General features: G+C 42.8%; 97 protein-coding genes, 2 tRNA genes and 1 pseudogene (1 of these 100 cut by a window edge). 47 read left to right on the top strand and 53 right to left on the bottom strand.

Annotated elements, in window-relative coordinates:
* A protein-coding gene (locus tag ABIN91_RS09295; protein WP_348050811.1) for a glycerol-3-phosphate dehydrogenase/oxidase crosses the window boundary here: on the bottom strand, positions 1–1,167 show its 5' portion. 441 nt of this gene lie to the left of the window's left edge; 1,167 of the gene's 1,608 nt are visible here — the first part of the coding sequence; it begins with the start codon at positions 1,165–1,167; its stop codon lies beyond the left edge, outside the window.
* A gap of 270 nt (positions 1,168–1,437) precedes the next feature.
* On the opposite strand from ABIN91_RS09295, the gene ABIN91_RS09290 reads away from it, so the two are divergent.
* The 3 genes from ABIN91_RS09290 to ABIN91_RS09280 all read left to right on the top strand — a co-directional run bounded on the left by ABIN91_RS09290 (position 1,438) and on the right by ABIN91_RS09280 (position 3,140).
* On the top strand, positions 1,438–1,665 hold the full coding sequence (locus tag ABIN91_RS09290; protein WP_348050809.1) for a hypothetical protein: 228 nt from the start codon (positions 1,438–1,440) through the stop codon (positions 1,663–1,665).
* 85 nt (positions 1,666–1,750) lie between these two features.
* On the top strand, positions 1,751–2,785 hold the full coding sequence (locus tag ABIN91_RS09285) for a LacI family DNA-binding transcriptional regulator (RefSeq protein WP_348050807.1): 1,035 nt from the start codon (positions 1,751–1,753) through the stop codon (positions 2,783–2,785).
* Positions 2,786–2,978: 193 nt separating this feature from the next.
* Positions 2,979–3,140 (top strand): hypothetical protein, encoded by a 162-nt coding sequence (locus tag ABIN91_RS09280; RefSeq protein WP_348050805.1) that lies wholly within the window; start codon positions 2,979–2,981, stop codon positions 3,138–3,140.
* A gap of 267 nt (positions 3,141–3,407) precedes the next feature.
* Here ABIN91_RS09280 and ABIN91_RS09275 read toward each other — a convergent pair whose 3' ends face one another.
* From ABIN91_RS09275 to ABIN91_RS09260, 4 genes are all read right to left on the bottom strand, one after another.
* A complete protein-coding gene (locus ABIN91_RS09275; protein WP_348050803.1) occupies positions 3,408–5,465 on the bottom strand; it encodes a RagB/SusD family nutrient uptake outer membrane protein in 2,058 nt (685 codons plus the stop codon).
* A gap of 19 nt (positions 5,466–5,484) precedes the next feature.
* Positions 5,485–8,787, bottom strand: coding sequence for a TonB-dependent receptor (locus tag ABIN91_RS09270; RefSeq protein WP_348050801.1), 3,303 nt, complete (start codon positions 8,785–8,787; stop codon positions 5,485–5,487).
* A gap of 211 nt (positions 8,788–8,998) precedes the next feature.
* Positions 8,999–13,360, bottom strand: a complete 4,362-nt coding sequence (locus ABIN91_RS09265; protein WP_348050799.1) for a two-component regulator propeller domain-containing protein — start codon at positions 13,358–13,360, stop codon at positions 8,999–9,001.
* A gap of 234 nt (positions 13,361–13,594) precedes the next feature.
* The gene (locus ABIN91_RS09260) at positions 13,595–14,158 is read right to left on the bottom strand and encodes a hypothetical protein (protein WP_348050832.1); all 564 of its coding nucleotides are present in this window, start codon (positions 14,156–14,158) and stop codon (positions 13,595–13,597) included.
* Between ABIN91_RS09260 and ABIN91_RS09255 the strand changes: the two genes are divergently transcribed.
* Complete coding sequence (locus tag ABIN91_RS09255; RefSeq protein ID WP_348050797.1) at positions 14,076–14,351, top strand: winged helix-turn-helix domain-containing protein; 276 nt, start codon at positions 14,076–14,078, stop codon at positions 14,349–14,351. The two genes, ABIN91_RS09260 and ABIN91_RS09255, sit on opposite strands and share 83 nt — an antisense overlap.
* 39 nt (positions 14,352–14,390) lie before the next feature.
* On the opposite strand, the gene ABIN91_RS09250 is transcribed toward ABIN91_RS09255, so the two are convergent.
* A tRNA-Met gene (locus ABIN91_RS09250) sits at positions 14,391–14,463 on the bottom strand.
* A 137-nt stretch (positions 14,464–14,600) separates the two neighbouring features.
* Positions 14,601–14,673: transfer RNA gene (locus tag ABIN91_RS09245), tRNA-Met, on the bottom strand.
* A gap of 146 nt (positions 14,674–14,819) precedes the next feature.
* On the opposite strand from ABIN91_RS09245, the gene era reads away from it, so the two are divergent.
* Both era and der read left to right on the top strand, forming a co-directional pair.
* Positions 14,820–15,698 carry a GTPase Era gene (gene era / locus ABIN91_RS09240; RefSeq protein WP_348050795.1) on the top strand — a complete coding sequence of 293 codons (879 nt, stop codon included), beginning with the start codon at positions 14,820–14,822 and terminating at the stop codon, positions 15,696–15,698.
* 163 nt (positions 15,699–15,861) lie between these two features.
* Entirely contained in the window at positions 15,862–17,163 is a 1,302-nt protein-coding gene (gene der / locus ABIN91_RS09235; RefSeq protein ID WP_348050793.1) for a ribosome biogenesis GTPase Der, read from the top strand.
* 85 nt (positions 17,164–17,248) lie between these two features.
* Here der and ABIN91_RS09230 read toward each other — a convergent pair whose 3' ends face one another.
* Positions 17,249–17,692, bottom strand: a complete 444-nt coding sequence (locus ABIN91_RS09230) for a DUF1569 domain-containing protein (protein ID WP_348050791.1) — start codon at positions 17,690–17,692, stop codon at positions 17,249–17,251.
* Between the two features lie 123 nt (positions 17,693–17,815).
* Entirely contained in the window at positions 17,816–18,574 is a 759-nt protein-coding gene (locus tag ABIN91_RS09225) for a terminase small subunit (protein ID WP_348050789.1), read from the bottom strand.
* 283 nt (positions 18,575–18,857) lie between these two features.
* Between ABIN91_RS09225 and ABIN91_RS09220 the strand changes: the two genes are divergently transcribed.
* The 3 genes from ABIN91_RS09220 to ABIN91_RS09210 are packed head-to-tail and all read left to right on the top strand — an operon-like array spanning position 18,858 to position 21,589.
* A complete protein-coding gene (locus tag ABIN91_RS09220; RefSeq protein ID WP_348050787.1) occupies positions 18,858–19,070 on the top strand; it encodes a hypothetical protein in 213 nt (70 codons plus the stop codon).
* Entirely contained in the window at positions 19,048–19,536 is a 489-nt protein-coding gene (locus tag ABIN91_RS09215; RefSeq protein WP_348050781.1) for a hypothetical protein, read from the top strand. Before ABIN91_RS09220 ends, ABIN91_RS09215 begins: the two co-directional genes overlap by 23 nt.
* Before the next feature lie 4 nt (positions 19,537–19,540).
* Positions 19,541–21,589 (top strand): tetratricopeptide repeat protein, encoded by a 2,049-nt coding sequence (locus ABIN91_RS09210; RefSeq protein WP_348050779.1) that lies wholly within the window; start codon positions 19,541–19,543, stop codon positions 21,587–21,589.
* 71 nt (positions 21,590–21,660) lie between these two features.
* Here the strand turns inward: ABIN91_RS09210 and ABIN91_RS09205 are convergent, their stop codons facing one another.
* Positions 21,661–22,797, bottom strand: a complete 1,137-nt coding sequence (locus ABIN91_RS09205; RefSeq protein WP_348050777.1) for a polymerase — start codon at positions 22,795–22,797, stop codon at positions 21,661–21,663.
* Positions 22,798–23,062: 265 nt separating this feature from the next.
* Positions 23,063–24,152, bottom strand: a protein-coding gene (prfB, locus tag ABIN91_RS09200; protein ID WP_348050775.1) for a peptide chain release factor 2 whose coding sequence is annotated in 2 segments (ribosomal slippage) — positions 23,063–24,091 and positions 24,093–24,152 — 1,089 coding nt in all. Because the reading frame shifts where the segments join, the coding sequence is not laid out codon by codon here.
* A gap of 25 nt (positions 24,153–24,177) precedes the next feature.
* On the opposite strand from prfB, the gene ABIN91_RS09195 reads away from it, so the two are divergent.
* Positions 24,178–24,381, top strand: coding sequence for a hypothetical protein (locus tag ABIN91_RS09195; protein WP_348050773.1), 204 nt, complete (start codon positions 24,178–24,180; stop codon positions 24,379–24,381).
* A 378-nt stretch (positions 24,382–24,759) separates the two neighbouring features.
* Here ABIN91_RS09195 and ABIN91_RS09190 read toward each other — a convergent pair whose 3' ends face one another.
* Positions 24,760–25,197 carry a hypothetical protein gene (locus tag ABIN91_RS09190; protein ID WP_348050771.1) on the bottom strand — a complete coding sequence of 146 codons (438 nt, stop codon included), beginning with the start codon at positions 25,195–25,197 and terminating at the stop codon, positions 24,760–24,762.
* Between the two features lie 267 nt (positions 25,198–25,464).
* On the opposite strand from ABIN91_RS09190, the gene pgi reads away from it, so the two are divergent.
* The gene (pgi, locus tag ABIN91_RS09185) at positions 25,465–27,111 is read left to right on the top strand and encodes a glucose-6-phosphate isomerase (protein ID WP_348050769.1); all 1,647 of its coding nucleotides are present in this window, start codon (positions 25,465–25,467) and stop codon (positions 27,109–27,111) included.
* A gap of 6 nt (positions 27,112–27,117) precedes the next feature.
* On the opposite strand, the gene ABIN91_RS09180 is transcribed toward pgi, so the two are convergent.
* From ABIN91_RS09180 to ABIN91_RS09170, 3 genes are all read right to left on the bottom strand, one after another.
* A complete protein-coding gene (locus ABIN91_RS09180; protein WP_348050767.1) occupies positions 27,118–27,516 on the bottom strand; it encodes a type II toxin-antitoxin system VapC family toxin in 399 nt (132 codons plus the stop codon).
* Positions 27,503–27,730 carry a hypothetical protein gene (locus ABIN91_RS09175; RefSeq protein WP_348050765.1) on the bottom strand — a complete coding sequence of 76 codons (228 nt, stop codon included), beginning with the start codon at positions 27,728–27,730 and terminating at the stop codon, positions 27,503–27,505. Before ABIN91_RS09175 ends, ABIN91_RS09180 begins: the two co-directional genes overlap by 14 nt.
* Positions 27,731–28,184: 454 nt before the next feature.
* Positions 28,185–28,535, bottom strand: coding sequence for a nuclear transport factor 2 family protein (locus tag ABIN91_RS09170; protein WP_348050763.1), 351 nt, complete (start codon positions 28,533–28,535; stop codon positions 28,185–28,187).
* Between the two features lie 98 nt (positions 28,536–28,633).
* Here ABIN91_RS09170 and ABIN91_RS09165 point away from each other — a divergent pair.
* A pseudogene (locus ABIN91_RS09165) lies at positions 28,634–28,814 on the top strand (acyltransferase); the annotation flags it as partial.
* A 49-nt stretch (positions 28,815–28,863) separates the two neighbouring features.
* Here ABIN91_RS09165 and ABIN91_RS09160 read toward each other — a convergent pair.
* The 3 genes from ABIN91_RS09160 to ABIN91_RS09150 all read right to left on the bottom strand — a co-directional run bounded on the left by ABIN91_RS09160 (position 28,864) and on the right by ABIN91_RS09150 (position 30,955).
* Positions 28,864–29,328 (bottom strand): GNAT family N-acetyltransferase, encoded by a 465-nt coding sequence (locus ABIN91_RS09160; RefSeq protein WP_348050761.1) that lies wholly within the window; start codon positions 29,326–29,328, stop codon positions 28,864–28,866.
* Positions 29,329–29,341: 13 nt separating this feature from the next.
* The gene (locus tag ABIN91_RS09155) at positions 29,342–30,250 is read right to left on the bottom strand and encodes a GNAT family N-acetyltransferase (protein WP_348050759.1); all 909 of its coding nucleotides are present in this window, start codon (positions 30,248–30,250) and stop codon (positions 29,342–29,344) included.
* An 81-nt stretch (positions 30,251–30,331) separates the two neighbouring features.
* Entirely contained in the window at positions 30,332–30,955 is a 624-nt protein-coding gene (locus tag ABIN91_RS09150) for a hypothetical protein (RefSeq protein WP_348050757.1), read from the bottom strand.
* 64 nt (positions 30,956–31,019) lie between these two features.
* On the opposite strand from ABIN91_RS09150, the gene ABIN91_RS09145 reads away from it, so the two are divergent.
* Entirely contained in the window at positions 31,020–31,886 is an 867-nt protein-coding gene (locus ABIN91_RS09145; protein ID WP_348050755.1) for a transglutaminase-like domain-containing protein, read from the top strand.
* Between the two features lie 138 nt (positions 31,887–32,024).
* Here the strand turns inward: ABIN91_RS09145 and ABIN91_RS09140 are convergent, their stop codons facing one another.
* Positions 32,025–32,603 carry a TMEM175 family protein gene (locus tag ABIN91_RS09140; protein WP_348050753.1) on the bottom strand — a complete coding sequence of 193 codons (579 nt, stop codon included), beginning with the start codon at positions 32,601–32,603 and terminating at the stop codon, positions 32,025–32,027.
* Between the two features lie 37 nt (positions 32,604–32,640).
* Here ABIN91_RS09140 and ABIN91_RS09135 point away from each other — a divergent pair, with 37 nt between their 5' ends.
* Positions 32,641–32,799, top strand: a complete 159-nt coding sequence (locus tag ABIN91_RS09135) for a hypothetical protein (RefSeq protein ID WP_348050751.1) — start codon at positions 32,641–32,643, stop codon at positions 32,797–32,799.
* A 3-nt stretch (positions 32,800–32,802) separates the two neighbouring features.
* On the opposite strand, the gene ABIN91_RS09130 is transcribed toward ABIN91_RS09135, so the two are convergent.
* Both ABIN91_RS09130 and ABIN91_RS09125 read right to left on the bottom strand, forming a co-directional pair.
* Positions 32,803–33,093 carry a type II toxin-antitoxin system RelE/ParE family toxin gene (locus tag ABIN91_RS09130; protein WP_348050750.1) on the bottom strand — a complete coding sequence of 97 codons (291 nt, stop codon included), beginning with the start codon at positions 33,091–33,093 and terminating at the stop codon, positions 32,803–32,805.
* Positions 33,090–33,317, bottom strand: coding sequence for a DUF2683 family protein (locus ABIN91_RS09125; RefSeq protein ID WP_348050748.1), 228 nt, complete (start codon positions 33,315–33,317; stop codon positions 33,090–33,092). Before ABIN91_RS09125 ends, ABIN91_RS09130 begins: the two co-directional genes overlap by 4 nt.
* A 93-nt stretch (positions 33,318–33,410) precedes the next feature.
* On the opposite strand from ABIN91_RS09125, the gene ABIN91_RS09120 reads away from it, so the two are divergent.
* The 9 genes from ABIN91_RS09120 to ABIN91_RS09080 all read left to right on the top strand — a co-directional run bounded on the left by ABIN91_RS09120 (position 33,411) and on the right by ABIN91_RS09080 (position 39,829).
* On the top strand, positions 33,411–33,833 hold the full coding sequence (locus ABIN91_RS09120) for a cobalamin B12-binding domain-containing protein (RefSeq protein ID WP_348050746.1): 423 nt from the start codon (positions 33,411–33,413) through the stop codon (positions 33,831–33,833).
* A gap of 106 nt (positions 33,834–33,939) precedes the next feature.
* Positions 33,940–34,722 (top strand): enoyl-CoA hydratase-related protein, encoded by a 783-nt coding sequence (locus tag ABIN91_RS09115; RefSeq protein ID WP_348050744.1) that lies wholly within the window; start codon positions 33,940–33,942, stop codon positions 34,720–34,722.
* Between the two features lie 351 nt (positions 34,723–35,073).
* Positions 35,074–35,646 carry a hypothetical protein gene (locus ABIN91_RS09110; RefSeq protein ID WP_348050742.1) on the top strand — a complete coding sequence of 191 codons (573 nt, stop codon included), beginning with the start codon at positions 35,074–35,076 and terminating at the stop codon, positions 35,644–35,646.
* A 238-nt stretch (positions 35,647–35,884) separates the two neighbouring features.
* Positions 35,885–37,312, top strand: a complete 1,428-nt coding sequence (locus tag ABIN91_RS09105) for a sigma-54 dependent transcriptional regulator (RefSeq protein ID WP_348050740.1) — start codon at positions 35,885–35,887, stop codon at positions 37,310–37,312.
* A gap of 6 nt (positions 37,313–37,318) precedes the next feature.
* On the top strand, positions 37,319–37,516 hold the full coding sequence (locus ABIN91_RS09100; RefSeq protein ID WP_348050739.1) for a hypothetical protein: 198 nt from the start codon (positions 37,319–37,321) through the stop codon (positions 37,514–37,516).
* A 66-nt stretch (positions 37,517–37,582) separates the two neighbouring features.
* The gene (locus ABIN91_RS09095; RefSeq protein WP_348050737.1) at positions 37,583–38,635 is read left to right on the top strand and encodes an AI-2E family transporter; all 1,053 of its coding nucleotides are present in this window, start codon (positions 37,583–37,585) and stop codon (positions 38,633–38,635) included.
* 79 nt (positions 38,636–38,714) lie between these two features.
* Positions 38,715–38,981, top strand: a complete 267-nt coding sequence (locus tag ABIN91_RS09090) for a YtxH domain-containing protein (RefSeq protein ID WP_348050735.1) — start codon at positions 38,715–38,717, stop codon at positions 38,979–38,981.
* A gap of 51 nt (positions 38,982–39,032) precedes the next feature.
* Positions 39,033–39,383 carry a phage holin family protein gene (locus ABIN91_RS09085; RefSeq protein WP_348050733.1) on the top strand — a complete coding sequence of 117 codons (351 nt, stop codon included), beginning with the start codon at positions 39,033–39,035 and terminating at the stop codon, positions 39,381–39,383.
* On the top strand, positions 39,383–39,829 hold the full coding sequence (locus ABIN91_RS09080) for a hypothetical protein (protein WP_348050731.1): 447 nt from the start codon (positions 39,383–39,385) through the stop codon (positions 39,827–39,829). Before ABIN91_RS09085 ends, ABIN91_RS09080 begins: the two co-directional genes overlap by 1 nt.
* Here ABIN91_RS09080 and ABIN91_RS09075 read toward each other — a convergent pair.
* Positions 39,826–40,764, bottom strand: coding sequence for a GDP-L-fucose synthase (locus tag ABIN91_RS09075; RefSeq protein ID WP_348050729.1), 939 nt, complete (start codon positions 40,762–40,764; stop codon positions 39,826–39,828). The genes ABIN91_RS09080 and ABIN91_RS09075 overlap by 4 nt on opposite strands.
* An 83-nt stretch (positions 40,765–40,847) precedes the next feature.
* Between ABIN91_RS09075 and trmB the strand changes: the two genes are divergently transcribed.
* The 4 genes from trmB (at position 40,848) to ABIN91_RS09055 (ending at position 42,881) form a co-directional block, all read left to right on the top strand.
* Complete coding sequence (gene trmB, locus ABIN91_RS09070; RefSeq protein ID WP_348050727.1) at positions 40,848–41,498, top strand: tRNA (guanosine(46)-N7)-methyltransferase TrmB; 651 nt, start codon at positions 40,848–40,850, stop codon at positions 41,496–41,498.
* A gap of 6 nt (positions 41,499–41,504) precedes the next feature.
* Positions 41,505–41,849 carry an MGMT family protein gene (locus ABIN91_RS09065; RefSeq protein WP_348050725.1) on the top strand — a complete coding sequence of 115 codons (345 nt, stop codon included), beginning with the start codon at positions 41,505–41,507 and terminating at the stop codon, positions 41,847–41,849.
* 41 nt (positions 41,850–41,890) lie between these two features.
* Positions 41,891–42,241: a carboxymuconolactone decarboxylase family protein gene (locus ABIN91_RS09060; RefSeq protein WP_348050723.1), complete on the top strand. Its 351-nt coding sequence runs from the start codon at positions 41,891–41,893 to the stop codon at positions 42,239–42,241.
* Positions 42,242–42,308: 67 nt separating this feature from the next.
* Positions 42,309–42,881: a DNA-3-methyladenine glycosylase I gene (locus ABIN91_RS09055; protein WP_348050721.1), complete on the top strand. Its 573-nt coding sequence runs from the start codon at positions 42,309–42,311 to the stop codon at positions 42,879–42,881.
* A 3-nt stretch (positions 42,882–42,884) separates the two neighbouring features.
* On the opposite strand, the gene ABIN91_RS09050 is transcribed toward ABIN91_RS09055, so the two are convergent.
* Entirely contained in the window at positions 42,885–44,111 is a 1,227-nt protein-coding gene (locus tag ABIN91_RS09050) for a hypothetical protein (protein ID WP_348050719.1), read from the bottom strand.
* A gap of 127 nt (positions 44,112–44,238) precedes the next feature.
* On the opposite strand from ABIN91_RS09050, the gene polA reads away from it, so the two are divergent.
* Complete coding sequence (gene polA, locus ABIN91_RS09045) at positions 44,239–47,049, top strand: DNA polymerase I (RefSeq protein ID WP_348050717.1); 2,811 nt, start codon at positions 44,239–44,241, stop codon at positions 47,047–47,049.
* Between the two features lie 143 nt (positions 47,050–47,192).
* Here the strand turns inward: polA and ABIN91_RS09040 are convergent, their stop codons facing one another.
* The 3 genes from ABIN91_RS09040 to pepT all read right to left on the bottom strand — a co-directional run bounded on the left by ABIN91_RS09040 (position 47,193) and on the right by pepT (position 51,930).
* A complete protein-coding gene (locus ABIN91_RS09040) occupies positions 47,193–49,373 on the bottom strand; it encodes an LruC domain-containing protein (RefSeq protein WP_348050715.1) in 2,181 nt (726 codons plus the stop codon).
* 273 nt (positions 49,374–49,646) lie between these two features.
* Entirely contained in the window at positions 49,647–50,525 is an 879-nt protein-coding gene (locus ABIN91_RS09035) for a nucleoside phosphorylase (protein ID WP_348050713.1), read from the bottom strand.
* Positions 50,526–50,670: 145 nt separating this feature from the next.
* Complete coding sequence (pepT, locus tag ABIN91_RS09030) at positions 50,671–51,930, bottom strand: peptidase T (RefSeq protein ID WP_348050711.1); 1,260 nt, start codon at positions 51,928–51,930, stop codon at positions 50,671–50,673.
* A gap of 91 nt (positions 51,931–52,021) precedes the next feature.
* On the opposite strand from pepT, the gene ABIN91_RS09025 reads away from it, so the two are divergent.
* From ABIN91_RS09025 to ABIN91_RS09010, 4 genes are all read left to right on the top strand, one after another.
* Positions 52,022–52,816 (top strand): hypothetical protein, encoded by a 795-nt coding sequence (locus ABIN91_RS09025; RefSeq protein ID WP_348050709.1) that lies wholly within the window; start codon positions 52,022–52,024, stop codon positions 52,814–52,816.
* A gap of 120 nt (positions 52,817–52,936) precedes the next feature.
* Positions 52,937–54,142, top strand: coding sequence for a serine hydrolase domain-containing protein (locus tag ABIN91_RS09020; RefSeq protein ID WP_348050707.1), 1,206 nt, complete (start codon positions 52,937–52,939; stop codon positions 54,140–54,142).
* Positions 54,143–54,204: 62 nt separating this feature from the next.
* Positions 54,205–54,519, top strand: coding sequence for a YbaB/EbfC family nucleoid-associated protein (locus ABIN91_RS09015; RefSeq protein ID WP_348050705.1), 315 nt, complete (start codon positions 54,205–54,207; stop codon positions 54,517–54,519).
* A gap of 233 nt (positions 54,520–54,752) precedes the next feature.
* Positions 54,753–55,430, top strand: coding sequence for a metal-dependent hydrolase (locus tag ABIN91_RS09010; protein ID WP_348050704.1), 678 nt, complete (start codon positions 54,753–54,755; stop codon positions 55,428–55,430).
* Positions 55,431–55,470: 40 nt separating this feature from the next.
* Here the strand turns inward: ABIN91_RS09010 and ABIN91_RS09005 are convergent, their stop codons facing one another.
* The 5 genes from ABIN91_RS09005 to ABIN91_RS08985 form a co-directional block, all read right to left on the bottom strand.
* Positions 55,471–56,016 carry a hypothetical protein gene (locus tag ABIN91_RS09005; RefSeq protein WP_348050702.1) on the bottom strand — a complete coding sequence of 182 codons (546 nt, stop codon included), beginning with the start codon at positions 56,014–56,016 and terminating at the stop codon, positions 55,471–55,473.
* A gap of 108 nt (positions 56,017–56,124) precedes the next feature.
* Positions 56,125–56,316 carry a hypothetical protein gene (locus ABIN91_RS09000; RefSeq protein WP_348050700.1) on the bottom strand — a complete coding sequence of 64 codons (192 nt, stop codon included), beginning with the start codon at positions 56,314–56,316 and terminating at the stop codon, positions 56,125–56,127.
* A gap of 62 nt (positions 56,317–56,378) precedes the next feature.
* Positions 56,379–57,644, bottom strand: coding sequence for a glucose-1-phosphate adenylyltransferase (locus ABIN91_RS08995; protein WP_348050698.1), 1,266 nt, complete (start codon positions 57,642–57,644; stop codon positions 56,379–56,381).
* Complete coding sequence (locus tag ABIN91_RS08990; RefSeq protein ID WP_348050697.1) at positions 57,641–59,068, bottom strand: glycogen synthase; 1,428 nt, start codon at positions 59,066–59,068, stop codon at positions 57,641–57,643. Before ABIN91_RS08990 ends, ABIN91_RS08995 begins: the two co-directional genes overlap by 4 nt.
* 441 nt (positions 59,069–59,509) lie before the next feature.
* Positions 59,510–60,031, bottom strand: a complete 522-nt coding sequence (locus ABIN91_RS08985) for a biopolymer transporter ExbD (protein ID WP_348050695.1) — start codon at positions 60,029–60,031, stop codon at positions 59,510–59,512.
* Between the two features lie 403 nt (positions 60,032–60,434).
* On the opposite strand from ABIN91_RS08985, the gene ABIN91_RS08980 reads away from it, so the two are divergent.
* A complete protein-coding gene (locus ABIN91_RS08980) occupies positions 60,435–61,445 on the top strand; it encodes a DUF6515 family protein (protein ID WP_348050693.1) in 1,011 nt (336 codons plus the stop codon).
* Between the two features lie 89 nt (positions 61,446–61,534).
* On the opposite strand, the gene ABIN91_RS08975 is transcribed toward ABIN91_RS08980, so the two are convergent.
* The 17 genes from ABIN91_RS08975 to ABIN91_RS08895 form a co-directional block, all read right to left on the bottom strand.
* Positions 61,535–64,339, bottom strand: a complete 2,805-nt coding sequence (locus ABIN91_RS08975) for an insulinase family protein (RefSeq protein WP_348050691.1) — start codon at positions 64,337–64,339, stop codon at positions 61,535–61,537.
* Between the two features lie 50 nt (positions 64,340–64,389).
* Positions 64,390–65,715, bottom strand: coding sequence for a DNA mismatch repair protein (locus tag ABIN91_RS08970; protein ID WP_348050690.1), 1,326 nt, complete (start codon positions 65,713–65,715; stop codon positions 64,390–64,392).
* Positions 65,716–65,719: 4 nt separating this feature from the next.
* Positions 65,720–67,060 (bottom strand): DNA mismatch repair protein, encoded by a 1,341-nt coding sequence (locus ABIN91_RS08965; protein ID WP_348050689.1) that lies wholly within the window; start codon positions 67,058–67,060, stop codon positions 65,720–65,722.
* Between the two features lie 2 nt (positions 67,061–67,062).
* Entirely contained in the window at positions 67,063–69,363 is a 2,301-nt protein-coding gene (locus ABIN91_RS08960; protein WP_348050688.1) for a Gldg family protein, read from the bottom strand.
* A gap of 98 nt (positions 69,364–69,461) precedes the next feature.
* Complete coding sequence (locus tag ABIN91_RS08955) at positions 69,462–70,391, bottom strand: ABC transporter ATP-binding protein (RefSeq protein WP_348050687.1); 930 nt, start codon at positions 70,389–70,391, stop codon at positions 69,462–69,464.
* Positions 70,392–70,488: 97 nt separating this feature from the next.
* Positions 70,489–71,862, bottom strand: coding sequence for a RagB/SusD family nutrient uptake outer membrane protein (locus ABIN91_RS08950; protein ID WP_348050685.1), 1,374 nt, complete (start codon positions 71,860–71,862; stop codon positions 70,489–70,491).
* A gap of 18 nt (positions 71,863–71,880) precedes the next feature.
* On the bottom strand, positions 71,881–75,438 hold the full coding sequence (locus tag ABIN91_RS08945) for a SusC/RagA family TonB-linked outer membrane protein (RefSeq protein ID WP_348050683.1): 3,558 nt from the start codon (positions 75,436–75,438) through the stop codon (positions 71,881–71,883).
* A 258-nt stretch (positions 75,439–75,696) separates the two neighbouring features.
* Positions 75,697–76,860 (bottom strand): FecR domain-containing protein, encoded by a 1,164-nt coding sequence (locus ABIN91_RS08940; protein ID WP_348050681.1) that lies wholly within the window; start codon positions 76,858–76,860, stop codon positions 75,697–75,699.
* 92 nt (positions 76,861–76,952) lie between these two features.
* Positions 76,953–77,543, bottom strand: a complete 591-nt coding sequence (locus ABIN91_RS08935) for an RNA polymerase sigma-70 factor (protein WP_348050679.1) — start codon at positions 77,541–77,543, stop codon at positions 76,953–76,955.
* A 184-nt stretch (positions 77,544–77,727) separates the two neighbouring features.
* On the bottom strand, positions 77,728–78,039 hold the full coding sequence (locus tag ABIN91_RS08930) for a hypothetical protein (protein ID WP_348050677.1): 312 nt from the start codon (positions 78,037–78,039) through the stop codon (positions 77,728–77,730).
* Positions 78,040–78,319: 280 nt separating this feature from the next.
* Positions 78,320–79,726 carry a dihydrolipoyl dehydrogenase gene (gene lpdA / locus ABIN91_RS08925; RefSeq protein WP_348050675.1) on the bottom strand — a complete coding sequence of 469 codons (1,407 nt, stop codon included), beginning with the start codon at positions 79,724–79,726 and terminating at the stop codon, positions 78,320–78,322.
* 21 nt (positions 79,727–79,747) lie between these two features.
* Entirely contained in the window at positions 79,748–80,191 is a 444-nt protein-coding gene (locus ABIN91_RS08920; RefSeq protein ID WP_348050671.1) for a DinB family protein, read from the bottom strand.
* A gap of 24 nt (positions 80,192–80,215) precedes the next feature.
* Positions 80,216–83,284 carry an efflux RND transporter permease subunit gene (locus ABIN91_RS08915; protein ID WP_348050668.1) on the bottom strand — a complete coding sequence of 1,023 codons (3,069 nt, stop codon included), beginning with the start codon at positions 83,282–83,284 and terminating at the stop codon, positions 80,216–80,218.
* 11 nt (positions 83,285–83,295) lie between these two features.
* Entirely contained in the window at positions 83,296–84,354 is a 1,059-nt protein-coding gene (locus ABIN91_RS08910; protein WP_348050666.1) for an efflux RND transporter periplasmic adaptor subunit, read from the bottom strand.
* A gap of 10 nt (positions 84,355–84,364) precedes the next feature.
* Positions 84,365–85,726: a TolC family protein gene (locus tag ABIN91_RS08905; protein WP_348050665.1), complete on the bottom strand. Its 1,362-nt coding sequence runs from the start codon at positions 85,724–85,726 to the stop codon at positions 84,365–84,367.
* A 54-nt stretch (positions 85,727–85,780) separates the two neighbouring features.
* Positions 85,781–86,389: a TetR/AcrR family transcriptional regulator gene (locus ABIN91_RS08900; protein WP_348050663.1), complete on the bottom strand. Its 609-nt coding sequence runs from the start codon at positions 86,387–86,389 to the stop codon at positions 85,781–85,783.
* A 72-nt stretch (positions 86,390–86,461) separates the two neighbouring features.
* Complete coding sequence (locus tag ABIN91_RS08895) at positions 86,462–87,223, bottom strand: SDR family NAD(P)-dependent oxidoreductase (protein ID WP_348050661.1); 762 nt, start codon at positions 87,221–87,223, stop codon at positions 86,462–86,464.
* Positions 87,224–87,551: 328 nt separating this feature from the next.
* Between ABIN91_RS08895 and ABIN91_RS08890 the strand changes: the two genes are divergently transcribed.
* The 14 genes from ABIN91_RS08890 to ABIN91_RS08825 all read left to right on the top strand — a co-directional run bounded on the left by ABIN91_RS08890 (position 87,552) and on the right by ABIN91_RS08825 (position 109,657).
* Positions 87,552–88,370, top strand: a complete 819-nt coding sequence (locus ABIN91_RS08890) for an SDR family NAD(P)-dependent oxidoreductase (protein WP_348050659.1) — start codon at positions 87,552–87,554, stop codon at positions 88,368–88,370.
* Positions 88,371–88,423: 53 nt separating this feature from the next.
* The gene (locus ABIN91_RS08885; RefSeq protein ID WP_348050657.1) at positions 88,424–89,317 is read left to right on the top strand and encodes a helix-turn-helix transcriptional regulator; all 894 of its coding nucleotides are present in this window, start codon (positions 88,424–88,426) and stop codon (positions 89,315–89,317) included.
* 251 nt (positions 89,318–89,568) lie between these two features.
* Positions 89,569–91,227 carry a hypothetical protein gene (locus tag ABIN91_RS08880; protein ID WP_348050655.1) on the top strand — a complete coding sequence of 553 codons (1,659 nt, stop codon included), beginning with the start codon at positions 89,569–89,571 and terminating at the stop codon, positions 91,225–91,227.
* Between the two features lies 1 nt (position 91,228).
* Positions 91,229–92,842: a hypothetical protein gene (locus tag ABIN91_RS08875; RefSeq protein WP_348050653.1), complete on the top strand. Its 1,614-nt coding sequence runs from the start codon at positions 91,229–91,231 to the stop codon at positions 92,840–92,842.
* A gap of 232 nt (positions 92,843–93,074) precedes the next feature.
* On the top strand, positions 93,075–94,304 hold the full coding sequence (locus tag ABIN91_RS08870; RefSeq protein ID WP_348050652.1) for a glycoside hydrolase family 88 protein: 1,230 nt from the start codon (positions 93,075–93,077) through the stop codon (positions 94,302–94,304).
* A gap of 8 nt (positions 94,305–94,312) precedes the next feature.
* A complete protein-coding gene (locus ABIN91_RS08865; protein ID WP_348050650.1) occupies positions 94,313–96,217 on the top strand; it encodes a glycoside hydrolase family 97 N-terminal domain-containing protein in 1,905 nt (634 codons plus the stop codon).
* 24 nt (positions 96,218–96,241) lie between these two features.
* Positions 96,242–97,138, top strand: a complete 897-nt coding sequence (locus tag ABIN91_RS08860) for an ROK family protein (protein ID WP_348050648.1) — start codon at positions 96,242–96,244, stop codon at positions 97,136–97,138.
* Between the two features lie 34 nt (positions 97,139–97,172).
* Positions 97,173–98,405, top strand: a complete 1,233-nt coding sequence (locus tag ABIN91_RS08855; protein ID WP_348050646.1) for a sugar MFS transporter — start codon at positions 97,173–97,175, stop codon at positions 98,403–98,405.
* 129 nt (positions 98,406–98,534) lie between these two features.
* Positions 98,535–99,617 (top strand): substrate-binding domain-containing protein, encoded by a 1,083-nt coding sequence (locus tag ABIN91_RS08850; RefSeq protein ID WP_348050644.1) that lies wholly within the window; start codon positions 98,535–98,537, stop codon positions 99,615–99,617.
* Between the two features lie 125 nt (positions 99,618–99,742).
* Entirely contained in the window at positions 99,743–102,091 is a 2,349-nt protein-coding gene (locus ABIN91_RS08845; protein ID WP_348050642.1) for a heparinase II/III-family protein, read from the top strand.
* A gap of 362 nt (positions 102,092–102,453) precedes the next feature.
* A complete protein-coding gene (locus ABIN91_RS08840; RefSeq protein WP_348050640.1) occupies positions 102,454–105,741 on the top strand; it encodes a TonB-dependent receptor in 3,288 nt (1,095 codons plus the stop codon).
* 20 nt (positions 105,742–105,761) lie between these two features.
* On the top strand, positions 105,762–107,777 hold the full coding sequence (locus ABIN91_RS08835; protein WP_348050638.1) for a RagB/SusD family nutrient uptake outer membrane protein: 2,016 nt from the start codon (positions 105,762–105,764) through the stop codon (positions 107,775–107,777).
* Positions 107,778–107,813: 36 nt separating this feature from the next.
* Complete coding sequence (locus tag ABIN91_RS08830) at positions 107,814–108,737, top strand: DUF5017 domain-containing protein (protein WP_348050636.1); 924 nt, start codon at positions 107,814–107,816, stop codon at positions 108,735–108,737.
* A 41-nt stretch (positions 108,738–108,778) separates the two neighbouring features.
* Positions 108,779–109,657 carry a hypothetical protein gene (locus ABIN91_RS08825; RefSeq protein WP_348050634.1) on the top strand — a complete coding sequence of 293 codons (879 nt, stop codon included), beginning with the start codon at positions 108,779–108,781 and terminating at the stop codon, positions 109,655–109,657.
* Between the two features lie 254 nt (positions 109,658–109,911).
* Here ABIN91_RS08825 and ABIN91_RS08820 read toward each other — a convergent pair whose 3' ends face one another.
* From ABIN91_RS08820 to fabG, 5 genes are all read right to left on the bottom strand, one after another.
* Entirely contained in the window at positions 109,912–111,699 is a 1,788-nt protein-coding gene (locus ABIN91_RS08820) for an ATP-binding protein (protein ID WP_348050632.1), read from the bottom strand.
* 57 nt (positions 111,700–111,756) lie between these two features.
* On the bottom strand, positions 111,757–113,322 hold the full coding sequence (locus tag ABIN91_RS08815) for a hybrid sensor histidine kinase/response regulator (protein ID WP_348050630.1): 1,566 nt from the start codon (positions 113,320–113,322) through the stop codon (positions 111,757–111,759).
* A 196-nt stretch (positions 113,323–113,518) separates the two neighbouring features.
* Positions 113,519–113,878 carry a hypothetical protein gene (locus ABIN91_RS08810; RefSeq protein WP_348050628.1) on the bottom strand — a complete coding sequence of 120 codons (360 nt, stop codon included), beginning with the start codon at positions 113,876–113,878 and terminating at the stop codon, positions 113,519–113,521.
* Positions 113,879–113,917: 39 nt separating this feature from the next.
* Entirely contained in the window at positions 113,918–114,337 is a 420-nt protein-coding gene (locus ABIN91_RS08805; protein WP_348050626.1) for a 3-hydroxyacyl-ACP dehydratase, read from the bottom strand.
* A 93-nt stretch (positions 114,338–114,430) separates the two neighbouring features.
* The gene (gene fabG / locus ABIN91_RS08800; protein ID WP_348050624.1) at positions 114,431–115,159 is read right to left on the bottom strand and encodes a 3-oxoacyl-ACP reductase FabG; all 729 of its coding nucleotides are present in this window, start codon (positions 115,157–115,159) and stop codon (positions 114,431–114,433) included.
* Positions 115,160–115,343 lie beyond the last annotated feature (184 nt).

The raw sequence follows: 115,343 nt of genomic DNA, 5'->3' as shown, positions 1-115,343 counted from the left end.
CACCTCTATCGCTTTATCTACCACGTCTTCGGCCATTTTACGGTAGGTTGTCCATTTACCACCGGTAATAGTTATTAAGCCCGAAGCGCTTACAATTAGCTTATGGCTCCGTGAGATCTCTTTAGTGGTGTTGGTATCTTTACCCGGTGCAGCCAAAGGCCTTAAGCCGGCGAATACCGATAAAACATCGGCCCGGGTTGGTTTTTTGGTTAAGTATTTTGTTGCTGTGTTCAGGATAAAATCGATCTCCTTTTCGAGCGCTACAGGTTCAAGACTGTGGTTATCCAAAGGCGTATCTGTAGTACCCAACAGCAAACTGCCATACCATGGCACAGCGAACAATACCCGGCCATCTTCGGTTTTGGGAATCATTAAGGCGCTGGCCCCATTTAAAAAAGATTGATCCAAAACCAAATGCACTCCCTGGCTCGGCCTTACAATAGGTTTGGTTGCCGGTACATCCATTTGCAAAATATCATCAACAAAAACACCTGTGGCATTAATAACTATTTTACCTTTTAAGGTGTAATCTTTATTGGTTTCGGTATCTATCGCTTTTATGCCGCTTACCTTGTTGCCGGTTTTGAGTAAACCGGTTACCTTTATGTAATTTAATAATACCCCACCTTTTTCGGCACTGGTTTGGGCAAGATTAATTGCCAGGCGGGCATCGTTGAATTGCCCATCGCTGTACCGCACCCCTCCTAACAAGCCTTTTGTTTTTAAGCCGGGGATGGCGGTATGTACTTTATCAACCTTTAAAAATGCCGAATGCTTAAAACCACGGTTACCGGCCAGCAGATCGTATATTTTTAATCCGATCAAATACATATACTTTGATTTTAAACCAAAGCATGGGATAATAAACTCTTGCTCTTTAACCAAATGCGGCGCATTTTTAAATAGCAAGCCGCGCTCTTGCAAAGCTTCGTACACCAAACCGATATCACCTTGCGCCAGATAACGTACACCACCGTGCACCAGTTTGGTGCTGCGGCTTGATGTGCCTTTTGCAAAATCGGCCTGCTCAACCAATAAGGTTGTGTATCCGCGCGAAGCGGCATCAACCGCGATACCTAAACCCGTTGCTCCGCCCCCTATAATTATTACATCCCAAAGCTCAACTTCACTTATAGCTTTTATAAATTCACCGCGTTCAAATTTCATTACGTTTAGTTTCGTATACAATTATTGCAATAATAATTGAAAATAAAGAAAACAAAATGAAAGTATTTAAAGGTATTTACGTTTCACTTTGCTATTATTAGCAGGAAAATGAAAACAAACCTCAATTACATGCTCCAAAAGCAACAATTCGTTTCTTTTGGAGTAGAGAAATATCCTGATTAAAAAACTTATGAACCGATTGCCTTTTGTAAATTGCAATTCGGTTACTATTAACTGTTTCATCTTATTTACTATGCAATAATTTATGATGTGAAGATATCTGGATCAGTGTTTATATTGATGCTTTGCTGCCATTCCCTTCTTGCGCAGAACATTAAGGTTTGGAACAACAAGCGATGCGCTGTGGTACTAACTTATGACGACGCCATTAACGTAGACCCGGTGAAGCAGGCTCAACAAACGCATACTTATACTACTAAACTAATGGCTGCCAGTAACTGGCGGTCATTTTTAATATATACCAATATGATGAAATAATGCTTGTCGGGTTAATCAAGATAGTTAATGTTACATATTTTTTGTAACCTTGTTTTGAGCTAATAACGCACTATTTAATTTAATAATGGCCAAACCCGAAAAAGAGATCACTATATATGATATAGCCAGCAAGCTAAATCTTTCGGCAGCCACCGTTAGCCGCGGACTAAATAATATGCCCGGCGTTCATACAAAAACGAGGGAAAAAGTTATTGAAACTGCACAACAAATGGGTTATAGCTTTAACGCTTTTGCAAGTAACCTGCGTACCAAGCGCAGCAATACCATAGGCGTTATTGTACCCCGGTTGAATAGTAATTTTATGGCCGATGTGATTGCCGGTATTGAGAAAGTGGCTAACGATGCCAATTTTAACCTGATCATCAGCCAATCGTTAGAAACGCTGAAGAAAGAGGTGAGTAACGCGCAAACTATGTTTAACAACCGGGTTGATGGCCTGTTGGTTTCGCTGGCTTATGATTCGGATAATATTGATCATTTTGAAAACTTTATTAAGCGCGACATCCCCATCATATTTTTCGACCGCATATATGAACACAAAAGTTGCCCTAATATCCACATTAACAACTCTAAGGCAGCATATGAAGTAACAGATCACCTAGCTAAACAAGGGTGCAAAAAGATAGTGCATATTACAGCAACCGGGGTTCGGAATGTTTACGAAGAGCGCTTTAATGGCTATTTACAAGCTTTGAAAGATAATGGCTTAACATTTACCGATGATTTACTGATCATTAATAACCTAAGCGTACAAGCGGGTATTGAAGCGGCAGGGATGATCATGAACATGAAGGAAATGCCTGATGGCATATTTTCGGCCAATGATGTTTGTGCTATTAACTGCATTGTTGAATTGAAAAAAGCTGGTTATAAAATACCCCAAGATATTGCCGTAGCTGGTTTTAACAACGATCAATCGTGCATGGTAGTTGAGCCTAATTTAACCACTATTGATTATAGAGGTGATGATGTAGGGGAAGTATCTGCCCGGTTACTTATCAGCCATTTAACTAACCAGCACGATATCCAGTTAACGCATAGCCTGGTACTGAGGCACGAATTGGTTGTGAGGGAATCTTCATTAAGGAAACCGATATAAATTTTGTTTAATTATTAAAAAGTGGCGGCCGTCTTCATATGACTGTACTAAAAGTCAACATGACCGACGAAAATTGCATACAAGTGATTAATTTACCACATAATAAGATTATATAAATAACTGATAGCCTGACGCTAAAACCGAATCAAGTATACTATTAAGGTTTTGGCACAAAATTGGTAATACATTTATCATGAAAGTAGTTAAATTAAATACCGCAAAATCATTCCGGGAAACCGAGAAGCTGATTGTAGCTATATTGAAAAGAGACATTAATGCTTTTAAAGCTACCAGCAAACAATTTTTACGCAATAATCAGGCATATTTTTCGGATTTTAACGGCATGTTGGCCTAATAGATCAAAGTTCTAATCTGTTATCGTACGATAAGGCCTTTTTCATTCAATTATATCAATCTGTAGAATTAGATCGATACCGTTACTCTATTCGGTGAGTAGTAATTGCGCCATCTGATATTCAATCATTTACCGTTTTTGTGATTTGGACTATTGTGAAGCACTTTTCTAACAATATGATCCGCAAACAAAAAATCCTTGCCAGCATTACCTGACAAGGACTTTTTGTTTGCTATTTCGACTCTATTTAAAATCAGCAGTTTTTATTTATTGCTGAGCTAAGCCATAGCCATTGGTTACCTTTCCTTTAGATTTACTGATAGTTTCTGAAGGAATAGGCCAATAATAACGTGGCGGGTCGCCGGCTGATGTTGTGCCCGAAAGAATGTTTCGCTGATAAACTGGAGTTACACTGGCCGAAGTTAAAGTTATTCCCCAATCTGTTTTGGTATATCCTGCGGTCTGTAAAGCGGTAGCCTCAGCACTGCTTGGATTAATGTAACGGAACAATCCTTGTATTGCAACATTGTGCGTAGTACCTACTACCTTACCGGCTACAGTAGCAATTTTGGTGTAATCATACTGTCCTCTCCAAGCCGGGTAAGCGGCAGGGTTGGCAAGCGTATCGGCCGGCGCACAATCAAATGTTAGCGGATTGATTAATGCAACTTTTTTTATCCAGATGTAAGCAGGGAAATCGTTTCCGTTAGCAAAGTGATGGAAACCATTGGTTTTGATATCATTAATTGTTGTAGCCATTTCCTGCTGAATAGCTATTGCTCTTACAGAATAAGTACCCGAGCGGATCATATCCCAGCGGCGTGTACCCTCGCCAAGCAACTCCAGTTTACGCTCCTGCAAAATGGCATCTTTTAATGCCTGGCCTGTAGCAGCAATGTTATATAACGAATTGCCAAAAGCCCTTTGTCGGATCTGGTTAACCAGGGTAACAGCATCATTTTCGCCAAGCTCGGCTTTAGCTTCGGCCAGCATTAAAATAACATCTGCCATCCTTAAAATCGGCCAGTTAATGCCCGAGTTTCTTTGAGCTGCAACATAAGGCGGATTCATACGGTTATCATCCCATTTATTGGTTGATATCCCGCCAAGGCTTTTACTGCCCTGCGCAAAACTGATCATCTTTTCGTTACCATCGCCATTACTTGCTGTAACAGTTGCGCTGGGATCACGGCGGTGATCTGCATTCAAATACTCTCCGTAATAAACTGTAGGAATAATACGCAACGCGGCAAATACTTTAGTAGGTGCAGCAGTGCTGGATCCACCGTCTGAAGGGCGGCCAAAGGCATAAGGATATTCGCTGGTGGTTGCCGCTAACGCGCCGCTTACGTTGCCTATTTCAAATATTGATTCGGGGCTTACCGTTAAATCGTTAAAATACTGAAAGTGGCGCTGAAAAGGATTGTTGATATTGCCACCCCTGCTATCTGTAGTAATCAAGCCAGAAGTACCTTTATTATCAATAGCTTTTTGAAAATAAGTTTTGGCTGTTGTGTAATAAGTAAGGTAATCTTTACGGCGGGCGTATATGCATTTGTTAGCTTCGTTACCTTTAGTATCAAAGGTAACACTGCCATATAAGCCGGGAATATCCGTACGGATGGTTTGATAACCACCTGAAAATAGTGCTAATTCTCCAATTAAAGCATCGCAAAAAGTACGCGACATGCGTTCCTGATTGATACCGCCCTGGCCTATGTTATACATTAACGGTTCTACCTTTTGCAGGCTGGCAATCAAGTTGTCATAAATATCAAAGCGCGAACTTAATGTATAATCATCCGCATTTGTATTCTCGTAGCCGTAGGGCACATCGCCAAAATGCATTACCAATTGATAATAACAAAACGCCCTCATGGTTACCGCTTCGCCGTACAATTGTGTCCAATCGGTAGCTTTACCAGCAGCTACATCAGCTTTATAAGCATCTTTAGTAGCAATAACGACAGCTAACCTGTTGGCCAATGCAAGCGTTTGATAAAGGCCGTTAAAGCCTTGCGCTACCGCGTCAATCCCTAACTGATCAGAACGGCCAATAGCATTAGTGTTATTGGTTGAGTTTTCTTCCGGATAGTATTCGGCATCCGAACCTATGGGATCATTCCAACGGTATACCCCCATAATGCAGTTTTGGCGATAATTAGCATAACACCACGAAAGTGACTTGAATGTTTCTGTTGTTGTTGTAGTAACAAAATTATCGTCAACACTGGATGGAGATGATGTATCCAAAAAGCTTTTTTTACACTCTGTAAAAGTGAGACACAAGGCAATTGCGGCTAAATATTTTATATATTTTTTCATTTCTTTTGTGTTTTAATAATTAAAAAGTAAGGTTTACGCCAATAACAAATGAACGTGCACGCGGATAAGAGCCATAATCAAACCCTGTGGTAGGGTATTTTGAACCATTTGCATTATCATTAGTGCCAACCTCAGGATCTAAACCACTGTAACCGGTAATGGTAAGTAGGTTATAAACGCTACCATAGATGCGCAGGTTGCTTATGTGAGCCTTGGATAATAATGATTTAGACAAGGTATAACCTAAAGTAAGCGTGTTGAGGCGAAGGAACGATCCTTTTTCAATACCCAGGGTTGATGTAACACCTGTTTCGCTGTAAGACAAAGGCAGATCAGCATTGGCATTTGCCGCGTTAAATTCATCAGGAGTTCTTAAGCGAACAAGCTGCCCGTTAACAACGTTATACAATTTGTAGGAGTTAGCCATTGTAGCCAGTTTATTTTGATAAACCCCGGCTTCTTTAGGGCCAAACAACGAAATTAATTTGTTAGCGTTATAAATATCGTTCCCCACACTATAATTAAAGTTTAGTCCCAGATCGAGGTTTTTGTAAGTAACATTAAAATTAAAACCGCCTGTGAATTTAGGAGTGGTACTACCGATGATGGTAAGGTCCTTATCATCAATTTTACCGTCCGGAGTCACGTCTTTATATTTAGGCAACCCCGGATAGGCGATCTGGCCCGTCGGACGATCTGCCGCTGTAAGTCCATGTACTACACCACCGGTAAGTGAGGTAAGATCTGCCACACCGGGTTTTAAGGTATATACGCCATTGTTATAAGTAAAATCATTAGGCGTATAATAACCATCGTAAACCAGGCCACGAACCAATCCAACAGAACGGCCTACAATTAATTGATAATCAGATGCAGGGTAACTTGCTGTTCCATTCCAAGCTGTTCCATATAAACCGGTAACGTTATCAGCAAGCTTATCAATATTATTTTTATTAAAGTTGATGTTACCGCCTGCAGTAACTCTCCAATCTTTATTTTGGAACACCGTTCCTAGAAGCGAAAATTCTATACCCTTGTTACTTAATTGCCCAATATTTGCAGTAGTGGAGGTAAAGCCTGTTATGCCTGGAATTGCAGTTACTAATAACAAATCTTTAGTTGTATTCCAGTATACGTCAACCGTACCCGATAACTTTTCGTTGAACAAACTGAAATCAGTACCGGCGTTACGTGTTATAGTGGTTTCCCATTTCAAGTCGGGGTTAGCCAAATCAGAAGAAGAAGTTAATTGATAGCCAGGCAAAAGTTGGTGACCACTTTCATATTGGCTCCGTGGATCGGTTACAGTTCCCCATGATTGTGCAGTAGCGTTTAAATCAATGTTATTATTACCAACTGCACCGTAAGATACTCTGAGTTTTAAATTATCTACCCATTTAACATCTTTTAAAAATGGCTCCTGAGACACTCTCCAGGCCAGGGCCGCACCAGGAAAATATCCCCATCGGTTACCGGGCAGGAACCTGGAAGAACCATCGGCACGGAATGTAGCCGTTAACAAATATTTATCTTTAAAACTATAGTTTAACCGACCAAAATAAGAATTAAGGCGATCTGGCCTGACTACACTGGAAGAAAGTGAGACTGTGCCATTCGAAATCTGAGCAAAAGCTGTTTCCTCTGTAAAATTTGAAGGAAATTTAGCGGATTGTATTGAAATACCGGTACCCCCCGTGTTAGAAAACTCGGTACCTGCCAACACATTCAGTTTATTGTTTTTATCAATATTATACTGATAGCTTAATGTATTTGCCCAACGCATGCCCCAACTATCGCTTTTGCGATAATCGGCATTACCTGCAAACGACTTAACACCGGTTACATCATCAATGTAACCGTTGGCAATAGCGCCTGTCCAAAATTTACGCTGGTCCCATTTACCGTTTCCGCTTAGATCGGTATGGTAGGTTAAACCTTTTATAATTTCCCAGTTGAGTGAGGCTATACCCACAAAATTTGAAGAAAGGGTAAGCGGATCAGAGTCGGCAATGCGCGCTACGGGACTGTAATTATCTGACAAAAAGTTTCTGGCAAATTGAGATATGTTATTACTGGCAGTTAGGGTACCTATATTACCTAAAATATGATTAGTAGCAATAGGCCTGAATTCGTACGCAGATGAAAGTGCCGATCCGCCGCCACTACTTGTACCTTCTTCGCCAAGGGTTGGAGTGTTAGCATAACGAGTGTTTAAATCAAACGTAACATTATCAAATACTTTCTGGGTTATTTTAAGCTGGGCGGTGGCACGGCGCTGGTATGATTGTATTTTCATACCCTCGTCATCGTTATAGGTAACCGAAAACAATACTTTCGTTTTATCTGTTCCGCCAGATATGGTTAGGGCATGGTTCCATGATATGGATTGTTTATATGCCTGTTTTTGAATATCGTCTATCGGCAAATCGCGGTAACTCTCTATACCACCTGTATTTGCACCCGCATTTGCCCCAAGGCCAAACAGCTGCTCAAATGGTGTTTGGTATGCAACGCCATTAGCCGCTGCATTGGCCCATACATATTTCAAATACTCATAGGGGCCTAAGGCTTGTATGTATTTGTTTGGCGTATTGATTTTGGTATAACCATTATAACTAACGGTAGTTTTACCGGCCTTTGCCGATTTTGTGGTAACCAATATTACACCATTAGCACCGCGCGAACCGTAAATAGCTGTAGACGAAGCATCTTTCAAAACGTCGACACTTTCTACCTGGTCGGCCGGGATATCAGTTAAGTTGCCCGGAATACCATCAATGAGTATGAGCGGCTGGTTGCTTTGCGATATGGAAGTACCGCCGCGTACACGGATATTTATACCACCGCCCGGGCGGCCATCCTGCGTAGTGATGTTTACGCCCGGTATTTTTCCCTGCATGGCCTGTGCTATGTTAGCAACCGGGGTAGCTGCGATATCTTTCCCGCTAACCGAGGCTACTGCACCGGTTAAATCCCTCCGTTTAACGGTTTGGTACCCGATAACAACTACCTCATCCAGGCTTTTTGATTCATACTCTAAAGTAACATTAAGTTTGTTTGAGGCCGTAATTACAATTTCGTGGCTTTGGTAGCCCATATAATTAAATACCAATACATGATTTCCGGAAACCGGAACGTTAATTGCATATGTTCCATTCGCATCAGTAGAAGTTGCGGTGGTGGTACCTTTTAATGTAACTGTAACACCAATAAGTGTTTCACCGGTTTTGTCGGTAAGCTTGCCGGTAATTTGCCGTGTTTGTGAAAATGCCTGAAGCGAGGTTACTGCAAGCACGAAAAAAAATAGTAAACATTTTCTCATAATACATTTGGTTTAACAAGTTTAAAAAAAGCAATATCGGCTTCGCCAGCCAGTAAATAAATGGTTTAGGATAGACACTTTTAAAGAGGCATCTTATCAGGTTAATTATATTGGTTTAAAGGCCTTACTGATGAGGCGAATGTGCAACCGGTTGAAATTGCATTACAAACGTAAGCGAGAAAGACAAATCAGAGGTCGAAAAATTGATCCATCAGGACAAATTTTTGGTATTTATTGTGCCGTTTGCCGTTATTTTAAGGTACTCGGATGGCGTTACCTGATATTTGTCTTTGAAACAACTACTGAAGTATTTTGGATGATTAAAACCTACCGTATAGGCAATTGTCGCGATATTGTGTTCCCCGGCATCAAGGAATTGTTTTCCGCGTTTGAGCCGTATTTCACGGATAAACTCTACCGGGGCCATATTGGTAAGGCTTTTGAATTTTTTAAAGAAACCCGATCTGCTCATACTAACGGCCGCTGCCAGCGTGTCGATGTTGAGATCCTGATCTGCCATTTGTTTTTCGATAGTGGCTATCACATTTTTTAGAAAAGTTTCGTCCTGAGAGGTGATAACGATCTCACCGGGTTTAAGGTCAATCACTTTTTTAGAGCCGATCATGGATTGAGCCAGTTTTTTCCGCTGCTTTAATAAATTGGCAATTGACGAGAGTAAGAATTCATTCCTGAATGGTTTGGTAATATAAAGATCGGCCCCGTAATTCAAACCTTCGATCTGGCTTTCTACCGATAAACGTGCAGATAATAATACTACAGGGATGTGACTGGTTGTCATATCATTCTTGATAATATCCAGCATTTTAATCCCGTCCATGTTAGGCATAATAATATCGCTGATAATGAGATCAGGAAGTAGCTCCCTCGCTTTCTTTAAGCCATCCTCTCCGTCAAAAGCTGTTTCAACCCGGTAGCAGCGCTTTAACTGATAAGAAAGAAAAGAAGATAGGTCTTCATTGTCTTCAACCAAAAGCACCATAGGCGCATCATCATCGATAATTGATGGTAGTCCGAACCCACGGCTGTAGTCTAATTCCGCCTGTCCGTGATCTACATTTACACCAGGAGGATCGGTCAGGCTTTTTAATTTGATTTCGCTTTCAGCAAAGTGAGCCTTATCTGTTTTCAATTCTATCATAATTGAAAGCCCGCCGTGTATATTATTAGCGGCAAAAATTCTTCCATGATGCAATTCTACGAGCTCTTTGGCCAGTGCAAGGCCAATCCCTGTGCCCTTCAAATGTTCCCGTTCGGTGTGGTTGCCTTCGTAATAAAGCTCAAAAATATTTTTCAAATGTTCCGGAGGGACACCTGTGCCTTCATCTGCCACTTCAATACCGCATATGCCGTCTGGCAGGCGAGTAATCACGATACTGATGCCTCTGCCCTCCGGAGTAAACTTTAAAGCGTTTGACAGTAGGTTGTAAATAACAACATCTATTTTTTCGATATCGATCCAAGCTGGGAGTTCATGTTCGACGGATTGAATGGATAGGCGAATCTCCTTTTGACGGGCAGCATCCGAAAAATAATCGGCCAATTTAGTTACAAACGATATTATTTCAACCTCTTCCAGATGGAGCAAGGTTCTGCCGCTTTGTACTTTTCTTAGGTCCAAAAGCTGGTTAACGAATTTCTGCATCCGTTCAGCATTTCTCCGTACTATTCGAATATGCTCATCACCCTGATGAGATAAGTTTTCTGTACGTGCGATCTCTTCTATCGGGTTGAGTATAAGCGTAAGGGGGGTACGCAGCTCATGGGCCACATTGGTAAAAAAGCTCATTTTAAGATGAGCCATTTTTTGTTCTACAGCGATGTGCTGCCGCAGGCTAAGCATTGCCAGTGTTGTACGGCGAATTATTGCCAAAATAGCGGCAGCGGCAATAAGGTAAATAACATATGCCCACCAGGTACGCCATGGCGGAGGTAAAATGGTAATTGAAAGTGTTTGTAAAGGCGTATTGAGGTAAAGGGATTCTTTAGTAGCCTTTACTTGAAAGGTGTAGTTTCCAGGCGATAAATTAGTATACGATACCCGCCGCTGATTTTTATTGTTCTGCCAGGCAGTATCAAGCCCTAAAAGCCGAGAGGCGAAAGTTTGGCGGCCAGCGGCTCTGTAATCAAGTACAGTATAATCGATACTGATGTTATTTTGATCGTAGGTTAATTGCAGATTGGCATTACCATTAACACTGGTGTCGGGTATTTTTACATCTATATTGTTGACCTGAAGATTAGTGAGCGCCAACTTAGCGTCAATTTTATAATCTTTAATCTGGGCCGGATCAAAACGAAGGTATCCCCTGGTCATACCAAAAACAAGATCGCCGTTTTTAAGCCTTGCGCCTCCAGATTCGGAGAATGCAGCCTTTGGCAGACCATCGTTAGAATCATAGTTCCTGATCTTATTTGTAACTATAGACAGGCAAGCTAATCCATTTTGGGTGGCCAGCCATAAGTTTTTATTCCCGTCTTCCAGACAATTCAAAATGTAGTCGCTCGGCAGTCCATCTTTTTGAGAGATATTTAAAAAACGAAGTTTTTGTGTTGAGCTGTTTTGCAGAGCTTTATTGATCCCGCCAACAGCGGTACAAACCCACATGGCGTTTTGTGAGTCGCGAAGTATAAATTGAATATCATTATCTCCCAGGCTTTGTTTATCCCCGGGTTGCTTGCTGTAAACATCAAAATGGAAATCACCGGGTTTTTTGATGCCGGGTTCTGCTATCAGCAAGCCTTCGGTTGTTCCAATCCAAACTTTCCCTTTTCCGTCAAGAGCCAGATGTCTGATCCGCTGGTAGGCATCCTTAGGGTATCGAAGATCTCCGTTTTTGTTATTGCTAAAACGGATCATACCCTGCGGGTTTCGTATCAAATTAAGCCCATCGCCAAAGGTAGCAACCCATATTTCTCCCATCCGGTCTTCAATAATAGAATAAACAGACGTTCCGCTTAATGAATAAACATCACTTTCGCTGGAGGTATAATTGGTTAGCTTGTAATGTCTTTTTGTTTCATCCGTAGGCCGGGCAGCATACAGGCCCCGTTCTTTGGTTCCGATCCATAGGGTACCATGTGAATCTTCCATGATACAATAAATAGCTCCCAAACCTTCGGCAGGCTCATTTAAAAACATTTTCCCCTGATCAATGCCATCTTTGGTAACATACAGCTTTCCTACCTTGGTGGCCATCCATAGCCGATTCTGGCGGTCAACAAATGTAGCCCTTACATCGTTTTCAGCTTTTAGATAGCTTTCGGGTGCAATAAGTGAATGTTTAAAATCATTATCATGAAAAACCACCTTTTCAATTCCGCCATCTGCCGAGCATAACCACAATATCCCATCACGGTCATAATATATAGAGCTGGTTAAATTGGAGAACAACCGCTCTTTAGCGCCTGGCGGATTAGGGAAATAATCCATTTTCTTTTTTGTGGAATTATAATACCCAAAGCCTTCATTGCGTAATCCGGCCCATATACGCTCCTTTTTATCTTCAAATACTTTAAAATCGCCTATGTGTTGATGTATGTCCTGCAGTTCTTCTTGTACCAACGGAACAAGCGTTTGTACGGCTGGGTCATATAAAACAATTCCTTTTTTTTCGGGGCATATCCATAACTTGCCGGTTTTATCCTCAAATATTGAGAGTAGTTGTTCGCGCTTGGCCATTACCGTGGTTTTCCATGAACGCTGGGTACTATTGAAGGCTACCAATTCACCTAAAGCTGTTGTTACATAAATTACAGGTATATGCGTTGATGGTGAAACTGCATTGATGCGTTGGGCGCTCAGTTTCCACTTCTGATAATTATCTGTGGACGGATTGATTAAAAGCAAAGATCCATCGGCCGTACCAAACCAAAGCTGCCCGGGGCTTTCGCCAACCGCGGTGAAATCTAAAGATGAAAAATCCGGGGCTAATTGATGCTTAACGTAATTTCCGGAAGCGTTTTTGATAAGATGGACCAGACCCTTATCAGTTCCTATCCAGATAGCCTGCTTGCCGTCCCGGTGAATAAACCGGATAATATCCGATGGAAGCTGAAAATTATGTTTGGCCCCGCGTCCGTAAAATATGGCCCGCGGCCTGGCAGAACCAGAGTTTGTGATTAGATAAGCGCCCTGATTTTTTGTCATTAGCCAGATTGACCCTGAATCTGGGAGCAACATATGGCTGAAAGAAATCCGGCCGGTATGTTTGGGCAAAATATCGGTGAGCGCAAAAAACTTTTCGGTATTTTTATCAAAGCGGTAAACCTGGTTATCGTAAGCTTTGATCCATAATAAGCCCACTTTATCTTCCATTAACTCATCGATACGGTTGTTACGCAATGTAGACCGATCGCCGGGATAGGACTTATAGACAATAAAATTGTGCCCATCAAAACGATTGATCCCTGCCCAGGTACCGAACCACATAAAACCGTCGCGGTCTTTTAAAATGCACCTAACTTTATTGTCAGACAATCCATCTTCTGTAGAATAGTGGGTGATGGAATATTTGAGTTGCCCAATCGACTGAATGGGGCTTATCAGTCCCATTATCAAAGCGAAAAAAATATATCGCAGGCTTTTGAACATCATATTTGTCTTTCCACTTTTCCTGTGTCTTTATTAATACATTAAATGCGACCGTTTGCAACGGTTATAAAAAGATTGGAAAAGGTAGAGGTTTATAATACCAAGTATTCGAAGATACATAAAACCCATTAAATTCAAAGGCAATAAACGAGCCCGGAAACTTAAATGGGAAGTGCCGTACGGTGCTCTCATTGTTTAGTTTTGCCTCAGCATATTGAGCAGCAGTTGTTGCCCCACTATATTCGAAGGGTTTTTTGCATCGGCATTAAAGGTACTCATCGAAGCATTTTCGCCATCCCCTTCGGCTTTCTTTTCGGCCTTAGTGGTTTTGAGGCACGACACGATATCCAACGCGTTTAGTATGATCTTACCCCGACCATGCTTGATAACGCTTAAAGCGGAATAGACTTCCTGTTTATGATCGCTCACGCAACCCACAATAGGGTTTCCGGTGTATAATCGCATACCGAGCCTGGCTTTATTGTAAGTAGCCAGGCACTGATACTCCCAGTTGAACACACAGTTTTTTGGCAGGCCGGCAAAGAGTGCATCATCTGTTACAAAATAATTACCCCCATACCAGGTGGTGCCCATTACTTGTATTCCTCTAAACTCGATCACCTCCTTTTTAGCCAGGTAGGTTGCCCACTTTTCGGTATTACCGGCTACTACCAGCGTGTTGCCATTGTTTACCCATTCCACAGCAGATCGGTTACTAAAGGGTTGCCGGTTTGCTGCTGAAACGCGCCTGCTGCTCATTTTCGCCACGTCTCCCAATGAGACTATTGCAAGAAGCCGACTGCAAAAAGAAATATGGGAAGATGAAGGTATTATTGTCGGGCGTAGCCCGGATATGTTTATATCAAAACTCAGAAAAAAACTGGAACTTGACCCAAATATCAACATTCCGGTTATCCGCGGCAAAAGATATGAGCTTGAAATTAACACGTAAAAGGAAAAACCCGCTTTTTGATATCAAAAAGCGGGTTTGTAGCGGGAACAGGACTCGAACCTATGACCTTCGGGTTATGAGCCCGACGAGCTACCAACTGCTCCATCCCGCAGTATTGTTTGGTGGTATTCCGGCCGGTCATTACTTCGGCTTTGTGTTAATTATAACGCTTAACAACACGTTTTGTTTCATCATTTAAAAGTAAAAAGCCTTAAGACTTTCGGCTCAAGGCTTCTGACTATTTTTAGGTAGCGGGAACAGGACTCGAACCTATGACCTTCGGGTTATGAGCCCGACGAGCTACCAACTGCTCCATCCCGCACTGTTTTTGCTTATTTTTTGTTTGGATCATTACTCCAAAATAAGCTTTCCGATTATCGAAATACAATTTGTACCTCTTTTAATTGGGACTGCAAAGATATAATTCGTTTCTTTGCAGTGCAAATAAAATCACAAATATATTTTCACATGAGTCACCGCGCAGGTTTTGTTAGTATTATAGGTAAACCAAATGCAGGTAAATCAACCCTGATGAACGCGCTTGTGGGCGAAAAAATGAGCATCATTACGCCAAAAGCGCAAACAACCCGGCACCGTATATTGGGTATTGTTAACGGCGATGATTACCAGATAGTATTTAGTGATACCCCCGGAATTATCAAACCGCACTACGCTTTGCAGGAAACCATGATGCACCAGGTGAACGGAAGCCTGGTTGATGCCGACCTGATACTGCTGGTTACCGATATTAACGAAAAGTACGACGAAGCCGATGTAACGGAGAAACTAAAAGGCAGTACCGCGCCTTTGGTGGTTTTGATAAACAAAATTGATAAAAGCACCCAGGAAATTGTTGAAGCCAAAATTGCTTACTGGCAAGAAACCCTGAACCCTAAAGCGGTTTTCGCGATATCGGCATTGCATAGCCATAATGTGGAGGCGGTGATGAACCTGGTGATGGATAGCCTGCCTGAGCACCCGGCGTATTACGAGAAGGACTTTTTGACCGACCGTAACGACCGCTTTTTTGCTTCGGAGATCATCCGCGAGAAGATATTTAAGATATACGAAAAAGAGATCCCTTATAGTACCGAGGTAATAATCACGGCATTTGTTGAGGACCCAACATTATACCGGATAAGCGCCGAGATCATCGTTGAGCGCGATTCGCAAAAGAATATCATTATAGGCAAAGGCGGCGAAATGCTGAAAAAAGTAGGCACCTACGCCCGTAAGGATATGGAAGAGTTTTTTCAGCGCAAGGTGTTTTTAGAGACCTTTGTTAAAGTAATACCCGACTGGAGAAGTAAAAAGAATTACCTGAAGCAATTTGGGTACGAAAGTTAGAAGATAGTAGCAAGTATTTAGTATCAAGTAGCAAGACACAGCGAAAAGATCGATATTAGTACAAAGTAATAAGAAAGCACCGTAGCAATAGTTAGGTATTAAATAGCAAGTCCAAAAAAATCTTGATACTTGATACTAACTACTTGATACCAAACAAATCGAAATGAGTAACATAGTAGCCATAGTAGGTAGGCCCAATGTGGGTAAATCAACATTATTTAACCGTTTAATTGAGGCCCGTAAGGCCATAGTTGACGATTTTAGCGGTGTAACCCGCGACAGGCACTATGGTGTTTCTGAATGGATAGGGCATGATTTTACGGTGATTGATACCGGCGGTTATGTGGCCAACTCCGAAGATGTTTTTGAAGCCGCCATCCGCGAGCAGGTGGTTATCGCTATTGAAGAGGCCAGCGTTATTTTGTTTATGGTTGATGTAACTACAGGCATTACCGATCTGGATGATGAGATAGCTACCTTCCTCCGCAAAAGTAAGAAGCCTGTTTTTGTGGTATCTAACAAGGTTGATAACAATAGCCAGCAAATTGAATCGGCAACGTTTTATGGTTTTGGCTTAGGCGAGATCTACAACATTTCGGCTATGACGGGTTCCGGAACCGGTGAGCTTTTGGACGAGGTGGTTAAAACCTTTGAAGATGTTCAGTTAGAGAAGAACGAACTGCCTAAATATACCATCGCCGGGCGTCCGAATGTGGGTAAATCGTCTATCATCAATACCCTGTTGGGTCATGATAGGAACATTGTTACCCCTATTGCCGGTACTACCCGCGATTCGATCCATATCCGTTACAACCAGTTCGGTCACGATTTTATGCTGATCGATACCGCCGGGATGCGCCGCAAAACCAAGGTCAAAGAGAACATCGAGTTTTACTCGGTAATGCGTACCATTAAGGCTATCGAAGAAAGCGACGTGGTTATTTTGATGATAGATGCCGTTGAAGGCATCGAATCGCAGGATATCAACATTTTTCACCTGGCCGAAAAGAACAAAAAGGGTATCGTTATCGTGGTAAACAAATGGGACCTGATCGAAAAGAACAACAAAACCACCAAGGTTTTTGAAGAGCTGATCCACCAGAAAACAGCCCCTTTTGTTGATGTACCTATCGTGTTTACTTCCGTTTTAGAAAAACAACGCATTTTTAAGGCCATAGAAGCCGCTAACAAGGTTTACGAGAACCGGAACAAAAAGATCCCGACCTCAAAACTGAATGATGTGATGCTGCCTATCATCGAGAGCTTCCCACCCCCATCGGTTAAGGGCAAGTATGTGAAGATCAAATACATTACCCAGATAAAAGGTACAGCGCCAATGTTCGCTTTCTTTTGTAACCTGCCACAATATATTAGAGAACCTTACTACCGCTTTATTGAGAACAAACTCCGCGAGAACTTTGATTTTAGTGGTGTGCCGATACAGATATTTTTCAGGCAGAAATAAGATAGTAGCAAGTAGTTAGTATCAAGTAGCAAGATTTTTTGAAGGCGTTAAAAGGGGGAAAATCCGTTTTTAGCGCCTTTGTTATTTAAGCTCCAAACTGCCTTAAATGGTGATCAATATGCTTATAAGCGAATTGGCCTACTTGTTCCTTAGTCATTTTACCGAAGAACCAGTGTATAAAATCGGCATCGCTTAAGGTTTCGTAATCGTTAATTACGGCTATCCATTTATCCCGCTCGGCGGCAACATCGCCGCTTACTTCGCTGATGATGAAGAACGGACTGGTGGGCGCGTTACGCTGCATTGGGGCTTCATTCAGCATCTTTTTCAACATTATTTTACCTAATAAACGACCAAGGAAAACGCGCTTATACTGCTTTTTGCCCATGTACATTTCGTCGGCCAGAACGCAATGTTTCAGCATTTGGTAAACATTCATTCTGCCCCATTGGGGCTTGCTGCTATCGCTGATGGTGTTAACACGGCTGATGAGCTCGTTACGGGTGGCTGGGTCTAATACGGTTTTCATTTGAATAATATTCTGACATCAAACCTACCATTTAAACAATTGATAACAAAGGGTTAGCTTCGGACAATGTGTGGGGTGGTTCGGGACAAGTGCTTGCCACAGGGGGGGGGTAATAGTAGGAAATTAATCGTCAGTCCCCCTTAACAACAACTCCGCCATAAGCCCATCAACATCGGCTCCTGCAGCAACATACTCCTCCCCACAATCACTCACAGCATACAGGGGGGATAAAGTAAGAACTTTTTCACCCGCATCCGCCACCACATTTCCATCAACAAAGTCCAACGCACCATCCGCATTAACAGACAAATCTTCTTCCTGCTCCTGCTCAACTGACGCTGCAACTTTTTCCTCTTCTTGATTCCTGGTTCTTGATTCTTGAATTACTTTATCCTCGTCTTGATTCTTGATTCTGGCCTCTTGATTCTGACTTCCAAAAAACCCCAGGTGCCTCGCAATCTTATCCAAAGCCGCCATCTTATTATGCAGTTTTATCCGGCTAACCGCGCCAACAATATATCCATCCGGTTCCGCAATGTTCCGCGTTTCAAAAAAGCTGATCGCTGCCATTTCAGTATCAGTTAGCTCGCAAACAGGTTTGATGTTCCCCTGGGTATCATAATAATTAGCCATACTGCTAAAAGCGATCTTGGCATACTCGCGTAAAATCATATCATGAGTAATCTCCATTCGTTCGCTCCGTTGCTGCATTTTCAGCCGCAAATATTCCTGAATTTTCGGCGTATGTAAAATCTCGCCTTTACGGGCGGTGTTGTCGCTATAACCGGCGCTGATAGCGCTCTTATAAGCGTTAAAGCTCACTAAATATTCATCGCAGAAACGTATCTGCTGATCGTTCAAATTGGGGGTAACTTGTATCATTGGTTTATATAATTGATTGGTTAAAAAATTCAAGAAAAGAAAAAGCCGAACGGCTAATTAGCACAGGTGAAGAAAACACCCACGCTTCACGAAAAGTTAAAAAGCTTAACGCGATACAAAGGTAAGTATTTGATTTCAAAACACATAACAACCAAAATAACTAGGATAACCTAAACTTTAGTCTTTAAACTTCTTTCGAACAAATGAAATATTAAACAAACCACCTGCAATGAATTTGGACATATAAAAAATATTCATTATATTGTTATATAAAAAAAATAATATGGATTGGATAATTAAAAATAAGGAATGGCTATTTAGTGGAATAGGCGTTTTTGTGATTGTAACTGTATATGCATTTCTAAAAAGAAAGAATAAGAAAACGCTTCCCCAATCATCATCTAACACTCACAATAATTTCTCAAACTTTCAAGCAGGCAGGGATATAAGTGTAAAAGTTAATACTATCGATAATGACATCACTAAAGATAAATGATCTTAAAAGCGATGATAATGTAGATATATCCATTTTGCAATTTCTTAAACTTCATTCATCACCCGCAATTGAAATTAATAATATAAAAGCCAACCGAGATATTAGTGTTAAAGTCGACCAGTTCTTTCATACTATAAGGCACTATCAAGAATTACAATCCAAAATCATCAAGCAGGAAGAAGCTATTACAGATAGCAAAAACAACGATAATGAAGCCAAGCAATATTTAAACGAATTATACGAATTATTGAAAAAGCTTAAAGTTGATGTTATACTATTAGCCGATATTTTTTTAAATCTAAGTATAACTTCGATTCGTTTAGAAAAAGCACGTACATTATTTGAACAAGGCTATATAGAAGAAGCAAATAATATTTTAGATGAAACCGACTTATCTAATGATCAAGAGAATTTGTTAATAGCTGCAGACTATTTAGAATATAAAAAGCGTCACCTAACCAATTGAAACCATGCTGGATATTAAACGGATTTTAGCTGATGACGATTTATATAAGATTGAGATCGATAATATTGAAGCTGGCAAGGATATTAGTATTGAGCTAAAACAATACATAAGCCAAAATACTGATTATATCAATTTGATTGATCAAATTGATATAATCAGTAAAAAACTTGAGAAGAGCGATAAAGTTGATGAAAAATATATTCTCGGTGTCGACTTACAAGCCTTAAGAGAAAAAGAAAAAACATTCAAAATACAATTGCTGAAATATTTTAAACACGTTCATTCCCCAAGCAATGACAACTCATCCAAAATAGTTGAACTTCGTAATCCGGATTTAATGATGGATTTAGAGAAATCCGGAGAAATCCTAAACAGCATTCAATTACAGAACGATTGCGATATACTCACATCTCACATAGAATTAAACAATGACCTGGAGGTAGTATATGAAAAGTTAACAATAAACTCGCAGGAGTTTTTAGTTAAAGCATTACTAACAGTAATCAATTTCAACCTCACTGATCGGTTTGAACAAACGAAATTATATTATAACAAATGTCTTATTTCAGCAGAGAGAGCCTTAACAAAATTAGATAACTTTGTCAATTGTTTATTCAGTTATGGTCACTTTTTACAATCACATAATGAGTTTAATAGTGCCGAATTACAATATAGTAGGGCGATTGCTTTAGCTACAGAAAGTCTTGTAAATGATGAGCAAACGAAACTTACAATAGCTGGACTGCTGAATAATTCGGCCAATATTTTAATGAAGAAACAAGACTATGAATCAGCTATAAAAAAATCTAAAGAGTCATTAAGTATCTACGAGTCTCTGTTCTCCCTACATAATACAGGCCACCTGCGAGCGAGTGTCGGCACATTGACACTCAATATAGGTATTGCAGAGATGCATTTACTACACTATAAAGAATCGGAAGAATATTTGCTTAAAGGCTTTAGTATCGTAACCGAGTTTTTAAGTAATGAGTCGATAATTTCAGATGCCTATCACAATCTGGGAGAGCTTTATTTAGCAAAAAAGGAATTTGGCAAAGCCATAAATTATTACACAGAGGCACTAAAATTAAAAGATACCATAGTTGAACGTGATATAAAATTTAAAAGCCAACTTGCACTAACATTAAATAGTCTTGGTATAGCTCATACAAATCAAAATGATTTGAATGCAGCTAAATACTTTTATGAACAAGCATTACAATTACGCAGGGAATTAGCGGAGAAAAATCCACATTCTTATTTACCAGATTTAGCTCGTACACTTTTTAATATAACTAAGATCTTTCTTCTATTAAATGATCAGAAATTTTTAAAAACAGGTGAAGAAGCCTTAGAAATTTATCGGGGATTAGCAATTGTAAATCCTGAAGCATATATGCAAGACGTTGCGGTATGCTTGTCAAATAACACTAAAATTTATTTAAATATTGATGATTTGGTAAACGCAGAAAAATGCATCTCTGAATCTGTGAATATTAGACGCTTTTACGTTGAAAAATATGGTGCCGCGCATTTACCATATTTAGCTTACTCTTTGATTAATGCATCTCATATAAGTTTTGACTTGAAAAAATTTGAAGATGCGGAGAAACAAACTTTAGAAGCGATAAAAATTATTCAAGATTTAAGTATTGTCAACCCTACTGTTTTCAAACCGAAATTGGCTCACTACGTAGACCTATTAGCTACAATCTATCATGAAAAAAAGGATTTTAAAAAAGCCATTGAGCTATGGTTATATGCATATAAAATAAATTCAGAGTTAGCTTCATTGGACCCGAAGGCTTACAAACCTCAATTAGCCATAACTTGTAATAACCTAGCAAATGGCTATATCAGTCTCAATGACAGATCAGAAGCCTATATCTTTTTAATTAAAAGTATTTTTCCCGAATTACATGAGCCACAACACAATGATATTTTAAAAGCGATAGAAAAAAATGCTAACAGTTTAGGCTACAAATTTGATTCAAATGGTGCCCTTCAACCCGTCCCAGTAAATTTCGTTTATAATTATATTAAAAGAAATTAAAGTGCACCCCGCCCGTTCAGGCGTCCACGCCTGAACACAAACGGTTAGCAGCGTCCACGCTGCCGGAAACCCTAAAACGCTTCCCCCAACCTAATATAAAACCCACTCTGCCGTGTTTCCCCCGGGCGTTGCTCGCCAACACCATAATCAAAGCTGGCGCTCAACCCTTTCTCCACGTCGAAAAAGTAGCGGAGGCCGCCGCCGTAGTTGGGTTTCAGCAGGTTAAGGTCCAGGGCTTGGTGGTAAACGGTGCCGGTGCCTAAAAAGCCAACAACGCCAAAGCGGTCGCTTAGGCGGTAGCGCAGTTCGGTTTGCGCTGCCGTGTAGTTGCGGTCGCGGTAACGGCCGTTAAAGTAGCCGCGCATCAGTTCGTCGCTGCCCAGGGTAGGCAGCAGGTAAAAGGGAGATTGGCCGCCAATCATGCTGGTATGGTAAACATCAAAAGCCAGCACCAGGCGTTTGCTTAAGCTGTTATACTGGCTGGCTTCAATGCTAAACAAACCGCCGTTGTAACCATTACTGCCAAACAAGCCCTTAAACTGGCTGTATTTAGCGGCAATTAAAACCCCGCTGGTGGTATAGGTATTGTTGTTCCGGCTATCAAAAGTAATAGTTGGCCCTAAAAATACGGTGGTACCGCCGCTGCGGTATTGCAGGTTAGGGTCGGTATCAAAAATGCCCGGTTTAGCGGCCCCGCTAAACTTAAAGTTATACCCTCCCGAAAGGAAACCCAGGTAAATATGCTTGCCAAACAGCTTCTCGCCACTCAAATTCAAGCGCACCCGCTTCTGACCGATCAGCTCCACATCAGCCTGCCGGGTATCGCTCCCAATGCCATAATAATTAGTGGGGAAGTTGATATACCCAATCCCCGCAATCAAATGGAAGCTGTTATGCGGCAGCCAGTAATCGGTGCTCACACTAATGCGGCTCTGCCCCTTGGTGGTAATGGTACCATAAGTGAAGATGTTGGAAACCCGGGTATGTCTATCCACGGTGTCGGTATAAAAGGAGTACAGCACAGATAAGCCAACCTCAACCCCGGTTTCGGGCGCGCTGCTCAACACCGGCAAAGGCGCAATGCTGCTATGCCGGCTGCTATCCTTCACAAAAAGTATCTTGCGCAAAAAGTTAGGCAAAAACTTCATCTGCGCCGTAGCGGATGTGGTTATGCTGAGGAAAAGGATGAGGCAGTATGCTTTTTTCATTTGGTGATGTTCATATTTTCAATTCCCCTCTTGAGAGGGGCGCGCGTTGGGCAGTGTAGCAGCAGGGGTGTGTTCCCCGCGCGACGAATATATCGCAGAAAGGACAATACCCCTCCACCCCCTGTATGCCGACAGGCAAGCTCTCAAGAGGGGCACCGAACGATAGTGAGCTCATTAATACCTTTATAAAAACAAACTCACATTAATAATCGCACAAGGTCTGCACTTTTAACTCTTGTTCCCCCTTTAGGGGGTTAGGGGGCTCCTACTTCTTCCCCCCAAACTCCATCAAATAAGCCTTCAAAAACTCGTCCAGCTCACCATCAAGCACCGCCTGCGCGTTACTGGTTTCGTAGTCGGTACGTAAGTCTTTAACCAGCTTGTAAGGGTGCAGCACATAATTGCGGATCTGGCTACCCCATTCAATCTTCTTTTTGTTCCCCTCAATGGCATCGCTAATCTCCATCCGCTTGCGCATCTCAGCTTCGTATAATTGCGATTTCAGCAAGCGTATCGCGTTCTCCTTATTCTGCAATTGTGAGCGCGATTCCTGGTTCTTAATAATAATGCCCGAAGGTTTGTGGTACAACCGCACCGCGGTTTCCACCTTGTTCACATTCTGCCCACCGGCACCACCACTTCTAAAGGTTTCAAACTCAATATCGGCCGGGTTCACATCAATATTAATGGTATCATCAACCAGCGGGTACACATACACAGAAGCGAACGAAGTATGCCGTTTAGCATTAGCATCAAACGGCGAAACCCTCACCAAGCGGTGAACGCCATTTTCGCCCTTCAAATAGCCGTAGCTAAAATCGCCGTCAAACTGCAGCGTTACGGTTTTAATGCCCGCAACCTCGCCCTCCTGGTAATCAATCTCGGTAATCTTATAGCCGTTCTTTTGCGCCCACATCATGTACATGCGCATCAGCATACTGGCCCAGTCGCAGCTCTCGGTACCACCGGCACCGGCGGTAATCTGTACCACGGCGCTCAATGGGTCTTCCTCCTGCGATAGCATGTTCTTAAACTCCAAATCTTCGGTAGCCTTCAGCGCAACGCGGTATTGTTCCTCAACCTCCTCAGGCGTAGCATCGCCACTCTGCTGAAATTCGAACATCACCGCCATATCCTCAACAATGGTTTCCAGCTTGTGGTAACCATCCGTCCAAACCTTTTTAGCCTTTATCGAAGCCAAAACCTTCTCCGCATCCTTAGGCTTATCCCAAAAATCCGGACTCATCGTTATCGCTTCCTCAATATGCAGTTCTTCAAGTTTCAGGTCAACGTCAAAGATGCCTCCTCAGGGAAGCTGCTCTATCCCTCAAATCCTGTAGATTTTCTTTAGTCATGCGGCAAATATATAAAATAGGGAAGATGTATCAGGTAAGATGGAAGATGTTTTATGGCCACCCAAATTACAATATAGGTTTCCCTTACGGGGATGATCAACAAGGCGCAGGTATGGGTTTTTCCCCTTACGGAGATGATACCCGCAGCAGACATTCAAGGAGCGCCGGGTGTCATGCTGAGCGAAGTCGAAGCACGGAGCGCAAAGGCCAATCCGCGCACGACGAATAACACCCTCCCACCGGTATCCGAAAACCCCGATCGAACCCAAACACCGTCAGCAAAGCAGCTTCGGCCAAAGTGGGCATAACAATGGTGGCCTGTGCGGCTGTAAAGGCTGGATAGCCGTGGTTCTGCCCACTTGTGTGTGAAAGACCCGTGCGGCAAAGAAGCCTTTTTGCTGACTTGATTTTTTGGTTACTTTTTTATCAAGAAAAAAGTAACAGGCCCGCGCCAATTGAGCGGCCTACATATCTAAGCTAACCGTACTTAAATAAGGAACCCAAAACCACCACGACATTCAATTCCCCCTTCAGGGGTTCACAAAAAAAATGGCCCGCACATCAGCGCAAGCCATTTCAAATATACTGTAGCAATTAGGGGCGAATGTTATGAAGCAAGCATCATGTTGTTCACCAGTCCGCTCAAATCAGTGCGGTCACCGGTCAGCTTCGAAAACATTGTACCTAAGCCAAATTCTTTAGTCTCATTTTTACTCTGCTGAACCAATTGAACCATTACAGAAGGGATCAATTCTTCAGAGATAGTGTAAGCCGTATTGGGCTCAATGCTGTAATAAGTATTTAAACGGTTGGCAAACTTGTTCACCATTTTGTTAACAATAGGGCTGCCATAAATACCCGACAGTTGAAAAAACGTAACCAGATCCTTCATCTTACCCGTCTCTATCTGCGATTTCAAAACGTCGATGATAGTGCTCGATGCTTCGGTAATTACAGATTCACGGTCTTTAGCCGCAATTTCAGGGTTTTCAATAACCGCTTTACCAGCGTTAATTTTCACGAGTTGGAATAATTTTTCAAACATTGCCTTACAGTTTTAAAAGTAATTTAACAAATTCGCTTTTTTGTTGCCAATTTTTTATCGACACTTCAAATATATACAATAGTTATTCACAATATGTAAATAAATTGTAAGTTTTTTTAAGATATTTTCAATTTACTGGTGTATGATTTACACTAAGTTAACTGTGTATTTTACACACTATCCCGAATAATTTTTGAATCTTTTTATCAATTAAATTGTATTAAGCTTAGGTTTACTTAATACATTTGATACCAAACAATAACAAATATGCTGCCTAAAATAAATTTAACCGAAACCAAAGCTTATACCTACCTGGCCGATCAGTTTGAGAAAATGATCAGCACCGATCTGAAAGATTTATTTAAATCAGATCCGGCGCGTTTTGATAAATTCTCCATCCAGTTCGAAGATATTTTATTAGACTATTCCAAAAATCGCCTCGACGATGAAACCCTCGCCTTATTAATACAGGTAGCCAAAGAGTGTAGGTTAAACGATGCAGTAGATGCCATGTTTTCAGGTCAGGTGATCAACGCCACCGAAGGCCGCCCGGTACTGCACATCGCCCTCCGCAACCAAAGCAACACACCGATATTGGTTGATGGTAAAGATGTAATGCCCGATGTAAATTCGGTGCTCAACCACATGCAGCAATTTTCGGAAGCCGTAATCAGCGGCGCCTGGAAAGGCTATACCGGCAAACCCATTACCGATGTTGTGAACATCGGCATCGGCGGTTCCGACTTAGGCCCCGTAATGGTAACCGAAGCCCTAAAACCTTACAAAACCCACCTCAACCTGCACTTCGTATCCAACGTTGATGGTACCCACATAGCCGAAACCCTAAAGGGCCTCAACGCCGAAACCACCCTCTTCCTCATCGCATCCAAAACCTTCACCACGCAAGAGACTATGGCCAACGCCCACTCTGCCCGCGAATGGTTCCTGGCTGCCGGAGCAAAAGAGGCCGATATTGCCAAGCACTTCGCCGCCCTCTCAACCAACGCCAAAGGCGTAAGCGAGTTCGGTATCGATACCGCCAACATGTTTGGCTTTTGGGATTGGGTAGGCGGCCGCTATTCGTTATGGAGCGCCATCGGTTTATCCATCTGCCTGAGCGTAGGTTTCGATAACTTTAAAGAGCTATTAGCCGGCGCCCACGCCATGGACAATCACTTTAAAGATACCGAACTGGAAAGCAATATCCCCGTTATCCTGGCCCTGGTAGGCATCTGGTATAACGATTTCTTCGATGCGCAAACTCAGGCTATTTTACCATACGACCAATACCTGCACCGCTTTGCTGCATACTTCCAGCAAGGCGATATGGAAAGCAACGGTAAACATGTAGACCGTAACGGCAAAGACGTAGACTACGAAACCGGCCCGATCATCTGGGGCGAACCCGGCACCAACGGCCAGCACGCCTTTTACCAACTCATTCACCAGGGCACCAAACTCATCCCCTGCGATTTTATAGCCCCGGCCCAAAGCCACAACCCAATAGGCGAGCACCACACCCTGCTGCTCTCCAACTTCTTCGCCCAAACCGAAGCCCTGATGAACGGAAAAGCGCTCGATGTAGTAACCGCCGAACTCAAAACATCCGGCAAAACCGAAGCCGAGATCAGCGAAATAGCCCCCTTCAAAGTATTCGAAGGCAACCGCCCAACCAACTCCATCCTGGTTAAAAAGATCACCCCACGCAGCTTAGGTTCGCTTATCGCGATGTACGAGCACAAAATCTTCGTACAAGGCATCCTCTGGAACATCTACAGTTTTGACCAATGGGGCGTAGAATTAGGCAAGCAATTAGCCGGGAAGATATTACCTGAGTTGAGGAACGATGACGAGGTTACCAGTCATGATGCGAGTACCAATGGCTTGATCAATAAGTTTAAGAGCTGGAGGTAGAAAAGATTACGATGGCGTTTCGTTCACAAGCGAAATGCCATCAACTTCTTTAAAGTGGTTATCTGTAGTAAATAGCGGCAATTGATGTTCAATCGCTACCGCCGCTATCCAGATATCATTTTCAGGTATAGGTTTGCCCTTCGTTAGCAGGTCGGCCTTAATACTTCCGTATAAAATAGCAGTTTCATTACTAACAACTACTATGGTACAATTCTGAAGAAAGGAATTTACTTGCGTAAGATGTTTCGAGGGGTTAGAAGAGCGATATGCACCAAAATATAATTCGCCGGCGGCTATTGATGGAACAAATATTTCGGAAAAAGAATCGAGTTGTTTGGCAACAGAGGGGTTTTTAAAAGAGTGGATTATAACGCTCGTATCTAACAAACAACTATTTCCAGTCATCGGCGTTTATTTGTTCGCAACCCTCTTCAATAATACGCTCCAATTCGTTGGCTTCCTCTAAACTGATAGAATCAGAAATTTCCACAAAAGATTTTTTAGTTACACCTTCAAGTCTGTTTTTTGCAAACACCAATTCAAGCTCCGTCAATAAAGCGGCATCGTCCACTTTTAACAGTTCTTCTATCAAATGTAATTTTACAGCGCCAACATCCATATAAAAATGCTTTACTCAAAAATACAAAATTATTAAGACCAATACAAGCAGGACAAACAAATCGTCAACCACTATTAATCAACCAAACGTGTTGATTAATAAGTTTAAGAGCTGGGGGTAGGATTTATAATATTGAGAGCGACAAGCTGACCTGTCGCTCTTTTGCTTTAACCTTTCTAAACCTGAACGGGTGGGGAAACACGATTTAGCACAATGCATCTAGTTTCTATTTACATAAAACTTCATTTAACTTGTGTATCGCGTCATAAAAAGAATCACATTTTAACTATTTATCTTGAACAGCGATAACATATCCTAATCTAAATTTATCGTCGTTTGGAAAATGCCCCCCCGCTATTCGAAGTCTCTGACTTCGAATCAATATGAATGTAGACTCCGTCTACATAAAAAGCACAAATCACGCCACACCTGAATAGGCAGCACACCCCAACATTTACATATTATAAAAAAACTGATCACTAATGATCTTACCGTCCTTCACCTCGTAAACACCAATTTCACGCATCATAAAACGACCGTGCTGCTTATAGGTGGCGTCTATATCCATAGTGAGCGCGAAAAAATTGCCTGTTACAATAGGCTCAGAAATAACGGTGCTATGTAACGTTTCTACCGAATCGAACCAGTTAATATTTTTCTGTAATATATTATCCCGGCCGGCCTTAACAGTGTTCGATTCCGTGCTGATAGCATCCTCAGCATATAACTCCTTAATACAATCAAGGTTTTTATCTTCCCGGCATAGCGCCACTAATCTGTCGGCAATTTGTTGTGTGGTTTGCATATAAATTGATTTTAGCAACAACTAATATACTTTATTTAATTAGCAAGATAAACTCTTCGCTACCGTAAGGGGCTCCGACTTCGAATTAATATGCATGTATACTCTGTCTACATAAAGTGCATAGCGGGTTAAGAGGCGTTGTCGCCCTGACCGTTGTAACGTTTCATTTTATGGAGGGGCTTATGAACCCGGAAAAACTTTATCGGCCACGGTTTTTTAGCTGTCGATTTCTTCTTCTGCCTTTCGGGATTTGCGATCGGATATGCTTATGACGATCGTTTCCCCGGCCCATTCAGGTGTCCAAACTCAACAAATCTGCATTACACCTCTAACTACCACAGATATAACCCATCATACCCATTTCCTCCATCTCATTAAAGCCAAATTTGATATAATAGTCAAAAATAGATTTTCGTGTAAACAAGATGATCTCTTTCGTATCTGCAACATGCAGGTCTGTTTTTATAGCAGCTATTAAGCGCCCGCCTATTCCCATTTTTTGCAATGGTGCGGCAACAAACATCTCCCGCAAATAAAATATTGGGCCGCTGTAATGGGGCTCGGTGTTTCCCAGGGCACAGCCTATCAATTTGCTATCCGCGGTAGCTACCCAGCCAGTAAATTTCGGCGTGTTATAATAACAGGTAAAAAGGGCTATCGCGGTTTCCCGGGTCCATTTGTCGTTCCAGGGCGTGCTATTAAATACAGTTACGAATAACTCCGCACATTGTTCCAGCATCGCTGTCGAAGCAATCCTTTCTATTTTGATTTCAGTTTCCGGTTGATGATCCATTTTAATACCAGTACTATTTTTCGTTCAGTTCCATAAACAGCAGCGGGTATGGCCTGCCTGTGTAATCCAGTTCGGCCCTGCCTATAACTTTAAAGCCCATGCGTTCATAAAAGCCCACTGCCTGCGCGTTTTGTTCATTAGCTTCAACTTTTGTTACGCCGCACTCCTTTATGGCAAATTCTATAAAAAATTTACCTAAGCCTTTGCCGCGCCAGTCGGGGTGTAAAAACAACATTTGCACTTCCTGGTCACCTGTCCCTAAAAATCCTGAAATTTTATCTCCGTGGCGTATCACGCAAAGGTTAACAGCATCAAAGTATTGCGGCACCAACGTTCTGAAATACACAATATCCTCCTCCGGTACAAAATGGTGCGTTGCCCTTACCGATGCCTCCCAAACCTTTACCAATTCGGGATAATCAGCCGGGCTTGCAGGTAGTATTTGCATGATAGTTAGTTGTTTTCTCAGCATGGCCATATCCTTTAACTGGGTACCATCTTCAAATATAGGTTCTGAGTAATGGGTGATAAAGAAGTCCTTTTTAACATCAAACAGTTCAAAGCCCGCTTTCTGATAAATGGCTATTTGTTTTTGAGCAATGGTTGGGGTACCGATGATAAGCTCGCGGAAACCCTTTTCCTGTGCTACGCTCTCCGCTTGGTTAAGCATCCGTTTACCTATACCCTGGTTCTGGTAAACCTCATCAACTGCAATGGCTTTGATCTCAGCAGTATAGCCATTAACCGGGTAAAAGGCATATACAGCTATCGCTTTGTCGCCGCTTTCAATAACATAAATATCACACTGTTTTATATACCGCTCAATAGCCTGCATTTGTTCATCAGCAAGCAGCAGCAATTTATAAGGCACCGGCTCTTCCCTTCGCAGTTGTCGTATCGCTGTATAATTAATTATCGACATAAGTAAATAGTTTGTCGGCGATAGATATAAACCCTTACAAATATTTACTTAAGATATGAATGGCGGTATCAAAATCCCGATCTAAAACTTCAATCTAAAATGCTCCTTTTCCACACCATCCTTAAAAAACACCAGTTGCAGCCAAAACAGATCAACCGTAGCGGTAACCTTAGGATGCATCTTAATCACCTGAAAGGTCTGTTTAGCCAGAGGCGAGTCATACACATTACAGATCACCAGCACACTATCGCAGCCAAACTTGGGTAGCATCAGCTCAAAGGCGGTGAGCAATTCGGCCGGGTCGTAATAATTAATAAACGCGAAGTCGATATTTTTAAGCTTCCCCATCCAGTGTTTTAACGAGCCGTCGTGCTCCAAACTGCTCAACTTAGCCTTGGGCAAAGCGCGGGTAAGGTATAGTTTGCTAATACCCATGCCAGTACCAATTTCAACTATTTGCTTGGGGTTAAAGTGCCGCGCAAGGCGATATAGCAGTTGATCGGCCTTGGGCCGGTTACCGGTTCGGCGGCTATTGGGTAATATGCCGCGCTTGTTGCCCTCAATTTCGGCGTAAACCGGGTGCTGGGTATCATCGTAAATCACATCATCAAGCAACCTGTAAACAAACTGCGAATGCAGCCTGCGCCGGTTACCTGCCGTAAGGCGATGCTTAACATAATCCTTAACAAAGCTGATCGTCATCATGTCAAAAAATTGATGTTGTTTGTAATAGTAAACAAAGCTTAGTAAATTAGTGTTTGAATATACGATGAATAATTCTGAAATAACTTCGCTTATCAAATTGCTCGACGATCCCGATCACGAGATCTTCGAACACGTGCATAATAAGCTGCTCAATTACGGTACCAACGTGGTAGAGCAGCTCGAAAATGCTTTCGGCGAAGCCTTCGATGCCATTCAGCAAGAGCGTATAGCCAATCTGGTGCACGAGATCCAGTTCCGCGAGCTCAAAAACGAACTCAACTTATGGTATCACGGCGGCGCGTTTGATCTGCTTCAGGGGGCACTCATCATCAATAAATACCAATATCCCGATCTCGACGAGCAAAAGGTGATCAATTACCTCGAAGATATCAAACGCGATATCTGGCTCCAAATGATGAACGAAGCCAGCCCGGCTGAGCAGGTTAAGCTCATCAACCACGTATTCTATAATATCTATGGCTTTAGCGGCAACACCGCCAATCACCAGGATCCGCAAAACTCATACCTAAGCAAAGTGATAGAGAGCCATCGCGGCAATCAAATTTCGCTGGCCATTATTTACAGCATCATAGCTCAAAAACTGGATATCCCCATCTATGGTATCAATCTGCCGCAGCATTTTATATTAGCCTATATCGACGAATCCGTACAAACCGATACCGAGAACGGTGTGCTGTTTTACATCAACACTTTCAGTAAGGGCTTCATTTTTGGCAAGAGGGATGTAGATCATTTCCTCAAACAGCTCAATCTTAAACCAGAGCGCCACTTTTACGAACCTTGCAGCAATGCCGATATCATCCGCCGTGTGCTAAGGAACCTCATTAGCGCTTACGAAAAACTCAACGCCCCCGATAAAGTTACCGAACTGCACGAACTGCTAAGAATATTAAACGAGCAGGTGATTTGATAGGGATTTCGGATTGAAAGATAATCCATCATGAGTTAGGATATTCAGAAATCTTGTGAATTAAACTGTGTCAATTGCGAGCCTGCCTGCCGGCAGGCAGGGAATGAAGCAACCGCACATAGGCAGAGCATCATAAAATCAAATCGTTCCGATCTTATCCTCAATCCTGCTATCCGGGATAAACCAAATGCAAGCAACAACAACATACAAGCCAAAGCTTACCCAGGGGCATAACCACGATACCGCAACCGCCACAGCATAAATAGCCATTGATACCTTTCCTTTCCAATCCGGGCCAAAGGCTTTGGCTAATAACGAATCCTTACCATTATGCTTCACCAGCTTATAAGCCAGAATGGTATAAGCAATGGAGTTCATCAACATCACAACCCCATATAGGGCCACTGGCAAAGCTGTAAAATGATTCTCACCCATCCACCCGCTGGCAAATGGCACTAATGATAGCCAGAACAACAAATGCAAATTGGCCCAAAGTATGCCGCCATTAATAGAATGCGTAGCCTGCAACATATGGTGATGGTTGTTCCAGTATATCCCTACATAAATAAAGCTCAAAACATAACTCAAAAACACCCAGCGCAAATCCCATAGCTCTGCAAAAGTATGCCCATGCGGAACCTTCATTTCCAACACCATAATGGTAATAATAATAGCGATCACCCCATCGCTAAAGGCTTCTAACCGGGCTTTATGCATAGCGATGCAAAATAGGTATTATTTTAATCCCGCAGAAATGCGATTTGTAAACCAATATTATTATTGCATTGTACAGGTTTCTGATTCTAACCTGGGCGTTCCCGCCGGTAGAGGCGGTCAGGCTATCCGCTCATACTGCACAGGCCTTAATCACAGGCCGGTATCCGCTCCTATCCTTAACGCAAAAAGGGTATGAATGTTAAACTTCGAATGGTTCTTGCCTGTTATCCCAAAAGAATAAAAGGTGTATCGAAGTCTCGGTAATTCTGTAGAATAACGAAGTTTGTTTGGTGATCAATCCAATTCTAATACTTTCGTCAATTGTACTGGCTTTAAACATTAAAGGCTGTTCCACTATCAATTGAATTATTCTCTCCGCTTTAATAGTAAACTTATCAGCAGATTTAGTACCAAACTTGTTATTAATAAAATGGTAAACAGATTCCAGCGTTTCTTTAGAACGTGGCGTGTAGAATACTTGCAAACTCATGCCAAATTCAGCATATCCTTTATTCCTGTAAATGGTTTCAGTTGGCCTTGGTTTGCCTGCTGTAAAGATTCTTTAACACCATCAATTACATGATCCGGATAAATTTCGCTTTTTTGCTCAAACGAAATCTTCATCGCTTTCATAACCGCTTTTACAGCTGCTAATTGCTCTTTATTTTCCGGGTAAACTACAAGCGCGTCCATACACAAATATAATAAATTCATCACATAATCTAAAAGCTACATTATCAGCAATAGCCATTCACTCAAATATTAGTATTCCAAATTTTTCTTAGCTTCGAATAATTATAACCATCAATGACCTCAACCCCATTCAACCGCCCCATCCGTGTTCTGGTAGCCAAAGTTGGCCTCGACGGGCATGATCGCGGCGCACGCATTATAGCCACAACCCTGCGCGATGCCGGCATGGAAGTAATATATACCGGCCTGCGCCAAACTCCCGAAATGGTAGTAAACACCGCCCTACAAGAAGATGTGGACGCCATAGGCATCTCCATTCTCTCCGGCGCACACATGACGGTCTTCCCCAAAGTAATGGCCCTGATGAAAGAAAAAGGAATGGACGACGTACTGGTAACCGGCGGAGGCATCATCCCCGAGCAGGATATGGAAACCCTAAACCAAAGCGGCGTAGGCAAACTATTCCCACCCGGCACCAGCACCCAGGATATAGTTACTTACATTACCAATTGGGTAAAACAAAATCGTAATTTTTAGTTTTATAATAATGTCATTTCGAACGAGGAACGAGAGAGAAATCTTCTGCAAGCGATAAGTACACACGCAAAAGTTTATACGCCCCTCACCATTAAATAACACAGCTATGAGTTTCGAAAACCTGCTAATCACCACCGCAAACCGCATCCAGCAAATCACCATCAATCGCGAAAGCAAGCTGAATGCTTTAAACAAAGCAACCTTAGCCGAACTCCACATAGCCATAACCCATGCCTTTACTAACCCCGAAGTAGGCGGAATTATTATCACAGGGGCAGGTACAAAGGCATTTGTGGCCGGAGCAGACATATCCGAATTTGCAGCATTCAACGTTGACCAAGGCACCAACTTATCCCGCCAGGGCCACCAACAAGTTTTCGATTTAATAGCCAACGGACCAAAACCCGTAATAGCAGCCATCAACGGTTTCGCCTTAGGCGGAGGCTTGGAATTGGCTATGGCCTGTCACATCCGCGTAGCATCCGATAGCGCCAAATTAGGTTTACCCGAGGTTACTTTAGGATTAATACCCGGCTACGGCGGCACCCAACGCCTAACCCAATTAGTTGGCCCTGGTAAAGCATTAGAGATGATCATGACCGCCGACATGATCCCCGCTACCGATGCCTGGCAATTCGGCCTCGTAAACCATGTAGTTCCCCAGGATCAACTAATACCCAAAGCCGAAGAGATCTTAACAAAGATACTCCAACGTGCGCCATTAGCTATTTCATCGGCTATCACAGCCGTTAACGCATCGCTTGATCCCACCAAAAACGGCTTCGAGATCGAAATACAACAATTCGGCAAATGCTTCGGAACTGAAGACTTGAAAGAAGGCACCTCCGCTTTCCTCCAAAAACGCAAACCACAATTTAAAGGAAAGTAAGTCTTAAAAAACCAATCCTCCCTTCATCGCCCGTTCAGCCGTCCACGCCTGAACACCAACAGTTGTAAGCGCCCACGCTTACAACATCCGTGCACAAAATCATGCATTTCCATTCAATTTGACATAATTCTGACTTTAATACCAAATAAGTCAAAAAATAAAACACTGTTAATCAATCGATTGAATACTGTTTACTTTTGGATGATAAATCGTATACGCTTTGTGTATTTACTTTGCTGCGTGATTTAAAAAACACAACATTAATAACAACAAAAAATGAAACCATCAGTCGCAAATAATCAAACCAAATCACAGCTCCTGATAGCTTCGTCACAATCAAAAAACAAAACAATGAAAACTACATTTAAAATTTCAGCCCTTGCCTTAGCATTTGCAGCATTCTCATTTGGCGCTAACGCACAATCAAAAACTTCTACAACAACAGACTCTGGTATTAAATTAAGCATAGGTGTTGATGCAGGCGTACCTGTTGGCAACTACAACGATTTTTATAACTGGAACCTTGGTGGTTCTGTACAGGCAGATATCCCGGTTGCTAAACAAGTATTTGTAACCGTGAACGCTGGTTATAATAACATTTTTGGTAAAGATATCGCCAACACATCAGCTCATTATACCAATATCCAACTTATCCCTGTTAAAGCCGGTTTAAAATACTTCCCTATCGAAAACTTTTACGTACAAGGTGAAGCAGGCGCGGCATTTGTAGCTAACAAAAGCGATTTAGGCGTATCTAAAACAGCTTTGTTTGCTTACGCTCCACAAGTAGGTGTACAGTTCCCGGTAAGTGGTAAAAGCTTTATTGATGCAGGTGTACGTTTTGAAGGCAACAGCCCATTGGTTACCAATGGTAAAAACTTAAACTTTATAGGCTTACGTTTAGCTTACGGTTTCGGTTTATAATAACCCCTACACACACCTATAACAACAAAAAGAGCGGCCAATGGTCGCTCTTCTTGTTTACAAACAATTTTTCAATTGGCTATAATTAGCAACGTTTTGGCAACAAATCAGTTTCAATTTCGTACAACACTCCGTTGATACATCATTTATTTGTGTTGCTAATCTTTAAAAAGTGTAGAATATATTTCCCACTTTCCAAATCATTACGTAACTTCAAATAATTATTATTTGCCTACTTATGAAAAATATCCTCATCATTGATGATGAAGTGAACGTAGCATTGCTGCTGTCTAAATTTTTAACGCGCAATGGCTTCAATATCACTACGGCATCCAGCGGAGCTATCGCCTTTGAGCATCTTAAAAATCAATCGTTTAACCTGGTGCTGTGCGATTACCGCCTGGAAGATACCGATGGCCGCGAAATATTAAAACGTATTAAAGCCGAATACCCGCAAACAGGCGTTATTATTATCACCGGATATTCTGATATTAAAATGGCTGTCGAGCTCATCAAACTTGGCGCTTATGATTATATCACCAAACCCTTATATCCCGACGAGATCTTATCCACCATTAACAAAGCGCTCGAAATGCAGACCGCTTTAATGGATAACACATCGGAAACAGCCACAACATCCGGTGAATCAAAAACACCTAAAAAACAAATAGCTTCTCAGGATTTTGTTATCGGCAGCAGCCGCGCGTCAAAAGAGCTGGTACACCAGATAGAGTTGGTTGCTCCAACCAATTATAGCGTCATCATCATCGGCGAAAGCGGAACTGGTAAAGAGTCGGTAGCTAAAAGCATCCACATGAACAGCAACCGCCGCGATAAGCCCTTCATTGCCATGGACTGCGGTTCGTTAACTAAAGAACTGGCCGGCAGTGAGTTTTTTGGTCACGAGAAAGGTTCCTTTACCGGAGCCATGAACACCAAGATAGGCCATTTTGAATTAGCCAACGGCGGCACGTTATTTTTAGATGAAATAGCCAATTTATCATACGATATCCAAGCCGCGCTACTCCGCACCGTTCAGGAGCGTAAGGTAAGGCGCATAGGTGGCACCAAAGAGATCGATCTTGATGTCCGCATCATCATAGCCACCAACGAAAACCTACAGGAAGCCATCCGTGCCGGTAAATTCCGCGAAGATCTGTATCACCGCTTTAACGAGTTCAGCATCAACATGCCGCCATTACGCGAGCGTGGTAAAGATATTATTTTGATGGCCGAGCACTTTCTGCAAGCTGCTAACGAAGAGTTGGGCCGCAATGTAAGCCGCTTTTCGCCCGAAGTGATCGAGAGCTTGCTAAGCTATCGCTGGCAGGGCAATATTCGCGAGTTAAAAAACGTGATCCGCCGTGCCGCCTTGTTAACCGAAGGCGGAGAAGTACAAGCCAAAGCCCTACCGCTCGAAATTTCTACTTATACCAAAGGCGTTTCGGTTTATGATAACGCTCCATCATACCACAATAACGAAACTCCGGCACCACCCGCACCACCACGGCACGATCTAAAAAACGCCGCGATGGAAGCCGAGTACGAAACCATTTTACGAGTACTGCGCGAAGTTAACTTCAATAAAACCAAAGCTGCCGCTATACTTAACATTGATCGTAAAACGTTGTACAATAAAATGAAGGCCAATAACCTGGATAAATAATACGACATGAGCACCGATAAAGCCGCCCAAAGCAAAGATATGGGTGTTGTTAAACACGATATAAAAAACCAGCTCTCAAATATTAACCTGGCGCTTGAGCAGCTACGCTTTGAGGTTCCGGATCAAACCGAAGATTGCAAGTATTACATGGATACCATAATCGCCGGGGTTAAAAACATCAATACCCTTCTGGATGATTTATAGCATTAAAATCCCCCGGAAGGCAAACATTAAAGCTCAATATTAGTTATTCAGGCATACAAATTAAGCATGTCAATTTTTAACTATAAACAACGCAATAACATCATCCTGATAGGTATAGTAATATTAGGATGCGTATTGCTCTTAGCTTTGCGTGGTTTATCAAGTTCTATATTAGGCGCCATTGTTTTATATACCATTTTTAGGCCCGTATACCTAAACCTCACCGAAAAACGACACTGGAATAAACCCCTCGTAGCCGTATTGATTATTATCGTATCGCTCATTCTCATTGTTATTCCGTTCCTATCGCTCAGTATCATGGTTGTCAATAAAATAACAGGCTTAACCAGCGATAATTTCCCTATACACAAATGGCTGTCAGATATTGACGCCTTCGCGGGATCGCATCTTAATCAGCCCCATCTTATCGATAGCATTAACATCTCACAAAAAATAGGCTCCTACGCTGCCGAGCTTTTCCCATCCATATTAGGCAGCGCGGCCGATATATTTTTAACGCTGTTGGTACTTTATTTTCTGCTCTACTTTATGTTTACCCAAAACAAGGGTTTTGAAGCGGGCCTTATTAAGTATGCCCCCTTCCGCGAGCAACATGCTTTAAAATTTGCCGAAGAATTGCGCATCTCAACCTACTCCAATGTATTAGGGCAGGGCATCATATCTATATCGCAAGGTATCCTGTTCGCCGTAGGCTTACGCATTGCCGGGGTTGAAGACCCTGTATTTTGGGGCGTTATTGGTACATTCATCTCCTTTTTACCTGTAGTGGGCGTACCAACGCTGGCTATCCCTTTCGGTGTGATCTTATTATTGAACGGGCACACCTGGCAGGGTATTTTTATCCTGATATGGGGCGTTTTATTTATTGGCTACATTGATCAGTTTTTACGCTTCATCATCAATAAACGCGTTGCAAATACGCATCCGCTAATAACTGTTATCGGGGTTATCATTGGTATTCCTTTATTTGGTATATTAGGCTTAGTATTTGGCCCGGTGCTGCTTTCGTACTTTTTGCTGCTGGTTGAGATATACGAAACCAACCGCCTTGCGGCAGATAGGCTGGAAAGAATACAAACAAACAGCGAATTAGAATAATTTTAAACAATATATAAGCTCAAGGGTTATATTTACCACAGATACGATAATTAAAATACAAACCAAAAATCACAAAACAATGAACGATAACACCAAAGTAGTTGTAGCCTTACTTGCCGGATTGGCAGCAGGTGCAGCATTAGGAATTTTATTTGCCCCGGAAGCGGGTGCGGAAACACGCGACAAATTATCAGATTCACTTAAAAACCTTGGCGACTCGATCAAAGAAACCGCCGCGGCCGAAATTGATAACCTAACCGGCTTAAAGGATAAGATCATCAACAACTTCAAATCAAAAATTGCTGATGCCGAAGAAGAATATCAAGACGACGCTGAACACGCATAAATAATATAAGTCCCGGTTTTAAAGCCGGGACTTTATAACCTACCATCTTTTATGGAAGAACAAAAACAAGAGCAGCCCGGGCTAACCGACCAGCTAAAAGAATACATCGAGACGCGCATTAAGCTGGCACGCTACCAGGCTATTGATAAAGGCACATCCTTTGTAGCCAACCTGGTTACAGAAATTTTTGTGCTGATCTGCATCGGCATGACCTTCTTTTTCGCTACCATAACATTAGCGTTGTTTTTGGGGCATGTATTAAATTCATATTGGATGGGTTTTGGCTGTGTAGCCATTTTGTATTTTGTGTTGGCTATGATAGTTAAGGCCATCAGCAATCAATACATCGAGCCGCGAATCATTAACTTTTTGATCAAAAAAATATTTAAACCCAAAAAATAATGGATGCCGTTATTTACAATATAAGTGATCTAAAAGAAGAGATAGAAAGACTAAAAGCTTCTAAAAGGCTTCAAGAAACCGCTATTAAAAGTCATTTTAATAGCCCGGGTGCAATTTTCCACACCATAACTTCCTTATTTAAACACAACCAGGCTCCGGGCGAATCAAGCGGTTTATTTGGCGCAGGGCAGGATATGGTGAGTTTAATTTCGCGCTTTGTATTGCCTTTTATATTAAACAAAACATTATTCCGCAGCTCAAACTTTATCATCAAAACAGCAGTAGGCTTGCTATCACAAAAAGCATCCGGTTTTATTAATGAGAAGAGTGTGACATCCGTTTGGGATAAGATCCGTTCCGTTATCCCAAATCTAATCCACAAAAACAAAAAGCCGGCAAAACCGGCTGTTGATTACGGCATCCCGCCGGATAGCGAAAGCTATTAAACAGATATCTTTTGTTTTTCTAAAAAATCCTGGTAGGCCAATTTGATGCCTTCTTCCAGTTCAATAGTATGTTTCCAGCCTTTGCTGTGCAATTTTGAAACATCCATCAGCTTACGGGGCGTACCATCCGGTTTTGAAGTATCAAATTTAATTTCGCCCCCGTAACCCACTGTTTTCTTGATCAGCAAGGCAAGGTCCTTAATTGATAGATCCTCACCCGTACCAACATTGATCAAATTAGGCTCATCATAATTCTGCATCAAATAATAACAGGCTGATGCCAGATCATCGGCAAATAAAAACTCGCGCTTAGGCGATCCTGTCCCCCAAATGGTAACCTCCGGCGTATTATTAACTTTAGCCTCATGAAAACGGCGTATTAAAGCGGGCAATACATGTGAGTTTTGAGGGTGATAATTATCGTTATAGCCATATAAATTAGTAGGCATTGCCGATATATAATTACAGCCGTATTGCGCGCGGTAAGCATCGCACATTTTAATGCCCGCAATTTTGGCAATGGCGTAAGGCTCGTTGGTTTCTTCTAATAAACCGGTAAGTAAATAATCTTCTTTTAACGGCTGAGGGGCCTGTTTAGGGTAAATACAGCTCGATCCCAAAAACATCAGCTTTTTAACACCGTTTAAGTATGAGTTATGGATAACGTTATTTTGGATCTGAAGATTATCATACAAAAACTCGGCGCGGTAAGTATTATTGGCAACTATACCGCCCACTTTGGCAGCGGCTAAAAAAACATAGTCGGGTTTTTCCTGAGCGAAAAAATCAGCAACCTGTTTTTGGTCGCGAAGGTCTAATTCACCTGATGTACGTATCACAAAATTAGTAAAACCCTCGCTCAATAATTTACGGTGAATGGCCGAACCCACCATCCCCCTATGCCCTGCTATATAAATTTTCGCTTCTTTTTCCAAAACTCAATCCTTTTGCCCAAATATAAGCAAAGTGCAATATCAATAATAAATAAAAGTTATTTTTGCACTTTTAACAAAATAACGTGGGTAAAGATAAATTAAGACGATTCGCCGAGATAGCCGAATTTAAAAATGTAGCGCAGCTTGATCAAGGCAAACCATACAATGGCAAATGGAGCAATGATTTTTTCAAGAACAATAATCCATTGGTATTGGAACTGGCCTGCGGTAAAGGCGAATACACAGTAAACCTGGCTACTCTGTTTCCGGATAAAAACTTTATCGGGATTGATTATAAAGGTAACCGTATTTGGCGCGGAGCCAAAACAGCTATTGAAGACGGCATTGATAATGTGGGTTTTTTAAGGATTCAGATAGAAACCCTATTAGAGTATTTTGCTCCCGGCGAAATTGATGAGATATGGATCACCTTCCCCGATCCACAGCCTCAACTCAGCCGCGAAAAAAAGCGGTTAACATCGCAACGCTTTTTAGATATGTACAAAGTGGTTTTAAAACCGGGTGGAAAAGTTAATTTAAAAACCGATAATGATGACCTACATGCTTACACCGTTGAAAAGATAGCAGAATTAGGCTTAAACAAACACATCCAAACTGAAAACCTGTATCACTCCGAATACGCGAACGAGATATTATCTATCAAAACCTATTACGAACGTAAATATCTTAAATTTGATAAAAACATCAATTACGTACAATTCTCATTCGATTAATAAACCATGACGACAGAGCCATCATTCTACGATAAGGTTTACGAAGTTGCCCGGTTGGTACCACAGGGCCGTGTAACATCATACGGGGCCATTGCCAAATTTTTAGGTACGGCAGGCACCGCGCGAATGGTGGGTTATGCCATGCTGCATGCCGGCAGTTTGCAGCCACCAGTTCCGGCGCACCGTGTGGTAAACAGTCGGGGTATGCTTACAGGCCGATTCCATTTCCCTACACCAACATTAATGCAACAAATGCTCGAGAGCGAAGGCGTTAAGGTAGAGAATGACGAGGTGAAAAACTTTAAAAAACTACTTTGGGACCCGGCAATTGAGCTGATGAACGGCTATTAATATTCAATCCTTCAAAAACTCAATCCTTCAATCATTATAAAATGGGCAAACTCATCAACGACTTCGAAACCTATCGTACCAAAATGAACGACAGGATAATGGAAACATCCAATACCAACATCAAACGCTTCTTCGCATTAGATACCACCACCTATGCCGATGGCGCCTTAGATGTAAAAACTAAAGAAATGCTGGGCCTGGTAGCATCAATGGTATTGCGTTGCGATGATTGCATCAAATACCACTTAGGCAAATGCCACGAAGCCGGGGTAAAACACGATGAAATGAACGAAGTATTTATGATAGCCAACTTGGTTGGTGGTTCAATCGTAATTCCACACTATCGTAGGGCAGTAGAATACTGGGATGAACTTTGTGAGGCTGATCAATAATTTACTAAAATATTTAGCTTTTTTATTTGATTAGTTTTATCTTCACCATTTCAATGCCGATCAACCAATGAGCCAATCAACTACCGAAAAAACAAGATGCCGCTGGTGCGGAACCGACCCGCTTTATATGGAATATCACGATAAAGAATGGGGCCGCGAAGTTCACGATGATGAAACGCTATTTGAGTTTTTAGTATTAGAATCGGCTCAGGCCGGATTAAGCTGGATCACCATTCTCCGCCGCCGCGAAGGTTACCGCAAGGCATTCGCAAATTTTGATGTACAGAAGGTAGCCAAATTTGATCAAAACGATGTTGACCGCCTTTTGCAGGATGTGGGCATTATCCGCAATAAACTTAAAGTTGCTTCCACCATCCGCAACGCCCAATTATTTATCGAGATTCAAAAGGAGTTTGGCTCCTTTGATAAATACCTGTACGGCTTTATGCCCAATGGCAAATCCATCAACAACAGTAATAATAAAGATCATACTCTCCCGGCCCGAACCGATATCAGCGACGCCATTGCCAAAGACATGAAAATGCGCGGTTTCAAATTCTTTGGCACCACCATTCGCTATGCGCATATGCAAGCCACCGGCATGATTAATGATCATGCTTACACTTGCAGCTTTAAGTAGCCGCTACAGCAATTCAACAACAGTGCCCATAAAACTTTGGCCAACAATATCGCTATCCCAATACATCCTATGCGCCTTAATGCTTATCAGCATTAAATAATCGCTAAATTTTAAAGTTTTAGGGTTTATAGTATCGTATATCACATTTTGAGGTAAAAGGCCATCTTTAATTATCCCTACGTTAGCTTCCGCATTCTTGTTATCGTTCCTGAAATTTGATGATAAAATATCGGTACTCGAGCAAATGTTCACCCATTTATTTAAACTCAGCTTATAGTCCATCCTACCTTTATAAAAGTTAGGATAATAAGTCCTGATAAAATCAAAAGGGCAGCCTACCGATACAAAAGTACTCACCCTATTTATAACCAGCTTTGACGGCGAATGGCCAAACGGGTATAAAAAGTCGAGCGCTATAACACTTCCAAAACTATAGGCGTGAATGCTTATTTCATCTTCCTCCGGTTCCTCTTCGGCTATCTTCTGCAAAAGCATATCCATTTTCCCTAAAATAACCGGTCGGCAAAAACCATATTTCAAATAATTGTGGGCACACAAAAACTCCGTGGTTGATTGATAAAAGGTGTCTTTATAATTGCTGTTAAATAAAAACAAGGCCGAAATAAAAGATTCAATACCCAGGCTTATTGTTTTTACCGATTTTTTGTCCAGCCAGCTTAACATTGCAGGTTTATGTGTGTGTAGCCAGTCTTCAAAGTGCTTAAAATTGCCGTTAGTTGTGTATTGGGCCAATACCGCGCCTGTAGTAGTCAGTATAGCCGCGAAAACAGCAAGCGCGAGCACCATGGCAGATAAGGCAAGTATTAACATCCATATGGTTTGAAACTGCTGTTTCACGCTCATCCCGTTAGGCCCGAACCAACTTCTCACTATCGCAACCAACCTGCCTGCAATGGCAAATGTTACCAGCATGAGCTGCGTAAACTTGTTGCTTTTTTTAAAATTGGTAATCAGTTCGTCGCCATACTTAAATTCGTAAATTTTATAGATAGTCGTGGTTGTTTTGCCATCGGTTTCGGTAATGGTCGCTATATCCGAAAAATACTTGCTTTTGCCACCATATTTGGCTTTGGTAATCTTGATCTCGTATTTAAGCTTGGGGGGCTTATTGTTCTCCAGGGCAATGCGCAGGCGGTTGGCGTAAGCCTCCATCGATAGGTCAGGATTAAAATTATAGCCCAAACCCGGAACGTAAACAATGTGTTTCATGATAATTAAGGTTTAAGGTTACAATGCAAAATTTATCTGCTTATCTTAGCTTAAATAATTTTAAGCACCGCCGCATTGCGGACTTAAATATAATTATAAATATTAAAAAATATCTTCGTAATATATAATGAAAAAGCTGTTTTTGTTAGATGGCATGGCCCTGATTTACCGGGCGCATTTTGCTTTAAGTAAAACCCCGCGCTTTACATCCAACGGTTTAAATACATCGGCGGTAATGGGTTTCACCAATACCCTGCTCGAAGTTTTGCGTAAAGAAAAGCCAACCCACATGGCCGTAGTTTTTGATACCGATGCGCCAACAGAACGCCATACCGAGTTTGCCGATTATAAAGGCCACCGCGAAGCCATGCCCGAAGACTTATCAAAGGCATTGCCCTACATATTTAAAGTAGTTTTAGGCTTCAACATCCCGGTTATTACTTCGGATGGTTTTGAGGCTGACGACATCATTGGTACACTGGCAAAAAAAGCCGAACAAAAAGGCTACCAGGTATATTGTATGACGCCCGATAAGGACTTTGCACAGTTAGTATCCGATAATATCTTCATTTACAAACCCGCCCGTATGGGTAACGATATGGAAATATTAGGCGTAAAAGAAGTATTAGCCAAATGGGAAATTGAGCGCGTTGAGCAGGTAATAGATATTTTAGGCCTTTGGGGAGATGCCGTTGATAATATCCCCGGAATCCCCGGAATAGGAGAAAAAACAGCTAAATCACTGATCAAAACTTATGGCTCGATGGAGAACATCATCGCCAATAGCCATGAGTTAAAAGGCAAACAACGCGAGAATGTTGAGGCTTTTGCCGAACAAGGTTTACTGTCTAAAAGGCTGGCCACCATTAACCTGAATGCTCCGGTTGAACTGGATGAAGCAGGGTTGGAAATGTGCGACCCAAGTCGCGAGCTATTAGAGCCTTTATTTGCCGAGTTAGAATTCAGAACACTTGGCCGCCGTGTTTTTGGCGATGGAACAAGCATTACCGAGATCAAAAACGTATCCATCCAGCACGATCTGTTTAGCAGCCCGCAAGCTCCGGAAGGTACTACTACCATGACACTGGATGTAACCAACATTCAGGAAGAATACACCGCCCCATCAAAAAACATCAACAATACCGAACACCAATACCACTTAGCCGATACCTTTGAAACCCGTGCCGAACTGATTAAACTACTCAGCCAGCAAAAAAGCATTTGCTTTGATACCGAAACTACCGGAACAGATGCTAACCAATGCGATTTGGTTGGATTGTCGTTCTCCATCAAAAAAGGCGAGGCCTGGTATGTTCCTGTTCCTAAAGATTGCGATCTGATCCAACCTATAGTTGACGAGTTTAAAGAGATATTTGAAAACCCCGCGATAGGCAAAATAGGCCAGAATATCAAGTTTGATATGCTGGTGCTCAAGTATTATAACATCACCATGCAGGGCGAATTGTTTGATACCATGCTGGCCCACTATATTATTGACCCGGATACCCGCCATAATATGGACTTGCTGTCCGAAAATTATTTGGGTTATTCCCCCGTGTCTATTACCACATTGATAGGTCCTAAAGGTAAGGGTCAGGGTACGATGAAGGATGTAGAAGTTGATAAAATAAAAGATTACGCCGCCGAGGATGCCGATATCACACTCCAGTTAAAAGAGATTTTTGAACCTAAGCTGAAAGAAGTTAACGGTACTAAACTGGCAACAGATATTGAAAACCCTTTGGTGTATGCTTTGGCTGATATTGAATTTGAAGGCGTACGGATAGACCACGACACGTTAAAAGAATTCTCCAAAGATTTAGAGGTCGATATCAGTAAATTAGAAAAAACCGTTTACGAAAAAGCAGGCGTACGTTTCAACATCGCATCGCCAAAGCAATTAGGCGAGGTTTTATTTGAGAAACTAATGCTTGACCCTAAAGCTAAAAAAACAAAAACCGGCCAATACCAAACCGGCGAAGATGTATTGCTGGCATTAGCTAACAAGAGCGATATTGTTCGGGATATTTTAGATTTTCGCCAGTTACAAAAGTTGAAGTCCACTTATGTAGATGCGCTTCCGCTGATGGTTAACCCCAAGACGGGCCGTGTGCATACCTCCTACAATCAGGCTGTGGCTGCAACGGGTAGGCTAAGCTCTAACAACCCTAACCTGCAAAACATCCCTATCCGTACAGAACGTGGCCGCGAAGTACGTAAAGCCTTCATTCCCCGTAATGAGGATCATATTATCGTATCCGCGGATTATTCACAAATAGAGTTACGCATTATTGCCGAGATCAGCAAGGATGCCAATATGATGGAAGCTTTTGTACAAGGTATCGATATTCACACCGCTACAGCGGCCAAGGTGTATGGCAAAACTTTGGAAGAGGTTGACGGCACTATGCGCCGCAATGCCAAGGCGGTTAACTTTGGTATTATTTATGGGCAATCGGCATTTGGTTTATCGCAAAACCTCAACATTCCCCGCAAGGAAGCCGCCGAAATTATTGAACAATACTTTGCGCAATACCCCGGCATTAAAAACTACATGAACGATACCATGAACTTTGCCCGCGAAAACGGCTATGTTCAAACGTTAATGGGCCGTCGCCGCTACCTGCGTGATATTAACTCGGCCAACCAAACCGTACGCGGCTACGCCGAACGAAATGCTATAAACGCGCCTATACAAGGTTCGGCGGCAGATATGATCAAGATAGCCATGATCAATATTCACCGGGAGTTTAAGGCACAAAAATTTGATTCGCGCATGACGATGCAGGTGCATGATGAGTTGGTGTTTGACGTACACAAAAACGAGATCGAACTAGTGAAACCCATTATATTAGAGAATATGAAGAACGCCATTAAAACCGTGGTACCTATCGTGGTTGAAATTGGCCAGGGCAATAACTGGCTGGAGGCGCATTAAAATCTTCCCACTCCCGCCCTTGAAAGGATAATAGTTAACGAAAAGACATGTTGCTATAGCCCCCTGATCACAGCCGTTCCATATACAACAAAAAAGGCCCTGATAATTCGGGGCCTTTTTTATCTGTAATAAACTAATGTTTATTAGTGGGTGAAAATATTTGCTGAGTTGCGGTAACCTGTAGCCGTATTGCTGTACCAATCGGTATAGCTGCTGCCACCTGCCGCTGCCCAGTCTGCAAAGTGCAGGAACGCTGTGGTGATATCTTTACCCTCACTTACGTAGTTAAACACAACTGGTACATTAATAGCGAAAGGTAAGCCGGCTTTAGTTACATAGTAACGGCTTACAGCTACACTGGTATTATCGTCCTTGGTACCAAATAATGTTGCATCGGCAAGGCTTGTTGGGGTTTTTCCAGAAAGGTGAACCTCGTGTCCGCGACCACTGTTGTAAATGAATGGATTGTAAGCGTCCTGACCAAAAGTGCTCAAGGCTATTCCGCCAGTAATGTTAAAGCTGATGCTGTATGATTTGTATGGAGAGAAGATATCGCCAATTTTAGTATTGTAAGTGGCCATCTCATCTTTCATGTTAGTGAATAATATAACAGTGGCATTAGTTTGGCCCGCTTCAAAAGTTGGGGCCGTAACAGCTGTGCCACCTTTGGTAATAGCCAAACCACTTACCAAACCTTTAGCTACCGGGAACTCAATACCGAAAGCGTTAGTATAATCGCCACCACGTGAATATAATGTATAAGCACCGCTCACGGTAACTACTTTATTAGCAGCGCTGGTTACCAAAGTATAGCTGTAACCAACAACTACGTCGTTCAGGTCAAAGTCACCTTTAACAGGCCATTGGTCTTCGTAAGCTACAGTACCGCTTGCGCCGGTAATGTTATAAGCTTTATCAGCATCGTTAGGGTAAGCGTCTAAGTTATTAGCAACGCCGTCTTTATCGAAATCTTCTACTACCTGGGTGCCGTTACCATCACTATTACAGCCGGTTTTGGCAATGTAAACGCTGTTATCCAGAGTAGCCGGAGAAACGATCTTGCTGTTATATTGGCTGTTGATACCTTGTACAGCATAAACTTGTACGTTTCCGTTCACCGCGCCCGAGTTGTTAAAAATAATAGTAGTACCTGTTATTTTATCTAATGATGTACTGCCATAACCAATTATCTTACCATTAACTATTTGGTTAACAGTTAAAAACTCGGCGCTGTTGTATAAACCTAATTCTACATTATCGTTTAATGTACTTGTACCGTCAACCTTGATCAGGCCATAGTTTTTAACTGTACCTTGATCCTGGTTATAATTTTGCTTAACATATAAGCTACAGTTGTTTATAAATGGGGTTTTATTGGTTTGGAAGTTTTTAGTAACAACCATACTACCATCATTTGTTGCTGTACCGGTAGTACCACCTTGCCATCCACCGGTAATGGTTAATGTTCCGCTATTGTAAAATATCGCGGTGGCGCCATTCATGTTACAGTCGCCATTAATAGTACAAACGCCATAGTTAGAAAAGTGACCAGCATCGGCTCTGTTACCAGGAATAGTTAAAGTACCAAAGTTAGTGATTGATGCGTCGTTGTTATTTAAGTTACCAGTGAAGGTTACGCTTCCGCTTGTAGTAACGATCAAAGCACCATTGCCGCTTAAATTACCGGTAACAGTAACGTTGGTACCACAAACCTTTAAAGTTCCGCCGTTAACGTTACGCAGGCCAACTGTAATATTGTTTCCGGTAACGCTATAAACATCGCCGCTGTTCATATCCAGGTCGCTTTTATTGGCAGTAATGGCAGTACCGCCACTACAATCAGGACTGGTGGGCGCGGTTGCGAATGATTGCATTGCACTTGATTTACCTGTTACAGCGTAAGCAGCATCAACCGATCCAATGGTTAAGTGAATATCCGAAGTGCCTGCAGCAACTTTTTGAACGATGGTTGAATTATCCGGAGATGTTTTTACTACATATAATTGTGTAATAGTAGTTGGAACATAAACGGTAGCAACAAAATCATTTACTGATGTTGCGCCGCCTTTTGTTAATAAATGCCCGGTGGTGTAGGGATCGCCATCATACACAGCAATAGAGTGTGTTGTAGCAGCGCCAAAACGTGTATCTGTTATTTTAACATCTACATTTAAATTTCTTGAGCTTTCCCAGGTAAAACCTGCAGGTACCTTAACATCGTTAAGCGAAGTAACAGCAGTATCAATATTGTTGTTTTGATCTTTTTTACAAGAAACCACTGCAAATGAGCCAAATATCGCAGCAATTAGTAAGGTTTTTTTCATGGTGATTATAGATATATTTATTCTTTGGGTATTAATAGTAAGTGTATACGCTGGCTAAAAGGCAAAAGTTATACCGAACTACCGACAAACATTATTATGTGCCTTATACGCTTATAATGATGATTTCGCATTATAACGGATAATTTTAATTCCCCAAGTTGGGAAATTTTTTACGCGCCAATTTGCGAATTGGCATAATTTTCCCCAATGTTAGTAATTTTAGCCGGTTTTTATACTAACATTCAGCGCTTTAGTGGCAAAAGTGTGGAAAACCTAAGCTCTTGTAAGGATCTCTAAGGTTTTTGAAATCAGGCTATCCATCGTACCCTTACCATCTTTAGAAAACTCACCAGTTATGCGGTTCGCCATTATAGCGTTCAAACTTAACAGGTGGTGGCCCATCAATTTCCCTAAGCCATATAGCCCCGCGGTTTCCATTTCAAAGTTGCTAATAATGTTGCCTTCGTAATTAAAATGGGTAAGGCTGTCAATAAAGCCGGGGTTGCTTAAACCCAAACGCAACACCCTTCCCTGCGGCCCGTAAAAGCCAGGGCAAGTAACCGTGATGCCTTTATGAAAACCCTGATCAAACTGTTTTAACAGATCCGGGCTGCAAGCGCTTATATAAGGGGCCGATACCTTGGTGCTTAACTTAGTTTGCACAGCAAAGGCTTCCAACATATCCAGTTCGGTGCGGCTGGGTTGATTATCATAAAAATTAAGCAGGTTATCAATGCCCAAACCATGAGTCGACACCAAAAAACTATCCACCGGAATATCTTTTTGTAATGATCCCGAAGTACCAATGCGTACAATATTGAGTTGCACAGGTTTAGCATTTACCTTGCGGGATTTAAAATCAATATTCACCAAAGCATCCAGCTCATTCAGCACAATATCAATATTATCGGTACCAATACCGGTTGATACTACCGATAAACGCTTTGTGCCAATGTATCCCGTATGGGTAACAAACTCGCGATGCTGGCGCTTAAACTCAATCCTGTCAAAGTGATCGCTAACTTGCCCAACCCTGTCCGGGTCGCCAACGGTAATAATATCTGTAGCCAACTCATCCGGATGCACATCCAAATGGTATATAGAGCCACGCTCGTTAATAATTAATTCTGATGCAGCTATTTGATCGCTCATAGGTATATGATAAAAAAATGTCATTTCGAACCGAAGGGAGAAATCTTTTATGAGCGGCTTTTTAAGCGATAAGTATACCTAACGCTCGCAAAAGATTTCTCCTCGTACCTCGTTCGAAATGACAAGGGGTTTTAAATATTATTGGTTAACTCTTCTCTTCCCAAATCTCGCCCAAATGCAAAATGGTTTCTACCGCTTTATGCATATCCTGTACCGATACCCACTCCTGCTTACCATGAAAAGCATGTTCCCCCGCAAAAATATTAGGGCAGGGTAAGCCCATAAATGATAAGCGCGAACCATCCGTACCTCCACGTATGCTCCTTAATCTTGGCTCCATGCCTGCGCGTTTAAGCGCTTCCATAGCATGGTCAACAATATGTGGGTGTTGGTCAAGCATTACTTTCATGTTGCGGTACTGAGCCTTAACCTGTAGCTCATAAGTAGCGCCGGGGAAAGCAAGCAATACATTGTTGGCAATTTGTTTAATGGTATTGGCATGCTGTATTAATTTACCCTCATCAAAATCTCGGATAATAAAATCAATTGCAGCCTGCTCCACCTGCCCTTCAATACCAACCGGGTGTACAAAGCCCTCCTTGCCCGAAGTTCCTTCCGGCGATAGGTTGTGCGGCAAGGCGGCTACAATTGCTCCGGCAATTTTAATAGCACTCTGCATTTTACCCTTAGCAAAACCAGGGTGCGCGCTAATGCCATTAATGATCAACCTTGCCCCATCTGCCGAAAACGTTTCGTTCTCCATGGTACCCGCGCTTTCGCCGTCAATGGTGTATCCCGCGTAAGCGCCTAATTTTTTAATATCAACCTTATCTACACCACGGCCAATCTCCTCATCCGGAGTAAATAAAATGCGGATAGTGCCGTGCTTAATTTCGGGGTGATTCATCCATTGGTAGCACGCATCCATAATTTCGGCTACGCCTGCTTTGTTATCCGCGCCAAGTAAAGTGGTTCCGCTGGCGGTTATAATGTCGTTACCTATCTGGTTTTTCAGGTCGGGGTGCTCACTCATGCGCAATACCTGGCTGTTATCATCGGGTAAAACCAGGTCCTGGCCCTTGTAGTTTTTGTGGATGATGGGTTTCACATCCTGCCCGCTACAATCGGGCGAAGTATCCATGTGCGAACAGAAACAAATTATAGGTACATTTGGCTTTGCAGTATTAGCCGGAATGGTTGCGTAAACATAACCAAACTCATCAAGGTGAGCATCGGCAACACCAATTTCTAAAAGCTCATTAACCAGTATGTAACCCAGGTTTTTTTGTTTTAAAGTTGATGGTTGCGATAAAGATGCGTGGTCTGACTGGGTATCCACAATTACGTAGCGAAAAAAACGTTCTACTACAGAAAAATTAAGATCAGATTTTTTAAAAGAAGTCATGATATTAACAAATGAAACTTTATTTTTGGTAAACATAGGCAAAAAAAGTTTGATGATGTTTTAACTATCTTGCCCCATAATAATATATATTTTGAAAAAAGCTTTACTACTACTAATTGTTTTACCGGCCCTCGTTTTTACAACTAAAGCTCAGGTGGGGTACAACTATCATCAATATAGCATGGGGTTTGGTGTAAGCACTTTAAAGCCTACTACCGATGTTCCATTTTCATCATACAATCCTGCCATTAATTTTAATGCATCGTATAACATGTCGCCGTTCACCACGTTTTCGTTGGTTTACGAGTTTGGCTTGCTAACTGGTGGTTATAGTGATTATTATCGTGAGGCTTCAAAGGCAATTACCGGCACCAGCGTTGCCGATCTGATAACATTGGCGGGCATATCTAAAACATATGCAGCCTTTGACCCATATTACCGTGATTATGCCAACCGTTTCCAAAGTGCATCCCTACAGGCCACAGTACAATTTGGCGAGTTTCTGGATTACGAAAACGGTGGTTTTATAAGCCGTGCGCTAAGTAATGTTTATGTAGGCACAGGCTTAGGCATAGTGTACAATAACATAACAGCTATCAACCGCGTCAATCCGGATAGTACCTACTCTTACGGTGGTGCTGATCATAGCACCAATATTATGATCCCTGTTAAAGTGGGTTATCAATATAAGTTTTACAATGCTTATGATGAGCCTTCTGTAATGTTGGAAGCCGGTTACCAAATGAATTATGTATTTGGCTATGGCCTTGATGGGTATTCCGATCCCATCTTCACCTTCCGCAATTATGAGCAATATGGTGGCTGGCACATTGGCATCAAGTTTAACTTCGGCAACATCACATCGTACCGCAAAGCCACACATTAAAAGCCCATTAATTTTTATCGAAAACAATTTGCTTTGTGGAATTGTTTAAAACTATTATATGCTGTACAGTATATAATAGATTAGTTTTACCCCCTTTATAAATTTGAATTATACTACGCTATGCGATTGGTTTTGAAAGGTTTTTTACTCTCTACACTGGTAATTTTTTTATTTGAATCCTGCTCACACAGCAACAAGCTTTCCGAACCCGCCGATTTGCCGAATGTTAAAATGGATACCGCCATACTGGCTTACAACCCACGCAACGCCGATAAAAGGATTGACGAGGTGGTTATGCAGCTACATAAAACCCGCGGGTTTAACGGCAATGTGCTGGTAGCCAAAAAAGGAAAAATAATATACGAAAAAGCGATAGGCTGGGCCGATTACCTCCGCCGCGACAGCCTTAAGCTGGGCTACCAGTTTGAACTGGCATCGGTATCAAAAACTATTACATCAACCGCTATATTAATGCTGATGGAGCGTGGCAAATTGCGGCTGGATCAAAATGTAAAAGAGTTTTTTCCAAACTTTCCGTACGATGGGGTAACCATTAAGCTTTTGCTAACCCACCGCTCCGGGATGATGAACTACGTTTATTTTGTGGATGATATTTTCCGCAAAGAGCATCGCGATCAAAAGAAAGGAATCACCAATGCACAGGTGATGGATATGATAGCCCAATACAAACCGCACCCGTTTAATAAACCCAATATTCGCTTTCTATATAATAACTCAAATTTTATGGTTTTGGGTGCGATAATTGAAAAGGTAACCGGGATAAGTTACGCGCTATGGGTAAAGCAGAATATTTTTGTTCCGGCCATGATGAAGCATACTGATGTTTACTCAAAAGCCGTGTACAATAAAATACCGGTACACGTTATTGGCCACGATAGGGGCCAGTGGAAGTATTCGGTAGCGCAAAACTTTTTGGATGGCCCGGTGGGCGATAAAGGTATTTACAGCACCGTTGCCGATCTGTACTTGTTTGATCATGCCCTGCGCAAAGGCGTGCTGCTCAAAAAATCATCAATGGATTCGGCCTACGTACCACGTAACCCCTGGTTGCATGGCCACTTTAACTACGGTTATGGCTGGCGGATATTTGAGGCTCCCGGTCAGCAGGTGATTTACCATACCGGCTGGTGGCATGGCTTTAGGCACATTTATTTGCGCGACATGAAAAACGATATCACTATTGTGTTGTTATCAAACTTAGCCAATGGTAGTTTGCTTAAATTAGATGATCTGTTTAACGCTGCCGGGATGCCGATAGTGCGCAAAAGCGCATACAATGGTACAGGCGATAGTACGGATGATTAGAAATTGAATATCGAACACAGAATTTTGAATAACGAATATTGAAGTATTAAACTGAATAAGCCATGTTTGATAAAATATTACAAGCGCAACAGCAAGCCGGCGAAGTGAAAAAACGCCTGGATGATATTACCGTTACCGGAAGCGCAGGCGGCGGCGTGGTGGTAGTTACCGCTAATGCCAACAAGCATATCCAATCCATCAAGATAGACCCCGTTGTACTAAAAGAGGGCGATATAGAAATGCTGGAAGATGTTATCCTAACCGCCATTAACCAGGCCTTAGACCAAGCCGAAAATGTAAGCCAAACCGAAATGGCCGCCATGACCAGGAATATGCTGGGCGATATGGGTGGTTTAGGTAGTTTGTTCGGAAAGTAAATTACGTAATCTCTCCACCACCTGTCATTGCGAGGCACGAAGCAATCGCACAGAAGTATTGCCGCTTTTCATATCTGCTTTGCATAGTTCGCGATTGCTTCGTGCCTCGCAATGACACTGTTTTATTTGTGTTTGTCCCCCGGCTTCTGTCACATTTCAAAATACCTTTCCCGCTCACGCAACAATTCAAAAAACAAATGGTTAATTAGTATAAAAAAACTGATCAACCATCTATGAAAGCGACATACTACGGCCAATCATGCCTTGAATTAGAAATTAATGGCATTAAAATACTCTTCGATCCATTTATTACGCCTAACGAACTGGCTAAAAACGTTGATGTTAATAGTTTGAAGCCAGATTTTATCCTATTATCACACGGCCACGGCGACCATGTTGCCGATTTATTAACTGTGCAAAAAAACAGCGGTGCCAAAGTAATTTGCATTGCCGAAATTGCAGGCTGGTTAGGTACACAAAACGTAACCAACGTACACGCCATGAATATTGGCGGCGCGTTCAACTTTGAATTTGGCCGTGTTAAAATGGTAAATGCTGTACACTCCAGCACCATGCCCGATGGATCTTCCGGTGGCAACCCCGCAGGTTTTGTGATCTACGCCGAAGGCAAAAAGATCTACTTCGCGGGTGATACCGCTTTAACTTACGATATGAAGCTTTTGGAAGACGAGAACCTGGATTGGGCCATCCTGCCAATAGGTGATAATTACACCATGGGGGTTGACGATGCCATTAAATCAACCAGCTTTTTCAATTGTAAAAATGTGATCGGGGTACACTATGATTCTTTCCCGGTTATCAAAATTGATAAGAACGAGGCGATGGAGAAGTTTATTAAAGCAGGATTGGTGCTAAAGCTGCCTGCAATAGGAGAAACAATAACGCTATAAACAAATTAACCAAGCACGTGATATAGTATTATGTGCTCGGTTAACTATCAGCTTTTTCAAGCTTCTTCAAATATTTAACGACGTCTGCTTTTTTATATATAGATCGTAGGCCTTGTTTTCGTTGTGCCAAATATTTCAAAAGATATTCCTTTGCAAAACGGTCTTGATTTATTTGGTAATAAGCTCTTCCGATCAAAAAATTTGAATCGAGTTTAAACGACTTCATCCATTTTATTTCTGGGTGCGAAAATCCATAAATTGTCAAATCATCTTCCATGCTTTGTATTCGCAATAATAACTCGATTGCACGCTTTTCTTTGTCTAACATGATCAGTACGCCTGCGTAATCCCATAATACCAACGGCGACCATGGTTGTAATTTATATGCTTTTTTAGCATACTCAAATGCTATGTTGTAGTTCCTGAGTTCATAATAACAGGAGCTTAAACGGGAGTATATCCAAAACGATGTTTTCTTTTCTTGCGCTTTAATAGTCTCCAATAATTCTTTAGCAGCCGTATAATTCTCATTATTATATTCAATATAAAACTGCTCGAGTAATTTACTTTTCTCTTCCGATGACATGTTAATTTTGGGAGTCTCTGATATAAATATACAATAGTAAGCTATTAAACCATAAAAGCCTCCGCGATTCACATCGGGGAGGCTTTTATTTAGAATAAAAAACTAAAACTACATTTTAGCAGTAGTATCTTTTTTCACTTTAATCTTCTTTTTAGTGGTGCCGTTTTTCTTGGCCTTCACTTTCACCTTTTTGGTAGTATCGCTAACCGTTACTTTGTTAGTGGTTTTTACGGGAGTTTCCGCATAAACGCTTCCGAGGGTGATCGCCGCTAAGGCAATCATACAGCATACTTTTTTCATAGTGGTTTATTTTTATTGTTTTACTATGAATAATTAACTACACCAAAATCAGATTGTTTTAACTAAATCACGGTACCATCAGGTATTACCGCGCGTTTCTTTAAAACTACAATGCCATCCATTACGGTGTATTTATCATAGTCGCCGTTTACCAGTGGGGTATCGCCGCAGTTGATCTTTACATCGTTACCTATATAGCAGTTTTTATCTACAATGGCGTTTTTAATGTGGCACCTGTCGCCAATACCCATAATTGGGGTGTTGGTTAGTTTTGATTCTTCAATTTGCTCAAGCGTTTGGTAGTTGTCGCTACCCATAATGTAGCAGTTATCAATAATACTATCAAAACCTATCCGGGTACGGATACCAATAACCGAGCGGGTAATTTCGCTGGCATTGATGATACAACCATCGGATATAATAGTATTCTTCAACTTAGGGCCAGAGATCTTAGACGGCGGCAACATGCGCGACCGGGTATAGATATGGTTCTTATCGAATAAATTAAACTTCGGTATATCATCAGTCAGCTCAAGGTTGGCGTTAAAGAAGGATGGTATGGTACCTATATCTTCCCAATAACCAGTGTACTGATAGCTTAAAACTTTATGATTATCGATAGATTGCGGGATAACTTCTTTACCAAAATCGGTACGTTCATTGCCTTGCAACAGATCAAACAATACCTTGCGGTTGAAAACGTAAATACCCATTGATGCCAGGTAAGTACGGCCCGCAGCTTTCATATCATCACTTACTTCCGATTGCAGGTATTCAAAATCTGTTTTAGGTTTTTCAACAAACTGGGTTATCCAGTTGCTGGTATCGGTTTTTAAAATACCAAATCCGGGAACATCCGTAGCAGCAACCGGAATAGTCGCGATAGAGATATCAGCCTTAGCTTGCTCATGGTTATTGATCATTTCTTCAAAATCCATTTGGTAAAGCTGATCGCCGGATGCTATCAAAACATAATCAAACTCATGTACATTTAAGTGGTGCAGGCTCTGCCTAACCGCATCGGCCGTACCCTGAAACCAGGCTACGCTGGTGGGGGTTTGCTCCGCGGCCAAAATATCAACAAAAGCCTTGCTAAAACTACTAAAGTGGTAGGTGTTTTTGATGTGCTTGTTTAACGAAGCCGAGTTAAACTGCGTTAACACAAATATCCTGTCGATACCCGAGTGTAAACAGTTTGAAATAGGAATATCCACCAAACGATATTTTCCGGCAATGGGAACGGCTGGTTTTGAACGCGTGGCCGTTAGCGGAAAAAGGCGGCTTCCCTGGCCACCTCCAAGTACAATGCAAATTACTTTCGATGTCATATATGTTTAGTGTTTAAGCTTTCGTATAAATTAATGTATTCCTTTGCCGATTTATCCCACGAAAAGTCGAGTGCCATCATACGCTTACGTAACAGCTGCAGGTGCTCAGTGTTTTGATAAAGTTGTATTCCGCGCCAAACAGCGTGGCAGGCTTCGTCGAGCACGTTATTATTAAAGGTGATGCCATAGCCATCGTCGTTACCAAAGTCAATCACGGTATCTTTTAAGCCGCCGGTACTGCGCACAATGGGTACGGTTCCGTAACGTAAGGCGTAAAGCTGGTTCAGGCCGCAGGGCTCCACGCGCGATGGCATGAGCAGAAAATCGGCCCCGGCGTAGATCTGGTGGGCCAAACCTTCATCGTACCCAATAAACACATTTACCTTACCGGCGAACTGATCTTTCAAACCCGTCAGATCCATCTCCACATCAGCCTCTCCCGAACCTAATATCAGGAAGTTGATCTCGTCGGGATGCTCATCTAATATCCTGCGGATAATTCCGGGTAACAGGTCTGCCCCTTTTTCGCCAACCAAACGGCCAATAAAGGTGAACAATGGCTTATCAACCGATAAGTTAAAGCGGTCGCAAAGTGCTTTTTTATTAGCCAGCTTACCGGCGTTAACCTTTTTAACGGTATAGTTTGTACTCAGCATGGGGTCGGTTGCCGGGTCCCAAACCTGGGTATCAATGCCGTTGATGATGCCTAAGCCCTTTGCCCTTTCGAGCCAGAACAGGTATTCCAGTCCGTTTGATTGGATGGTGAGCTCATGCAAATAACTTGGCGATACGGTAGTATATTTCCAAACCGTTTTTACTGCCGATGCTAGTGGGTTGATACCGCCGCGCCAGTCGAGCAAACCTACAAAATTAGGGTCTACCTCGGGCAGGTAATGTAATTTATCATAACCAAAAGCGCCGTGATATTGCCCGTTATGGATAGTGAACACGGTTGGTATGGTATGGATACGCCTGTAAAGCGCGGAGTGTTGTAACAGGAATGGAACCAGGCCCGAATGATGATCATGGCAATGAATAATATCGGGCATTTGCTGGCTCCAGTTTATCCAATCTAAAAAAGCGATCTGGAAAAACAGGAATTGTTCCGTTTCATCGGGATAGCTGTAAACGTTTTCGCGATCAAGCAAACCGGGTACTTTGATCAGGAAGAGTTCAAAGCCAAGCTTGTCGGTTTTTTCTTTTAACACCTGCCAATCATAACGCCTGTCGCCCAGGCGCGATGATGCTTCGAAAACGATATCAAATTCGTTTTCGCGGGTAAACTTACGGTCGTAATAAGGTATCACAACCGAGGCCTGGTGCCCGGCCTGGTTTAAATATTTAGGTAGCGCGCCTACCACATCGCCCAAACCGCCAACTTTGGCAATAGGGTAGCATTCGGCACTTAAATGGAATATCTTCATCCTCGCAATTATTGGCTCAAATTAAGGAAACATAAGTTAACTAAAAAGCCAAAAACAAGTAAAAATATATTTTATAGTTATTTTTAAGGGGATTTTAATAAATAACATTTATGCGTGTAAGCATTAAAGCTTTAGGTGCGTTTTATTTAATAATTGATACCTTTTAACAAGGAATTGCTTTACTAAAAGGTTAATTTGGGAATAGATGAGCCTGAAAAGAAAAGCGAGCCGGTATTATTACTCTCTTAAAAAGCAATAACCTCAATTTTATTAATTGAATCTTTCACTTCCTTAGGAAAGGGCGCGGTGCTTTGTGTGCAGGGCAGGGAGGGGTTCATTCGCCATACATACCGCAGCACAACCCCTTCCCTACACCCTCCCGTTGGGAGAGAGTCGCACAAGTCCACCCTTTTGAGTACGAATATATTTCGTAGCTTATTATTAATAAACTCCTTTTTGTTTTAAAAGGGCTACTTCTTTTGGTGTGATATCTACTATGGCGTAGCGATCTACACCTGCTATATGCAATTCATCTAAAGCGCCAACCATATCCTGGTAAACAGCATGATCACTTGCTTTTAGCAATACGATCATATCTTTACCCGATGTTTTGGTTACCTGCTTGCTTAGTTCGATAATTTGCTGGCGGATGCCTTCTTTACTGAAGCCTGTAATTTTAGGTGTGGTGATCGGACTTTCTGTTAAGCCTAAGTAGGAAACTACCTGATCGTTTTTGCCAAGACAAATGGTCATGGTTCGACTGGCAGGAACATTCATTTCACCTGTATCTTCGGGCATCGCCACATTAAAGGCCTTGGGCTTTGAGAGTGTGGTGGTGAGAATAAAAAAGGTGATGAGCAGGAATGCCAGATCGACCATTGCGGTAAGATCGATACGGGTTGACATGCGGTTGCGACGGACTCCCCCGTGCGGTTTGCTGGTTGAAGCGGTTAATTCGGCCATGGGTTGAAAAATTTGGTTGAAAAATCGGTTTATTAGCCTAACTGAATGAGGTTCAATTATAAAAGTTAAACGCTGGCGAGCGTAATATTGTTGTGATAATTGCGAATTAATTATTGGTATTGGGTGCTGTTTTAAAATGTATCTTCATGTGTTTAAACCATCATTAAAAATGACCTCGGCTATTTTAAGAGTATTGCATATATTCCCGTTAAGGAAACAATTCTGTGCTTTTTTTGCCTGATTGCACCTGATATGGTGCATATCAGCATAGCGCTCACCGATTGTAAACCGATAGCTATTTTAGCCCCTGTACGTGAGTACTATAGGAACATTTAATTTTGCCCGAATAAACTAATGATCATAAAATACGTTTAATCTATTATAAATATTAAACTGAAATAGAATGAACAAGATATTTAAACAGGTTGCCGTAGTTGCATTTGCAGGTTTAACGGCAATATCTTTACAGGGAGTGGCGCAGCGCCACGGCGGTGGTGGACATGGTGGTGGCGGAGGCCACACAAGTGGTGGTTTTGGTGGCGGGCACGCAAGTGCACCAAGCCATGGTAGTTTTGGTGGCGGGCATACAAGCGCGCCCAGCCGTGGTGGATTTAGTGGCGGGCATTCGGCCCGGTCATTTAGTCCGAGATCATCCGGAGGTAGCATGACCAGACCTTCGTCGCAGGTACATACCAATAGTTTCAACAGGCCTTCGCCTACAGTACGCAGTAATGGCTTTAACCGTACTACTACAGTTAGGAGCAACGGCTTTGGCCGTACATCGGTACATACCAATGCCTATCGCCCAACAAGTAGCTATCATGGCCGTACGGTGTATAACCACACCACAGTAGTTAACAGGGGTTATGTGCGTGGTGGGTATTATGGTAGTCCGCGGGTAAGCTATTATCATCCCGTAAGGCCGGTGAGTTTGTTTGGCCGCCCGCATTATGGTTATTATTATCACCCATACCGCCCTTATTATTGGGGACCGAGCTATCACCCGATAGGCTTTTTTACCGGAGCGCTTTTAGGTGCAGCTATCTCTTTATCGTGGCAAAACCACCCATACCGTTATTACAATGGCGTGTATTATGAGCCCTATAACAGCGGTTACAGGGTTATTGCCGCGCCAGTTGGTATCCGGATCAATTCGTTACCGGAAGGCTTTAGTGAAATACCTGTTAATGGTGTGAACTTTTACTATTACGGTGGTACTTTTTACCGTAACTATGGCAACGGGTACGAGGTTGCAGCGGCCCCTTACGGCGCAGTAGTTTATAACCTGCCCGATGGCGCGCAGGAAGTTACTGTAAATGGCAACCGCTACATGTTTTATAACAACACTTATTATTCGCCATTTAATGATAATGGTACGGATGCCTATGAGGTTGTTGATGTAAGAGAACAGTAAGTTGCTTTAAGATTTTGAAAAAGCCCCACTCGCCAGTGGGGCTTTTTATTTGCCTAAAAGATCACTTTGAATTTGTGAAACCTATCTAATTATTTAGTTTCCGGCAGTAATACGAACCTAATATAGTTTTTCCCACTGAGGTATTTAACCGACATTTCTTTGATATTGTCAACGGTCACCTTATCCAATGCGGCAATATAATTATCAACCTCGTTCAGGCTTTCTTTATTTTGCAGCTGGCCAACCAGGTAACTTAACCACCAGCCATTGCTTTTTAATTGAGTTTCTGTTGATGTTTTGTCCTCAGCTCTAAATTTATCCAAATTAACCTGTGTTGCCCCAACCGTTCTTAATTTGCCGATCTCGTCCAATGCAGATGTGATAAGCTTTTCGACATTTTGTGGTGCACAGCCAAAGGAAACAACGAGCGAATAACGGCCTTCAGGATATTTCGCAGTACTAACAGATACCTGTGGCGAATAAACCCCACTTTCATCTTCGCGCAAGCGTTCCAGCAAACGGATCTCTAAAACTTCTTTCAGGGCATTCATTTTAATATTATTGCTTGCGCTATGCTCATAAGTTCCGGAGAAAACCAGGTCGATCGTTGCTTTGGGTTCCGTACCTTTATAAACCGTTTTTTCTACCCTGCCCGCGGGGGCATGGATACCCAGATCTTTTGCTACCTGGTGTGCGTTTGTTGATGGTAAGCCACCCAAATATTTTTCGAGCAGTGGCTTAATTATGGTCACATCAAAGCTACCCACAAAAGTAAAAGTAAAGCCAGATGCATCTGCAAAGCGTTCTTTGTAAATAGCGTATGCCTTATCCAGGTCTATTTGCTCAATCTTTTGAATTGAAGGTGCGGTACGGCGTATGTTATGATTACCCAATACAGCACTTATGGTATCATTAAATACAGTTTTGGGATCGCTTGAACGGTTGGCCATACTTGCTTTTGAGCGTGTGATGATGCCTTTAAAAGCATTTACATCTTTTCTAGGCTCAGTAAGGTATGCATAGGTTAATTGCAAGGCGCTTTCCAGATCTTTTAGTGTTGAACTGCCATTAATTCCTTGTGAACGTTCATTGATAAATGGCCTCGCCGCAGCTTGTTTGCCCGACATATATTTTCCCAGATCGGTGACGTTGTAATTGCCCACACCGCCCGCAGGTATAACAGAGCCAGAACTAGCAGCCGACTGGTAGTCAACGTCGTTGTACAACGACGTACCGCCTGGCGAAAATCCGTTAAACAATACCTGGTTATTTCTAAATTCCGTTGGTTTTAATATAACCTTTATGCCATTGCTTAATATCAGCGTAGTAATATTTAACTGATCGTCTTTCTTTTCGCTGACGATCTTGCCGGCAACAGGCTCTTTTGCTAATAAAGGCAGCTTGTTTGCTTCCTCTTTGTAAGGTACGATATTCTCCTTCTCTACCGCGCTCATCCAACCGGTAATGGTAGCTTCATCAGGTAATTGTGCTTTGTCCTTTTCAGGCGCCATGATTAATATATCGCGATTAACCGGCTTAGTATACTCGTTGATCAGCGCATTAACCTCTTCAAGTGTAATGCCTGGCATATCGGATTTAGCCATATCGTACTCCAGCACGATACCTGTAGCGGCGGTTCCTTTTAAAAAGTATTCCTGGTATTCTTGAACTAAGTTGATAGATTGTATTTTATCCTTTTCCTTTAAAGCAGATTCCATACTACTCAAATAAGCGATCTTAGCCCGCTCCAATTCCGTCTCTGTGAAACCAAAACGTTTTACCCGCTCCGATTCACGCCATACTGCTTTAAAGCCCTTTTCAAGCTCACCCGGTTTAGCTGTTACCGACACTCCGTAATTATCAAGGTTCGCAATAAAATCCGAAATCCCAGCACCTCCCTGTACAAACGGCGGATCGGCCTGGCGGGTAACTTCTGCATATCTATACGCTATCATTTGATTGAACAATGAGTTCACAATTCCCTTGCGGTAATCAATTGCTGTTTTCATTTCGGTAGCTGCGTGCTTAAACAGGACTTCAGCCGTTGTAGCGGTCATTTCCTTATCCGTTACAACTACAAATTGATTTTTGCTGGTAAGTGGTACTGTATATCTTGTACGTTGTTTTTCATTAACCGGGTTCTTCAGATCACCAAATTTTGCCTTGATGGTTTGTTCCATTTGATCTACATCAATATCGCCAACTACAATAAGAGCTTGTAAGTCCGGACGGTACCAATCCTGGTAAAAACGTTTGATGGCCTCTGGTTTAAAATTATTCAACACTTCATCAGTCCCTATAGGGGTCCTTTCCGCATAGCGCGAATTGTTCAATATCAAAGGAAAATATATACGGCGCATTCTTTCGGCGGCACCTTTGCCTAAGCGCTTTTCTTCCAATACTACACCCCGCTCTTTGTTGATCTCGTCCGCATCCAAGGTTGCGTTATGTGCCCAGTCGCGCATTATCTGAATGCCATTCTTCAGCAGATCCGGGTTATCGGTAGGTAAGGGTAGTTCATAAACAGTTTCATCAAAGCTGGTATAGGCGTTAATGTCGGCGCCAAATCTAACCCCCGACTTTTGAAGGTAATTGACCAATTCGTTTTTAGGGAAATTGGTAGTTCCGTTGAAACTCATGTGTTCCATAAAGTGAGCCAATCCACGCTGGTCGTCAGTTTCGAGTATCGACCCTACTTTATTTACCAGGTACATCACTACCCTGTTTTTAGGTTCTTCATTGTGGCGAATAAAATACGTGAACCCATTGGGTAATTTACCGGTGCGTACGGCGGGGTCTAATGGCAGTACTTTATTGTCTACCTGCGCGGCAGCTATACCCGATAAACACATTAACAGAAGCAGGTTAATAGCTCTTAATTTCACTTTGATCATTATTTTGATTTTAGATTTTTTTTAAAATTTTGATAACCAAACTGGTTTAGTCAGGAAGCGTTTAGAATATCCAGTATTCCTTCATTTTCAATGATCATCATTCCCTGCCTGTCACCAGTGATGCCTTCAGTGAGCTGATAAGTATATTGAGGAACACGGCCATTCATCACCGTTGGCAGGTAGGCAAATCGAATATGATCTCCCTCTTGCCGGAGTGTTTCTCCAACTTCAATAATATGAGTAGAAACAATAAAGCAGCAATTTCTAAATTTGGAAAAAGCCGCAGTAACCAATAGTGTGCCGTCGTAAGCGTCTTTCACGTTCGTACCTTTGAAAAGTTCATCGAATAGTACCAGAAGACGTCTTCCTTCGGCAACTTCTTTAGCTACATTCTTTACACGCAATACTTCAGCGTAAAAATGACTATGTCCCATGTTTAGATCGTCAGCCACATTGATCGACGAATAAATGCCATCCATAACAGAAAAAGAAAGTTCTTCGGCAGCCACAGGAAAGCCCATATGTGCCAGGTAGATGGCAATACCGCAGGCCTTCATGAAGGTAGATTTTCCGGCCATATTGGCACCGGTCAGAAATAACAGGTTTTGGTCTTTGCTAAGATCCGCAGAATTCGCCACAGCTTTCGTTAAGGCCGGATGGCGCAAACCACGCGCCTTAAACATCGACTGTGTACCTGGTAGCGCCAGCGCATAAGAAAAATTCCGCTGCCTGGCTATTGTACTTACGGTGAGGTAAACGTCCAGTTTGTATAGACTGTTGATCAGAAACTCAATTTCCTGCTGCAAGCGGTGTTTTAGTAAGTGCTCATACCGGGCAACTTTCTCAAAAGAAAATTGCTTAACTGACTTCTGTTCCAGGAAGCCTTGCAGCTGCTTGTCCTGAAATATACTGCTGATAGCCGATCTTTCTGCAGCATAAGGACTATTCATATCGGCTTCAATGCTATTCACAAAAGTTCGAAAAGAATTTAGCACTTCAATTGTGGCCAGCAGACCATCATGTAAAAAACTATACTCTTCGTCTCTCAGGAAGGTTGAAGTAAATTTTTTCCAGGCAGTGGCTGTTGTGATAAGTAACCTATTGCCGCCCCTACCGCTATTGAAATAAGCCTCCATTTGCCCGAAAGACGGGATATTAAGAGAAAAACTAACATCCTTTTCCTGGAAATACTTAAACAGATCTCTTCTACTATTAATTTGATCAGTATCGGTAAGGGGGTGTTGAAACATTTCGTGTAACAGTCTTTCTCCACCTTCGGTTCGCACCTGGTTGAAAATTGTATAAATAGAATTGGGTCTGTATTTACCCAGAATATTGAGGTCGGCAAGGGTTTGTTTATCTGTTATAAAACTCATAGGTCTACGGATTGATCTTTTTTAACCCAGCGGCCAGGATATCGAGAATACCTTCGTTATTGATGATGACCATACCGTGCCTGTCAGCAGTGATTCCCTGTGCCAGCTTATAGGTATATATCGGCTGATCCCCGTCCATAAGCGTGGGTAAATAGATGAAATTGATATTTGAATATTTTTCCTTTAGTACTTCCCCTGCTTCCACAATATGTGTGGAAATGACGAAAACACTGTTCTTTTTTGCCGCGAATGCGGCAGTCAAAGCGATCGTAGCTTCACAGGCATCTTTTACATTGGTGCCGCGAAACATTTCATCAAACAATACAAAAAGATCTCGGGTTTTAAGTTCCATAGCTATTTTCTTGACCCTAAGCACCTCAGCATAAAAATGGCTCGCTCCCATCCCCATATCATCGGGTAAATTAATTGTAGTATACATCCCATCCAGTACAGAAAACTCCATTTTGTATGCCGGAACCGGAAATCCCATATGGGCAAGGTACAAAGCCACACTGAGTGACTTCATAAAGGTGGATTTCCCCGCCATATTGGCCCCTGTCAAAAAAATCACATTACTTTGCTTACCGATCTCAATAGAATTGAGTACAGCATTTTTAACCTGCGGATGGTACAACCCTATCAGGTTGATCCTGTTTTCATTTTTTGACAAGACCTTTGGAAAAGAAAAATTGCGGGCCCGGGCTACTTTAGCCAGGGTGAGGTATACATCCAGGTGATATATATACCGAAGCATTTTTAATACCATATCTCTCTCCCTGAACCGGAAAAGAGCATCATATGCTACCAGTTCCTCGGCTTGCCATTTATGTTTTACAGGCCGGTTTAAAACAGCCTCTAGTGCTGGCTCTTGTAATAACAACGCTATACCATCCTTATCTGATCGATAAGGATGGTCATTTTGAACTTCGAGTGAATTTATAAAAACCTGAGTTTGAATGAATACCCCGGCCAGTTTAATGATCCCGTTATGAATAGCCTGTGTATCCGAATCTATTGCCACAAGGTTGCTCAATCTTGCCGTTACAGACTGTGCTTGTAAAGAAAGCTTTGTACGCTCATCCGTGCTATCCAAATAGGATCCTATAGCATCAAAATCTGAGCTTTCGAAAGGAAAAGCCCTGTTTTCTAAAGCAAAAAACTGGGCGATGCTGGCGCGCTTGTTGATCGCTTGCTCATCTGACAAAGGATACCTAAACATATCCTCTAAAATTAACGATCCACCGCGCGTGCTGGTCTGGTTGAATATTTGATACACGGAGTCACCTCCATGTTTTCCAAATATATTCAGGTCATCCAAGGTTTGCTGATCTGTTATAAATGACATCCTTATTTTCTTTTTCGTCTGATTAGTAATATACTTCCGAAGGCCAGCAAAATACCTGGCATTACAAAAACAAAGAGAATCCGCAGGGGCTTAACCTGATCTTTTGTAACCAGTACTATCGTATCTATAGGCGGTGTACGGAAGCTGCTGATCGGGAACTTGCCATAGTTTAACCAACTGAACACACCCGTATTAAACACAAAATTGGCAGTTGTCTTATTAAAACGCTGTAACTCTGCATTGGCCATAAAATCTGCATCACCTGAGATAACGATCCGTTGCTCTTTTCCATTTATTTTCCGGATAAGGCTTACAGCAAGAGGGAATGCTTTGCGCTCATCACCTTTCCCGGGCTCAAATTGAACCGTAGCAGAATCACTCACAAATCTCTCTTTTTTTAACCAGCTCACCTTAGGATCGGTCACCAACAATGGTTTTATGGTATAAGCACCAGAAGCCGTATAAGTTAGGGCTGTAGCCTTAGGCATGGAAACTAAAGCATTATTGTGATGACTGTGCATCAATGGTGGATAAAGAGCTGCTGCTGTTTCCGTAAGATATGGCGTAGCCAGATCCGGCTGCATATCCTTGCTTTCCTGCACTATAGCTCCATCCATCAGTGCTACGCCAAACTGCTTAAGCAGCGGATTCAGCAATGATTGTTTTCCTGGCTCACCAGAAATGAGCAGGTTACCACCACCGTTTATGTATTGCTGAAGTTTAGCTACTGCAACCTTGGTCAATGCTGTTTTGGGATCTGCCAGTACCAAAGCTGCAATATCCTCAGGTATGATCCCCGTTTCAAGTGAAATGGTATCTACATCGAATCCCTGGTTTAAAAGCGAATACCGGAAAGTTTTCAAATTGGTAAGGGCCCTGTACTCCCGGTCACCGGTCTTATAAATATTACGTTCGAAATTTCCGGTTACAAACAAGATCTTCGGCATTTTGGCTTGCAGAAGTCTTTTTAAGGCAGCAGACACTTCTATTTCAGTTGGCCAGTGCTGGTTATCCGCAAACACCCTTAGCATCGTGGTTCTTCCCTTATACTTTAGCTGCATGGTGTACAAGTTGGTCTCGTTAGACAGGTCAATAAGCTTACGAATTTCAGCTGGTGCTTTAAATTGATCCGCCTTCATATCCCTAACATCCGCTGCCTTCTCGGCAATTTCCCTCATGGTCTTTCCTGGAGAACGCTTCATGATATCATGCTTTTGATTCAGTGTATCATAATACATCACATTTTTCAGCACAATATTATTCTTGAAACGCATATATGCCTCCCATTCCCTAATGTTCCTGTTATAGGCTTCGGGTGCACCGTCGTCAAAGTATTGCCCAAACAGGTTCGCATAACCAGTTATCTCCAAAGGTTCGTCACCTAATTCTTTAATGATCTTCTGAGTAGTTTGAGTGATCGTATTGTTCTGATCTCGGGTAACATCAAGGTAGGCTACCAATTGAGGAATGGAAGTAATGTAGCCGATCACCAAAGTGGATACGATCACCAGCAGGTAACGTAATGATTTGACCATAGGTGTGGCAGACTCCATACCTGCCTTCAGCTTATAAATGCTTAATGCAAGAAAAAGATAAATAATGAGACCGAAGTAGATCAGATCCTTACTTGTGATCAATCCGCTCAGCATTTTATCTGTACGCCCTGCTATAGAGAGGAAATAGGTCAGATCCCTCACAAAGGGAACACTCTCCCATAAATTGTCTACACTGTACAATATACCGATCGTAACGAAGGTGCAAACCGCTGCAACGATCTGGTAATTGGTAAGGCAGGACATAAATAAACCAATGGAGGAGTAGGCACAAAGCAATAAATACAAACCCAGTAGCCCGCTCAGCAACATCCAGGTATCCGGAGATGAAATGGTATAATAGCTCGACCCCATATAGATACCTACAATTGCGATCATAATGAAATTGATCACCATCATGGAGAGAAATTTCCCCAATACAATATCGCGCAGATGAATGGGTGAAGAATAGAGCAGCCGGATTGTGCCGCTACTGGTTTCCCGGCTGATCAGCCCCATCGTGAGTAAAGGAAGATATAAGTACAGGTTTCTCATAACCGTGCTTATTAAGCCATTTCTTCCCAGGAATGTTTCAGTGATCAGGCTGATTTGGTTTTTAAAACCATCCTCTTGTGAACGTGCCAATGAATCTAATACTTTAATATAGGTGACACTGCACTGGATCATAAAAATAATGATCAAGAGCCAGGCAATGGGGGAATAAAACAGTGTTTTCAATTCTGTTTTAGCAACTCGGAAGATTGTTTTCATCAATATAAATTGTTTTTTGGTAATGAGCAAGCATGTATAACCTAATTCTCATTTCGGTTGTTGTACTGCTCCACATGATGGTTTTGTAAATGAGTTTGTTATTGAGATGAATGCTGTGACAATTGCTTAAATATTTCTTCAACAGCGTTTTTCTCCAGACTGATCTCCTGCAAGCGCCAGCCCTGCTTAACACTTTCTACTACAACCCTTTCCGCAATATCCCGCTGCCCATCGAAATATACGCGCACCGATCTATCGGTAAGTAACTCTGTTTTGAGCACGCCTGCTAATTTTTCAAGCGTACCCGCGGCAGGCATATTGCCAAAATGGATCAGCATACTGTGGGGTTCTACGTAATTATTAAATGCGTCCATCGTGTCAGCGAATACGATCCTTCCATTTTCGATCATTTTAATATCCTGGCAGAGCAGCTGCACTTCAGAAAGAATATGAGATGAAAAAATAACGACCCTATCCTTGGCTATATCTTTAATTAGTGACCTCACCTCAATGATCTGGTTAGGATCCAGCCCGTTCGTAGGCTCGTCGAGCACCAAAACATTTGGCCGGTGTACTATCGCCTGGGCGATCCCTACCCGCTGCCGATAGCCTCCAGATAAGTTTTTGATAAGCCTGCTGCTAAAATGGTCAACTCCACAGCGCTCTTTTGCTTCTTTGACCGCATTTTTCATGGAACTGCCAGACATATGCCGAAGACCAGCACAATACTCCAGATATTCATCTACCGTAAGGTCCATATATAGTGGAGGGTTCTGTGGCAGAAAGCCGATCTGCATTTTCGCCTGCATAGGATCTTCCCGAAAGTTTACCCCATTGATATACACATCTCCTTCAGTTTGGTTCAGAGAGCCACAAAGAATATTCATTGTAGTTGATTTACCTGCGCCATTGGATCCCAGTAAGCCCACAATGCCGTACTGGGTGATCTCCAGGTTGATATCGCGTATGGCCCAGCTACGACTGTACTTATGCGATAATTTTTCTATCTTAACGATACTTTTCTCCATTTCATTTGTGTTTTTTAAAATTTTTCGCATAACAGATCAGTCTGCGCCGCCACCTTATCAGGGCAGCAGCGCAACTAAAAAAGATATTCCTAATAACTTAATTCGGATTTTGTACCATTTCCGGGTTCTGGCTGATCAATATATTCGCCAACGGGAAAACATATCCGTTACTATTGGGTTCCAACGTATAAGTAACACCATCAAACACCCGGGTCGCGGCTTTCGCAAACATCGGATCTTTATTTAAACGTTTTTGATCGAACCAGCGCAATCCAGTTCCAAAAAACTCAAGGCGCCTTTCATTGATCACCAGCTGCAAAGCCTCTTCATTGGTCGCAGCGGCTATGTCCGCATAATCAGCGGGCAGGAACCTCATTTTGCGGAGAGTATTCAGCATTTTTACCGCCTCGTCCTTTTTACCTGCCCTGGCCAGGCATTCCGCCTTAATTAACCAGGTTTCATTAACAGATAAACCAACCGCCTGCTTGTCTGGATAACCCGAATAATTCTCTCTAGACCAATATCCCAATCCCGGAAAAACCGGGAAAAAATTAGTACCCGGTTTGACAAACAGACTGTACCGTAAATCCTTTACACCAAGCAAATTAAGCAAGGATCCGCTTAGTTGCATCGGATACGGGTAGGCAAGCGATGTTTTACGAAGCAATACCTGCTTATCATTATACTGAGAAGGAAAGCTGTTTAAGCTGGTGTTGTAATTATACAGATCTGAAGATAATGCCAGTGTATTGTCCGCATAAGCCTCTGCCTTGGTAAAATCACGCATAAACAGGTATACTTTGGAGAGCAAGGCATACGCTGAGGCCTTATTTGGACGAAAGTTGATATCCTGTTTTAACGGCAACATTGGAATGGCCTTTTTAGTATCTTCAATAACCTTGCTATACACCTGTAGTACCGAGGCCCTGGTCAGGTCTACAAACAATTTAGGTTCAAGCAGCAGCGGCACTGCAGGATCTTTATCAGCTGTTGCAATATCATACTGCTTTCCATATAGATTGGCCAGCATAAAGTAACCGAAAGCGCGGTGGACCAGCGCCTCAGCCAGAATGTTGCTTTTAACTACTTCTGATCCGCCTTTACTCACCATAACCTGATTGATGACAGTGTTCAGCGTATACATACAGCTGTAGATCGCAGCCCAATCGTTGTCTGAATTAAGATCTACATAAAAAGGCTTACGCCAGGTATACATGGATCTCTGGATCGTATTGGCCTTTATATTGCTTTGCAGCACATCTGCAGTATAGTCAAGGTCATCACTGCTCAAAACAGGAGCCTGGCCAAAAGCCGGTTGAAGCAAATCAGAATAATTCATCAATGCCCTGTAATCATCCGTATATTCAAGTACCCTTTGCCCTTGTATCGGAACACTTTCAACATATTTCCGGCAAGACAACAGGCTGATAGAAAGCAGTAATATATAATATTTTTTAGTATATGAATGCATAATACAAAGTATTTAAGGTTAAAAAGTCAAACTCGTTCTGAATGAAAAACTAGGCACAGGTGCCAGTTGGTAGTTGTTTCCTGTAGTATATAAGTAGTCAGGGTCTAATTTCTCCTTGTTGGCAGCCCAAATCATCCCCAGATTACGCGCTACAGCAGAAACCGTTAGCCCGTTAATGCCATATTTGTTGAGCAGTTTAGGGGGAACACGATAGGACAGCATAACCTGTTGCAGCTTAATATTACTGCGGCTTCGGATCAGGTAATTGGATTCTGTGTACCTGGCAAGGCTCTGATTATAATTGCTATTGTCGTCAAAGATCAAGCCTGGTACGTTGGTGAATGCTTCATCTCCAGGCACTCTCCATCTTTGATCCAGATCACCAGATCTGCCCACGTTAATATTGTTGGTAAAGCCAATAGAAACTATAGATGGTTTACGAAATACCCCGCCGAATACGTACATGAACTGGAAATTTAATTCCCATTGTTTGTATTGAAATGTATTGCCAAAACTACCGAACCATGGCGAAGTGGTACGTCCTGAATACTCACGGATGTCTAGGAAAGGAAAATCCAATACATTATAGGTTTTCCCTGGTACTTTAGGGTCATTGATCAAGGACTGTCCGGTAGCATCCAGGCCGGCCCATGAATAAGAAAACAAGTAATCACTTGGATAACCATCGTATAGATTTTCAGGTGAAAAACTTAGCGTAGGCGTTGCAAAACGAACATCATGAATAATATTGGTATTATAAGAAACATTCAGTGTTGAAGTCCATCTCAAATCCCTTTTAAGAAGGGGAATGAAATTCAGGCCTACATCTATCCCGCTACCATCTAAATTTGCAGTATTGAACAAAGAGCTGGAATACCCGTAAGTACTGTTAATAGGCATTTGCCAGATAATGTCAGTAGTGTGTTTACGGTAATATTCAAGGGATCCTGATACTCGACCATTAAATAAAGAAAAATCCAGGCCATAATTGATCATGCGTGTTTTCTCCCAACCCAGGTTATCAACAGCGGGTGTAGCGATCAAACCATAAGGATAGCCCGTGTAAAAATCATTCCCCAACAGGTTGATCACGGCCACGGGCGCATATCCCTGTGGGGCATTTCCGGTAAAGCCATAAGTGGCCCGCGGGGAAAGCTGGTCCAGCCAGGAGATGTTCTTGATAAATGCCTCATTTTTGAGATTCCATTTCAGGCCGGCAGACCAAAGCGGGATAGCTCTTTTACGGCGATCCACCCCAAGCAGGTTATAATCATCAAAACGTGTGCTACCCGATATGGTATACTTGTTATCGAAAGTATAGGACCCATTGGCATAATAAGACATCGCCCGGGTAGTCTTTTCGATAATGGCTCTGGAAGTTGCACCAATAGTTTGCGTAGAACCATACATGTCTTTAAATGTTACAGACGGGTTGACACCTCGGAAAGAATTGATCTCCTTATCATAGCCATAACGGAGTTCGCCGCCAGACTTGCTGTATTGCTCTCTGATCTCGTTACCAACAAGAATATTCAACACATGCTTATTCCCCCAGTTTTTATGTACATCTACTTGTCCTCTAAGACTATATGTTCTGCCCAGCGAGTTACCCAGGTCCAATCTACCACCCAATGGTACACCATATACCCGTGCACCAGTACTACTCAAACTGGTACCTTTGTTTACCAGCAGCCGTGCTTCATAACTATTCGGTTCCCAATACGTTTCATTCTCTGAAAAATTACGCCCGATATTACCGGAAACATTCACTCCAAGCCAGGAGGTGATCTTCCCATTAACCGCCATGTTCAAATTGATATTGTTCGAGTTATTTATGGTATTAGAATAGTCAAGTTCATCAACAGGAGAATACTGAAAAGGAAGATAACCTTTGCTTTCCAAATTCCGTGCAACTGATGGTACAGTAGCCACATCGTAGTAAATTCGGTTCCCATTGCCATCTTCCAACATATCATAAGGCCGCAACCCTCCTGAAAAAATGCTCATAGCACGCACCGCAGCCCCATTGATCTTGTCTCGCGTGTTGCTAACCGTAAGATCTGAGGTCACGGTCACATACCCGTTCGCTAAATTCGATACATTGCTGGCTTTTATGGAATATCCATTATTTGTATTGCTCTTATAGGCACGGTCTTCGTCATAAAAATATCCGGATACGAAGTAAGAGTTACTGATCCCTCCCCCAGATAGCGAGAGGCTATACTGGTGGGTGGTGGGTGGCTGCAATAATAGTTTTGACACCTGGTCACTATTGTCATTTTGGGCAAGGGCTGCCAGTTGCTGATCCCTTTGTGCATCTGTGATCTCGCCTCGTTTAGCACGGAAAATGATGGCCTGGGCCTGACTGTTGTTTTCAGGTAAGAGACCTGTAGTTGTTAAAACAGGGTCTCTTAATCTTCCTTTATCTATAAGCTCCTTTTCCAAAGCAATATAATCTGTCATCGACATCATTTTGCCATAAGTAGCACGAGGTCTGTTACTTGTACCAAAAGTAGTAGAAAAATTAACCACCGGTTTACTGTTACGCTTTCCCTTTTTAGTGGTGATCACGATCACGCCATTAGCCGCCTGAATACCCCAAATTGAAGCCGCAGCCGCATCTTTCAAGAATGTAATTTGCTCAATATCGTCTGGATTAATAAAATTAAAGGCTCCATTGGTAATGGACTGTTGTGAAGGAAAACCATCGATAACCAATAATGGATCTGTATTTACCTTGGTATAGCTACTTACCAGCGTAGAAATTCCCCTAATGTTAACTGTTCCATTACGGCTCTTTCCGGCCGTTGTTTTAGTAGATATATTTACGCCCGGCACTAATCCCTGCAAACGTTCCAATACACTAACTACCGGGAACTGATCCAATTGTTCAGCTGTAACTATTCCAAATGAACCTGTAGCCCGCTCCTTCGGAATGGTCTGATAACCTGTTGAGACAATTTCAACCCGACTTAACTCATCAGTTTTAACTGTCAAACCAATATTCCCCAGATCTGGTTTAACTAAAACTTCCTGCTGGTTATATCCAACATATCTGATAACCAGTATAGCTTTATCATCCACTTTTGTCAATACAAATTCGCCATTTTTGTTGGTAGTAACCCAAACTCCAGTTCCCTTCACTGTTACGCTCGCACCAGCGAGCGGCTTCCCATTCTCATCTAATACCCTGCCCTTTACATTGATCGCATTAAGAGTTTCAATTACCCGGCTCCAAAAGGTTTTTTCCTTCGCCTTAATTACTACTTCCTTATTATCGATCGTATACGTTAAGTCGGTGCCACTAATGATCTGATCTAGCACTTTATCAAGCGGTGTATCCTTGAAATTTACATTTATTCGTTGTGAAGTGCTAAAAGAACTGGTCTCTATCAATACATTATAGCTGGTCTGCTTTCTGATCTCCCTGAAAACCCTCTCGATAGTTACATTTTTTTCATTCAATGTTAGCCGCTGTCCGAACGTTGCGGCACTTACCTGCATAAGGGATATGATCAGGATGAACGTGGTCAGTTTCATAATCAATAGCAGTTTAGACATGTATGCTGTGGGCATACAAAAAAATTTAGTATAATTTTTATACATTTGATCGTCTGTTATAGTGTTGTGGCAATTTTCCAGAAGGACACTTCACTAGGTTAAAGAATAATTGATTTTCAATGTTCCTGATGCGGACACAAAGGCTTCGATCGCAAATCGGAGCCTTTACTGTTTATCGGCATCCTAATGTACTTGCGGGATCTTTTTTTCGTCTTTCATTTTTCAGCTGGTTTAATTGTTTGTATTTAATTAAGTATAGAGATAATAGGTCCTTTAATTCTTCCGGTGGATCCTCACCTTTTCTTTACCGACCTCAAATGTAACAAGGTCAGTGCGTTCGAGCATTTTTAACACTTCAGAGATATTCTCGAACCTGCTGATAGAGCCAAAAAAGGTCTTCTTTTTCAATTCAGGATCAGCAAACTCGATCTCCACATTATACCACCTTCCAACTTTAGCCATGATACTCTCGAATGTTTCGTTGGTGAACATAAAATAGCCATTCTTCCACGCTACAACGTCCTCTGTTTCCACAGCAGCAACCTGGATCCTGTTGCCCGTAAGGGTAGCCTGCTGCCCTGGCGTCAGCGTTTCGGTTAAGTCTGCTGTTGATACTTTTACACTACCTTCTAACAGGGTGGTCTTGATCGAAGAATTGTCAGTATAGCTATTGATATTAAAATGTGTACCCAAAACTTCAACTTCCTGTTTATTTGTTCTCACTATAAAGGGATGTGATCTATCCTTGGATACTTCAAAATACGCTTCTCCATTAAGTTCGACCTTTCTGTCCTTTAGCGATGCGAATGAAGATGGATATTTTAAGGAGGACTCTGCGTTCAACCAAACATGGGTACCATCAGGCAAAATAACTTGCGAAGTACCTCCACGAGGGGTTTCAAAAACATCGATCACAAATTTATCTGCATTCCCGCTCGCTGTGTAGATGATTTCACCATTAGCTGATTTTGTAATCTTTACCCCATTCTCTGTTGCAATGTCACCATTAAGCGCATCGGTTATAGATATCCTTTTGCCGTTACCCAATGTTAAGAAAGCCCTATTACCCCCGGGTTTGATATCATTAGCATAAGTTCTTTCAGATGCCTGATCTTTATTGCTGTAATAGAAATAACCACCGGTCATAACAGCTATGGCGACAGATACCGCAACAGCGATACTTGGCCAAAGCCTTCTTGTTTTTATTCTCTCCTGTGGTTGACTCGTGATGTAGCCAAACATTTGGTCGGCTTTAGCCGTATCCATATTCACCCATTCTTCTGTAGTGTACGCATACCACTCCGCTCCAATGATCTCTTCCAGGTCTTCATTAAAATTACTGTCGCCAACAAGTGATCGCCATTCCACTCGTTCTTCTGGTGTAAGGCGCTTGGCTTGATATTGTTTATATAGAAAATTAAGTCTTTCTCTGTTCATATCCTTAAGGTTTATTTAGTGATTTTTTCACACTAGATTAACATCCCTTTATTAATAAGACGGATAGAAAAAGAAAGAGGGGGTATAGAAAACTAAAAAAGTTTAAAAATTATCAAGATAGCCGCTACATCGGTATGAGAACTTACATAATTGCGTAAAAACCGAAGTGCCAACTTCATATAGGATCGTACAGTGTGGGGAGAGAGTTTTAGTTTTTCGGCAACTTCATCATATTTTAATCCGTCCTGATGGCAAAATTTGTATACTAATTTTTGCTGATCCGGCAAAAGTTCGATACCCGCCTGTAGTACTTTTCTGGTGTCGTTCAATAAAACCTGCTCTTCAGTTTCGTTATGGCCCTCGATCCAGTCTGCTCCCAGGTCTTTTTCTACCTTATAGGCTAACTCCCTGTGTCGCAACATATCTATAGACAGGTTACGGGCAAGTGTTTTTAGATAACTATCAAGGTTATTGATCGTAGTCAACGTTGGTCCCATCTTCCATAGTTTCAACATGGTTTCCTGTACCACTTCTTCTGCTACGATATCAGACTGAAGTATGCGAAGTGAAAAAGTATAGATCTTATTATGATATTTATTAAATATGATACGAAATGCATTCGGATCCCCTTCTGCTATTTTGAATAGCAGATCTTGTTCATTATAAAGGGGAGTAATTGTCATAAAGCCAATTTACGTAAAATAAATTATTATTTAACAATGGCGGCTAAGGAGCACGAAACAGGGGTCAAATCGCATGACTTGATCAACCCATTTTTATTATTTGATGACCCACCGTTCACCGGATATATGCGGATATATGCGCAGAATTGCATCATTAATTTCTCCGGTTCGATCTTACATTCCGTCAAATATTCGTTTTCATTAAAAACCGAACCAACAAAAAGGTACCCAATAGCTGTAACACGGCACTTTTGGTGGCGGTCATGCCATCGCTTACGATTTTGGACAAGGGTAAAGTGCTTGGTTCAGGTACCACCATCTGGATGTGTTGGTACTTCTTCTCAAAGTTACCGATCACCGACCGCGTGGCTGTGGCCCTAAGCAATTCATCAATGTAGTAATTAACTATAGCCTCAACTTTGGCAAGTAAATATCTTGATACACCGTTATGGGTGGGTACAAGCTCGTAATAAAAATGCTTAATGGTTTCATCCATCACTTCCTGAATAACTTCTCTTTGCTTCGGTAATAATAATTTATTGATGCGATGTTTACTCCAGCCAACTTCGCAAGCTCATATGTACTGGTGGATCCAAACTCGTTTTTGGTAAATAATTCCCGGAGGCTCTTTTTAGTCTCTCTCTTGCCGTTATTTCATTCATGTCATCTGGAATTCTTTAAATTAACTATCGGCATTTATAAACCTGATGAATTTTAATTAAGCTACGTCAGCACCTTACCCGGTGCTGGCGTAGTCATAAGCAACGCATTAGTGGTTATATATTGATGGCTCCCTGACCCGCCGCTATCAAATAGGCATCTTTTAAGGCTTCGGAATAAGTTGGATGCGCATAACTGATGCGGTACATATCTTCAGCCGTTACCTCATATTCCATTCCTACAACGGATTGTGCAATTACGTCAGCCGCTCTTGGGCCAATGATATGCACACCAAGCACTTCCCCATATTTTGGTGAAACAAGCACTTTTACAAACCCGTCGGTGTCCATTGCAGCCCTGGCACGGCCACTGGCCGAATAGGGAAAACTTCCGGACTTGAATTCAATACCTTTCGCCTGAAGTTCCTCTTCCGTTGCTCCTACAGAAGCAACTTCAGGCCAGGTGTAAACCACGCTGGGGATCAGGTTATAATTAATATGTGGTTTTTGTCCATTGATGGCCTCTGCTACAAATATGCCTTCATCTTCAGCCTTATGAGCCAACATAGGGCCTGCAATTACGTCTCCGATAGCGAAAATATTATCTACGTTCGTCTGCAATCGTTCATTGACCTTCACCTTGCCGTTCTTCTCCGTATCGACACCGACCACCTGAAGATCTAAGCCATCTGTGTAAGCACGCCTGCCTACTGCGACAAGACAATACTCGGCGGCAATTTCCTGCTCTTTTCCCTGGGCATCTTCAAACTTTATGGTTGAATGGTCCCCGGCATTAGCAGCAGACTTTACCTTACTGCCGAGTAAAGAGGTTATACCCAACTTTGACAGCGTTTTTAACAGCGCCTTCCCAAGCTCACGGTCCATGGTCGGGATCAACGTATCTGTATATTCGATAATGGTGACCTCTGTACCGATCCGGGCGAAAACAGAAGCCATTTCCACGCCGATCACGCCACCGCCAATAATGACCATTGATTTGGGTTGTGCCGGTAATGTCAAAGCTTCGGTAGAGGTGATGATCCTTGTTTTGTCAATAGTTACACCAGGAATAGATGATGGTTTAGACCCGGTAGCGATGATGAAATATTTACTGGTCAATACGATCTCTTTGCCTTCATTGGTAACCTTTATACGGTTCTTATCAACAAAACTTCCAAGTCCGGTGTGCACATCGATCTTGTTTTTTTTCATCAGATAACTCAATCCTGATGTATTTGATTTGACAACACCCTCTTTACGTTTGATGAATTGCTCAAAATTCAGGCTCAAGCCATTGTTGAGTTCAATACCGTGAACTTGAAACTCCTCTTTGGCTTTGTGGAAGTGTTCCGTACTGTCCAGTAACGCTTTTGCCGGAATGCAGCCAACATTGGTGCACGTACCACCTAAGGTATTATATTTTTCAACGATGGCTACCTTGTAACCAAGTTGCGCTGCGCGGATGGCTCCGGTATACCCACCAGGGCCCGATCCGATAACGATGATGTCATATTGATTTTCCATGATTTTTAGTACAATGTGTTATTAATCTTTTATCTTCCGCACTATCTCCAACAATCTCGCAATTGTGCGGTAATGCATATTCTCGTGAAAAAGCAGGAATTGCATAACTTCATTACTCACTGAAACGCTTTCATCTCCTGGTCTGTTCATTCCGGTACACCTTTTATAAAATTGAGCCGTTTGCTGCAACGAATGCCTGATGAGTAAAATGTCATCTTCCTCTATAATTTCATCGGGTGTCGAACCTCTTTGAAAGCTGGATATCATGAATTCATGCTCCGGGCGCTTATAAGGAGAATTTTCATAAAGCAGGCTTTCACTTACTACGAGAATATGGCCCATATTCCAAATAATATTGTTGTTAAAGCCAGGCGGAATAATATTGTATTGATCCACTGTTAGATCTTTCGTCCGTTCCAGCAACAACTTTCTTTCTTCTTCTAATTTATCGAGATATTGTGTCATGTTGATATTCGTTTTTATTTGACATTATATTTTTTCATGTTCTTCGTCGCTTTCTAAATGCGGCGGAATCAGCTTATACATAACCGGCGTTACAATCCGGGAAAGTATGGTTGAACTGAGTAATCCGCCGATCAATACGATAGCTAATGGAGCTATAAGTGGATTAGGATTTAGTGCAATGGGAAGCAAGCCACAAATTGCCGTTATGGAAGTCAATACAACCGGCAGAAAGCGGGTTTCGCCTGCCATACTGATCGCTTCATCTATACTATGTCCCTCGGCTCGCAGTTGGTTAGTAAAATCTACAAGCAAAAGCGAGTTTTTAACCTGAATACCCGATAAGCCAATAAAACCAATGATAGAAACAAGCGACATCGGGTTGCCGGTCATGAGTAACAATACAACCCCGCCAAGTATGCCGAGCGGTATGATCGACAACACAATAATGATCCCTTTAAAAGTTTTGAATTGCAAAAGCAGAACACCGATGAAAAGGAAAGTGCTCAATATGATCACCGACAGGAAGTTGCCGCCTAATGCATCACCTTCAGATTCTGCTTCACCTGATAACTTATAATAGTAGCCCGGCAGCATTTTCAATTTATTCAGTTCGGGAACGATCTCTTTCAATACATCATTAGCTAACACACCTTCTTTGGTCAGGGATGTCACCTTTGCAAATCGTGATTTATTAAAATGATTGATCGCTGTGGGCGATGTCTCAAAGGAAATGGTAGCGATCTGATCAACCAGTACCGGGGTGCCTTTTACATTGTTTACATACAGGTTTTTTAAAGCATCCAGGTTAGAGAACTTATCTCTCGGCAAGGTGATCACCACATTACGTGCATCGCCCCGGTCATCAATATAGTCACCAACGTTTAAGCCTGCCACGGCCATACGTACCACTTTGTCTATGTCGCTGGTCAACACCCCCAGGGTGCGGGCCTTCTCTTTATCAATTTTTATCTTGACATCCGATTTGTAGCTGTTCAGCTCGTTATTGACGTAAAACGTTCCCGGATTCTTTTTCAGAATATCTTCCACTTTAAAAGAAAGCTCCCGTATCTTATCCTGGTCATCTCCAAATACCCGCACCACAATATTCGCTTCAATCGGCGTTCCCTGTTCAAAGTCTTTCACTTCAATCCTTGCATAGGGCATATCATTGAATTTCTTTCTGAGCTTTTTGATAAGTTCAGTTTTTTCTCCCGGACTGGCCTCTTCATCCAGTTGTACAAATACTTGCGCGAAATCCGGCTTTATATCCTGCTGATGCACGTTGTAATAGATCTGGGGGTTGCCTTTGCCTACGTTCGAGGTGTAATAAACGATCTCCTTGTGTTTCTTCAATTCACCTTCAACCAGCTTGGTCACACGGTCACTTTCCGGGATATCCGCCTGCAAGGGTAGTTTGATATTGATCAGGAACATCGGCTTTTCAGAAGTTGGAAAAAGCTTGAATCCGGTCAATGTAAACAAGAAAAAGGCCAGTACGCTTAATGCTAATGATATTCCGATAGTGGCTTTTGGCCATTTTAAGGCAAGTGGCATCACCCGGGCATAAGACACGGTCAGAAACCGTTGCAGGTGCTTTAAAAAGAAGTTACCCTCGCCATGCGTATGCGTTTTTAGCATCCGGCTACCCAGAAAAGGGACAAGCGTTAAGGCTACGACCATAGAAGCCAGTACACTGGTCATCACGGCCATTGGCAGGCTGCGGATAAATTCGCCGGCCATATCAGGCAAAAAGGCAAGCGGCAAAAAGGCAATAACCAATGTTGCGGTACAACCTACTACCGCCGCGCCTATCTGTTTAGTTCCCTTTAAAATCGCATCCTTACGGGAATGGCCTTCCCTGAGCCAGCGCTCAATGTTCTCTACCACAACTATACTGTCATCCACCAATAGTCCTAATGCTACCACAAGTCCGACAATACTGAGTTGATTTAAGGAATAGCCTAATAAATTCATAGTAATCAGGCCCAGCGCTAAGGAAAGCGGAATCGAGATCATCACGATCAATGAGGCCCGGAAGCCTAATGGTAACAGCGTAATTACCACTAAAAATATCGCTAATCCGAAGTCGAAACCCAGGTGGCCTAAACGCTCGGATACCATATTGGCCTGATCGAAGTTTTTGACCATGCGGATATTCTCCGGCAGGGTTTTGCCAAATTCTCCCAATACCGGTAAAAACTCACCCTGTACGCTGGCAATGTTCACATTGTCTTTCATGGCTGCCGTAACCAGGATAGCACGGTGCCCGTTCAAACGGGTAATGTGATTGACAATGCCGTCCTTATAACTCACATTGGCCACATCTTTCAGATAAATGATCTTCCCGTTCGCATTATAGATAACTGTATTGGCAACATCTTCAACGTTCTTAAACTTGCCGCTGGTCTTCACATTAAATATCTTGCTGTCCAGGTTAATGCTACCGCCGGGAATATCCGCGGCCTCGCTTTGCAAACTGCCTATCACTACGTTGAGCGGTATTTTTAACTGGGCCAGTTTATCCAGCTGCATATCAATGCGGATCTCCTGTTCAGGCATCCCGAAATATTTCACTTCTTTCAGGTTGGTGATCTTCTCTAAGCGCGTTTTCAGTATGTCCGCCTGATCGCGGAGTAATTTACCGGAAGCGTTATCTGAAACGAGGGCAACCTGCAATACCTTTACATCCGAAGAAGAAACCTTTTCTGTTTTGATGAGATAGATATCCTTGGGAAGTTCACTGTTCTTTAAAGCGTTGATCTCTGTAGATATTTCCTGGTATTTGTTATCTACATCCACACCATATTTAAACTTTGGCTGGATAACTGCCACACCATCCTCCACCGTGGTGAGGATCTTTTCAATATTTTCCAGTCCATAGATCTTATTTTCGATGGGCTTTACTACCTGCTCTTCCATATCCTTAGGACTGGTACCAGGGTAAATAACAGTAATGATATACTGCGGAGGATGGGTTGTAGGGTCTTCCGAACGGGGCATGGTAAATAGCGTAAGTACGCCAACCACGGCAACCAGAAGGAATATGATCAGTGTGAACTGATAGTTTTTAACGGCAAAATTTGTGATTTTCATGACTATTGGTTTTACCTGATAATTTTAATGGTAGACTGTTCGTTGAGGTAGGCGCTGTTAGAAACGACGATCTGATCTATGCCTTCCAGTTTATCTTTTAGATACACATTTTCGTTATCGAACTTCAGGATGGTAACCGGAACTCTTTTTACTTTGGTTGCACTAATTGTGGTAAACACAAAGCCTTTATTCCCGTCAGCTTCCACCAGTGATGCGTACGGGATAACCATCACGCTTTCATCCTGATGAGTGGCTATTTCCGCTTTACCAAACATGCCTATCGCCGGCTTTACGCCATTTAAATTTAGCTTTAACTCTACCTGGAAAGAGCCGAGTTCCCGGTCTGCAGCCTGCGACTTGCGAAATACCACGGCATCAAATTTTTGACCTGCATACCCATCGAGTATAACTTGGGCAGTTTGTCCTGGTTTAATAATGGCCCATTCACGGTCCGTTACACCAACCTTCAATGAATAACTGTTGTGCTGTTCGGTAGAATTGATCAATAAAACGGGCATGCCCTCGGCGATCACTTCACCCTCGTTTGCTATCTTCTTACTTACAAAACCATCAGATGCGGCGTATATTTTGGAATAGCGATCATTAAAAGCTACCGCCTCCGTAGATTTTTTAGCAACATCTAAAGCAGTTTTGGTATTCTGTAGTTGCTCTAACGTATAAACGCTGTCTTTATAAAGATTCATGGCGCGACTGTAATCGCGCTGTGCTTTTTCCACACCCAGATTGGATTGCGCCAGACCGGCCGAAATTTCAGTTGAGTTGAGCGTTGCCAGCAATTGGCCTTTTTTAAAGAACTGGCCTTCCTGTACCAATATGCGGCTGATCACACCGCCTATCTTGAAGGAATATTTGGCTTCATCTTCTGTACTTATCAGGCCAGTAGCACTGATCTGGTCGGGTACGCCTAACACGGAAACCGATGCTGTTTTAACGGGGATGATATCCGGCTCACCCATTGCATTTTGTTTGTTGTGTTTTTCTTTGCAGGCTGCCAAAAGTGTTACAGTGACTGTTGCTATGGCAATGCTGAGTAATTGAATTTTTTTCATGATTTTTTTGTTATTGAATAGTGAAACTGGCGTTAGCACGTTCTATGGCCGTATAGGCGATCCAGGTGTCGTAAAGGGCGATGTTGGCGTGTAGCTGCGCATCTATCCACTGGTTTTGGGCATCCAGCAGTTCGATGTAAATAGCCAATCCCTGTTTGTATAATTTCAGCATATCACCGTAATAGGTCTGGCTGGTTTTTAACTGGGATTGTGCCGCATCATATTGCGCGATAGCACTTTGCATACCGGCCTGGCGAACCTTCAACTCGGTAAGCAGCTGCTGTTGTACATAATCGGTTTGGGATGCCAGGGCCTCGCGGTGGGCAATGGTCTGTTTTACCCGGTAATTGTTTTTCCCGGAGGAGAACAGGTTCCATTCCAGCGATACGCCAAACAAATAATAACGGCTTTGGCTATTAACCTTCCAGTCAAAAGCCTGCGAGCCCAGGTCAACAAAGGTGCCTATCTTTGGGATAAGATAAGATTTGGCCATCCCCGTCAGGTTGCCATTAATGTCCTTAGCGATCCGCAGCTTGGATAATTCTTCTCTGCCGCTGATATTAGTTCCCAACAATTGTTCCCTACCGGGTAGTTCCTTTATGTCATCTAATAAGATGCTATCTGTCAGCGGGCGATTGATCAGGAAGTTAAAATAGTATTGGGCCGATTCCGTGGTTTTCTTTGCGCCAATGAGTGAAGCATTGATCCTTGATACTTCGTTTTGGCTTCTCAGCACAACGGTGCGGTTTACCTTGCTGTTGTCATATAGCTTGGTATTGATCCTTTGGCCTTCTTCAACCAGCTTAAGGGAGGACTCATAGATTCCCGTAGCATAAACTGCTTTCTGATAATTGTAATAAGCCGTTTTGATCTCTTTAACCAGTTCGCGTTTGTAAAGCAGCACTTCTGTTTTTTGCATATCCACCTGTTGCGTCTTGATCCGCTTATTATAGATCAGCTCTGCATTCAAAATGGGAAGACTGGTACGGATCTTAGCATCATAAAAATTATCCGGGTTAAGCTGGATGCGCTGGTTTTGCAACTGCGGAAACGCATTGCTACCGGTTAATTTGTTCAGCGTGGAGTAAACCCCGTTAAACAGGTCGCCGGTCGGGAAATCTATCGTACGCCCGCCGTCCGCTTTGGTGTAGGTGGTCGAAAAGGTTACATCGGGCAGGAACATGCTTTTCGCTTCCTTCAACGCATAGACATTCTTTTCGAGCACGAAATTCTGCTGTTTGATGCTCTGGCTGGATGTAAGCCCTTCGCGGATGTAATCATCCAGCTTGCTTTGGGCTTTTACTGACGGGGCAACCAGCAAGGCTGTTGCGATCAGTAAAAGATGGCTGTTTTTTTTAATTTGAAAATTCATTTTTAATCATTGTTATAAGTTTAAACACTGTTTAATATATAGTCAAAAAAAAGGCTAACTTTTTTCAAGCAGCGCAACAAAGCACTCGTAGCCGTTCTGCATTAGCTCTTCATTCGTTTTGCCGATGAAGCTTGAAGTTCGGTCTTTACAGAACAGGGCACAAATACCATGCGTTACCGAAAGGATCATAAAGGCAAAATACTCGGGGTCCATGCCACTAAATCTACCTTTAGCCTGGCATTCTTTAACCACATTCAATAAGTGGTTTATCGCTTCCTGTGCGATCTGAAAACCGCCCGACTGCTGGCTTTTTGCTGGTTCTTCAACCATAAACATCAGGTTATAGTAATCTTTGTTTTCCTGTGCAAATTGGATAAAGATGCGGCCCATAGCTTTTAAACGCTCAAAAGGATCGGCTACTTTCTCCAGAACTCTCATCTGACTAAGCAGCAACCTAAACCCTTCCTTGTGCAACTCCTGAAATATCTCGCCTTTATCCTTGAAGTAAAAATAAAGCGAGCCGGGGCTGTAATTGATCTCACTGGCAATATTGCGCATACTCGCCTGTTCGTAGCCTTTGGCTAAAAATATTTTACGCGCACCATTTAAGATCCGTTCGTGCATTTCCTGCTTCTCTTCCAGTTTTCGTTCTGCTATGCCCATTTCAAATAATTATAAAATACAAATATAGGAGTGCCGGCTTGTTGGCCAAATCCTATATTAGGTTTCTCCGTTTTAGTTTTGCATTCCGGGGCTGATCTGCCCCATGATGTTTATAGCGGATTTCCTGTTCAATAACTTGAATCCAAACAACATGAACCTGTTTTTCCAGCCTTGTACAACCCTTGGCTTCCGCCTCTTTCCCATAGCGCTAACCAATTCTTTGGCAACATCCTCAACGGAAGACATCACAAATTTGGGGAAATCACTGGCATGCCCGCCTGCGTTTGCATGGAAGTCGGAGTTTGCGGCACCGGGGTTAAACCCCATGACAAAGATACCTTTCTGCTTAAACTCGTACCACAAAGATTCTGAGAAATTGGCGACAAAACTCTTGGTGGCTGCATAAACTGCTCCGCCCGGCAGAGAAGAATGAGCGAGTAGCGAACCTATATTTACCAAAGTATCTCCCGATTTAGCATTTTGTAAAAACCCATAAGACAGGGTCACCAATGCATCCATATTAAGCTGCATGCCAGCCAATTGATCCACTAATGGAACCTCAATAAATTTTCCGTAAATACCGGCACCTGCATTGTTAATCAGGGCATCGTATTTCTCAGTTTTTAAATGGTTTACCAGTTTTTGCAAGTCATCTTTATTGGTCAGATCAGCAACTAAAACTGTATGACCAGCACCATCCAAAGTTGTAACCGCGTTATTCAATTTAGCCTCGTTGCGAGCCACCAGTGTTACCTGGTAGTTTTGAGCAGCCAGCCGCCTGGCTGTTTCCAGCCCAATGCCTCCGCTTGCTCCTGTGATCAATACTTTTTTCATGATTATGTTTGATTAATTTTATTCCATTGCAAATGTATTGAACACTGTTCAATAAAACAAATTTATAAATCTTAATTTCAAAATCTGACACCATGCTTACATTTAATCCCATCATTGGAAAGAATTACGATTGTTAGGTTTCAATATCGGTCTCTCTTCTCATATATCTGCATTTATTCCGTTCAGAATAACCTTGAGCAGGTTTATTAATTATAAAAGTACCCACTTCCGTAAATTTGTTTCATTATTCCCCACTTCTGTATCAGAATAACTATATGGAATTAGCAGAAATTTGCCGCTGTATTAAAACAAATCAAAACATACGATCATGGCAAAAACAATTTTTATAACAGGTGCTTCCCGCGGATTAGGCCGGATCTGGACCGAAGCTTTTTTAAAACGTGGCGACCAGGTGGTTACAGCCGTAAGAAATCCGGATTCGTTAGCTCAACTGGCAAAGGAATACCCCTCAAACTTGTTGGTTCTGAAATTAGATGTTACGGATAGAAACGCGTGTTTCGATGCATTGGCAAAGGCAAAAAATCATTTCGGCGCAATTGATGTACTGATCAATAACGCAGGTTACGGACACATGGGCGCAATTGAAGAATTAAATGAAGAAGAGATCAGGGCGCAGATAGAAACGAATGTATTTGGTTTACTATGGATTACGCAGGCTGTACTACCGATTATGCGCGAACAGAAATCCGGTCACATTATACAGCTTTCAAGCGCTTTAGGTGTGGTTGCGATACCAACTATGGGCATATACAGCGCGTCAAAATTCGCGGTAGAAGGCATTGGCGAAACATTGGCCGCTGAGGTAAGCGGATTTGGAATTAAAGTAACAATCCTGGAGCCCAACGGCTTTTCTACTGATTTTAGCTCGGCTTCCCTTGCACAAAGCCAGCCGATAGCAGCGTATGATGACGTTAGAAATGCGCTTTACGCGTCAATCAAACCCGAAGACTCGGGTGTACCGGAAGCTACCGCCGATGCCGTGCTTAAACTGGTTGATGCGGAAAACCCTCCTTTAAGACTAATTTTGGGTAAAGTTGGTTTTCCGTGGTTCAAACATACTTATGACGAACGCGTGAAAACCTGGGAAGAATGGCAGGATGTTTCTGTAGCAGCACACGGAAAATAAAAACTTAAATTAGCAGAATCCGGTTAAACGGGTTCTGCTATTAAACCGCAACGATGAATCATTTCGATAAGATAAGCGACTTGCACGAAGCACTTGGGGTTAAGCCTCCTGAGCATCCCTTATTCAGTATTTTACATGGCGACCAAAACAATTGTGGTGGCAACGAACTCGAATTTACCGCAGACTTCTATATTATTGGTTTTAGAAAGCTGAGATCGGGAAGTGTGCTTTACGGTAAAACGAAATATGACCATGACCGCGGCTCAATGTCGTTTACGAAACCTCATCAAATTGTTGCCTTTAAAAATGTTCAGTTGCAAGAAAAGGGTTTTTTACTACTCGTACATGAAGACTTTTTATCAGGGAGCAGTCTCCACCTGGAAATAAAGAAGTACGGCTATTTTGATTATGAGGTTAGCGAGGCTTTACACCTTTCGCCAAGTGAAGAAGAAACAATTTGGAACCTGGTATATACACTGGACAAGGAATACCATAACAATACCGATGACTATAGTAAAACAATTATACTTAGTCACCTTGATACCCTGCTTAAATATGCGCAGCGTTTTTACAAAAGGCAGTTTATTAATCGGGCAGATTTAACAGGCGCAATAGCTACGCGGTTTAGCGCCATTCTTTCCAGTTACTTTGAAAAAAGAGAGAAGAATGATCTTGGCCTACCAACAGTTAGCTATATGGCAGAAAAACTAAATGTATCTTCCCGGTATCTGAGTGATCTGCTCAAGCAGGAAACCGGTAAAACCGCTTTAGAATTGATCCATCTTTATTTAATTTCAGAAGCAAAGAACTTGCTCCGGGAGGGCAAAATGAATATTTCTGAAATTTCGGCTTCGCTTGGCTTTGAAAACCCGACATACTTTTCCCGTTTATTCAAAAAAGAAGCAGGTATTTCCCCAAATAAGTTTCGGGATCATCTTTTAAATTAACGTTAGTAGGTTTCTGGGTTCTTGCTATCACCAAAAATGTGTACCATGACCGTTGGCAAACGATATTACTAACCCAATTCATAAAAGTACCTGCACCACGGCAGGCTTTATAAAAAAAATGAGCGAGGTGCCTGTGTAACTAATAGCATCGCCATTTTATAAAAAGTTACTTTTTGATTTGCTAAATCGGTTAAGTTTGATAGTTTTGAATTAATATTTCAGACGACCGATCTAAAAACCTGTTTTAAGCAATGATAAAAAATCTACTGGCACCTATACGGCTAATGGCTACTGCTGTATTATTATTTGCTGCTTTTGCTGCCCACGCCGCGGTTTGGCAATGGTCGGTTTTGGTGCGGAATGCTAAAGAGAACGCTGGCCAGGCACGGGCGTATTTGTGGATACCACCCAACTGTAAACAGGTTAAAGCCGTGGTGTTCGCGCAAAACAATATGGAGGAGCAATCCATACTGGAAAGTGCCGGTTTTAGAAAAGAAATGGGTAAGCTTGGTATTGCCGAAGTATGGGTAAGCCCTGCCTACGATCTGAAATTTGTATTTACCGAAGGCGCCGGCGAAACATTTAACGGCATTATGGCCGATCTGGCGTCGGCATCGGGCTATACGGAGTTAAACACACAGCCCATTATACCCATGGGGCACTCGGCCGCGGCAAGTGCCCCATATTATTTTGCGGCCTGGGCGCCGCAGCGTACATTGGCCTGCCTGTCGGTAAGCGGGCAGTGGCCATATTTTCGTAATACCGCTTTTGCGCCTGATATTTGGGGCGAACGAAACATTAACTTTGTGCCCTGCCTGGAAACCATGGGCGAATACGAGTCGGCAAATACATGGTCGGCCGAGGGCCTGAAAGAGCGGGCGGCACACCCGCTGCTGCCGCTGAGCATGCTGGCCTGCCCCGCCGAGTTTCATTTCGCGGCAAGCGAAAGTAAGATAGCCTACATCGCCTTTTACATTAAAAAAACGATGCAATACCGACTACCCGCTAATACACCCGCCGGGAAAGAACCGGCATTGATCCCGATAGATCCCACTAAAACAGGCTGGCTTGTTGATAAATGGCGGCTTAACCAGGCACCAACCACCGAACCGGCGCCGGTAAGCAAATACAAAGGCGACCCGGCACAGGCGTTCTGGTTTTTTGATGAAGAGCTGGCAAAAGCTACGGCAGCTTACGAGGCCGGGTACCGGAACAAAAAGCCCCAACTGATCGGTTTTGTTCAGCAGGGTAATATGGTGGCGCAGCGTAACGTTCACCAGCAGTTTAACCTCAGGTTTGTGCCCGGGGCCGATGGTATTACCTTTAACCTGCACACCGCATTTTACGATACCGTTCCTGGTGGCAGCCCAAGGCCTGCAGGCTGGGCGCAACTAAAGGTAGGCGAAGCCATTGGTCATGCCCAAACAGCCATGCCTATCAAGGTTGACCGAATAACGGGCCCCTTTGTTAAACTAAACGACTCCACCTTCCGGGTACAGCCGCAATTGGGCTTTTGGCAGTTTCCGCATAGTTACGAGTTATGGTTTTCGGCCACGCACCCCGGCAATGATGAATATAAACCAGCGGCACAGCAGGCGTTAATGCTGGTGCCGCCACGAAATGTGCAGGGCAGGGAACAGCATATTACTTTTGCTGCTATAGCAGATCAAAAGACCGGGGCAAAAGGAATAAAGCTCAGTGCCACATCAGATGCCGGAGTGCCTGTCGGTTTCTTCATACAAGATGGTCCGGCAGAAATTGAGGGCGACCATATTAACCTTACTGACATACCGCCCTGTAGCCATTATCCCGTAAAGGTAACCGTTGTAGCCTGGCAGTATGGTAACAGTAACGAGCCTAAGCTGCAAACAGCCGCGCAGGTAGAACGTGTTTTTTGGATAAATAAATAATATGGTACGCAAACTACTGTTTTGTTTATTGATTAATTTACTGGTGCTGAGCGCCCATGCGCAGTACGATAAGCCGCAGTACCATGTGTACCAATACGCGGCTAAGGTGGGTACGCGCACAGCTTATTTGTGGATACCGCCAACATGCGGGCATGTTAAAGGAGTTATCGTTTCGCTTGCCAATTTATTGGAACGCAATTGGTTGGAAGACCCGCTTATCCGCCAAACGGCAACCGACAATGGTTTAGGCATCATCTGGATAGGGGCGGCACAGCGCGGCGACCAAACCCTTACCGCGGATATGAAGCCCGGTATGGAGTTGGTGTTTCAACAAATGCTGAATGATCTGGCAGCACAATCGGGCTATACTGAGTTAAAAAGCACCCCGGTTATACCAATGGGCCACTCGGCCAACGGGCATTTTGCATGGACCTTTGCCAACGCTTTCCCTAACCGTACCATAGCCTGCATACCTGTAAAAACGGTTCCCTTGCCCGATACCTTAAAATTTAAAAATATCCCGCTGTGCTATGTGGTGGCCCAAACTACCGAGTGGCCCCAATACCGTGTGCCCGACCCGGCAACAAAACCCGGCGACCGCGATTTTTACTGGCCAGTAGTGCGCCAAACAGCATTAAAGCTGCGTGCCAAAAGCAACGATAATTTAATTGGCGTGGTAACAGACCCCGGTGGCGGCCATTTCGATTGGAACGAGAACCTGGCCAGGTTTATCGCCCTGTTTATTAGCAAGGCTTGTAAATACCGTTTGCCGGATGATGGTTCGGGTGGGTTAAAGCCGGTAACTAAACAAGGCGGATGGCTTACGGATACTAAAGGTATGAATCCGGACGAATTTTTGCCCGCGCCATTTGCTTTATTTAAAGGCCGTGCAGCAGATAGCTATTGGTTTTTTGACAAAGAGACTGCGCAGGCCGCCACCGCATTTGAAGGCGACCGCGTTGATCGGAAAAAACAAATGCCAACCTTTGTGCAATACGGTAAACCGCTGCCCGTAGCCAAATTAGGTTATGCCGCGTTAAAGTTTCAGCCGGATACGGATGGGCTGTCATTTAACGTAAAAGGCGATTTTTTAACTGAACTGCCCCCCGAACTTATTGGCGCCGGAACCAAACTGGGGCATGCCGATGTGCCTACCCGGTTTAGGGTAATAACCGGCCCCGCTGTCCAAACCGGCCCTTACTTGTTTAAACTGCAGTTTGATCGCGCGGGAATGGGTGGGGAGCTGTGGCTGCAAGAAGATGCAGCCGGCGATAAGGAATACCGCCATGCCACACAACCGGGCATGATGCGTATACCGGCAAGGTTAACCGACGGAAAACCACAGACGATAACTTTTGATAAGCTACCTGATACTAAGCGGAGTGCAAAGCAATTGCGGTTAGCGGGTAGGGCAGACTCAGGTTTGCCTGTTGGCTATTACGTGGTGGCCGGCCCGGCCTATATAGAAAACGGAATACTTTATTTTACACCTATCCCTATAAAAAGTGAGTATCCCGTAATGGTTACTGTGGTCTGTTACCAGTGGGGCAGCAGCATACAACCGCTCAACCGGTCGGCAGAACCGGTTGAGCGATCGTTTTACCTGATCAAATAAGGGCCGATTGTTTTTTACTAAACCCGGTTAGACGCGTACTTAATCGGTTTTGTTGTGAAATCTCCGCTTTTTTAAGTGTTTTAAGATAAATTTTTTAATAAACCGCTCTATAGTTTAATATAATTTAAAAACTTTTTAAATATTTGCTAAACCGATTTAGGGTTAATATTTTTGATGCTTTATAATATACCAATATTAAGCCTATACTAAACAAAATGCCGTGTTTTTTACCATGCGAAAATTAGTGCTCATTACCTTATTGCTGGCTTTAAGCAGCACATGCCCGCGGGCTTATGCGCAGCAGCGGTTTGATCCCGCCAAGGCCATTAACTACTGCGCCGCGCAGGCCGTTAAAACATTAAAAGTTATACCGGCCGATTCGGTAAACCTGCCACGCAATATCGATCAGGGTAAAATTAATTGGCGCTTTATAAAATACCGCGATTGGTGCAGCGGCTTTTGGCCGGGCGTTTTGTGGTATTTATATGAGGGTACGCATAAGGCACAGTTTAAAATTAATGCCGAAAAATTTACAACGGAACTAACACCGCTATCATACACGCCGGGCTTTGACCATGACCTGGGTTTCCAGGTGCATAATAGCTTTGGCAATGGCTACCGGTTAACGCGTAACGCGGCGTATAAGCCCGTTATTTTGCACGCTGCCGATTCGCTGGCTACTTTATTTAACCCCAGGGTTGGCACCATACTATCATGGCCGTCTATGGTAAAAAGGATGGGCTGGCCGCATAATACCATTATCGATAACATGATAAACCTGGAGATGTTGTTTTGGGCATCAAAAAACGGGGGCAGTAAAAAGCTGTACAACATAGCCGTAAAACATGCCGAAACAACCATGCATAACCACTTCAGGGCCGATTACTCGGCTTACCATGTGGTAGTTTACGATACCCTTACCGGAAAGAAAATTAAGGGCGTAACCCACCAGGGCTATGCCGATAACTCGATGTGGGCCAGGGGGCAATCATGGGCCATATATGGTTTCACCATGTGCTACCGCGAAACAAAAAAGGCTGAGTTTTTAAACTTCGCGCAAAATGTGGCCGATGTATATTTAAAGCGCCTGCCGGCAGATGGGATACCCTATTGGGATTTTGACGCGCCCGATATCCCTAATGCGCCCAAAGATGCTTCGGCTGCCTGCGTTACCGCATCGGCACTATTGGAGCTTTCTACTTTTGTACATGATAAGACCAAAGCCGCAACCTATCGCCGCAAGGCTGAACAAATGCTGGCTATGCTATCGTCGGCCAAATACCAGAGTCGCGATGTGAACGATGCTTTCCTGCTACACTCCACGGGCCATAAACCTAACGGAAGCGAAATTGATGCCTCCATCATATACGCCGATTATTATTATCTGGAGGCACTGCTGCGGCTTAAAAAATTACAACAGGGGCAAAGTTTGTACACACGTTTAACCCATCCTGTAAAATGAGTTACAACATGATAAAAAGGCTGTTTTTTTGTTTTTTGATGCTGACGGTATCCGGCCTTGCCGGATACGCGCAGACTATAGTGCCCGGTAGCCGTGTAACACAATTATCGCCCGATAAAAATATCAGCATCGCGTTTTACCAGAAAGAGGTGCCGGGCAATAAAAGAACCATGTATTACTCAGTTAGCTATAAAGGCAAAGCGGTGATACAAGAATCGGTGATGGATGTGCAATTAGATAATCACCTATCCGAAAGCGCGATGGCCCTTAAGGTAGATGAGCATGAAAACTGGTGCGAAAACCTGAAGGTGACCGGTATTAAAACATCACAAAAAGACACCAGCTGGAAACCCGTATACGGCGAGCAGAGTGATATCCCCGATCATTATAATGCCGTTACGGTTGAGCTGGTTAAAGATGATAACCCCATCTACAAAATGAATGTAGAGATACGCGCTTATAACGAAGGGGTAGCTTTCCGTTATTTTTTTCCGCTAAATGAAAAGGGAACCTATTACCGCATTATGGCCGAGAATACCACGTTCAGCCTGCCGGCAGATACCAAGGCATGGGTGGCGTACTGGGCGCAGGCACCGTATCAAAAACTACCGTTAGCTAACTGGAAATGGGAAAGCGAGCGCCCTTTAACCCTCGAACTTCCCAACGGGCTATACGCCTGCCTGGCCGAAGCACAAATGGTTGATTATGCCCGCACCAAGTTTAAACTCAGCGCAATGCAGCCCAATACGCTGGTTACATCCATGTTTACTCCGGCTGACCTGATATCGCCATTTGGCACACCCTGGCGGGTAATTATGATAGCCGAAAAACCCGGCGACCTGGTTGAACATGATGCTATGCTGCTAAACCTTAACCAACCTAACGCCATAAAAAACACCGCCTGGATAAAGCCGGGCAAACAAATGCGCGTAATGGCGCAAACCACCGCCGATGCCAAAGCGAATATTGATTTTGCCCTGCAGCATAACCTGCAATATGTACTGTTTGATTGGAAATGGTATGGCCCTGCGTTCGAGTTTTCGTCGGATGCATCCAAAGTTGCCATCCCCGATTTTGACCTGCCGGGCATTATCCAATACGGTAAAGAACGTGGTGTGGGTGTATGGCTATACGTTAACCAGCAGGCTACCTTAATGCAAAGCGATAGTTTATTCGCCATTTACCATAAATGGGGCGTAAAAGGTGTTAAAATCGGCTTTGTGCAGGCAGGATCGCACCGATGGACAACCTGGCTGGAAAAAACGATACAGCAGGCCGCCGCCAACCAAATTATGCTGGATATACACGACGACTGGCGCCCCACCGGCGAGCAGCGTACCTGGCCCAACTTGCTATCGGCAGAAGGTATTCGCGGAAACGAAGAAATGCCCGACGCCACACATAACACCATATTGCCCTTTACCCGCTGTATAGCCGGTGCCGCCGATTATACCATTTGCTATTTTGATAAGCGCATAAAAACTACGCATGCGCACCAACTGGCATTGGCGGCTATTTATTACAGCGGCCTGCAAACCCTGTATTGGTATGACAGGCCAGCGTATGCCCATAACGAACCCGAACTAGAGTTTTGGGATAAGATACCCGCAACCTGGGACGAGACCAAAGTTATACAAGGTATACCGGGTCAATACATTACCACCGCCCGCCGCAGCGGTGCCGATTGGTTTATTGGCACCATTACAAACAACGATGCCCGCAGCCTGAAACTGAACTTTAACTTTCTGCCGAAAGGCAAAAATTATATCGCCAGCATTTATTCGGACGATGCGGAGGTGCAGACGGCCACACATGTAAAAGTGGAGCGTGTTCTGGTTAAGGCGGCAACAATCATCACCATAAATTTAAGTAGATCCGGTGGGCAGGCCATTTGGCTCAGCCCGGTTAAGTAAGCAATATAGCCGCAACTAATTTGAATGAACAACGTGGATAACAATAAACATATCATCAGCGCGGATATTGGCGGATCGCACATTACGGCGGCTATAGTGGACCTCACCAGTAAGTGCATTGTAGAACATACCCGTACACGGTTAAGTGTGGATTCGGGCGGTACTTGGGCCAATATTTTAGACACCTGGGCCAACGGGCTAAAAGAAACGCTCGCTAAATTTAATATCCCGGTGGATATGATAGCCATGGCGATGCCGGGTCCGTTTGATTATAAGCACGGCATATCGTGGATACGCGGGCTTGATAAATATGAGGCCATTTACGGATTGAACATTAAACAATACCTGGCAACGGAGTTAAACATAGACCTGGAAAATATCCTTTTCAGGAACGATGCCGAGGCTTTTTTACACGGCGAAGTTTTTGCAGGCGCGGGGCTGGGCTTTAAAAAGATAATAGGCATTACACTAGGCACGGGCCTGGGCTCGGCCTGCAGTAAAGATGGCATAACGGTTGATGCTAACCGCGGCAGCTTTAAGTTTGGCGATACCATTGCCGACGATTATATGAGCACGCGCTGGTTTTTGAAGCGCTACCACCAGCTAACAGGCGTAGCCATGCCCAATGTTAAGGAACTTGCCGCAATTGCCTATACAGATGTAAATGCACAGCAGGTTTTTGAGGAATTTACCGCTAATTTGGTGCTGTTTTTAAAAGATTTTATAAACGAAGAAAGACCTGAACTACTTGTTATAGGCGGAAACGTCGCCAAAGCATCAAAGCTTTTTTTGCCGGCTCTTAAATTTGAGCTGGCTGCTTATTTTGATTATATAGATATAAAAATCGCTGAGCTTGGAGAAGACTCATCAATTATGGGGGCCGCCGCAGCATTTGATGCTGTAGCACTACCCGGCAATTAACATAAACCAATTAAAACCAATTTAACCTTGTACCATGTCGCAAAAAGCCGCTTTTACTGAGAAGAGATTTATTGTCACGTTTATTTTTGTCACGTCGCTATTTTTAATGTGGGGGGTGCTCCATTCCATGAGCGATGTACTGAATAAGCACTTCCAAAATGTATTAAACCTGTCCATATCACAATCCGGACTCATCCAGTTTTCGGTATTTGGTGCCTATTTTATCATGAGCATTCCGGCAGGAATATTTATGAAGAAATACGGATATAAGCCTGGCGTAATATTAGGCCTGTGTTTATTCGCAATCGGCTTGTTTTTATTTGTTCCGGCGGCTAATGCAGGCTCGTTCGCATTTTTTAGAATAGCCCTGTTTATTGTTGGTTGTGGTATGGCAACGCTTGAAACTGTTGCCCATCCGTTTGCAGCAGCCTTAGGCGATCAGCGCAGCAGCGACCTGCGCGTAAATTTTGCACAAACATTTAATGCGGTAGGTACTATCATCGGCCCGGTCATCGGTGGCTTTTTTCTTTTAAGCGGCGACACGGTAAAGTCTACCGATCTCACTTCAGTAAAAACATTATATGTAGCTATAGGCATCGTAGTATTATTAATAGCCGCAGCCTTTATATTTTTAAAAATACCGGCGTTGGTTGATCCTCACACTGCTACATCGGTTGAAGACGCTGAAGCGGTTAATGTTGATGTTGCTCCTTCAAAAAAATTATATCAGCACAGCCATTTTGTATGGGCTTGCGTGGCGCAGTTTTTTAATGTAGCAGCGCAAGCAGGTACCTGGGCCTATTTTATCAATTACGGCGTTAGTATTATGCATTTCAGCGATGCGAAAGCAGCCTATTTTATGAGCCTTTTTATGGGCATGATGTTGCTCGGTCGTATTGTAGGGACATCGCTTATGACAGTTATAGCACCTAATAAGTTGCTGGCCACATTTGCTGTGTGTAATATACTGATGTGTGTTATCGTAGCGCAACATTGGGGCTGGTCATCATACATCGCGTTGCTGATGATTAACTTTTTCTTCAGTATCATGTTCCCAACCATTTTTAGCTTGGGGTTAAAAAATCTGGGCAGCCATACACAACAGGCATCATCATTTATTGCAATGGGTGTAGTTGGTGGCGCATTATTCCCATTTGTTATGGGCCAGGTGGCTAACCATAGTGTTGCACAGGCTTATTATTTACCTATTGTTTGTTATGTGGTGATCTTCCTTTTCGGATATAAATTTTATAAGGTAAAGCATTAATGCCAATGAGCGCTGAAGATGTTGCGGGGTTTGACAGCGTAATGCAGTGATGTATAAATTATATATTAGACGGATGTGGCTGCAAAATAATTTTGATAATTTTATAATTAATTAAGATCGGTTACCGGGATGAAAAAAAAGATAACTATTGGCGATATAGCAAGCGAACTGGGTATTTCAAAAACAACGGTTTCGTTTGTGCTAAACGGTAAAGCCCGTGAGAACCACATTAGTGTAGCCCTCGAAAAAAAGATACTAAAACACATTGAAAAGGTAGGCTATCGGCCAAACCACTTTGCGCAAAGTTTGCGTACCGGCAAAACCAAGATCATCGGAATGTTGATCGAAGATATATCCGATCCGTTTTTTGCATCGATAGCCCGTATTGTTGAAGAAATTGCCTACAGCAAGGGCTACAAAATATTTTATAGCAGCACCGAAAACGACCCGCAAAAAACCCGAGACCTGTTGCAGGTATTCCGTACCAGGCAGGTTGATGGCTATATTATAGCCCCGCCGCCGGGAATAGAAAAAGAACTGAAAGAACTGGTTGACGATGGGCACCCCGTAGTGGTGTTTGACCGTACGCTGCCCGGTTTTAAAGGCGATAACGTGGTTGCTGATAACTACCAGGGCGCATTTACAGCCATACAGCATTTTATTGATAACGGTTACCAGCGCATAGCCATGATAACGCTCAACTCGGATCAGGTGCAGATGATAGAGCGTCAAAAAGGGTATAACGACGCCATTAAAGCAACAGGCCAGCTGCCCATTGTAAAAAAGGTGACTTACCACGATGATAAAGAGCATAGCATACGAGAGATACAGGATTTTATTGCCGGTAACGGGAATATTGACGCCGTATTTTTTGCGACCAATTACATTGCCGATAATGGTCTGGAGGCGATACGTAACCTTAACCTCAGCATTCCGCAGGAGCTTGGTGTTATTGTTTTTGACGATTATAACCTGTTCAGGCTGTTTACCCCATCTATAACCGCAATATCACAACCGATTAAAGAAATGGCCGAGCGGGTGATCAACCTCATGCTGGAGCGTTTATCGGCCACGGCCGAACCTGGCGAGGCACGTAGTTTTGTTTTGTCAAGTACGCTGATGGTGCGTAACTCTTCGTTACCTAAAACACATGTGCCCTTTTTGCCGCAGGAACGGGTAGGCGGTATGATACCCAAAACACGGCCATCGTAAAGCATTTTAAATAATTACCGCACCTGGAGCGAATTAGTCGGTTGTTACTAAATCGATTTAATACCTAATGCTTCAAAAGCGACACTTTATATAGAATATAGACGGTACCACCTGACGATAGAATCATGAAACTCCATTCCCCAGTAAAGATGAGCAGCTTAATAGCGCTGTTTTTAGTTGTGACAAACCTGTGCTACGCCGGTAAAGGGCGCCCGCGCCTGTTTTATACCGACGAAAAGATAAGCGAGCTCAAGGCACAGATAAAACAGGATACCGCGATTAACCATGCCTGGCTATTTGTTTTGGCTAAGGCCGATAAGGCGCTTAGCCAAAACAACCCTGCAACCGCTATCGACGACCTCGGATTAGCCTACCGCATGACCGGCGACCCCAAATACGCGGCTAAACTAAAGGAGTTATTGCTGGCAGCCTGTAAAAAAACAAGTTGGGAAGCCGCCGAAATGCTAAACCGTGACCCGGCCTGGCGTGCGGGCCTTAACAGTGCCGAGCAGAGCTATAGGGTTGCCGTGGGTTTTGATTGTATTTACGATCAGTTGTCGGCAGATGAGAAAAAGAGCATTGCCGGCGCACTGGTAAAATTGGGCATCGAACCTGCCTTGGGCGATTGGGTAAGCGGCAACCGGCGCATACACAGCCTCAACTCGATGGGGCATAACTGGTGGAGCGCGGCGGTTTTTATGGCAGGTGTGTCGGCTCTGGCTATACGCGATGAAGTGCCCGAAGCGAGGGAATGGGTACGCACGGTGGAACATGCATCGGTACAATGGTTCAATTTTTCGGGCGATCAGTTAAACAATAAACCGGCCACCTTTGACCGGGAGGGCGGCTTTTACGAGAGTGTTGGCTACGCGGCCTTTGCCAGTAAAGAGTATTTGCTTTACCGTTTGGCTTATCGCAACAGCTTAGGTGATACCGCGGTTGATGTGCCTTTATTAAACACGCTCGGCGATTTTTTTACCAATGCCAGTTACCCAGGTACGGCAACAAGCATGATGCTCAACTTTGGCGATTCGCATGTGGATAACCGCGAGTGGTACCCGCTACTGTTACTGATGGCTAACGGTTACAAGGCCGACCGGTATTTAACTGCTTTAAATAACCTGCAAAAGGGTTTGGCGAGAAACGCGCGCTACTATTATTCGGCATTGGGGTTGGTTTACAACCAGCAAAAGGGTAAAGCGGCCGAATTGGTATCGGGTTTACCCGACTCAAAACTATACCCTGATATGGGCTGGGCCATGCTACGCTCGTCGTGGAAGAACGACGCGGATATGCTGGCGGTAAAATCAGGCACGACCTGGAACCACGCCCATGCCGACGCGAACTCGTTTATCCTGTTTCATGATGGCGAAAACCTGCTTACCGATGGCGGTACGGTGTTTTATAATAATCCGCAATACTCGGATTACTTTTTCCAGAGCGGGGCGCATAACGTGGTGCTGTTTAACGGTGAGGGGCAAAGTAAGGATGATGAGTATTTTGGTGTAAAAACGCCCGGCAAACTGTATAACCTGATGGATGCCGGTGGCTTTAAATATATTTATGGAGATGCGACCGGCCCAACATCGAAAAACTTTGAGCGTAATTACCGTCACTTTTTGTGGATAGGCAATGTGGTGCTCATTATTGATGATCTGAAAGCGCGTGAGGCCGGAAAAATGGAATGGTTGCTGCACTACGGCGATGCCCAGGCCAAACAAGACGGGCTGGATATACGCATTACCAAAAACAAAGCGCATGTTTTGGTAAGACCGCTGTTCCCCGAAACATTGCCAAATGGCGGTTTCCCGCACGATTTTCCGGAGAAGCTTATCCTCACCGAAAAGGAAGGCCTGCATGACCATACCGCCAACGTGAAAGAGAACTATTATGCCATTGCGGCACCCGGAAAAATGCGCCAAACCAAGTGGATAACCGCCGTTATTTTAGCCGATGAGCAGGATAGTAACCTGCCGATTATCGAAAAAATAGAAAGCAAGGATATGATAGGCATAAAGCTTACGCAAAACGGCACGGTTACCAAGGTGTACCTTAACCTGCAGGCCGATGGCAAAATGATGGGCCGCAACAGCAACAACAGCTTTGATGGCTGGGAAACCGATGCCTATTTAACGGCGGTAAGCTATCCGGCAAAGGGGCAAAACAATATGGGGGATGCCACCAGGTACTTTATTGCCAATGGCAGCTACCTGCGTAAAGATGGCGCGGCGGTTTTAAACAGCATAGCCAAAGTATTTATGATTGCCGATATTAAGCCCGGTAAACTGGATGTACACTTGCAGGGGCAGCCAATTATGGAGGCCGGGGTTTATGCGCCGGGCAAGCCCAAACAGGTGCAGCTAAACAACCAGTTGTACAGGCCGAGGTATACAGATAAAGACCAGGTGGCGACCGTTGTTGTAGCCGATGGGGAACACCAGCCGGAAGCCAGGCAATTGCTGGGCGACCGGTAAGAACCGACCCGTCAAAAAAAGCCATGCCGAAAATTTTCGGCATGGCTTTTTTCATTTTATAAAGTGTGTTAACCAAACACTTTCGGGTTGTTTAGTAACAGAAAATCGCAACCTCATAAAATCGGGTCAATACCTTATCAAAATTTGAAGTTTTTTTTGAATTTGTTAAGATTTTACCATTTACTAAACCGTTTTAGTATTTTTTTTATAAAAATTAGAATTTTGGCAAAAAACAAAGCTAAATATTTCGGTAAACCGATTTAGTATATCTATATTTGATATAACCAATTATTCAGGGTAGCTCCAAACTACACTAAATACATTATTAACTTTTGTTTGTTTAACCTAAAATAGCATTGATTATGAATGAAAATTCTACAAAGATCCAGGTGGAAAAATTGACGCCTATAGATGTAGGTGTTTTTCGCCGGCAAGGCAGCCTTAAGCTTTTAAGTGTTTGCCTTGGCATTTTTCTAACACTGTGTTGTTCCTTTGTTTCGGCACAGCAGGTAAAAATTACCGGAACCGTATCCGATAATAGCGAAACCATGGTGGGTGTAACGGTAAAAGTTAAGGGAACGGTCCTCGCCGTAACAACCGATGCCAACGGAAAATATGCCATATCGGCTCCCGGACCGCAATCTGTGCTGGTTTTTAGCTTTATAGGTTTTGTACCCAAAGAGGTTACCGTAGGCACGCAACGTGTAATAGATGTAACGTTACTGTCAAGTCAATCACAATTGAATGAAGTGGTAGTAATTGGCTATGGCACCGTTAGAAAGCCCGACGCAACAGGCGCTGTTGCCGTTGTACGGATGAACGAGATAAATAAAGCCCCTGTTACCTCTATAGATCAAGCCTTAGCAGGCCGCATAGCCGGCGTACAGGTAACATCGCCCGATGGGCAGCCCGGCTCTGCGCCGGATATTACGGTACGTGGTACAGGCTCTATAACTAATAGCTCGTCGCCATTATACGTGGTTGATGGTTTCCCGCAGGAGGGTAACCCGTTCAGCTTTTTAAACGCGCAGGATGTTGAAAGTGTAACCGTGTTAAAAGATGCCTCATCAACCGCTATATACGGCGCCAGGGGCTCTAACGGGGTGGTTGTTATCACTACCAAAAGAGGAAACGAAGGGACTCCTAAAATCAATTATAACGCGTTTGTCGGCGTGCAAAGCATTGCCAAACAAACAGCGGTAATGAGCCCGTACGATTTTGTAAGGCTACAGCTTGATATCAACCCTCAAAATGCCAACGCGCTTTATTTAGGCAATGGCCGCAGCCTTGATTACTACCGCACCGCACCTTATATTAACTGGCAGGACAAAGTGTTCCAGGATGCTCCTTTTATGAACCATAGCATCAGCGTGGCGGGTAAATCGGGTAAAACCAATTACTATATATCAGGCAGCTATGTTGATCAGAAAGGTTTAATGGTGGCCAGTGGATTTAACCGTTACCAGGGCCGTATATCGCTCGATCAGGAAGTGGTAAAGAATTTTAAGATCGGGATAACCGCCAATTACGGGTACACCAAGTCGTACGGTAATATTCCAAGTACGCAAAGCCAGGGTATTAGTGGCGCCCCGGGTACACAAAACAACCCCCAGTTCAATTTAATGTTCGGTATATGGGGTTTCCGCCCGGTAAATGGCGGCGACCTGAGTGTTTTAGAAAATACACTCTATGATGCCGAAGGCAGTACCGGGGCATCGGGTGTGTTGGATAGGATGAATCCTTATATCCTGGCCATCAATACGCTTAACAATACCATCAATACCAACTTAAACACAAATACCTATGCTGAGTTTACCTTTCTCAAAAAGTTTGTGCTGCGTAGCACGGCTGGTATAAATATTACAACTAACTACAACGAGTTTTTTAATAACTCACAAACACGTGCAGGTAGCCCTTTAACCAGCCAGGGTAATCAAAACGGTTTAAGTGGCGGGGTAAGCAACTCATATAATCCTAGTTTTTTGAATGAAAATACCATTACTTACAATACTACGATCGCTAAAATTCATCATATCAATGCCCTGATCGGTTTTACTGATCAAACCACATCATCACGATCAAACTCCTTAAATGCGATCAAAATACCTAATGAGGCGTTGGGTGTAAGCGGCGTTGACGAAGGCGTGCTGAATGGTATTGGTGTAAATACATCAACCAATACGCAGGTTGCTTTTTTAGGCAGGATAAATTATGATTATAGATCAAAATACCTGTTAACAGCATCCATGCGTGCCGATGGTTCGTCCAAGTTTTATACGGGCAACAAATGGGGGTATTTCCCTACCGCGGCCTTGGCCTGGAAGATATCAGAAGAACCTTTTATGCAAAAGTTGACCGCTTTAAACAATACAAAACTGCGTGTTAGCTACGGTTTAACAGGTAATAACCGTGTGGGTGATTTTGCTTATACATCGCCTATAGCGGTGAGCAACGCCAACAGCGCGTCCATACGTTACTCGTATGGTAATACCATAGTTTCGGGCGCTATACCTACTGCTATATTTAACCCCGATCTGAAATGGGAAACCGGCACGCAGCTGGATGTAGGTTTTGAGACCGGAATATTAAAAGACAGGTTTAGTGTAGAGGTGGACTACTACCGCCGCAAAACCGGAAATTTATTACTACAGGCCGCTTTACCTAACAGTATAGGCTATTCATCCGAGCAACTAAATGTTGGCGATATACAAAATGAGGGTATCGAGGTATCATTAAGCAGCACCAACATCCGCACGAAGAGCTTTACGTGGACATCGAACTTTAACATTTCGTTTAACCGCAATAAGGTGTTGGCGCTTTCGCAGGGAGGGGTTACCCGCTTAGATGCAAGTGCCAGCCAGACATTTGGATCCGACTATCAAAACCAGCCATCGTACATTGCTAAGGTAGGCCAACCAGTAGCGTTAATTTACGGTTATATAGCCGATGGCTTGTACCGCCTTGCCGATTTCGACAAAATTATAAACGGAACCTCGGTAACTTACCGCTTAAAACCTGGTATCCCGTACTATGGCGGTAACCCTGTAACCGTACAACCCGGCGACCTGAAAGTAAAGGACCTGAACGGTGATGGTGTTACTAACGACCAGGATTATGCTACGATCGGCAACCCTATGCCTATCCATTATGGTGGTTTGTCTAACAATTTTACCTATAAAGGTTTCGATCTGAATGTGTTTATGCAATGGTCTTACGGTAACCAGATATTGAACGGCAATAAAGCGCTGTTTGATGGCGGTACCACCGGCGATACCCGTAACATGAACCAAAACTTTTTTGCTGAGTATGCCGATTACTGGACACCCACTAATGATGGCGCGCAATACCAGCGCCCGCTTGCCAATGCTACTAACGTGCGTACCATATCATCGCGCCTGGTTGAAGATGGCTCATACCTGCGGTTAAAAACGATCCAGATCGGTTATAATTTCCCTAAAGTGATCTTAAGTAAGATCAAAATATCAAACCTGAGGTTATTCGCATCGGGACAAAACCTGTACACCTGGACCCATTACTCGGGTCAGGATCCGGAAGTTTCCACAAAGAGTTCGCCAACCACTCCGGGTTTTGATTACTCGCCATATCCAAGGGCGCGCGTGTTTGTTTTTGGGGCAAATATTACTTTATAACATTTAAAAAGATTACGACCATGAAACGTATAACCATAGCATTACTCATTCTCACCTTTTTGGTACCCATGAGCTCGTGCAAAAAATATTTAGAGACCAAGCCAAGCGATTATGCCATTACCAGCGATTATTACAGCAATAAGCAGGAAGTGGACTATGCTTTAGCAGGCATTTACCAGGTGCTGCGCACCAGCAACATGTGCTTAAACTACATACGCGAAGCCAATGCCGCTACCGACGAAAGCTATTTTAGAAACGGTAATGTGCAGGTAGGCCCGGCATCGTACACCAATGTATCTACCAATGCTATTAGTAGCAACTTTTGGAACAGTTGCTACCAGGGTATCAACTACTGTAATACCTTTTTAGATAACATCAAAAACTCCGAAAACAAAGGAATAGATCCGGTGTACCTGACCAATTCAAAAGGCGAAGCACTTTTTTTACGGGGATACTATTATTTTATGCTGGCACAATGGTTTGGCGGTGTGCCATTACATTTAAACGCCGCTGTTTCTATAACCGACGGGCAATTGGCAAGAGCCACCTTACAGCAAACCTACGATCAGATCATTACCGATATGACCACTGCCGAGGGAATGCTGCAGAACCAAACCTTCGCTACATTTGGCTACTCCGAAAAAGTAACTATTGAAGCCGTACAGGGTATTTTGGCCCGTGTATGCTTACACGCCGCAGGCGCACCTTTAAATGATACCAAACGCTATACCGACGCGTTAACCTGGGCCAATAAAGTTATAGCGGCGGGTAAACACTCGCTGGTTCCAAGCTTTACTTCGTTATGGACGGATGAAGCCAAAAATAGGTATAATAACGAAACCATTTGGGAGGTTGGCTTTACTGTTGCCGGTATAGCCAATGCGCAAAACTTAGGCGGCCCTGTTGGTGTTACGGTGGGTGTGCCTCAAGCAGGCTCATTCACCACACCATTTATAGCTACCGATAGCGGTTTTTGCGAAGGCATAATAGCATTGCAGCCCCGCTTATACAAAGCGTATGCTCCCGGCGATCTGCGCCGCGACAGAACTATAGGTAAATACCTTTATACCGTAACCACAACAACCATAGGTAAAACTTACCTTAACGAGTTTCAGATATGGGAAAGATACCCTGCAAAATGGAGAAGAGAAGAAGAGGACCCTATCAGTAAAACGGTACGGAACAACTCGCAGCAAAACTGGCCGCTGTTGCGCTATGCCGATGTGCTGTTGATGGCCGCCGAAGCCGAAAATGAGATAAGCGGCCCAAGTGCAACCATATATAACAACATTAATTTGGTGCGCCGCAGGGCATATAGCACCACCAACTATGTTGAAACCATTAATTTTACCAACGCGCCAACCACAAATTACAATACCGTACCACCGGTTACCATTACAGGCGGCGGCGGTACAGGTGCAACGGCTCTGGCATTTTTAACAAGCAGCCAAATATCATCCATCACCGTTATAACAGCGGGTACGGGCTACACCTCGGCACCTACGGTTACCATTGGTTTGCCATGGGGAGCAGGTGTGTTATACGCCGTTAACGACCAGGTGTTTATCTCCGGCCGTGCATACCGGGTTACCACTGCGGGGGTATCAACAGCAACTGCGCCAACCAATACCTCGGGTGCAAGTACTGCCGCTACTACCGGCGCGGTATTTACTTACGCCGGTGTGCCGGCTACAGCTACAGCGGTATTATCCAATCATGCATCAGCTATTGATCTTACTGCCGGCCTGGGCCAGGGGCCATTGCGTCAGGCTATTCGTGATGAGCGTTACCGCGAATTTGCCTTTGAGTGTTTACGCTACCAGGATCTGGTACGCTGGGGTATACTATATTCTACCGTAAAAAGTTTAGCTAACGATATAGGTGGCATTACTCCGGGTATCCCGGCGGCACCTGCAGCCACAGTATCGGCGGCAATTATACCGGTAAATAACATTACGCCAACGCAAATATTATGGCCAATACCCGCGCTCGAAACTATTTATAACAAACTGATAGTGCAAAACCCGGGGTATTAACAATACAAAGATTTATAGCTTTAATAAGATCAGGAAATGAAAAAATATAACATATTACTGCTTAGCATTATAGCCTTTGGCTTATATGCATGCAACAAATTAACGTTAACCACACCAGCTTTTGACGTAACGGTTAATAAAACAACTTTTAAAGTAGGCGATAGTGTGGTGTTTGTTCTTTCGGGTAATCCCGATAACATCGCATTCTATTCGGGCGAGGTGGGCCATATTTACGATTACAAAAACCGTACTTCGGCAGCCGGTGCTTTAAACCAATTGTCGTTTTCAACTCTTACGGCCAATGTTACGGGTACCGCCCAAACAGGAAACCTTAAGTTATTGGTTTCTTCCAACTTTACCGGCCAGGTCGATTCGCTGCATATCCGCCAGGCCACCTGGACAGATGTTACCAGCCGCGCAGCCATAGCAACCAGCGCAACGTTAACCAGCTCGGGCACGGTCGATCTTTCAGATTTTCAGCAGGCCGGCGATTCGCTTTACATCGCGTTTAAATATCAAAGCGCTACATCATCAGCCGCGGCGCGCGCAAGGCAATATACCGTTAGCGCATTAGTATTTCAAAATGCATTCCCTAATGGTACCGTTTATGCACATAATACCATTAATACCGATGTGCGCTTTGCAGGTTTTGTCGCAACCAGCTTTAAAGGTACTTCTACAAAAGATTCGCTAAAATGGGCCATTGGCTCCACCCTTACGTTTGCACAGGGGGTTGATAATTTAAGCGATGAGGATTGGGCCGTTACCAAAAAGTTCAGGCTTTCGGCTATCCCGCCAGATGTGGCCGTGGGTATAAAAAACAACCAGGTGATATTGCCGCAATATGTTTACAAGTACACTAAACCAGGCACCTATACCGTAACCTTTGTTGGCAATAACGTTACCGGAGATGGCATAAGTGCCGTTGCTAAAACGCTGACGATAACGGTTACCCCGTAGCAGTCCGCTTAATAAAAGTTTTAAAATTAGATGACCCGATCATGATGAAAAAAATAGCCTTACTTGTTTTAGTTATCTTTTCTATTGCCGCGTGCAAAAAAGATAACGCTAAAATGACCCCGATCATATCTTTTGCTGCTAATGCAAAAACCATTGGCGATCCTGTTTATACCTTGCCGCCACCCTTAAGTACCGGCATAGGCGCGTTTACCTATACCAGCAGCAACCCCGCTGTTGCAACCATCAACGGCGACCAGGTAACTATCGTTGGGGTTGGTAATACTACCATAACCGCTACCCAGGCCGCCGATGACAATTACTCGGATGCTACCATAAGTGCTAATTTGCAGGTAGTACCTGTGGGTACTTTTGTAACCGGCCAAAGCTACCTGGGTGGTATTATATTTTATATAAACGGTACCGGCCAGCACGGCCTTATGGTATCACCGGTCGATCTGTCAACTTCGGCACCCTGGGCGCCAACAGTTACCAGCCTGGCCCCAACCAATGCTACATCCTTCACTATCGGATCTGGCGCTGCCAATACAACCAAAATTTTAAATATTTTGGGCAATACCGGCACCTACGCGGCTAAGCTTTGTACCGATTACAGGGGCGGCGGTTTTAGCGATTGGTTTTTACCATCAATAGCCGAACTTGCCTTTATCCGTTATAATAAAGATATCGTAGGCGGCATAGCCAATACAGATTATTGGACATCAAATGAGATAGCCGCATCGCCTACTGCGCCTAACGCGTTATATTTGTCAATGGCACTGCCTTTGGGTACCGCTTTTTTAGGCGCGGCTTCAAACGGAACGGTGATAGCCATACAAGGCACAACATCGGCCAGTACGGTAACTTATTATCCGTTTAGCAAGGCCTATACGTTTTCGGTTAGGGCTGTACGGGCGTTTTAATAGTATCCCAATAAAGGCACCTTAAATATAGGGTGCCTTTAAATTTAAACCTTATAAGACAAAGGCAACATAAAACTGAAGCGTTAAGATTGCCAAACGGAAAAATGGTGCTACAAGATGGGTGTGGATAAAGGTAAGCGGCTGTAGAAGTTGCCTACTAACCGGAAAACATTGATAACTAATGATAAATAAACCTATTTCTATCCTCTATACATAAATAATTATGTTATTTATCAGCTGTTTTTGATAGTATATTATTGTAGCGCAAACTTGATGGTGGTGACTGCGCCCAGCCCGGGGCCATCGCTTTTTATTTCAAATGAGCCCATATGACTTTCCACAATTGATCTGCAATTATATAACCCCAGCCCGGTACCGCTTTTCTTTGTCGTAAAACCTCTTTCACATAAATGTATATTGGTTTCTTCGTCAAACCCCGAACCATTATCAATCAGCTTTAGTTCGATTAAATCGTCATAGGCATCCATTGCCAGAGTTATATTCTTTTCGGGCGCATCAAAAGGCATGGCTTCCAAACTATTTTTAAGTATATTTAAAATTACCTGCATTAGCTTGGTATGGTCTCCCTTTATAACATATGTTCCAGGTTTTATTTTTATATTAAAATGGATCCCATGTTTATCAAACGAGGCAAAAAGCATTGATTTACAGTCGTCAATAATGTTAACAAGATTAACAGGCTTCCTTTCATGTACTCCACCATGTCCTCTTACAAATTGTCTTTGAATGTTAAGTATTTCCTGAATGTGTGTAATGATATTTAACAACTCGGTAATTGATGTATCAATTTCAGCCCGGTTATCGCCCTGCGTTTTGGCCACCCCCTCGGCAATAGTGACCAGGGCAGTAGCTTTGTCGGCACCTAAAACCTGGCTTAACAAGCTTTGTTGCGCCTTTAAAAACGCGCCCAGATTTTTTATCGTATCAATCTTGTTTTGTTCCAGAGCACGGCTAATGCGGCTTAAGTGCGCGCCAAAGCCCACTATTGCGTTCCCGATATCATGCAGCACTTCCGAGGCTATTTCAAATTTACCCTGTGCTATAGCCTTTTCAAGTTCTTGTTCTTTTTGCTGGCTGAGTTGCTCATTTAGTGTTTTCAGATCCGCGGCCTGCCTGCTTAGTTCTTCCGACTGCTGGCTTAGTTCCAGGTTCAGCGCATTTAACATTTCTTCGGCCTGTTTGCGCGCTGTAATATCATGCCCGATACCTAACAAACGGTTAACTTTTCCAAATTCATCACACACCGGAACTTTGGAAGTTAGCAGCCAGCGCTTGTTTCCTGAACTGTCAAAAAAAAACTCCTCTTTGTTGAGGATAGATCTGCCTTCTTTTAAAACGCTCATGTCATCCTCATAACCTCGTAAGGCTATATTGATATTCTCAGGAAATAATTCCATATCGGTTTTGCCTATTACAGCCGCTTCTGATTCGGCCCCGATAGATATTACATCGGCATCGTTCGCAATAATTTTTCTTGCTTCAGCATCCTTAATATATATAACATCAGGCAAATTATCAATCAATGTTCTGAGCAGAATACGTTCCTGCCGAATAGTTTCTTCTGACTGTTTTTGCGCTGTAACATCCACGTGTGTACCAATAAAGATATCCGCATTTTTTTCATCTTTATCGTAAAGTACCCGCCCTCTCGACCAGATCCAGATCCAGCGGTTATCTAAATGGCGCATCCTGAAGTAACTTTCATACATTCCGCTACTTGGGTTTTTCAGATACTCGGCAAATCCGCCAATCGCTTTAGATTTATCATCCGGATGAAGGAGATCTGCCCATGCTGTCTTTAGTTTTTGTTTGTCGGCCGTATTGAAATCCCCGATATCGCGGCCAAGCATCGAGAAATAAACATCATTGCACCACAAAACATCGGTTGCCAAAAAATACTCCCACGCACCGGTATTTGACTCCCTGATCAGTGTTTTATATTTATGTAATTCCTTACTCAAATCATCGGCCGCCAATGTGCTCTTTTCAATTGATCGTCCGCTTAGTATGTCATCTTTCATTTAAACAAGCTTAATGGTGTTGTGGCTATATTTTATTATTGACGGCAGCCGTCTTTTTTATAAAGGGAGCAGGATAGAAAATACGGCACCCGGATTGTTTTCAACCCATATTTCGCCACCATGGGCGGATATATATTGTTTAACGATGGCCAGTCCTAAACCGGTTCCGTTACTTTTTTGCCTGGTAACAAACGGTTCGAATAAGGTTTTAGCTATTTCTGGGGGGATGCCCGTGCCATTATCGGTTACGGTGATCAGCACCTTGTCGCCCTCGTGTATGCGGGCCGAAACAGACACATAGGCACCCGTTATTTTATGATCATGAAGCACATCAACAGCATTATTTACCAGGTTAATAAGGGTTCGCCTAAGTTTGCTTTCATCGCCGGGCACCATCAGAGATTCGGGTATATCTTTATGAAGCGCTATGTTTTCTATTCCTTCTCTTGTTTCGGTTTGTTTCATTGCCTCATCAACTATTTTATTGATGCTGACCGGATGTTTTTTTACCGGCGTTTGCCCGATAAAATCCAAAAAGTCGTCAAATATTTCTGAAGCTTGTTCGGCAGACTGATCGATCAGATCCAAAAGGTCGTTACCCAGGCCGTCATCACGCATTAAAGACGTAATGAGTTTAATGTTTTTGATAGGTGAACGCAGGTCGTGCATTACCATACCTACGGCATTACCCACCGCAGACAGTTTTTCTTTTTGAAGCAGTTTTTCATTCAGTTCGGCATTTCGGATAGCCTGAGCCGCATTTTGAATGAAAATTTTTAGCAGATACATTTTTTCCACTTTCAGTTTCTCCTGCTTTTTAAGCACCGCAAAAATCGAATAATCATCCAATCGTGCTAATACGAGCTCATCAATCTGTATAACCTCATCTTTAGCGATATCGACACTTTTTACACGGGCGATCAATTCTGCCAGATCAATCTTTTCTTCAATTGCGCCAATTGACAGCACTTTTTCATAACTAAAATCATCATGCAGTTTTCCAATCAGGGCCATATCAGTATTTACAGAGATGGCTAACTGGTCGAGTATGTTTTTTAATAATGAGGTAAGCTGGTGTTTATTTAACCCTATCGAGGATATAGATTCCATCAGGCTTTCCAGATTGCGCAACCTGTTATAATCAGTAACACCCTTGGTAGCCAGTTGAATAATTTCTTCAGATGCATAAGGTTTGCAATGATAGCCAACGTTTTGACCCGCCTGCTCTACTATTTCTTCGATGGAGCGATCGCTGTATGCGGTTATAAAAATGATCTCGGCTTTACTGTCGTGTTTTCTAATTTCAATAGCGGTTTCGAGTCCACTCCAGCCGGGCATACGCATATCTAAAAAAATAACAGCATAAGGATTTCCAGCTTCCAATGATGCTTTGACCCGATTAAGCCCTTCCATACCGTTAACTGCTTTGTCAACTGTAAAAGCTGGTAGGTTACTTACACGTGGAGCAAGCAATGGTTTTGGCTCAGCAAATAACAAACTTTCTGCATCACTTATGATTACACTCTCTGCCGATTGTTTTCGCGGAACCAGGATATCTTCAATATTATCTCTGACAATTTCCTCGTCGTCTATAACCAGGATAGCTGCATTTACTACATTCATGATAAAACAATTTTATTTAAAACAATAAATAATCGGAGTGATGGTTGGTTTTTTTTAATTTATACGAAATATAATTGAGTAAGTTATTTTTATTTTCAATTCGGGTTATATATCACAGTGAAATAGAAAAACCACTCAATTATATTCTGGCAATTATTCTTCTGGTCCGATTAACAAATATGACCTGTTAGATCATTCAAATAAATACGCCTTTAAATTTAAAAAGCACAATTGCATTATCGAGCAACCGCGCCTCTACCCAGATTCTGCTCTCATCAATATTGATCTTTAATTCCACTTGGATCAGCTTGTTTTGATCAGGGTTAACAAACGAAAGGAATTTGAGATCTTGGGCCTTCTCTAATCTGATTTTTTTATCGAGATAGTATTCGGTCATCTCTTTTACCATTTGCATCATGCAAACGCCGGGTAAAATTGGCTGGTCAGGGAAGTGGCCCTTAAATATTGGGTGGGCAGCATTAAGTTTGATATTGGCTTTTACAATATTCTCTTCTGTATGCAGATCGGTAAAGATAAAGAAATCATGTAACAACATATCTTTTAAGCCTATAGTAAAATTGAATTTTGATATGATCTAACCTTTAATAAAGATTTTCATTTCGCACTGTGCAAGTAACACTCCTCTGCATTTTACACTGCCTGATATGATGGTTACATCAAAAATCTGATTTTCAATAATTACCTCTGTTTCTATAAGATCGCCTACTTTGGGTAATGAAAAAATTTCCAGATTTTTAATAGCGCCTATATACCCCGTTAAAATCGGATTATTATGCTGTTGCGCAACATAGCCTGCTCCAGCTGCTGCTGTTTGCGCAATGTTCTCTGTTAAACCGGCCTCACTTAATTCACCGTCATAAACAAGCACATTTTCTTCTCTGATTAGCGTTGTTGTTCGTGAGCTAACTTCGTCCCAGCTAACCAATTCATCTATCATTACAAAAGGTGGTTTTTGCGGTATAATAGATAAGATATTTTGTTGTGATACGATCAATTATTATTGCTTAAAATTGTAATTATTACACTCTTCAGGATGAGGATGGTTCTTAGCCATTAGTGAAACATGACATCGCATTATAAAATGAGATTAGGAATACAAGCCACCATTAATCGATAATACCTGGCCTGTAATATATGCAGCTTCTGCTGATGCTAAAAAGCCAACCGCGTGTGCTACTTCCTCTGGTGTGCCAAACCGTTTAACAGGGATCATTGATTTAAAATCGGCTTCGTTAAGCCCTTCTGTCATATCCGTTTTAATAAAACCCGGCGCAACGGCGTTTACCGTTATACCTTGGCGGCCAACTTCTTGTGCTAATGCCTTTGTAGCGCCAATTACACCAGCTTTAGCGGCAGAATAATTAATTTGCCCAGGCAAGCCTTTTAAGCCCGAAAGAGATACCACATTAACTATACGGCCATACCTTTTTAATAACATACTGTTCAACACTAAACGGGTAACATAAAAAAAGCCGTCTAAACTGGTTTTAATTACATTATCCCATTGTTCATCTTTCATCCACATCATCAGCACATCATCTTTAACACCAGCATTATTTACTAATATTTCAATATACTTCTCACTATTGGTTTCAATCCAATTACCTAATATTGGGTTAATGTCATCCTTATTGGCAACGTCAAATTTCAACAACTCTCCATCGCCGCCATTTTGCCTGATCTGGGCAAGGGTTTTATTAGCCTCGTTCTCATTGGTCATATAATTAACCAACACGTAGTATCCCATTTGGGCCATCTTGTAACAAATAGCTCTACCAATACCCCTTGAACCACCAGTTACTAATGCGCATTTCATATTTCAATATTAAAGAAAAGAATAACGTAATTTATGTATAAATGAATTTTAAACGAGGTAAGCTAAAATTACAGGCATTGGCGCCCGGCAAAAACTGTGTGGCTTTTTGTATTCATGCCTTATTGATCAAAAGCAGACTTCTATTAGTTCAATCCAATAGATATTCGTTTTCAATAATATCTGT

It is taken from the genome of Mucilaginibacter sp., assembly GCF_039921305.1.
Classification (GTDB): domain Bacteria; phylum Bacteroidota; class Bacteroidia; order Sphingobacteriales; family Sphingobacteriaceae; genus Mucilaginibacter.
This window is presented reverse-complemented; position numbering and strand designations above follow the sequence as displayed.

Coding starts and splice junctions, on each gene's coding strand:
- ABIN91_RS08960 (WP_348050688.1), bottom strand. CDS start 69,363: ATGAAAACAATCTTCCGAGTTGCTAAAACAGAATTGAAAACACTGTTT.
- ABIN91_RS08810 (WP_348050628.1), bottom strand. CDS start 113,878: ATGTTGTTACATGATTTCTTTATCTTTACCGATCTGCATACAGAAGAG.
- ABIN91_RS09210 (WP_348050779.1), top strand. CDS start 19,541: ATGCTGGATATTAAACGGATTTTAGCTGATGACGATTTATATAAGATT.
- ABIN91_RS08930 (WP_348050677.1), bottom strand. CDS start 78,039: ATGGATGAAACCATTAAGCATTTTTATTACGAGCTTGTACCCACCCAT.
- ABIN91_RS09155 (WP_348050759.1), bottom strand. CDS start 30,250: ATGTCGATAATTAATTATACAGCGATACGACAACTGCGAAGGGAAGAG.
- ABIN91_RS09215 (WP_348050781.1), top strand. CDS start 19,048: ATGACATCACTAAAGATAAATGATCTTAAAAGCGATGATAATGTAGAT.
- ABIN91_RS08910 (WP_348050666.1), bottom strand. CDS start 84,354: ATGAAAAAAATTCAATTACTCAGCATTGCCATAGCAACAGTCACTGTA.
- ABIN91_RS09130 (WP_348050750.1), bottom strand. CDS start 33,093: ATGAGTTTGCAAGTATTCTACACGCCACGTTCTAAAGAAACGCTGGAA.
- ABIN91_RS08840 (WP_348050640.1), top strand. CDS start 102,454: ATGAATGAAAATTCTACAAAGATCCAGGTGGAAAAATTGACGCCTATA.
- ABIN91_RS09000 (WP_348050700.1), bottom strand. CDS start 56,316: ATGAAAAAAGTATGCTGTATGATTGCCTTAGCGGCGATCACCCTCGGA.
- ABIN91_RS09115 (WP_348050744.1), top strand. CDS start 33,940: ATGAGTTTCGAAAACCTGCTAATCACCACCGCAAACCGCATCCAGCAA.
- ABIN91_RS09125 (WP_348050748.1), bottom strand. CDS start 33,317: ATGAATTTATTATATTTGTGTATGGACGCGCTTGTAGTTTACCCGGAA.
- ABIN91_RS08825 (WP_348050634.1), top strand. CDS start 108,779: ATGATGAAAAAAATAGCCTTACTTGTTTTAGTTATCTTTTCTATTGCC.
- ABIN91_RS08835 (WP_348050638.1), top strand. CDS start 105,762: ATGAAACGTATAACCATAGCATTACTCATTCTCACCTTTTTGGTACCC.
- ABIN91_RS09190 (WP_348050771.1), bottom strand. CDS start 25,197: ATGTTTGAAAAATTATTCCAACTCGTGAAAATTAACGCTGGTAAAGCG.
- ABIN91_RS08890 (WP_348050659.1), top strand. CDS start 87,552: ATGGCAAAAACAATTTTTATAACAGGTGCTTCCCGCGGATTAGGCCGG.
- ABIN91_RS08905 (WP_348050665.1), bottom strand. CDS start 85,726: ATGAATTTTCAAATTAAAAAAAACAGCCATCTTTTACTGATCGCAACA.
- ABIN91_RS09135 (WP_348050751.1), top strand. CDS start 32,641: ATGCGATTTGTAAACCAATATTATTATTGCATTGTACAGGTTTCTGAT.
- polA (WP_348050717.1), top strand. CDS start 44,239: ATGAAAAAGCTGTTTTTGTTAGATGGCATGGCCCTGATTTACCGGGCG.
- ABIN91_RS08975 (WP_348050691.1), bottom strand. CDS start 64,339: ATGATCAAAGTGAAATTAAGAGCTATTAACCTGCTTCTGTTAATGTGT.
- fabG (WP_348050624.1), bottom strand. CDS start 115,159: ATGAAATGCGCATTAGTAACTGGTGGTTCAAGGGGTATTGGTAGAGCT.
- ABIN91_RS08920 (WP_348050671.1), bottom strand. CDS start 80,191: ATGACACAATATCTCGATAAATTAGAAGAAGAAAGAAAGTTGTTGCTG.
- ABIN91_RS09060 (WP_348050723.1), top strand. CDS start 41,891: ATGGGCAAACTCATCAACGACTTCGAAACCTATCGTACCAAAATGAAC.
- ABIN91_RS09205 (WP_348050777.1), bottom strand. CDS start 22,797: ATGAAAAAAGCATACTGCCTCATCCTTTTCCTCAGCATAACCACATCC.
- era (WP_348050795.1), top strand. CDS start 14,820: ATGAGTCACCGCGCAGGTTTTGTTAGTATTATAGGTAAACCAAATGCA.
- ABIN91_RS09055 (WP_348050721.1), top strand. CDS start 42,309: ATGAGCCAATCAACTACCGAAAAAACAAGATGCCGCTGGTGCGGAACC.
- ABIN91_RS08815 (WP_348050630.1), bottom strand. CDS start 113,322: ATGAATGTAGTAAATGCAGCTATCCTGGTTATAGACGACGAGGAAATT.
- ABIN91_RS09100 (WP_348050739.1), top strand. CDS start 37,319: ATGAGCACCGATAAAGCCGCCCAAAGCAAAGATATGGGTGTTGTTAAA.
- ABIN91_RS09275 (WP_348050803.1), bottom strand. CDS start 5,465: ATGAAAAAATATATAAAATATTTAGCCGCAATTGCCTTGTGTCTCACT.
- ABIN91_RS08970 (WP_348050690.1), bottom strand. CDS start 65,715: ATGAGTTTTATAACAGATAAACAAACCCTTGCCGACCTCAATATTCTG.
- ABIN91_RS08900 (WP_348050663.1), bottom strand. CDS start 86,389: ATGGGCATAGCAGAACGAAAACTGGAAGAGAAGCAGGAAATGCACGAA.
- ABIN91_RS09040 (WP_348050715.1), bottom strand. CDS start 49,373: ATGAAAAAAACCTTACTAATTGCTGCGATATTTGGCTCATTTGCAGTG.
- ABIN91_RS09110 (WP_348050742.1), top strand. CDS start 35,074: ATGAAAACTACATTTAAAATTTCAGCCCTTGCCTTAGCATTTGCAGCA.
- ABIN91_RS09020 (WP_348050707.1), top strand. CDS start 52,937: ATGCGATTGGTTTTGAAAGGTTTTTTACTCTCTACACTGGTAATTTTT.
- ABIN91_RS09265 (WP_348050799.1), bottom strand. CDS start 13,360: ATGGGACTGATAAGCCCCATTCAGTCGATTGGGCAACTCAAATATTCC.
- ABIN91_RS09170 (WP_348050763.1), bottom strand. CDS start 28,535: ATGCAAACCACACAACAAATTGCCGACAGATTAGTGGCGCTATGCCGG.
- ABIN91_RS09140 (WP_348050753.1), bottom strand. CDS start 32,603: ATGCATAAAGCCCGGTTAGAAGCCTTTAGCGATGGGGTGATCGCTATT.
- ABIN91_RS08845 (WP_348050642.1), top strand. CDS start 99,743: ATGAAACTCCATTCCCCAGTAAAGATGAGCAGCTTAATAGCGCTGTTT.
- lpdA (WP_348050675.1), bottom strand. CDS start 79,726: ATGGAAAATCAATATGACATCATCGTTATCGGATCGGGCCCTGGTGGG.
- ABIN91_RS09085 (WP_348050733.1), top strand. CDS start 39,033: ATGGAAGAACAAAAACAAGAGCAGCCCGGGCTAACCGACCAGCTAAAA.
- ABIN91_RS09270 (WP_348050801.1), bottom strand. CDS start 8,787: ATGAGAAAATGTTTACTATTTTTTTTCGTGCTTGCAGTAACCTCGCTT.
- ABIN91_RS08895 (WP_348050661.1), bottom strand. CDS start 87,223: ATGAAAAAAGTATTGATCACAGGAGCAAGCGGAGGCATTGGGCTGGAA.
- ABIN91_RS09285 (WP_348050807.1), top strand. CDS start 1,751: ATGGCCAAACCCGAAAAAGAGATCACTATATATGATATAGCCAGCAAG.
- ABIN91_RS08830 (WP_348050636.1), top strand. CDS start 107,814: ATGAAAAAATATAACATATTACTGCTTAGCATTATAGCCTTTGGCTTA.
- ABIN91_RS08850 (WP_348050644.1), top strand. CDS start 98,535: ATGAAAAAAAAGATAACTATTGGCGATATAGCAAGCGAACTGGGTATT.
- ABIN91_RS08885 (WP_348050657.1), top strand. CDS start 88,424: ATGAATCATTTCGATAAGATAAGCGACTTGCACGAAGCACTTGGGGTT.
- ABIN91_RS08940 (WP_348050681.1), bottom strand. CDS start 76,860: ATGAACAGAGAAAGACTTAATTTTCTATATAAACAATATCAAGCCAAG.
- ABIN91_RS08935 (WP_348050679.1), bottom strand. CDS start 77,543: ATGACAATTACTCCCCTTTATAATGAACAAGATCTGCTATTCAAAATA.
- ABIN91_RS08865 (WP_348050650.1), top strand. CDS start 94,313: ATGATAAAAAGGCTGTTTTTTTGTTTTTTGATGCTGACGGTATCCGGC.
- pepT (WP_348050711.1), bottom strand. CDS start 51,930: ATGACTTCTTTTAAAAAATCTGATCTTAATTTTTCTGTAGTAGAACGT.
- ABIN91_RS09120 (WP_348050746.1), top strand. CDS start 33,411: ATGACCTCAACCCCATTCAACCGCCCCATCCGTGTTCTGGTAGCCAAA.
- ABIN91_RS09035 (WP_348050713.1), bottom strand. CDS start 50,525: ATGAGCGATCAAATAGCTGCATCAGAATTAATTATTAACGAGCGTGGC.
- ABIN91_RS08965 (WP_348050689.1), bottom strand. CDS start 67,060: ATGTCATTTATAACAGATCAGCAAACCTTGGATGACCTGAATATATTT.
- ABIN91_RS09160 (WP_348050761.1), bottom strand. CDS start 29,328: ATGGATCATCAACCGGAAACTGAAATCAAAATAGAAAGGATTGCTTCG.
- ABIN91_RS08990 (WP_348050697.1), bottom strand. CDS start 59,068: ATGAAGATATTCCATTTAAGTGCCGAATGCTACCCTATTGCCAAAGTT.
- ABIN91_RS09280 (WP_348050805.1), top strand. CDS start 2,979: ATGAAAGTAGTTAAATTAAATACCGCAAAATCATTCCGGGAAACCGAG.
- ABIN91_RS08955 (WP_348050687.1), bottom strand. CDS start 70,391: ATGGAGAAAAGTATCGTTAAGATAGAAAAATTATCGCATAAGTACAGT.
- ABIN91_RS09230 (WP_348050791.1), bottom strand. CDS start 17,692: ATGAAAACCGTATTAGACCCAGCCACCCGTAACGAGCTCATCAGCCGT.
- ABIN91_RS09010 (WP_348050704.1), top strand. CDS start 54,753: ATGAAAGCGACATACTACGGCCAATCATGCCTTGAATTAGAAATTAAT.
- ABIN91_RS09095 (WP_348050737.1), top strand. CDS start 37,583: ATGTCAATTTTTAACTATAAACAACGCAATAACATCATCCTGATAGGT.
- ABIN91_RS08870 (WP_348050652.1), top strand. CDS start 93,075: ATGCGAAAATTAGTGCTCATTACCTTATTGCTGGCTTTAAGCAGCACA.
- ABIN91_RS09195 (WP_348050773.1), top strand. CDS start 24,178: ATGTATCAGGTAAGATGGAAGATGTTTTATGGCCACCCAAATTACAAT.
- ABIN91_RS08995 (WP_348050698.1), bottom strand. CDS start 57,644: ATGACATCGAAAGTAATTTGCATTGTACTTGGAGGTGGCCAGGGAAGC.
- ABIN91_RS09005 (WP_348050702.1), bottom strand. CDS start 56,016: ATGTCATCGGAAGAGAAAAGTAAATTACTCGAGCAGTTTTATATTGAA.
- ABIN91_RS09175 (WP_348050765.1), bottom strand. CDS start 27,730: ATGGATGTTGGCGCTGTAAAATTACATTTGATAGAAGAACTGTTAAAA.
- ABIN91_RS09065 (WP_348050725.1), top strand. CDS start 41,505: ATGACGACAGAGCCATCATTCTACGATAAGGTTTACGAAGTTGCCCGG.
- ABIN91_RS08945 (WP_348050683.1), bottom strand. CDS start 75,438: ATGCCCACAGCATACATGTCTAAACTGCTATTGATTATGAAACTGACC.
- ABIN91_RS08875 (WP_348050653.1), top strand. CDS start 91,229: ATGGTACGCAAACTACTGTTTTGTTTATTGATTAATTTACTGGTGCTG.
- ABIN91_RS08860 (WP_348050648.1), top strand. CDS start 96,242: ATGAACAACGTGGATAACAATAAACATATCATCAGCGCGGATATTGGC.
- ABIN91_RS08985 (WP_348050695.1), bottom strand. CDS start 60,031: ATGGCCGAATTAACCGCTTCAACCAGCAAACCGCACGGGGGAGTCCGT.
- ABIN91_RS08880 (WP_348050655.1), top strand. CDS start 89,569: ATGATAAAAAATCTACTGGCACCTATACGGCTAATGGCTACTGCTGTA.
- ABIN91_RS08980 (WP_348050693.1), top strand. CDS start 60,435: ATGAACAAGATATTTAAACAGGTTGCCGTAGTTGCATTTGCAGGTTTA.
- ABIN91_RS09015 (WP_348050705.1), top strand. CDS start 54,205: ATGTTTGATAAAATATTACAAGCGCAACAGCAAGCCGGCGAAGTGAAA.
- ABIN91_RS09225 (WP_348050789.1), bottom strand. CDS start 18,574: ATGATACAAGTTACCCCCAATTTGAACGATCAGCAGATACGTTTCTGC.
- ABIN91_RS09150 (WP_348050757.1), bottom strand. CDS start 30,955: ATGATGACGATCAGCTTTGTTAAGGATTATGTTAAGCATCGCCTTACG.
- ABIN91_RS09105 (WP_348050740.1), top strand. CDS start 35,885: ATGAAAAATATCCTCATCATTGATGATGAAGTGAACGTAGCATTGCTG.
- ABIN91_RS09090 (WP_348050735.1), top strand. CDS start 38,715: ATGAACGATAACACCAAAGTAGTTGTAGCCTTACTTGCCGGATTGGCA.
- ABIN91_RS09145 (WP_348050755.1), top strand. CDS start 31,020: ATGAATAATTCTGAAATAACTTCGCTTATCAAATTGCTCGACGATCCC.
- ABIN91_RS08950 (WP_348050685.1), bottom strand. CDS start 71,862: ATGCATTCATATACTAAAAAATATTATATATTACTGCTTTCTATCAGC.
- ABIN91_RS09050 (WP_348050719.1), bottom strand. CDS start 44,111: ATGAAACACATTGTTTACGTTCCGGGTTTGGGCTATAATTTTAATCCT.
- ABIN91_RS09180 (WP_348050767.1), bottom strand. CDS start 27,516: ATGACTGGAAATAGTTGTTTGTTAGATACGAGCGTTATAATCCACTCT.
- ABIN91_RS09260 (WP_348050832.1), bottom strand. CDS start 14,158: ATGAGCAGCAGGCGCGTTTCAGCAGCAAACCGGCAACCCTTTAGTAAC.
- ABIN91_RS08855 (WP_348050646.1), top strand. CDS start 97,173: ATGTCGCAAAAAGCCGCTTTTACTGAGAAGAGATTTATTGTCACGTTT.
- der (WP_348050793.1), top strand. CDS start 15,862: ATGAGTAACATAGTAGCCATAGTAGGTAGGCCCAATGTGGGTAAATCA.
- ABIN91_RS09080 (WP_348050731.1), top strand. CDS start 39,383: ATGGATGCCGTTATTTACAATATAAGTGATCTAAAAGAAGAGATAGAA.
- ABIN91_RS09220 (WP_348050787.1), top strand. CDS start 18,858: ATGGATTGGATAATTAAAAATAAGGAATGGCTATTTAGTGGAATAGGC.
- pgi (WP_348050769.1), top strand. CDS start 25,465: ATGCTGCCTAAAATAAATTTAACCGAAACCAAAGCTTATACCTACCTG.
- ABIN91_RS08820 (WP_348050632.1), bottom strand. CDS start 111,699: ATGAAAGATGACATACTAAGCGGACGATCAATTGAAAAGAGCACATTG.
- ABIN91_RS08915 (WP_348050668.1), bottom strand. CDS start 83,284: ATGAAAATCACAAATTTTGCCGTTAAAAACTATCAGTTCACACTGATC.